This is a genomic window from Pseudomonas sp. TTU2014-080ASC, assembly GCF_001446935.1.
Lineage (GTDB): Bacteria > Pseudomonadota > Gammaproteobacteria > Pseudomonadales > Pseudomonadaceae > Aquipseudomonas.
Genome location: NZ_LKKK01000002.1, coordinates 288357 through 403699 on the forward strand (window position 1 = coordinate 288357; position 115343 = coordinate 403699).

97 protein-coding genes and 2 pseudogenes (2 of these 99 cut by a window edge) are annotated in these 115343 nt (G+C 58.5%); 60 read left to right on the forward strand and 39 right to left on the reverse strand.

Annotated features, from left to right (window positions below):
* The 20 genes from AO726_RS06880 to AO726_RS06975 all read left to right on the forward strand — a co-directional run.
* Positions 1-1044 carry the 3' portion of a TRAP transporter permease gene (locus tag AO726_RS06880; RefSeq protein WP_058067334.1) on the forward strand. Its footprint begins 981 nt before the window's first position, so the window shows 1044 of its 2025 coding nt (coding positions 982-2025); its start codon lies beyond the left edge, outside the window; it ends in the stop codon at positions 1042-1044.
* Between the two features lie 2 nt (positions 1045-1046).
* The gene (locus AO726_RS06885; RefSeq protein WP_058067335.1) at positions 1047-1439 is read left to right on the forward strand and encodes a DUF1850 domain-containing protein; all 393 of its coding nucleotides are present in this window, start codon (positions 1047-1049) and stop codon (positions 1437-1439) included.
* Positions 1440-1590: 151 nt separating this feature from the next.
* Entirely contained in the window at positions 1591-2532 is a 942-nt protein-coding gene (gene mhpB / locus AO726_RS06890) for a 3-carboxyethylcatechol 2,3-dioxygenase (protein ID WP_058067336.1), read from the forward strand.
* Between the two features lie 9 nt (positions 2533-2541).
* Entirely contained in the window at positions 2542-3399 is an 858-nt protein-coding gene (locus tag AO726_RS06895) for an alpha/beta fold hydrolase (RefSeq protein WP_058067337.1), read from the forward strand.
* Between the two features lie 113 nt (positions 3400-3512).
* Positions 3513-5144, forward strand: a complete 1632-nt coding sequence (locus AO726_RS06900; protein ID WP_446737417.1) for an acyl-CoA synthetase — start codon at positions 3513-3515, stop codon at positions 5142-5144.
* A 133-nt stretch (positions 5145-5277) separates the two neighbouring features.
* Positions 5278-6072, forward strand: a complete 795-nt coding sequence (gene mhpD / locus AO726_RS06905) for a 2-keto-4-pentenoate hydratase (protein ID WP_058067339.1) — start codon at positions 5278-5280, stop codon at positions 6070-6072.
* A gap of 30 nt (positions 6073-6102) precedes the next feature.
* Entirely contained in the window at positions 6103-7044 is a 942-nt protein-coding gene (locus AO726_RS06910; RefSeq protein ID WP_058067340.1) for an acetaldehyde dehydrogenase (acetylating), read from the forward strand.
* 10 nt (positions 7045-7054) lie between these two features.
* Positions 7055-8080 (forward strand): 4-hydroxy-2-oxovalerate aldolase, encoded by a 1026-nt coding sequence (gene dmpG / locus AO726_RS06915; RefSeq protein WP_058067341.1) that lies wholly within the window; start codon positions 7055-7057, stop codon positions 8078-8080.
* Positions 8081-8182: 102 nt separating this feature from the next.
* Positions 8183-10162 (forward strand): methyl-accepting chemotaxis protein, encoded by a 1980-nt coding sequence (locus AO726_RS06920; protein ID WP_058067342.1) that lies wholly within the window; start codon positions 8183-8185, stop codon positions 10160-10162.
* Between the two features lie 275 nt (positions 10163-10437).
* On the forward strand, positions 10438-11478 hold the full coding sequence (locus AO726_RS06925; RefSeq protein ID WP_058067343.1) for a WD40/YVTN/BNR-like repeat-containing protein: 1041 nt from the start codon (positions 10438-10440) through the stop codon (positions 11476-11478).
* Positions 11479-11512: 34 nt separating this feature from the next.
* Positions 11513-13888: an efflux RND transporter permease subunit gene (locus tag AO726_RS06930; RefSeq protein WP_058067344.1), complete on the forward strand. Its 2376-nt coding sequence runs from the start codon at positions 11513-11515 to the stop codon at positions 13886-13888.
* A gap of 60 nt (positions 13889-13948) precedes the next feature.
* A complete protein-coding gene (locus AO726_RS06935) occupies positions 13949-15547 on the forward strand; it encodes a DUF1302 family protein (RefSeq protein WP_058067345.1) in 1599 nt (532 codons plus the stop codon).
* Positions 15548-15567: 20 nt separating this feature from the next.
* Complete coding sequence (locus tag AO726_RS06940) at positions 15568-16824, forward strand: DUF1329 domain-containing protein (RefSeq protein WP_058067346.1); 1257 nt, start codon at positions 15568-15570, stop codon at positions 16822-16824.
* A gap of 139 nt (positions 16825-16963) precedes the next feature.
* On the forward strand, positions 16964-18064 hold the full coding sequence (locus tag AO726_RS06945; RefSeq protein ID WP_342633117.1) for an alcohol dehydrogenase catalytic domain-containing protein: 1101 nt from the start codon (positions 16964-16966) through the stop codon (positions 18062-18064).
* A 54-nt stretch (positions 18065-18118) separates the two neighbouring features.
* Entirely contained in the window at positions 18119-18661 is a 543-nt protein-coding gene (locus AO726_RS06950) for a cupin domain-containing protein (RefSeq protein WP_058067347.1), read from the forward strand.
* A 432-nt stretch (positions 18662-19093) separates the two neighbouring features.
* A complete protein-coding gene (locus tag AO726_RS06955) occupies positions 19094-20092 on the forward strand; it encodes an AraC family transcriptional regulator (protein ID WP_058067348.1) in 999 nt (332 codons plus the stop codon).
* Between the two features lie 143 nt (positions 20093-20235).
* Positions 20236-21570, forward strand: coding sequence for a Rieske 2Fe-2S domain-containing protein (locus AO726_RS06960; protein WP_058067349.1), 1335 nt, complete (start codon positions 20236-20238; stop codon positions 21568-21570).
* A gap of 56 nt (positions 21571-21626) precedes the next feature.
* Entirely contained in the window at positions 21627-22490 is an 864-nt protein-coding gene (locus tag AO726_RS06965; RefSeq protein WP_058067350.1) for an alpha/beta fold hydrolase, read from the forward strand.
* On the forward strand, positions 22487-23893 hold the full coding sequence (locus tag AO726_RS06970) for an amidase (protein WP_058067351.1): 1407 nt from the start codon (positions 22487-22489) through the stop codon (positions 23891-23893). Before AO726_RS06965 ends, AO726_RS06970 begins: the two co-directional genes overlap by 4 nt.
* A 78-nt stretch (positions 23894-23971) precedes the next feature.
* Positions 23972-24967 (forward strand): AraC family transcriptional regulator, encoded by a 996-nt coding sequence (locus AO726_RS06975; RefSeq protein ID WP_058067352.1) that lies wholly within the window; start codon positions 23972-23974, stop codon positions 24965-24967.
* Between the two features lie 111 nt (positions 24968-25078).
* On the opposite strand, the gene AO726_RS06980 is transcribed toward AO726_RS06975, so the two are convergent.
* The 3 genes from AO726_RS06980 to AO726_RS06990 all read right to left on the reverse strand — a co-directional run bounded on the left by AO726_RS06980 (position 25079) and on the right by AO726_RS06990 (position 26844).
* Positions 25079-25393: an antibiotic biosynthesis monooxygenase family protein gene (locus AO726_RS06980; RefSeq protein ID WP_058067353.1), complete on the reverse strand. Its 315-nt coding sequence runs from the start codon at positions 25391-25393 to the stop codon at positions 25079-25081.
* Positions 25383-26396: a zinc-dependent alcohol dehydrogenase family protein gene (locus AO726_RS06985; RefSeq protein ID WP_058067354.1), complete on the reverse strand. Its 1014-nt coding sequence runs from the start codon at positions 26394-26396 to the stop codon at positions 25383-25385. The genes AO726_RS06980 and AO726_RS06985 overlap by 11 nt, the downstream gene beginning before the upstream one ends.
* A 145-nt stretch (positions 26397-26541) precedes the next feature.
* Positions 26542-26844 (reverse strand): ArsR/SmtB family transcription factor, encoded by a 303-nt coding sequence (locus tag AO726_RS06990; protein ID WP_058067355.1) that lies wholly within the window; start codon positions 26842-26844, stop codon positions 26542-26544.
* Between the two features lie 301 nt (positions 26845-27145).
* On the opposite strand from AO726_RS06990, the gene AO726_RS06995 reads away from it, so the two are divergent.
* From AO726_RS06995 to AO726_RS07050, 12 genes are all read left to right on the forward strand, one after another.
* The gene (locus AO726_RS06995; RefSeq protein ID WP_177330543.1) at positions 27146-28378 is read left to right on the forward strand and encodes a styrene monooxygenase/indole monooxygenase family protein; all 1233 of its coding nucleotides are present in this window, start codon (positions 27146-27148) and stop codon (positions 28376-28378) included.
* Position 28379: 1 nt separating this feature from the next.
* Positions 28380-29570, forward strand: coding sequence for an OmpP1/FadL family transporter (locus AO726_RS07000; protein WP_058067357.1), 1191 nt, complete (start codon positions 28380-28382; stop codon positions 29568-29570).
* A gap of 11 nt (positions 29571-29581) precedes the next feature.
* Complete coding sequence (locus AO726_RS07005; RefSeq protein WP_058067358.1) at positions 29582-30073, forward strand: flavin reductase family protein; 492 nt, start codon at positions 29582-29584, stop codon at positions 30071-30073.
* 226 nt (positions 30074-30299) lie between these two features.
* Positions 30300-31328, forward strand: a complete 1029-nt coding sequence (locus AO726_RS07010) for a ring-hydroxylating dioxygenase ferredoxin reductase family protein (protein WP_058067359.1) — start codon at positions 30300-30302, stop codon at positions 31326-31328.
* 10 nt (positions 31329-31338) lie between these two features.
* Positions 31339-32661: a M20 family metallopeptidase gene (locus AO726_RS07015; protein ID WP_058067360.1), complete on the forward strand. Its 1323-nt coding sequence runs from the start codon at positions 31339-31341 to the stop codon at positions 32659-32661.
* 15 nt (positions 32662-32676) lie between these two features.
* Positions 32677-33414 (forward strand): aspartate/glutamate racemase family protein, encoded by a 738-nt coding sequence (locus AO726_RS07020; protein ID WP_058067361.1) that lies wholly within the window; start codon positions 32677-32679, stop codon positions 33412-33414.
* A gap of 22 nt (positions 33415-33436) precedes the next feature.
* Entirely contained in the window at positions 33437-34885 is a 1449-nt protein-coding gene (iaaH, locus tag AO726_RS07025) for an indoleacetamide hydrolase (RefSeq protein ID WP_058067362.1), read from the forward strand.
* A gap of 26 nt (positions 34886-34911) precedes the next feature.
* On the forward strand, positions 34912-35670 hold the full coding sequence (locus AO726_RS07030) for an SDR family NAD(P)-dependent oxidoreductase (protein WP_058067363.1): 759 nt from the start codon (positions 34912-34914) through the stop codon (positions 35668-35670).
* 24 nt (positions 35671-35694) lie between these two features.
* Positions 35695-36654: a VOC family protein gene (locus tag AO726_RS07035; protein WP_058067364.1), complete on the forward strand. Its 960-nt coding sequence runs from the start codon at positions 35695-35697 to the stop codon at positions 36652-36654.
* Positions 36651-37487 (forward strand): alpha/beta fold hydrolase, encoded by an 837-nt coding sequence (locus tag AO726_RS07040; protein WP_058067365.1) that lies wholly within the window; start codon positions 36651-36653, stop codon positions 37485-37487. The genes AO726_RS07035 and AO726_RS07040 overlap by 4 nt, the downstream gene beginning before the upstream one ends.
* Positions 37488-37489: 2 nt before the next feature.
* A complete protein-coding gene (locus AO726_RS07045) occupies positions 37490-37924 on the forward strand; it encodes a lipocalin-like domain-containing protein (RefSeq protein ID WP_058067366.1) in 435 nt (144 codons plus the stop codon).
* Positions 37925-38173: 249 nt separating this feature from the next.
* Positions 38174-38944, forward strand: coding sequence for a YoaK family protein (locus AO726_RS07050; protein WP_058067367.1), 771 nt, complete (start codon positions 38174-38176; stop codon positions 38942-38944).
* Between the two features lie 110 nt (positions 38945-39054).
* Here AO726_RS07050 and AO726_RS07055 read toward each other — a convergent pair whose 3' ends face one another.
* From AO726_RS07055 to AO726_RS07065, 4 genes are all read right to left on the reverse strand, one after another.
* Positions 39055-40146 (reverse strand): 3-deoxy-7-phosphoheptulonate synthase, encoded by a 1092-nt coding sequence (locus tag AO726_RS07055; RefSeq protein ID WP_082629079.1) that lies wholly within the window; start codon positions 40144-40146, stop codon positions 39055-39057.
* Positions 40147-40420: 274 nt separating this feature from the next.
* Entirely contained in the window at positions 40421-40555 is a 135-nt protein-coding gene (locus AO726_RS21500) for a hypothetical protein (protein ID WP_275044091.1), read from the reverse strand.
* Between the two features lie 84 nt (positions 40556-40639).
* The gene (locus tag AO726_RS07060) at positions 40640-41032 is read right to left on the reverse strand and encodes a GFA family protein (RefSeq protein WP_058067368.1); all 393 of its coding nucleotides are present in this window, start codon (positions 41030-41032) and stop codon (positions 40640-40642) included.
* Positions 41033-41092: 60 nt separating this feature from the next.
* Positions 41093-41671 (reverse strand): LOG family protein, encoded by a 579-nt coding sequence (locus tag AO726_RS07065; protein ID WP_058067369.1) that lies wholly within the window; start codon positions 41669-41671, stop codon positions 41093-41095.
* Between the two features lie 546 nt (positions 41672-42217).
* Here AO726_RS07065 and AO726_RS07070 point away from each other — a divergent pair.
* From AO726_RS07070 to AO726_RS21585, 5 genes and pseudogenes are all read left to right on the forward strand, one after another.
* A complete protein-coding gene (locus AO726_RS07070; protein WP_058067370.1) occupies positions 42218-42736 on the forward strand; it encodes an Hcp family type VI secretion system effector in 519 nt (172 codons plus the stop codon).
* A 105-nt stretch (positions 42737-42841) separates the two neighbouring features.
* The gene (gene tssI / locus AO726_RS07075; RefSeq protein ID WP_058067371.1) at positions 42842-44881 is read left to right on the forward strand and encodes a type VI secretion system Vgr family protein; all 2040 of its coding nucleotides are present in this window, start codon (positions 42842-42844) and stop codon (positions 44879-44881) included.
* Positions 44871-45614 carry a DUF4123 domain-containing protein gene (locus tag AO726_RS07080; RefSeq protein WP_058067372.1) on the forward strand — a complete coding sequence of 248 codons (744 nt, stop codon included), beginning with the start codon at positions 44871-44873 and terminating at the stop codon, positions 45612-45614. Before tssI ends, AO726_RS07080 begins: the two co-directional genes overlap by 11 nt.
* Positions 45611-50455: an RHS repeat-associated core domain-containing protein gene (locus AO726_RS07085; RefSeq protein WP_082629080.1), complete on the forward strand. Its 4845-nt coding sequence runs from the start codon at positions 45611-45613 to the stop codon at positions 50453-50455. The genes AO726_RS07080 and AO726_RS07085 overlap by 4 nt, the downstream gene beginning before the upstream one ends.
* A gap of 366 nt (positions 50456-50821) precedes the next feature.
* Positions 50822-50947 (forward strand): annotated as a pseudogene (locus AO726_RS21585) (glycohydrolase toxin TNT-related protein); the annotation flags it as partial.
* Positions 50948-51619: 672 nt separating this feature from the next.
* On the opposite strand, the gene AO726_RS07095 reads toward AO726_RS21585, so the two are convergent.
* Positions 51620-51976, reverse strand: coding sequence for a DUF1937 family protein (locus AO726_RS07095; RefSeq protein ID WP_058067374.1), 357 nt, complete (start codon positions 51974-51976; stop codon positions 51620-51622).
* Between the two features lie 48 nt (positions 51977-52024).
* Positions 52025-53257 carry an ethanolamine utilization protein EutH gene (eutH, locus tag AO726_RS07100; protein WP_058067375.1) on the reverse strand — a complete coding sequence of 411 codons (1233 nt, stop codon included), beginning with the start codon at positions 53255-53257 and terminating at the stop codon, positions 52025-52027.
* 467 nt (positions 53258-53724) lie between these two features.
* Between eutH and AO726_RS07105 the strand changes: the two genes are divergently transcribed.
* Positions 53725-54504, forward strand: a complete 780-nt coding sequence (locus AO726_RS07105; RefSeq protein WP_058067376.1) for a DeoR/GlpR family DNA-binding transcription regulator — start codon at positions 53725-53727, stop codon at positions 54502-54504.
* 478 nt (positions 54505-54982) lie between these two features.
* On the opposite strand, the gene gltP is transcribed toward AO726_RS07105, so the two are convergent.
* The 4 genes from gltP to AO726_RS07125 form a co-directional block, all read right to left on the reverse strand.
* Positions 54983-56323, reverse strand: coding sequence for a glutamate/aspartate:proton symporter GltP (gltP, locus tag AO726_RS07110; RefSeq protein WP_058067377.1), 1341 nt, complete (start codon positions 56321-56323; stop codon positions 54983-54985).
* Between the two features lie 543 nt (positions 56324-56866).
* Entirely contained in the window at positions 56867-58282 is a 1416-nt protein-coding gene (locus AO726_RS07115) for an FGGY-family carbohydrate kinase (RefSeq protein WP_058067378.1), read from the reverse strand.
* A gap of 27 nt (positions 58283-58309) precedes the next feature.
* Positions 58310-59548 carry an NAD(P)/FAD-dependent oxidoreductase gene (locus AO726_RS07120; protein ID WP_058067379.1) on the reverse strand — a complete coding sequence of 413 codons (1239 nt, stop codon included), beginning with the start codon at positions 59546-59548 and terminating at the stop codon, positions 58310-58312.
* Complete coding sequence (locus tag AO726_RS07125) at positions 59535-60944, reverse strand: NAD(P)/FAD-dependent oxidoreductase (RefSeq protein WP_058067380.1); 1410 nt, start codon at positions 60942-60944, stop codon at positions 59535-59537. The genes AO726_RS07120 and AO726_RS07125 overlap by 14 nt, the downstream gene beginning before the upstream one ends.
* Positions 60945-61465: 521 nt before the next feature.
* Here AO726_RS07125 and AO726_RS07130 point away from each other — a divergent pair.
* Complete coding sequence (locus AO726_RS07130) at positions 61466-61966, forward strand: GNAT family N-acetyltransferase (RefSeq protein ID WP_058067381.1); 501 nt, start codon at positions 61466-61468, stop codon at positions 61964-61966.
* A 280-nt stretch (positions 61967-62246) separates the two neighbouring features.
* Complete coding sequence (locus AO726_RS07135; protein WP_058067382.1) at positions 62247-63908, forward strand: BCCT family transporter; 1662 nt, start codon at positions 62247-62249, stop codon at positions 63906-63908.
* Between the two features lie 332 nt (positions 63909-64240).
* Here the strand turns inward: AO726_RS07135 and AO726_RS07145 are convergent, their stop codons facing one another.
* Both AO726_RS07145 and AO726_RS07150 read right to left on the reverse strand, forming a co-directional pair.
* Positions 64241-64963 (reverse strand): 3'-5' exonuclease, encoded by a 723-nt coding sequence (locus tag AO726_RS07145; RefSeq protein ID WP_058067384.1) that lies wholly within the window; start codon positions 64961-64963, stop codon positions 64241-64243.
* A 2-nt stretch (positions 64964-64965) separates the two neighbouring features.
* Positions 64966-66834, reverse strand: a complete 1869-nt coding sequence (locus AO726_RS07150; protein WP_058067385.1) for a DUF294 nucleotidyltransferase-like domain-containing protein — start codon at positions 66832-66834, stop codon at positions 64966-64968.
* 129 nt (positions 66835-66963) lie between these two features.
* On the opposite strand from AO726_RS07150, the gene AO726_RS07155 reads away from it, so the two are divergent.
* Together AO726_RS07155 and AO726_RS07160 are read left to right on the forward strand one after the other, a co-directional pair.
* A complete protein-coding gene (locus tag AO726_RS07155; protein WP_058067386.1) occupies positions 66964-67530 on the forward strand; it encodes a LemA family protein in 567 nt (188 codons plus the stop codon).
* A 1-nt stretch (position 67531) separates the two neighbouring features.
* A complete protein-coding gene (locus AO726_RS07160; RefSeq protein WP_058067387.1) occupies positions 67532-69448 on the forward strand; it encodes a DUF2207 domain-containing protein in 1917 nt (638 codons plus the stop codon).
* Here the strand turns inward: AO726_RS07160 and folE2 are convergent, their stop codons facing one another.
* The gene (gene folE2 / locus AO726_RS07165; protein ID WP_058067388.1) at positions 69449-70342 is read right to left on the reverse strand and encodes a GTP cyclohydrolase FolE2; all 894 of its coding nucleotides are present in this window, start codon (positions 70340-70342) and stop codon (positions 69449-69451) included. It lies immediately after the preceding gene.
* A 129-nt stretch (positions 70343-70471) separates the two neighbouring features.
* Here folE2 and zigA point away from each other — a divergent pair, with 129 nt between their 5' ends.
* Together zigA and AO726_RS07175 are read left to right on the forward strand one after the other, a co-directional pair.
* Positions 70472-71677 carry a zinc metallochaperone GTPase ZigA gene (gene zigA, locus AO726_RS07170; RefSeq protein ID WP_058067389.1) on the forward strand — a complete coding sequence of 402 codons (1206 nt, stop codon included), beginning with the start codon at positions 70472-70474 and terminating at the stop codon, positions 71675-71677.
* A complete protein-coding gene (locus tag AO726_RS07175; protein WP_058067971.1) occupies positions 71677-72321 on the forward strand; it encodes a DUF1826 domain-containing protein in 645 nt (214 codons plus the stop codon). Before zigA ends, AO726_RS07175 begins: the two co-directional genes overlap by 1 nt.
* Here the strand turns inward: AO726_RS07175 and AO726_RS07180 are convergent.
* Positions 72318-72671, reverse strand: a complete 354-nt coding sequence (locus AO726_RS07180; RefSeq protein WP_058067390.1) for a hypothetical protein — start codon at positions 72669-72671, stop codon at positions 72318-72320. The two genes, AO726_RS07175 and AO726_RS07180, sit on opposite strands and share 4 nt — an antisense overlap.
* 126 nt (positions 72672-72797) lie before the next feature.
* Here AO726_RS07180 and AO726_RS07185 point away from each other — a divergent pair, with 126 nt between their 5' ends.
* The 3 genes and pseudogenes from AO726_RS07185 to blaOXA all read left to right on the forward strand — a co-directional run bounded on the left by AO726_RS07185 (position 72798) and on the right by blaOXA (position 75533).
* On the forward strand, positions 72798-73760 hold the full coding sequence (locus tag AO726_RS07185; protein WP_058067972.1) for a CobW family GTP-binding protein: 963 nt from the start codon (positions 72798-72800) through the stop codon (positions 73758-73760).
* Between the two features lie 43 nt (positions 73761-73803).
* Positions 73804-74670: pseudogene (locus tag AO726_RS07190) on the forward strand (alpha/beta fold hydrolase); the annotation flags it as partial.
* Between the two features lie 80 nt (positions 74671-74750).
* Positions 74751-75533 carry a class D beta-lactamase gene (gene blaOXA / locus AO726_RS07195; protein WP_058067392.1) on the forward strand — a complete coding sequence of 261 codons (783 nt, stop codon included), beginning with the start codon at positions 74751-74753 and terminating at the stop codon, positions 75531-75533.
* 3 nt (positions 75534-75536) lie between these two features.
* On the opposite strand, the gene AO726_RS07200 is transcribed toward blaOXA, so the two are convergent.
* The 4 genes from AO726_RS07200 to AO726_RS07215 all read right to left on the reverse strand — a co-directional run bounded on the left by AO726_RS07200 (position 75537) and on the right by AO726_RS07215 (position 79537).
* A complete protein-coding gene (locus tag AO726_RS07200; protein WP_058067393.1) occupies positions 75537-75941 on the reverse strand; it encodes a DUF3301 domain-containing protein in 405 nt (134 codons plus the stop codon).
* Positions 75942-76001: 60 nt separating this feature from the next.
* On the reverse strand, positions 76002-76475 hold the full coding sequence (locus AO726_RS07205) for an acyl-CoA thioesterase (RefSeq protein WP_058067394.1): 474 nt from the start codon (positions 76473-76475) through the stop codon (positions 76002-76004).
* A 159-nt stretch (positions 76476-76634) separates the two neighbouring features.
* Positions 76635-78002, reverse strand: a complete 1368-nt coding sequence (locus AO726_RS07210) for a glutamine synthetase family protein (protein WP_058067395.1) — start codon at positions 78000-78002, stop codon at positions 76635-76637.
* Positions 78003-78145: 143 nt separating this feature from the next.
* On the reverse strand, positions 78146-79537 hold the full coding sequence (locus AO726_RS07215) for an aspartate aminotransferase family protein (RefSeq protein WP_058067396.1): 1392 nt from the start codon (positions 79535-79537) through the stop codon (positions 78146-78148).
* Positions 79538-79659: 122 nt separating this feature from the next.
* Between AO726_RS07215 and AO726_RS07220 the strand changes: the two genes are divergently transcribed.
* Both AO726_RS07220 and AO726_RS07225 read left to right on the forward strand, forming a co-directional pair.
* Complete coding sequence (locus tag AO726_RS07220; RefSeq protein ID WP_058067397.1) at positions 79660-80427, forward strand: SDR family NAD(P)-dependent oxidoreductase; 768 nt, start codon at positions 79660-79662, stop codon at positions 80425-80427.
* 90 nt (positions 80428-80517) lie between these two features.
* Positions 80518-81171, forward strand: coding sequence for a GntR family transcriptional regulator (locus AO726_RS07225; RefSeq protein ID WP_058067398.1), 654 nt, complete (start codon positions 80518-80520; stop codon positions 81169-81171).
* Between the two features lie 45 nt (positions 81172-81216).
* Here the strand turns inward: AO726_RS07225 and AO726_RS07230 are convergent, their stop codons facing one another.
* A complete protein-coding gene (locus tag AO726_RS07230; RefSeq protein WP_058067399.1) occupies positions 81217-81624 on the reverse strand; it encodes an SMI1/KNR4 family protein in 408 nt (135 codons plus the stop codon).
* Between the two features lie 126 nt (positions 81625-81750).
* Here AO726_RS07230 and AO726_RS07235 point away from each other — a divergent pair, with 126 nt between their 5' ends.
* Positions 81751-82293: a hypothetical protein gene (locus tag AO726_RS07235; protein WP_058067400.1), complete on the forward strand. Its 543-nt coding sequence runs from the start codon at positions 81751-81753 to the stop codon at positions 82291-82293.
* Between the two features lie 76 nt (positions 82294-82369).
* Here the strand turns inward: AO726_RS07235 and AO726_RS07240 are convergent, their stop codons facing one another.
* The 4 genes from AO726_RS07240 to uvrD form a co-directional block, all read right to left on the reverse strand.
* A complete protein-coding gene (locus AO726_RS07240) occupies positions 82370-82738 on the reverse strand; it encodes a VOC family protein (RefSeq protein ID WP_058067401.1) in 369 nt (122 codons plus the stop codon).
* A gap of 80 nt (positions 82739-82818) precedes the next feature.
* The gene (locus AO726_RS07245) at positions 82819-83679 is read right to left on the reverse strand and encodes a Tim44 domain-containing protein (RefSeq protein ID WP_058067402.1); all 861 of its coding nucleotides are present in this window, start codon (positions 83677-83679) and stop codon (positions 82819-82821) included.
* A 195-nt stretch (positions 83680-83874) separates the two neighbouring features.
* Positions 83875-84966: a TRAP transporter substrate-binding protein gene (locus tag AO726_RS07250; RefSeq protein ID WP_058067403.1), complete on the reverse strand. Its 1092-nt coding sequence runs from the start codon at positions 84964-84966 to the stop codon at positions 83875-83877.
* A 31-nt stretch (positions 84967-84997) separates the two neighbouring features.
* On the reverse strand, positions 84998-87196 hold the full coding sequence (gene uvrD, locus AO726_RS07255; RefSeq protein ID WP_058067404.1) for a DNA helicase II: 2199 nt from the start codon (positions 87194-87196) through the stop codon (positions 84998-85000).
* Positions 87197-87417: 221 nt separating this feature from the next.
* On the opposite strand from uvrD, the gene AO726_RS07260 reads away from it, so the two are divergent.
* Together AO726_RS07260 and AO726_RS07265 are read left to right on the forward strand one after the other, a co-directional pair.
* Entirely contained in the window at positions 87418-90300 is a 2883-nt protein-coding gene (locus tag AO726_RS07260; RefSeq protein ID WP_058067405.1) for an EAL domain-containing protein, read from the forward strand.
* Positions 90301-90375: 75 nt separating this feature from the next.
* Entirely contained in the window at positions 90376-91641 is a 1266-nt protein-coding gene (locus AO726_RS07265; RefSeq protein ID WP_058067406.1) for an MFS transporter, read from the forward strand.
* Here the strand turns inward: AO726_RS07265 and zwf are convergent.
* Positions 91638-93062 (reverse strand): glucose-6-phosphate dehydrogenase, encoded by a 1425-nt coding sequence (gene zwf / locus AO726_RS07270; protein ID WP_058067407.1) that lies wholly within the window; start codon positions 93060-93062, stop codon positions 91638-91640. The genes AO726_RS07265 and zwf overlap by 4 nt on opposite strands.
* Positions 93063-93234: 172 nt before the next feature.
* On the opposite strand from zwf, the gene hexR reads away from it, so the two are divergent.
* Together hexR and AO726_RS07280 are read left to right on the forward strand one after the other, a co-directional pair.
* Positions 93235-94101, forward strand: coding sequence for a transcriptional regulator HexR (gene hexR, locus AO726_RS07275; protein ID WP_058067408.1), 867 nt, complete (start codon positions 93235-93237; stop codon positions 94099-94101).
* A 185-nt stretch (positions 94102-94286) separates the two neighbouring features.
* Entirely contained in the window at positions 94287-94508 is a 222-nt protein-coding gene (locus AO726_RS07280; RefSeq protein ID WP_058067409.1) for a PA3496 family putative envelope integrity protein, read from the forward strand.
* Here the strand turns inward: AO726_RS07280 and AO726_RS07285 are convergent.
* Positions 94450-95412 carry a LysR family transcriptional regulator gene (locus AO726_RS07285; RefSeq protein WP_058067410.1) on the reverse strand — a complete coding sequence of 321 codons (963 nt, stop codon included), beginning with the start codon at positions 95410-95412 and terminating at the stop codon, positions 94450-94452. The two genes, AO726_RS07280 and AO726_RS07285, sit on opposite strands and share 59 nt — an antisense overlap.
* A gap of 190 nt (positions 95413-95602) precedes the next feature.
* On the opposite strand from AO726_RS07285, the gene AO726_RS07290 reads away from it, so the two are divergent.
* Both AO726_RS07290 and oadA read left to right on the forward strand, forming a co-directional pair.
* On the forward strand, positions 95603-97018 hold the full coding sequence (locus tag AO726_RS07290; RefSeq protein WP_058067411.1) for an acetyl-CoA carboxylase biotin carboxylase subunit: 1416 nt from the start codon (positions 95603-95605) through the stop codon (positions 97016-97018).
* Between the two features lie 10 nt (positions 97019-97028).
* The gene (gene oadA / locus AO726_RS07295) at positions 97029-98837 is read left to right on the forward strand and encodes a sodium-extruding oxaloacetate decarboxylase subunit alpha (protein WP_058067412.1); all 1809 of its coding nucleotides are present in this window, start codon (positions 97029-97031) and stop codon (positions 98835-98837) included.
* A 259-nt stretch (positions 98838-99096) separates the two neighbouring features.
* Here the strand turns inward: oadA and AO726_RS07300 are convergent, their stop codons facing one another.
* From AO726_RS07300 to AO726_RS07310, 3 genes are all read right to left on the reverse strand, one after another.
* Positions 99097-99552 (reverse strand): GNAT family N-acetyltransferase, encoded by a 456-nt coding sequence (locus tag AO726_RS07300; RefSeq protein WP_152987254.1) that lies wholly within the window; start codon positions 99550-99552, stop codon positions 99097-99099.
* A 43-nt stretch (positions 99553-99595) separates the two neighbouring features.
* Complete coding sequence (locus AO726_RS07305; protein ID WP_241492079.1) at positions 99596-100579, reverse strand: asparaginase; 984 nt, start codon at positions 100577-100579, stop codon at positions 99596-99598.
* Positions 100580-100659: 80 nt separating this feature from the next.
* The gene (locus AO726_RS07310; RefSeq protein ID WP_241492080.1) at positions 100660-102132 is read right to left on the reverse strand and encodes an alanine/glycine:cation symporter family protein; all 1473 of its coding nucleotides are present in this window, start codon (positions 102130-102132) and stop codon (positions 100660-100662) included.
* A gap of 226 nt (positions 102133-102358) precedes the next feature.
* On the opposite strand from AO726_RS07310, the gene AO726_RS07315 reads away from it, so the two are divergent.
* Entirely contained in the window at positions 102359-103177 is an 819-nt protein-coding gene (locus AO726_RS07315) for a helix-turn-helix domain-containing protein (RefSeq protein ID WP_058067414.1), read from the forward strand.
* Positions 103178-103184: 7 nt separating this feature from the next.
* On the opposite strand, the gene AO726_RS07320 is transcribed toward AO726_RS07315, so the two are convergent.
* Positions 103185-103823, reverse strand: coding sequence for an FMN-binding negative transcriptional regulator (locus AO726_RS07320; RefSeq protein ID WP_058067415.1), 639 nt, complete (start codon positions 103821-103823; stop codon positions 103185-103187).
* Between the two features lie 154 nt (positions 103824-103977).
* On the reverse strand, positions 103978-104487 hold the full coding sequence (locus AO726_RS07325; protein ID WP_058067416.1) for a nuclear transport factor 2 family protein: 510 nt from the start codon (positions 104485-104487) through the stop codon (positions 103978-103980).
* Between the two features lie 333 nt (positions 104488-104820).
* On the opposite strand from AO726_RS07325, the gene AO726_RS07330 reads away from it, so the two are divergent.
* The gene (locus AO726_RS07330; protein ID WP_058067417.1) at positions 104821-106521 is read left to right on the forward strand and encodes a phosphoethanolamine transferase; all 1701 of its coding nucleotides are present in this window, start codon (positions 104821-104823) and stop codon (positions 106519-106521) included.
* Positions 106522-106662: 141 nt separating this feature from the next.
* Here the strand turns inward: AO726_RS07330 and AO726_RS21215 are convergent, their stop codons facing one another.
* Entirely contained in the window at positions 106663-106815 is a 153-nt protein-coding gene (locus AO726_RS21215) for a hypothetical protein (protein WP_160320960.1), read from the reverse strand.
* A 15-nt stretch (positions 106816-106830) separates the two neighbouring features.
* A complete protein-coding gene (gene aspA, locus AO726_RS07335; protein ID WP_058067418.1) occupies positions 106831-108255 on the reverse strand; it encodes an aspartate ammonia-lyase in 1425 nt (474 codons plus the stop codon).
* Between the two features lie 249 nt (positions 108256-108504).
* Here aspA and AO726_RS07340 point away from each other — a divergent pair, with 249 nt between their 5' ends.
* Positions 108505-109425, forward strand: a complete 921-nt coding sequence (locus AO726_RS07340; protein WP_058067419.1) for a LysR substrate-binding domain-containing protein — start codon at positions 108505-108507, stop codon at positions 109423-109425.
* A 305-nt stretch (positions 109426-109730) separates the two neighbouring features.
* Positions 109731-110330, forward strand: a complete 600-nt coding sequence (locus tag AO726_RS07345) for a nitroreductase family protein (RefSeq protein ID WP_058067420.1) — start codon at positions 109731-109733, stop codon at positions 110328-110330.
* A gap of 301 nt (positions 110331-110631) precedes the next feature.
* Here the strand turns inward: AO726_RS07345 and AO726_RS07350 are convergent, their stop codons facing one another.
* The 4 genes from AO726_RS07350 to AO726_RS07365 form a co-directional block, all read right to left on the reverse strand.
* Positions 110632-111954: a sigma-54-dependent transcriptional regulator gene (locus AO726_RS07350; RefSeq protein ID WP_058067421.1), complete on the reverse strand. Its 1323-nt coding sequence runs from the start codon at positions 111952-111954 to the stop codon at positions 110632-110634.
* Entirely contained in the window at positions 111947-113863 is a 1917-nt protein-coding gene (locus AO726_RS07355; protein ID WP_058067422.1) for a sensor histidine kinase, read from the reverse strand. Before AO726_RS07355 ends, AO726_RS07350 begins: the two co-directional genes overlap by 8 nt.
* Before the next feature lie 86 nt (positions 113864-113949).
* Positions 113950-114684, reverse strand: a complete 735-nt coding sequence (locus tag AO726_RS07360; protein WP_058067423.1) for an amino acid ABC transporter ATP-binding protein — start codon at positions 114682-114684, stop codon at positions 113950-113952.
* Positions 114681-115343, reverse strand: the 3' portion of a protein-coding gene (locus AO726_RS07365) for an amino acid ABC transporter permease (RefSeq protein ID WP_177330547.1). It continues 6 nt past the right edge of the window; only the last 663 of its 669 coding nucleotides appear in the window; its start codon lies beyond the right edge, outside the window; the stop codon is at positions 114681-114683. Before AO726_RS07365 ends, AO726_RS07360 begins: the two co-directional genes overlap by 4 nt.

Genomic DNA, 115343 nt, shown 5'->3' on the forward strand with positions numbered 1-115343 from the left:
GACCAGTGCCCGAGCGCCTGGGCGGCGGTGAAGGAGCGTTGGTATCTGCTGATCCCGCTGCTGGTGCTGGTCTACCTGCTGTTCTCCGGGCGCACGCCAATGTTCTCCGGGACTGTGGGTTTAGCCCTGACTGCCATCGTGATCCTTGGCTCGGCGATCATTCTGCAGGTGTCGTCGATGTGGCTGCGGATGCTCTTCTGGGTGCTGCTCGGTGTGGTCTGTGCGGCGTTCTTCCAGCTCGGTATTGGTGTGGTGTTCGGCGTGATTGCCGCGCTGGTGGCGGCCTGCTGGTTCGTCAAAGGCGGCGGTGAAACCCTGCGCGCCTGTCTGCATGCGCTGGTAGAAGGGGCGCGTCATGCGATTCCGGTGGGTATCGCCTGTACGCTGGTGGGTGTGATCATCGGCGTGGTGTCGCTGACTGGCATCGCCACCACCTTTGCCGGTTACATCCTCGCTATTGGTCAGAACAACCTGTTCCTGTCGCTGGTGCTGACCATGCTCACTTGCCTGGTTTTGGGCATGGGCATTCCGACCATCCCCAACTACATCATCACCAGTGCCATCGCGGCACCGGCGCTGCTGGATCTGGGCGTGCCGCTGATTGTGTCGCACATGTTCGTGTTCTATTTCGGCCTGATGGCTGACCTGACCCCGCCGGTGGCGCTGGCTTGTTTCGCGGCGGCACCGATTGCCAAGGAGAACGGCTTCAAGATCAGCCTGTGGGCGGTGCGCATTGCTGCTGCCGGGTTTGTCGTGCCGTTTATGGCGGTCTACGACCCGGCGCTGATGATGCAGGGCGACAGCTGGACGGCGACGCTGTACATGCTGGTCAAAACCGCCTTTGCCATTGGCCTGTGGGGCATGGCGGTGGTGGGCTTCCTGAATGTGCGTCTGGCCTGGTGGGAGCGTTTGCTGGCATTTGCCGCTGGCGTGTCGCTGATTCTGGCGATGCCGGTCAGTGACGAGCTGGGCTTTGCTCTGGGTATTGCCCTGATTGCTCAGCACATCTGGCGTGCGCGCCGCGCTCAGCCGGTGTTTAGCTGATCATGCTGGGTCTGTGCCTGGGGTTGGCAGGTGTGGTGTGGGCAGAAGTGCCCGTGCCAGCCTTTACCCTGGCCTGGACCCACACGATCGAGAAAGTCCGCTGGGAAGAAGACTACCGCGTCACGCCACAAGGACTGCTGTTGGGCGAGGCGCGGGTTAAAGGTTCAGGTGCCGGCATGGAAATCCCGGACGGTGCCGTACTGCGCAACGGCAGCTGGCACTACCAGCGTCAGCTGCCGCCCTTGCAACCGCTGCGTGTCGGGCGAACCCCGGAGGCAGGGGATTACCAACTCTGTTATGACCAGCGCTGCCACGCCCTGAGCGAATGGCTCGGCCCGCCACAAGCGAGCCAGCCTGCGCTGGAACTGTGGAGTTGCGCGCTGTCAGCGCCTTAAGCTCTGCCATCTGACAAATCCTGCACTGAACGGATAACCCGCACCCTCACGGGAGTGTTTGCGCCGGGCGCTCTACCTATGCTCGTCAGATCAATCGTGGGGAGACGCGGGCCTTGCCTGCTGCTCCTGCAAAAGCCGAGCGTGGAACAAGATGAGTGTTTATCTGCATTGCCTTTCTCACACCCCGCTGATGGGGCATGTGGACCCTGCACAGGAAGTTCTCGACGAGGTGGATGGCGTGATCAGCGCCGCCCGCCAGCGCATTGCCGAGTTCGGTCCTGAGCTGGTCATCTTGTTCAGCCCGGACCATTACAACGGTTTCTTTTATGACGTAATGCCGTCGTTTTGCATTGGTATGGCGGCCCACGCCATTGGCGATTTCGGCACCCTGGCCGGCCCCTTGCTGGTGCCCCAGGCGTTGGCTGAGTCTTGCGCCGAGGCGGTGCTGGCCGCCGGTGTGGACAGTGCCGTGTCCTACCGCATGCAACTCGACCACGGGTCCGCTCAGCCGCTGGAGATGTTAGTCGGTGGCTTGCGGGAAGTACCGGTGATCCCGGTCTTCATCAACTCGGTGGCGACCCCGCTACCGGGTTTTCAACGTGCCCGTCTGCTGGGCGAGGCGATCGGCCGTTGGGCCAGCTCGCTGGATAAGAGGGTCCTGTTGATAGGCTCCGGAGGTTTATCGCACCAGCCTCCGGTTCCTGAACTGGCCAACGTCGAAGGCCTCATGGCAGACAGGCTCAAAGGCAGTGGTCGGCATTTGCCGGCCGACGAACGCGAAGCACGCACGCAGCGGGTGATCCTCGCTGCGCAGCGATTCGTGAAAGAACCGGAGTCGCTGTACCCACTCAACCCAGAGTGGGATCAGCGCTTCCTTTCCCTGCTTGAGCAGGGACAGATCAGCGAGCTGGACAGCATGAGCAATGCCGAGTTGTCGGTGTTAGCCGGTAAGTCCAGCCACGAAATCAAAACCTGGGTGGCCGCGTTTGCTGCTCTGTCGAGTTACGGAACATACCAGGCCCATGACCGTTATTACCGGCCAGTGCCTGAATGGATTGCCGGTTTTGGCTCGCTCAGCGCGCGACTTGTTTGAGAGGTGAGCATGACCCGCTTCAGCGAAGAAGACAGCAGCCGTTTTGTGCAGATCGAAGACAATGGCCGCTCGCTTAAGGTGCATTACAACGACATCGGCGATGGCGACAAGGTTGTGGTCATGCTTCACGGCTCTGGGCCGGGAGCTACCGGCTGGGCCAACTTCAACCGCAATATTGATGCGGTGGTGGATGCCGGTTACCGCGTGTTGCTGATCAATTTCCCCGGCTGGGGCAAGAGTGATGCGTTTGTCTGTGCCGAGTCGCGCTCGGACTTCAACGCCCGCGTGGTCAAGGCGGTGATTGACCAGCTGAACATCGACAAGATCACCCCAATCGGCAACTCCATGGGCGCTCATAGCGCGGTGGCCTTTACCCTCACTTATCCACAGAACGTCGATAAGCTGATCCTGATGGGCGGCGGCACTGGCGGTATAAGTGCCTTTGTGCCGATGCCGACTGAAGGCATCAAGCGCATCGGTGAGCTATACCGCGAACCAACGCTGGAAAACCTCAACCGCATGATGCAGGTGTTTGTCTACGACACCAGCGACCTCACCGAAGACTTGATGAAGGCGCGCTTGGCCAATATGACCGCCAACCCGGATCACAACGCCAACTTCGTCAAGAGCGCCCAGCTATTCCCGGCGCAATACCCGGATTTCGGCCCACTTTTGCCGCAGATCAAGGCACAAACGCTGATCATCTGGGGCCGCAATGACCGCTTTGTTCCTGTGGATGTGGGCTACCGCCTGAATGCCGGCATCCTCAACTCCGAACTGCATGTGTTCAACCAGTGTGGCCACTGGGCGCAGTGGGAACATGCAGAGCGTTTCAACCGTTTGGTGGTGGATTTCCTGCAGAACTAAGACTTAAGAAGTATCGGGACATCTCCGGGTCATTGATAGATTCGGAGGTGTCCAAAGGGTCTGCTGCCCAGACTCATTACAACCTGAAAAGCCGGAGAATAAAAATGAACGGCATCAACCCCTTCGAGTACGGCATGCCGCGCGAGGCTGCCAACTTCCAGGCCCTGACGCCCCTGAGTTTTATTGAGCGGGCGGCCACGGTGTATCCCGATCGTCTTGCCATCATCCACGGCCCACAGCGGCAAACGTGGGCGCAGACCTATGCACGTTGTATTCGTCTGGCCTCTGCGCTGCACCAGCGCGGTATTGCCCAAGGCGATACGGTGGCGTATCTGGCCCCCAACGGCCCGGCACTGTTTGAGGCGCATTTCGGTGTGCCGATGTGCGGTGCGGTGCTCAACGCCATCAACACCCGTCTCGACGCCGAAGCCATCGCCTTTATCCTCCAGCATGGTGAAGCCAAAGTGCTGGTTGTGGATAAAGAGTTCGGTGAGCTGGCCCAGCGTGTGATCAGCCATCTGCCGCAACCGCCGCTGGTGGTGGGCATTGATGATCCGCTGTACGAGCAGGGCCAGTTGATCGGCCAGATCGAGTACGAGGCGCTGCTGGCTGAAGGGGACGAAAACTATGCCTGGCCGATGCCGCAGGATGAGTGGCAGGCCATCAGCCTCAACTACACCTCCGGCACCACCGGCAACCCGAAAGGGGTGGTGTATCACCATCGCGGTGCGCATTTGAACGCGCTGTCCAACGCGATGAGCTGGGATATGACCCGCTTCCCGGTATACCTGTGGACGCTGCCGCTGTTCCATTGCAACGGTTGGTGCTTCCCGTGGGCGCTGGCGGCGTTTATCGGCACCAGCGTGACCCTGCGCCATGTCCGGGCTGAGCTGATCTATCCGCTGATTGCCGAGCATAAGGTCGATCACTTCTGCGCGGCACCGATTGTGCTGAATATGCTGGCCAATGCCCCGGATGAGCTGAAAGCACTCAAGCAGCATCCGGTGAAGGTGCTGACGGCAGGCGCAGCACCACCCGCTGCGGTGTTGGAGAACATGGAGGCTCAGGGCTTTATCGTCACCCACGGCTACGGCCTGACCGAAACCTACGGCCCCAGCGTGTTCTGCGAGTGGAAAGAGGAGTGGCGCGACGAGCCAGCCGAAGAGCGCGCCCGTCTGACATCGCGTCAGGGTGTGCGTGGGCCGTTGCTGGATCAGTTGATGGTGGCTGATCCGGAAACCCTTGAGCCGGTGCCGCAGGATGGCCAGACCATCGGCGAGATCATGATGCGTGGCAACGTGGTGATGAAGGGCTACCTGAAGAACCCGTCCGCCACTGCCGAGTCCTTCTCGGGCGGCTGGTTCCACTCCGGCGATCTCGCTGTGTGGCACGCCGACGGTTACGTGGAAATCAAAGACCGCTCCAAAGACATCATCATCTCCGGTGGTGAAAACATCTCTTCCATCGAGGTGGAAGACGCCCTGTACCGCCATCCCAAGGTGCTGGAAGCCTCGGTGGTGGCCATGCCGAGCGAGAAGTGGGGCGAGACGCCGTGTGCTTTTGTCACCGCCAAACCGGGCGTCGAACTGACCGCCGAAGAGCTGATCAGCTTCTGTCAGCAGCGTCTGGCGCGGTTTAAGGTGCCGGGCAAAATCGTTTTCAGCGAGTTGCCCAAGACCAGTACCGGTAAGGTGCAGAAGTTCGTCCTGCGTGAGCGGGCACGGCAATTGGCGGCTGAACAGTAATTTCTGCGCTACCGGGATAAAGCCGGTGCTCATGGGAGCGCCGGCTTTATCAGCCTGTTTCTAACATCGACCTCAATGCAAATTGTGCGGGCCTGAATCACGGGCCCGTCACAGTGAACCTTGAGGTGATGTGATGAGCGTGAACCAGGCAACTCTGGAGCAATTGGCTGCAGCGCTGCGTGAGGCAGAGCAGAGTGGTGTGGCCATTGCCCCCCTGCGCGAACAGATTGGTGAAGCAGCAGGCGAAGCGGCCTATGCCATTCAGCGTCTGAACGTGGCCCATGCCGTGGCGGCTGGCCGCCGTATCGTTGGCCGCAAGATCGGCCTGACCAACCCCAAAGTGCAAGCTCAGCTGGGCGTCGATCAGCCGGACTTCGGCACTCTGTTTGCCGACATGTGCTACGGCGACAACGAAACCGTGCCGTTCACGTCGGTGCTGCAACCGAAGATCGAAGCGGAAATCGCCCTGATCCTGAACAAAGACCTGCCCCGTGCCGACACCACCTTTGCCGATGTGATGGATGCGGCGGGTTATGTGGTGCCTGCGCTGGAAATCGTCGGCTCGCGCGTTGCCGGTTGGAACATCAAGTTTGTCGACACCGTGGCGGACAACGCCTCCAGCGGCTGCTTCGTCCTCGGCGGCCCGGCTGTGCCGTTTGCCGGTACCGACCTGCGCAAAGCCGCTATGAGCATGACCCGCAACGGCGAAGTCGCCTCCAGTGGCAGCGGTGCCGAATGCCTGGGTCACCCGCTCAATGCCGCCGTTTGGCTGGCGCGCACCATGGCGCGTCTGGGTGATCCGCTGCGTGCCGGCGACATCATCCTCACCGGCGCACTGGGGCCAATGGTTGGCGTCAGCGCAGGTGACCGTTTTGAGGCTGTGATCGAAGGCGTTGGCCAGGTTGCAGTGAATTTTTCGGCCGAGTAATCGGCAGCTCCACGTAAAGAGCGCATCAGCATGAAGAAACTGAAAGTCGCCATCATCGGTTCCGGCAACATCGGCACCGACCTGATGATCAAGATCATGCGTCATGGCAAGCACCTGGAAATGGGCGCCATGGTCGGCATCGACCCTAACTCCGACGGCCTGGCCCGTGCTGCGCGTCTGGGCGTTGCCACCACCCACGAAGGCGTGGTCGGCCTGACCAAGATGGACGTGTTCAAAGACATCGATTTCGTCTTCGATGCCACCAGCGCGTCTGCCCACGTCAAAAACGACGAATACCTGCGTTCGATCAAGCCGGGCATCCGCCTGATCGACCTGACTCCGGCTGCGATTGGCCCGTACTGCGTGCCGGTGGTCAACGGTGCTGAGCACGTCGATAAGCTCAACGTGAACATGGTCACCTGCGGTGGCCAGGCGACTATTCCGATGGTCGCAGCGGTTTCCCGCGTGGCTAAAGTCCACTACGCCGAGATCATCGCGTCGATCGCGTCGAAATCAGCAGGGCCGGGCACCCGCGCCAACATTGATGAGTTCACCGAAACCACCAGCAAGGCCATCGAGGTAATCGGCGGCGCAGCGAAGGGCAAGGCGATCATCATCATGAACCCGGCTGAACCGCCGCTGATCATGCGTGACACCGTGTTCGTACTGTCCGAAGCGGCTGATCAGGCAGCTGTGGAAGCTTCCATTCTGGAGATGGAAAAGGCCGTCAACGCCTATGTGCCGGGCTACCGCCTGAAGCAGAAAGTGCAGTTCGACGTGATCCCGGAAGATGCACCGCTGAACATCCCCGGCCACGGCAAGTTCTCCGGGCTGAAGACTTCCGTATTCCTCGAAGTGGAAGGCGCTGCCCACTACCTGCCAGCCTACGCCGGCAACCTGGACATCATGACCTCCGCCGGTATGGCCACCGCCGAGCGCATGGCCGAAAAAATGCTGAACGGCGAGGCCTGAGGACATGAGCATGACATTTGATCCCAGCAAAAAACTCTATATCTCCGACGTGACCCTGCGTGACGGCAGCCATGCCATTCGTCACCAGTATTCGATCCAGAACGTGCAGGACATCGCCCGCGCCCTGGACGAAGCCAAGGTCGACTCCATCGAAGTCACCCACGGTGACGGCCTGCAAGGCTCCAGCTTCAACTACGGCTTCGGCGCACATTCCGATCTGGAGTGGATCGAAGCGGCTGCCGACGTGATCAAGCACGCGAAAATCACCGTGCTGCTGATCCCCGGTATCGGCACTGTTCACGACCTGAAAGAAGCCTACAAAGCCGGTGCGCGCAGCGTTCGCGTCGCCACCCACTGCACCGAGGCGGATGTGTCCAAACAGCACATCGAGTTCGCCCGTGAACTGGGCATGGACACTGTCGGCTTCCTGATGATGAGCCACATGATCCCGGCTGAGCAGCTGGCCGCTCAAGGCAAGCTGATGGAGTCCTACGGCGCGCAGTGCATCTACATGGCCGACTCCGGTGGCGCGATGAACATGAACGACATCCGCGACCGTATGCGTGCGTTCAAGTCGGTGCTCAATGCTGAAACGCAGACCGGCATGCACGCGCACCACAACCTCAGCCTCGGTGTGGCCAACTCCATCGCTGCGGTGGAAGAAGGTTGCGACCGCATCGACGCCAGCCTTGCCGGCATGGGCGCTGGTGCCGGTAACGCACCGCTGGAAGTGTTTATCGCCGCTGCCGAACGCCTGGGCTGGAACCACGGCACTGATCTGTACCGCCTGATGGACGCTGCTGATGACCTGGTGCGTCCGCTGCAGGATCGCCCGGTTCGCGTAGACCGCGAAACCCTGGCCCTGGGCTATGCCGGTGTGTACTCCAGCTTCTTGCGTCATGCCGAAGTGGCGGCCGCCAAATATGGCCTGAAAACCATGGATATTCTTGTCGAGCTGGGCCGTCGCCGTATGGTGGGCGGGCAGGAAGACATGATTGTTGACGTTGCTCTGGATCTGCTCAAGCAGCGCGCTTGATGCATTGCTCTGTTTGCGCCGTGCTAGTCACGGCGCTTTTTTTTGCCTTGCGAAAAATGACGCCTGCGGTGCGCTACCCAATAACTAACAAGAGGTGCCCTAATGCTGTCGAACCTGTCGATGAAGAACAAACTGTTGTTCACCGTCTTACCCCTCACACTGCTTATCTACCTGGCCACCGTCACGCTGGTCTATCTCTCCAGCAGAAACTCCACTGAAAAGCTGGCTGAGGTCGCCATTGATGCGATTGCCAAGCAACAGGCCAGTGAAATAAGCACCTATTTCGACGTCCCACTTTACTCATTGCGCAATACCGCCGGCCTGTTTGGCAGCGAGATGATTGAAGGGGAACTGCCGGACCGGCGAATCGCTGATCAGATGATCGAGTCATTGATTGCAGGCTTGCCTGATGCGGCCGCAATCTGGTGGATTCCCCGCACCAATGAGGTGGATGGCAGTGTGCTCTGGCTGCGCACTGGCAATCGCCTTAACCCAGCCTTGGATGAGCACCGGCATGCTTTGGTCAGCGCGTTACGTAGCTCCCGTTCTGATCATGAACAAGCCATTCCATTGGTGCCGATTAACATGGGGAACACTGAGCAAAAAGTGATCGCCCTGACGGTCCCGGTCCTCAGTAATGGTGTGGTAACCGGTTCGATTGGGGTAGGCCTTGATGCCGGTAAGCTACAGGAGCGTGTCAGCAGCTTACGCCCGCTGGAGGTCGGTATTGCTGCGTTGATAGCTCATGACACGACATTGGTGGCGCATCCGGATGCAAGCCGCGTAGGCATGAAGCAGGCCGACAGCGAGCGCGATTTCTTGGGCGACAACGTTGATGTTGTGACCGATGCCGTGCGCACGGGTAAAAACATGACGCTGCGTTTTGAAGCGCCGGCTCTGTCGGAGGAAATTTTTATGCTGATTACTCCGGTGGCGATCGGCAAAACGGAGTTTGCTTGGTCGTTGGGGCTGGCATTTCCCAGTTCGGCCCTGTTGGGCGGCGTGACTACCCTGGCAATGCAGCTGTTGCTGCTCGGCACCTTCGCCTCAATCGCTTTGGCCGTAGCTGTTGTGGTTTTGGGGCGGGCGATTGCCCAGCCGCTGCGGGCGGTGGCCGATACGGTGAAGCAGCTGGCCAGTGGTGAGGCGGATTTGTGTTCACGCTTGCCGGCCAGTGGCAATGATGAACTAGGCACCTTGGCGCGTGAGTTCAACCACTTCCTCAGTGCAATGGCGGACTTGGTATTTGAAATCAAAGGCACCAGCAAATCGTTGCAAGACACCTCGGTCCAGCTTCAGGAGCAAAGCCGCACAGCCGGCCAGGTGGTCGACAACCAGCGCGATGAAGTAGGGCAACTGGCCACCGCCATGCAGCAAATGGCAGCCACCATCGAAGAAGTGGCCGCCAACGCCGGGCATGCGGCGCAGGTGACCGGAGCCGGAGATGACGCTGTAGCCCTCGGCCAAAGTAAGGTCTCCGGATTGGTGCAGGCGATCAACAAAGATGCTGAAACCCTTGAACATGTCTCCACACTGGCAGCGCAACTGGATGACGCCAGCCAGTCCATCGGCACCATTGTTGCGGTCATCAGCAACATTGCTGATCAGACCAACCTGCTGGCGCTGAACGCGGCGATCGAGTCGGCCAGGGCTGGGGAGCAGGGCCGTGGATTTGCCGTGGTCGCTGACGAGGTCAGGGCGCTGGCGCGGCGTACGCACACCTCCACCGAGGAGGTCTGCGCAAGCATCAACCTGATTCAGGAGCGCACCCGCACGGTGGTGGACATCATCGAACAGAGCCGCCGAACCTCGCAGAGCAATGTGCTGACCGCAAGTGAGGCCAGTGAGGCGCTGGACAGCCTGTCTCAGGTGATCAGCCAGGTTCGCGATATGAGTCAGCAGATCGCCACCGCGACCGAACAGCAGGCCACCACCAGTGATTTGCTCTCCCGCAGCTTGGTCAGCATTGCCGATTCAGCAGAAAGCGCCTCGCACAGCGCTGCTGACGTGAACCGCCGCAGTGATGACCTGGAGGCCAGTGCGGCACGACTCAACGCATTGGTGAGTCGTTTCAAGCTGTAAAAAATCAGGCCACCGATGCGCTTTCAGGCGCACCGGTGGCTGTGCGGATGCAGTATTCGGATAGCCGAATAACATACTGTTTTTAAAGGATTTTTCTGTTTATTCGCGAGCTTTTAAGCGCATTTGAGCGGCTTTTCGCATTGACGCTGATCATTAACTTGCACTCGGCGGATAAGGCGAGCAGTAGCTGGATAGTCCGTACGGGCATGGCCACCTAATGTCACCGTGCCTTCGCCGCCCGCTTTCCGGCGGCGATCAACGTGTGGATCTGTCTCATGTCGAATATCGCTACTAGTGAACTCAGCCTTGCGCAGGCGCAGACTCCTGGAATCGGTGCCCGAATAATGAAACTCATGGTGGCTTTGATGCCTTGGGTGATTATTGCGGCGCTCCTCTGGGCAGGTATTTTCATCCGTCCTCAACCCGTTGGCAGCACCATCACGCCAGCTGCGTTAGAGAGCCGTGACCAGTTTTACGGGCTGGCCAAGGTGCCGGGTGCCGATCTGCTGGCCGTAGGTTCCGGTGGCAAGGTGTTGAAGATCGCCGGTGACAGTAGCGTGACCCGTGTTAGCACGCCGGTAAAAAGCACCCTGCAAGACATCGCCACATGGGCTAACGGCAATGCCGTAGCAGTGGGCAATGACGGTGTTGTGCTCTACAGCGCCGACAAAGGTACGACCTGGCAACAGGCTCAGGATGTACCTCGTTCTGAAATCGCCAACAAACTTAACCGTGTACGTGCTTACGACGCCGGTCTGGCCATTGCCGCTGGTGAAATGGGCGCATTGCTGATCAGCCGCGACTACGGCCACAGCTGGCAGCGCCTGCGTGAAGAAGAGGACGTGGCGTGGAATGACGTGGCCCTGTTGGACGCAGACACGTTGCTGGTGGTGGGTGAATTCGGCCGAGTGATTCGCGGCAGCCTTAGCGGCAATGACTGGCAGGAAGTGGATGTGGGCATTGGCTCCTCGCTTATGGCCGTGACTTTCCGCAACGAGAGCAACGGCGTCGCCGTCGGTCTGGAAGGGATGGTGCTGGAGACCACTGACGGTGGCCTGAGCTGGATCGCGCGCGATTCAGGCCTGCGTGACCACCTGTTTGACGTGGCCTGGCAAGCCCAACAGCAGCGCTGGTTTGTAACCGGTGCCCTGGGGCGCTGGTCCGCCGGTAAAGGCGACAACTGGGAGAAAGGGATTCTCGATGAACGCAATCTGGCCTGGCATGTGCGCGCACTGCCGGTTGACGGCGGCCTGTGGCTGGCCGGCGCCAATATCGGCCATTGGGACGGAAAAACCTGGTCCCTGTTGCAGCCCTGACGCCCATTTTGCCTAACGCAAGCGAGAGTTTTCCATGATCGAACGTATTGCCGAATTTTGCATCCGGCGCCGCAATTGGGTGGCCAGCAGCCTGCTGTTGGTGACGCTGATTCTCGGCTGGTTTGCCCTGCACGTTGAAGTACGCACTGTCTTCGAAGACATGCTGCCAACGCGCCACGAGTACATCAAAACCCACAACGAGTTCAAAGACACCTTTGGCGGTTCAAACATGGTCACCATCATGTTCGAGGCCAAAGAGGGCGACATTTTCCAGAAGGAATTGCTGGATAAAGTCCGCACGGTGACCTTGGGCTTGCGTGAAGTCTCTGCAGTTAACCAGTACCAGATCACCTCGCTGGCCTCCAAGAAGCTCAAAGAAGTGCGCGCCAGCACCATGGGCATCGCCAGCGTGCCACTGATGTGGCCGGATCTGCCGGCTACGGCAGAGGAGATGGATGCGCTGAAACAGGCGGTGCTGCGTAACCCGCTGGTGTATGGCCCGTATGTATCCCGTGATCTGAAAGCTACGCTGGTGACGGTCGACTTTATCGACGAACAGGTGGAATACGGCACCGTATTCAAAGAAATACGCGCGCTGATTAACAGCGTCGAGGACGACAGTGTCAGCGTTCACATCGTCGGTGACCCGATCCTGTTCGGCTGGGTCGGCCATTACCTGCCGGAAACCGTGCAGCTGGTGGCCGCTGCGCTGACGTTGACCCTGTTCATGCTGTTTGTGTTGTTGCGGACCTGGCGTGGTGTGCTTCTGCCAATGCTGGCCGGTGCAGTGAGTGCGTCGTGGGCGCTGGGTATCTGCCGCCTGCTCGACATCAACTTCGAGCCGCTGGTGATTGTGGTGGCGATGTTGATCACCTCCCGAGCGGTCTCGCACTCGGTGCAGATCGTTAACCGCTTCGACGATGAGCTGGAAATCCTCCCGCCGGGCGCAGACACCGGCCGTATTGCCGCAAAAGTGGCGCTGGCTGATCTGTTCCGTCCAGGCATGCTGGGAGTGATCGCTGATGCTGCAGTGATGGCGGTGGTGGCCCTGAGCCCGATCCCGATGCTGCAAAAGCTGACCGTTCTGGCTTGCGTGTGGGTCGCCACGCTGACCATCAGTGCAGTGATCCTGACCCCGGTGATGCTCTCGTACATCCGCAAGCCGCACGGCTGGGTGCACCCGATCAACTGCATTCCTGCGCTGAGTAAAGTGCTGGATCTGGCCACGCGTGTCAGCTTGTCCCGTGGTCGTTATGTGGTTCTGGCCGGTTCACTGCTGGTGGTGATCTGCACTGGTCTTTATTCGCTGAACATGAAAATTGGTGATGCCAACCCTGGTTCGCCGATTCTGTGGCCAGAATCCACCTACAACGTCGACTCTGCTGCGATCAACGAGCGCTTCGAAGGCGTGGACCGCATGTTTGTGGTGCTCGGTGACGAAGACAACCGTGGTTTTGTGCGCAGCACCGAAGCCCTGCAGGCCATGAACGGTTTGCAGCGCTTTATGGAGGCACAGCCGGAAGTGGGTGGCTCGATCTCGTTGGCGGATGTGATCCCGCAAATGAACGCCAGCCTGCGCGAAGGTAACCCCCGTTATCTGGAAATCGGCAGCAGTGACGCGGTCAACGGCAGTCTGGTGGCTATGCTCGACTCCGTATCTGAGCCGGGCGACCTGTCGCGCTTTGCTGATGAGCAATACGCCAACGGCGCGGTCACTCTGATGTTCCGTGACCGCCAGGGCGAGACCATCCGCACTGCTGTGGCACGGGTTAAGGAATACATCGACAGCCATCCGCTGACCACTGGCCAGTGGCAACTGGCGGGCGGCCAGATTGGTGTGATGGCGGCGGTCAACGAAATCATCCTGGCCAGCCAGATTGAGGCTGTGGCCCTGGCGCTGATGGTGCTGGCGGTGATTTGTACCGTGGTTTACCGCGCCAGCATCGCCGGCATGGTGTTCATGGTGCCGGTGATCATTTCCAACATGGTCACCTACGCCTACATGACCTGGCAGGACATCGGCATGAGCATCAACACCGTGCCGGTTGCCGCCCTCGGCATTGGTCTGGGTGTGGATTACGCGTTCTACATCGCCGACCGCATCAAAGAAGAAGTCGCCCACGGCAAATCGCCGGAAGAGGCAGTGCGCATCTCGCTGCACACCGCAGGTATGGGCGTCATCGTGACTGCCAGCGTACTGATCGTAGCGACCCTGTTGTGGTGGCTGTCGTCCCTGCGCTTCCAGGCCGAGATGGGTCTGTTGATGGCGATCTGGCTCAGCGTTTCTGCATTCAGCTCGCTGTTTGTCATGCCAGCCCTGCTCTACGTGTTCCGCCCGCGCTTCATTTTTGGCGATGGGCAACCGGCGCCGGCCGCCGAAAAGCCGAACTCCTCGTTTCAGATGGCTTGAGACGACACAAAAACAACAGCAATCGATCAATCGCTGCCGCAACCTCTGGGGAGAATCACCATGAACAAGCTTATCCGGGGCACGCAACCGCAAGCCTCGTTTAAAAAGCTGGCTCTGGCTGTAGCACTGGGTGTGGTCACCACACCCGTGCTGGCTGAAACCTTTACGTACGATGGTTATCTGCGTCAGGAAATGTCCTGGAACATGAAGGACTGGGAAGACACGCCCGGTTACGATGACAAGGGCAAGCTTTCCATGATGCGCAGCACCGTCCGTGCAAACCTGCAGTGGAAACCAACTGACACCCTGTCCTTCGTCGCCAAGCTGCGCGGTGTTCGTGAAGTTGAAACCAACTTCCTCAAGCACCTGGAGAAAATGGGCGCGAACAACTACCACGAAGCGGATGGTCGCGGTGACATTACGGATCTCTACGACAAGAACGAGATTCGTGAGCTGTACGTAGATTTCCCGATGGGCGACCGCACCTGGGTTCGTCTGGGTAAGCAGCAGATCGCCTGGGGTGAGACTGACTTCTTCGCCGCCAACGACCTGGTTCACGGCTTCGACAACACCTGGCGTTCCTTCCTCGAGCCGGCGAACGAGGAGCTGCGTAAGACCAACATCATGGCCAAGTTCAACATCGATGTTCCCGAGTTGAACGGCGGTATCGAGATGTTTATCCGCCCGGGTCTGGACAGCAAAAAAGACATCGGTACCGAGATCGACATCTACGGCGGTCGCTGGTCCAGCCAGCCTTATGCCGGCGTCGACTTCCGCAACATCGACCCGTACAACTTCAACCATGAAGATGGCGACCGTCATGACGTTACCGGCGGTATTCGCTGGAATGGTCTGTGGGGCGACACCAACTACTCGCTTTCCTACCTGAAGACCTACTGGAACGCACCGATCATGAACGCTTCCAACAACCTGGCGTTGTTGGGTATGCCGGAGGTGCCAAGTGGTGCTGTGACCACTGACGGTGACCAAACCCGTGGTATAGCAGGCGAGATCATCTACCCGATCGTCGATGTGTTCGGCTTCACTGCCAGCCAATACTCCTCAGCTGTAGATGCAGTGTTCAGTACCGAACTGGCCTACATCAAAGACGCGCCGTACCAGTTCGAAGCGGCAACGCCAACGCTGATCAGCCAATACGTAGCGGCTGGTTTTGACGGTTACACCAAGAAAGACGTGCTGGCTCTGATGGTGCGTATGGATAAAAACCTGGCCTTTACCCAGAACCTGTTGGGTACTGAAAAGCCGGCGTTCTTCTCCGTGCAGCTGTTTGACAAGTGGGTTCAGAACTACGACGAAGACGACAACCTGCTGTACAGCGTAGGTTGGGGCGGCAAGGTCAAGGAGCACTCGGTCATGGGTACTGCGATCCTCGACATGAGCTACGCCAACGGCCGTATTCGCCCGAACCTGGTGGTCGGTGCAGACCTGAGCAACGGCGGTGGTTTCGTCGTTCCGTCGGTGACCTTCGAGCTGTCCAGCAAGCTGAAGTGGAAAGTCGAGTACGACCATTTCTGGGACACCGGTTACCACGACGACAAGTGTGAGCCAGGCAACCTGGCTACCTGCGAAAACACCAGCCTGTTCGGTTACCTGCATAACCGCGATCAGCTGTACACCAGCCTGACTTACCTGTTCTGAGTGATATCGGAGACTCAATCATGACTACATTTCGTCGTGCACTGCTGGCTGGCCTGATCGCCGCCAGCACTGTCGGTGCAGCACAGGCCGGTGAAGTTCCGGCGGGCACTGTGATCAATGCCGCCAACATCGACCAGCTGAAGAATGAAACCTTTGAAGGTCACACCATTTCCAGTCTGCTGACTGAAAAGTTGGAGTGGCGTATCCGCAACAACGGCATGCAAATGACCTTGGCTGCTTCCCAGGAAGTGCCGCTGGATCCGCGTTGGGTTGCGGCGTCTAAGGCCAACGAAGGCAAGACCAGCATCAACAAAGAAGCCTGCCGTGTTGATGGTTGGGGTGCCGGTGCGCCGTTCCCGACTATCGACGTAAATGACGCCCAGGCTGCGGAAAAAATCGTCTGGAACTTCCACTTGGGTCAGATCGTCGGTGACGTATCTCAGGTGCCGAGCTACACCCAACTGCTGATCGATGGCAAAAAGGGCGTTCACGCTGAACCGGTTGCCGAGTTCACCCGTTACGCCATGAAAGGCCGCCTGACCGGTGACAGCTCTGTGGAAGGTGATGGCAGCGAGCGTGGCCGCCAGCTGCTGTACTTCAAATCGCCTTCCGACATGAAGGGTCTGGGCACTTACACCGTGATGTATGACTCGGACAAAGTTAACAGCGTTTGGGCTTACATCCCGGCTGTGCGCCGTGTCCGTCAGCTCTCCGGCGGTGCATGGATGGACCCGGTAGGTTCCTCTGACCAACTGCAGGATGACCTGGAAATCTTTAACGCCCGTCCGTGCTGGTACCCGGAATACAAACTGCTGGGTAAGCGCAACATCCTGGCAGTGACTGCAAGCAAAACCGGTGCAGATATCTGGAACAAAGAGGGTAAAGACTACGCAACCCGTTATCCGGTAATGGACCCGAATCCGCCTTACTGGAACTTCATCGGCAACAGCTACGAAGTGCGTGAAGTGTATGTGGTCGAGGCGATCACGCCGTCGATCCACCCATACAGCAAGAAGGTTCTGTACATCGACACCAAGTTCCCGCGTATTCACTACGGTGAGGCTTACAACCGTAAGGGCGAGTTCTGGAAATTCATGGAATTCCATTCCTACTCCAACGTGAAGGATGGCGACATCCGCACCACCGCAGGTTCTGTGATCGACTTCCAGCGTAACCACGCGACCATTTCGATCATCGACACCACTGCATGGCGTACTAACTTCGACGCTAAGTCGACTCAGTTCTCCCTGCAGGCACTGCAAGCAGCAGGACGCTGATTGCCGCAACACCCCTTGTGTGACTCCGCCCGGGCCAGCAATGGCCTGGGCTCTTTCTATAAAAAGCCTGTTTACAGGTGTGTCAGACGGGTCGCTTGGCCTTGCGCCGTAGTCGCGATCCAAGGAGTGTCCTGTGTCAATGATGCAAGCAGCTCGTTTACATGAAATTGGCGGTCGCTTTGTCGTCGATCAAATTCCAGTTCCAACCCCTGGCCCGCATGATGTGCTGGTCAAAGTCGCTGCCAGCGGCATCATCCCAAATTTAAAAAACGTCACTACGCACTTTCCTGAGTGGTATCCGTTTCTGCCATTGCCGCAATTGCCGGCTATTTTCGGTCTTGATTCCGCCGGCACCGTAGCCGCAGTTGGCTCCGCCGTGACCACATTCAAGCCGGGTGACCGGGTTTATGTGAATCCGGGTGTGGGGTGTGGCGAATGCCGCCATTGCCGTGAAGGTGATGCACCGCGCTGCGAGTCTTACACCTTTATGGGTTACTTCGGTTTTGGCCCGGGTTCGCAGGAAGTCTTCAAACGTTATTCCTATGCCGGTTATGGCCAGTACATGACCGCACATACTCACAATCTGGTGCGTCTGCCGGATTGCCTGAGCTTTGCTGAAGCCACTCGGTTCGGTTACCTGGGCACTGCTTATTCGGCCATTCGCAAGGCTGAGCTGCGTCCTTCGCAAAACATTCTGATCCTCGGTGCCAGCGGTACGCTGGGCGTGGGCGCGACTTTGCTGGCGCTGGCATTTGGTGCCTCGCGCGTACTGGTTGTGGCCCGTGACAAAGAGGCGCTTGAGCGCCTGCAAGCACTCGACCCGCGTCGGGTGATTCCGGTTCAAATCGGCAACGGTTCGATTCAGGATCAGGTACGCGCATTGCTGCCTTGCGGTGTCGATTCCATGCTCGATACGTTGGGCGCGAAAGCGCCGACTGAGCTGTCGGTAGATGCCATGGGCGCTGTTGCCCGTGGTGGTCGCATCGTGCAGATCGGTGGTGTGGCCGGACCGATTCCAATTGATCCGCACCCATTTATGTGTGCCCAACTGCAATACATTGGCTCGCTGTGGTTTACCACCACGCAGGGAGAAGAGATGGCCAGCATGGTCGAGGCCGGCTTGCTGAACTTGTCTCAGCTGGAGTCTCGCGCTTATCCCCTTGAGCAGTTGAACGAAGCGCTTGAAGACATTCAGGCACACGGCAACGGCTTCACCAACTTCCACATTCTGCATCAATAAGTCAGGCGTGCGGTGGCTGTCAGAGGCCACTGCCGCTGCATCAAGGAGTACTGCATGTCGCGCGCAAAATGTGTAGTGACTGGTCACGACGCACAGGGCCGTTCCCGGGTCGTCAGTTCCGGGCCGGTACCTGGCGATGAATCTTTCGTACATACGCCAGGCTTCAGTGTGGCGGTGTACTGGCAAACCACAGCCAATGCTGAAGTCGGCAATGTGCAACCTAACCCGCTGGCTGAGCTGACCAGCATTTTGCCCCCGGCAGGCGGCACCAGTGCCATGTTCGTAACGTTCCCCCCGCACTCAGACCAGGTGCCTTCTGAGGAGCAGTTGAAAGCTGCTGCTGAGGAACTGGCGGTGCGTGTGCCGGGTATGGCGCAACGCTTTGAAGAGGATGAGCCAGGTTTCCATCGCACCGAAACCATTGACTACGGTGTGCTCATCGAAGGTGAGCTGACACTGTGCCTGGATGACGGTGTTACCAGCGTGCTCAAACCGGGTGATGTTGTGGTGCAAATGGGTACTCGCCATGCGTGGCGTAACACCGGTAACACACCGGCTCGGATGATGTTTGTAATGGTTGATGCCACCCGCCGCTGAGCATATTCAGCGAGGGTTTTTTCCGAAATAACGGCGAGGTGTCTGGAACGGGCATCTTGCCGATTATTGAGGTTGGCGCTGATGGCTCGGCAGGGTGTTTTTCCCCCATTAGCGGCATCTAACGGAAAAAATTGATCTGGATCAAAGTGGGCACGCTAAATGCTTGTTTTACCAATGTTTAGGGCACCCTGAGTCCACAGCAGCCAAAGTGCTGAGACTCTGTACGAAGTGAGCGTTATAGCGCTTGTCAGTATGCGACGCCTTGGGCGATGCCTTGCACTGAGTCGGGGCGCCAGAAAAGGCGCCGATCCAAACTGGCTCAGCTCGCTCTGCGATAACAAGAATGGCTTGTGGCATGAACCACAAGCCGCACAAGAAGAATCGTGAGATAGCGCGGCCTGGTTGCCTGCCAGGCCGTAGAGGGTTGTAAAAATGGAACAGTTGAGTTTCCGTCCGGTCACTCCGCCTGAGGCGGTGTTGGCGCGATTTGAAGTGTGCCGTACTCGTGATGTTGAAGAAGCGCGACACTGGGGCGAAAAAATCTTCTGCGAGAATCACATCTGCAACCTCGACAGCAAAAGTCCACTGAATACACGCATTTTCTACCGCAAGGTTGGTGGTATTGGCATCGGCCGAATGAGCTATGGCGCAAACGTCACGATTAAGCCTGACGTACTGGATACTTTTGCTCTGATTCAAATGCCCATTCGTGGTCAGGAGAAGATCGATATCGGCGGTCAGAGCGTGTTGTGCAACCCTCGCCAGGGGGCTGTCATCAATCCAGTGTCACGCTCGGTTTTCAATCATGAAGCGGACACAGAAAAGCTCATCATCCGAGTTGAGCGAAATCTGCTGGACCGCCACTGTCAGCAGCTGCTCGGGCGCACCCTGCGTCACACTGTTGAATTTGAACCCAATATGCCGCTTTACACCGAGGCCGGGGCCCGCTGGCTGCGCATGATCGGTTGGGTCTATGACTGCCTGTCTGTTGAGGACGAACTGTCACCGCTGATAGCTTCGCAAATGGAGAGTGGACTGATCACCATGCTGTTGACCAACCAACCGCACAGCTATTCGCAAGAGTTGTGTGCAGAAGGGCCTTCGTTGGCGCCATCGTTTGTGAAGCGGGTAGAACGTTACATTGAGGACCATGCTCACGAGCCGATTTCGATTGTCGATATGGCCGAACACGCAGGTGTCAGCAGCCGCTCGTTGTTCACCGGTTTCCGCCGTTATCGCAACACCTCACCAATGACCTATCTGAAGGAAATCCGTCTGCGTCGAGTCAACGAAGAGCTGCGCAAACTAAGCCCTGGATCCGATACGGTGACGGCGGTAGCGTTTCGTTGGGGCTTCAGTCACCTCGGTCATTTCACCACGGACTACAAGCGCCGCTTTGGTGAAAGTCCGTCGGAAACCCTGGCTAAGTAATATCCCTATATTGCGTGCATCTTTTTGCACTGGCGGGATAAGCCAAACGGTATATGGAGCGTCAGTGCGCTCGCACCTTCTTAGGATGACATCAACCGCGCCACATAGGGTGGCGCTTTCCTGTCAGCTAGGGAGAATAAAAAATGTCCGAGCAGCCAATTGTTCGCCGGCGGGTTGTCAAAACGGGTATCAGTGACGCCCGCACCAACAATGCTAAAACACAAAGTCAGTACCAGCCTTATAAAGATGCAGCCTGGGGCTTCATCAACCACTGGTACCCGGCTTTGTTCTCCCACGAGCTGCCGGAAGATGAGGTTGAGGGTATCCAGATTTGTGGTATCCCAATCGTACTGCGCCGTGTAAACGGTAAAGTTTTCGCGCTGAAAGACCAGTGTCTGCACCGTGGTGTGCGTCTGTCCGAGAAGCCAATGTGCTTCAACAAGAGCACCATTTCCTGCTGGTACCACGGCTTCACCTTCGACCTGGAAAGCGGTGAGCTGGTGACCATCGTTGCCAACCCGGACGACAAACTGGTCGGCACCACCGGCATCACTTCGTACCCGGTTCATGAAGTCAACGGCATGATCTTCGTCTTCGTTCGTGAAGATGACTTCCCGCTGGAAGACGTTCCGCCGTTGTCCCACGACCTGCCGTTCCGCTTCCCGGAAAACAACGAGAAGTTCCCTCATCCGCTGTGGCCGGACACCCCGAGCGTACTCGACGAAAACGCTCAGATCCGCGGTATTCACCGTACCGGTTACGGCAACTGGCGTATCGCCTGTGAGAACGGCTTCGACAACGCTCACATCCTGGTGCACAAAGACAACGCCATTGTTCACGCAATGGATTGGGTTCTGCCGCTGGGCATTCTGCCGGCCTCTGACGACTGCATTTCCGTTGTAGAAGACGAGAACGGCCCGAAAGGTCTGATGCAGTGGATGTTCACAGATAAGTGGAAGCCGGTTCTGGAAAACCCGAAACTGGACCTGAAAGTGGAAGGTGTGAAGGGTCGTTTCTACCGTACATCCGTTGTTCTGCCGGGCGTTCTGATGGTGGAAAACTGGCCGGAAGAGCACGTTGTACAGTACGAGTGGTACGTGCCGATCACTGACGACACCCACGAATACTGGGAAATCCTGGTACGCATCTGCCCGACCGAAGAAGACGTCAAGAAATTCGACTACCGCTTCAAGTACATGTACGAGCCGCTGTGCCTACACGGTTTCAACGACTGCGACCTGTATGCCCGTGAAGCCATGCAGAACTTCTACACCGACGGCACCGGCTGGGACGACGAGCAACTGGTTGCGACCGATATCTCGCCGATCACCTGGCGTAAGGTGGCATCGCGCTGGAACCGCGGTATCGCTAAACCGGGTCGCGGTGTACCGGGTTCCGTGAAGACCAGCAGTCTGATCTTCAAGGACACCGCAGACGGTCATCGCCCTGGTTACAAAGTGCGCAAGATCGAAGAGTGATCCTCCAGAACCAGCGTCCGGAAACGGGCGCTGGTTTTCTCTTTCCGGATACCCCTATGTCAACAGAGTCCCCAAGCGAAAGTCTGTTCGTATGGGTCGACGGTGTCCGCTTGCACTACCAAGTGCTGGGGCATGACACCGGACGCCCACCCATTATCTTTACCCACGGTGGTGGCCCGGGCAGCACAGCCTGGAGCAATTTCCGCCTAAGTGCTGCAACGTTTGCAGCCAATCATCGCTGTTACTTCCTCGATTTCCCCCAATTTGGTCGCTCCGACATGGTGCCGGTTCAAGGTCCACTGTGGAGTTGGCATGCTCGCAAATTGCTGGGCTTTATGGATGCCGTGAGCATCGCCAAAGCGCATCTGATCAATCAGTCATTCGGTGGCGGCGTGGCCCTGCGTCTGGCGGCTGATCACCCTGAGCGTGTGGCGCGCATCATCACCATCGGCTCACAGCCGGTCGATCAGGGCGTACTCGCACCGCTGCCGCTGTTCAGCAAGCATGCGGCCAACCTGATGGGTGATTACTACCTCGAAGGCGGCGGGCCGAGCCTGGACAAAATGCGCGTACTGCTGCAGCGCTACGAGCTGCATGACGACAGCCGTCTGGACGATGAAAACCTGCGCCTGCGCTTTCAGGCCAGCAATAACCCGGAGTACATCCAACTGCTGAAAACGCCAGGTGCGTTTGGCGAGTGGGAAAACCTGTTGCCCGTGCTGCCGCATATCCAAGCACCAGTGCTTCTGTGCTGGGGGCTGCATGACTGGTTTGGCAGTGTCGACGTGCCGATGATGATGCTCAACCGCCTGCGCAATGCTCAGCTGCATGTGTTTGGCAATGCGGCCCACCATCTGCAGACGGAGTGCCCGGATGAATTCAATCGTCTGGCTGTAAGTTTTATCGGAGCTGAGCAATGAGCCTGCCTGACGATCTGCACTATCTGGAGATGCAAGAACTGTCCTTGCTGATCCGTACCCGCAAGATTTCTCCGATTGAAGTGACCGAGGCCATGCTGGCGCGCATTGACGCGCTGGACGGCGAGCTGCACAGCTACGCCCGCGTCACACCAGAGCTGGCGCTGGAGCAGGCCCGTGAAGCCGAAGCCGAGCTGGCTAAAGGCATCTGCCGCAGCCCGTTCCACGGTATTCCGCTGGCCTACAAAGACCTGTTCGACACTGCCGGTGTGGTGACTGCCGCCGGTATGCCGGTGCACGCCAACCGCGTGCCGCAGCAAGACGCCACCGTGGTTGCACGGTTGCGTGAAGCCGGTGTGGTCATGCTCGGTAAACTGCAAATGACGGAAGGCGCGTTTGCCATTCATCATCCGACTATTGAGCCGCCAGTAAACCCGTGGGGTGCCAACCACTGGACTGGCGCATCCTCCAGCGGTTGTGGCGTGGCCACTGCGGCCGGCCTGTGCTTCGGCGCGCTGGGCAGTGACACCGGTGGCTCGATTCGCTTCCCTTGCGCGGCTAACGGCTTGACCGGACTGAAGCCAACGTGGGGACGGGTCAGCCGTTATGGCGCGTTTGAGATGGCGGCCAGCCTCGATCATGTCGGACCGATGACTCGCAGCGCCCGCGATACCTTGTTCCTGCTTTCGACCATTGCCGGACACGATCCGCTTGACCCGACCTCCATGCCCAGCGTGTGTTTGGAGATTCCCGGTATCGACGACAGCTTTAAAGGCCTGCGCATCGGTATCGACGAAAGCTGGTTAAGCGAAGGTGTAGACCCTGAAATCCAGCAGGCCCTGCAAGCGGTGATGCAACTGATTGCCGGAGCCGGTGGCCAGCTGATCCGCATCCGGATGCCGGACGCCCGGGCCGTCAGCAGTAATTGGGAAGCCCATTGTGGCGTGCAGACTGCTGTCGCCCATGCAGATACTTATCCACAGCGTGCCAGCGAGTACGGCCCGGCACTGAGTCGTCTGATCGACGGCGGCAGGGCGCTGAGCGGCATGGACTACCAGCGTATTTTGCTCGACGCGCAGCGTTTCACTGGTGAGATGGACGCACTGATGAATGAGCTGGATGTGGTACTTGCACCGGTACAGCCGTATGCCGCACCGACCCACGCCAAGCTGGCCAGCCTGGCCCTGGACCCTGAGGCCAACCGCCGCCTGATCCAATTCACCGCACCGTTCAACGTCAGTGGTCATCCGTGTCTGAGTCTGCCCATCGGGTTTACCCAGAGCGACATGCCCATCGGCGGCCAGTTCATCGCCCGTAAAGGCGGTGAGGCAGTCTTGTGCCGTGCCGGTATGGCGGTGCAAAAAATAAGCGACTGGCATCGCCGCCGTCCGGCGGCTTATCAGTGAGGTAACGCATGGCGGCTCTCTCCCGGTTCCCAGCACTGCAAGCAGCGCATCATGCCGTGGTAAAGGGGAGGGTGCGCCATGACTAACCGCCTTGAATTGCACGGTTATCAGTCTCTTCAGGTCTTGCGCTCTCGGGACCTGGAGGAGACTCGCAAACTGGTGGCGGATGTCTTTTGTGAACACCGCCTGCAGGCCGGCAGCAGCGAGCACCTGAACTACCAGCACAGCTACCTCAGCACCGGACGCCTGAGCTTCAGCCAGATTCGTTACGGTGCAGAGGTCAATATCCAGCCTGAAACGCTGGATAGCTTCTACCTGATTCAGCTGCCTGTGGCCGGGCATGACACCCTGCGAATCTGTGGGCGTGAACAGCACAGCGATCATCGTCACGGCAGTGTTCACGGCCCGGATGAAAGCCTGGAAATGAACTGGAGCAGTGACTGCCGCAAACTGGTGGTGCGCATAGAACGTGAAGCCCTCGAACTGCACGCCAGCAGTTTGTACGGACAGGTTATACAGCGGCCTCTGCGCTTCTATTCGGGAATGAACCTCGACCACCCTGCCTGCGCTGCCTGGCGCAACACTGCACGGCATATTTTCGGGGAATTGCAGCGTTCGCCCCAGCTGTTTGAGATGTCACTGATCCGCACGCAGTTCGAACAGACACTAATGACCGCCTTACTGTCATGGCAACCGCATAACCTGCTGGATGAATCGCAACAGATGGTTCCCCGCGTGTTGCCCCGTCACGTCAAACTGGCTGCTGATTACATGCAGGCCAACCCTGAAGACAACATCACTGTGGAATGCCTCGTCGCCATCAGCGGCGTCAGCGGCCGTACTCTGTTTGCCGGTTTTGCCAAGTTCATGGGCATGAGCCCCATGCGCTATCTACGCGACGTACGCCTGGACCGTGTTCACCAAGACCTGCTCGACCCCTGCAAACCCCGCAGCGTCACCCAAGTCGCCACCCGCTGGGGTTTTTACCAGCTCGGTCGTATGGCCAGCGACTACCGTAAACGCTTTGGCGAAAGCCCGAGAGAGACGCTGGCGCGAAGTGGTCTCAAGTACTGAGAGCGAGCGTTGACGGCTCGAGATTTGAAGGGGGCTCCATTGCTAACCGGAGTTATCGGGCCGTGCAAGCAAGCGTCAGCCGGCCCGATGAATCCGTGCATTGTGCAACCCTTAGAATCCAGGGTCGCTTTTAACAAAGGCAGCTCCCTCGATGTGATAGACCTGCGGCTCTTGTGAGAAGTATTTCTCCAAGCCCAGCATGAACATCTGATGGTCCTCACTCGCCTCGAAGCCCGGCGTGTGATCCTCCAGAGATTGCCAGCGCACGATCAGGTTGAATTGTTCTGGGGTTTCAATTCCCTGGGCCAGCATGTGCCCGCCGTAACCCTTTGCTCGGCTGAGCAACGGCGTGACTTGTTCGAACGCACGTCTGAACGCTTCAATCTGTTCTTTGTAAACGGGCAGTACAGCGATCTCATAAACCATGCTGTTCACCTGCTGTGGATGCAACGGCTGTGGGTTGCTGTGATGGCGTGACTGCAATCGCGATTTTTCCCCGGAGGCCGTTGTTTGGGCTTTCCAGGCGTGCATGGGCGAGCCCAAGGTCTTGAAGTGAGTAGACGGCACCGACATGCGGGCGCAACTGACCACGTTCAATCAATACGCTTAGCTCATCAAGCTTGCCGCGGTTTTGTCTGGTGAAGACGAAGTGATAACTGGCGTTCTTACCCCAAGCCTGAATCAGGTTCTGTGGTTGGGTAATGTCTACGATGCTGACCACCCGGCCGAGTTGCGCGAGGGCATCGGGGCTGCGGGATAATGTGTCGCCGCCGATAGTGTCAAAGATCACATCTACGCCTCGCCCATCCGTTTCCCGATTGATTGCCTCGACGTAGTCTTCCTTCTCATAGTCGATGACGACATCGGCACCCATGCTGCGTGCAAATTCAAAGTTTGTTTCACGAACAGTCGTAAAGACCCGGGCACCAATGGCCTTAGCCAACTGGATGGCCAGATGGCCTACGCCTCCTGCTCCGCCGTGAATCAGAATGCTTTCGCCCACTTTAAGCGACGCCCGTACGGTGAGTGCCTCCCATGCTGTTCCACCGGCCAGGCTCAGACTTGCCGCCTCGAGATGGCTCAACGCGGATGGCTTTTTACCGATGATGTTTTGTGATGCTACGTGGTACTCGGCATAACTTCCTGAGCCGTCAAATATCTGTGTCGTGTACCAGACTTCGTCGCCGGGAGCGAAGGCCGTAACGCCCGGGCCAACTTCAGCGACCACACCTGATACGTCGTGCCCGCTAATCGTGGGCAGGGCTACCAAGTCCGCATAGTCGCCACGGCGGACCTGATAATCCAGCGGGTTGATAGAGGTTGCATAAACCTGGACCAGCACTTGTCCCGCGCCCGGAACGGGCCTTGGTACATCGCTCAGTTCGAACGAATCGGGGCCGCCGAATGAGTTGAGAATCATCGCTTTCATGGTAAATCCTTATTTCTATAAAAAGGGATATCGAGAAATATCGATATAATAAAGTGGAAAAATAGCTTCACTTGTCTGTGTCGTTTGAAGGTCCTGTGCGGGTTAAAAAGAGGATCGGTCGTTACAGCGGTTGGGCGGTTGAACGCTACAGCTCTGAGCCAATGAGTTTGGCTAGGGCGCTGATGTTTGCTTCGTTACGTTTGTAATAGGTCCACTGACCAATACGTCTGACTTCGACCAACCCGGCGCGTTGCAGCGTTGCAAGATAATCCGAAACCGTCGACTGCGAGAGCCCGACGCCTTCTTGAATGCTACTTACACAAACGCCGACCGTGTGCACGTCTCCCTCATCCTGCGGGGGGAAGTTATTGGCCGGGTCCTTCAAACCTTTCAAAATTTTAAGGCGGGTAGGGTTTGATAGGGCTTTAAAAACGTCGAGTAATTCCATGGGCTCAATGTATCGGAATTTACCGATATGTCAATTTATTAATTTCTCCCGCTCAATTTGGCTTTGCGTTTAAGCCGTTCTTGCCTGCGCATCTCCCACCGCGTGTTTCTAGGGCGCTGCACAGTAGCTGCTCACGAGGGGGAGAGTGCGGGGACCCTGCGCCTCAATGCGCTTCACGCAATTTCCTGCACTTTGCGTATAGCCGCTGCATGATCTGAATATTGTCCCGCCACCCCTTGCTTCACATTGGCTGCACGGACGACATCGGGCCGTCCGTTCCACCACTATGGAGCGAAGCCTCGTGAGAACAATAACAATCGTTGGTGCCGGGCAGGCGGGTTTGCAGCTTGGCATTGGTTTGCTGCAACAGGGTTATATCGTCAATCTGATTTCCAACCGTACCGGCGAGCAGATCGCCGCTGGCCGGGTGCTGTCCAGCCAGTCGATGTACGACATGGCGTTGGGTTTTGAGCGTGAACTGGGGCTGGCGCTGTGGGATGACGTGTGCCCACCGACCGATGGCGTACATATGCGTGCCGGTAACAGTCAGGGCCTGATGGTGGATTGGCGCGCACGTATGCATGCGCCGGGGCAGTCGGTGGATCAGCGCATCAAGATGCCGCGCTGGATGGATGAATTTGTGCGTCAGGGTGGCAACCTGCTCATTGAAGAGGCCGATATCGACGCCTTGGAGCGTTACGCACAAAGCAGCGATCTGGTGATCGTGGCCAGCGGCAAAGGCGAGATCGGCAAGCTGTTTGAACGTGACAACGAGCGCAGCGTGTTTGATCGTCCGCTGCGCACCATTTCTCTCACTTATGTACACGACATGCTGCCGCGCAAGGATTTCAGTGCGCTGAACATCAGCATCAATCCGGGCATTGGTGAGTACGTCAACTTCCCCTGTATCACCCATACCGGGCCAGGCGACATCATCAACTTGGAGTGTGTGCCAGGCGGCCCGATGGACCGTTGGGATGAAGTCACCACTCCGGCAGAACACCTTGCGCTGGCCGTGGAGTTGATCCGTGAGTTCTTCCCGTGGGAAGCGCCGCGCTGCGAAAACCTGCGTCTTACTGATGACCTCGGCACTCTGGTCGGCCGTCTGACCCCGACTGTGCGTAAACCGATTGGCGTGCTGCCGTCTGGTCGTACCGTGCTGGGCATGGCGGATGTGCTGGTGCTGAATGACCCTGTCACCGGGCAGGGTTCGAACAACGCCAGTAAGTGCGCCAACGTCTACATGAAGTGCATCCTCGAGCAGGGTGTGGATGGCTTTGATGATGCGTGGAAACAAGCCACTTTCGAGCGTTATTGGGATTACGCGCAGTGGGTCACCAAGTTCACCAATACACATCTGCTGCCGCCCCCTGACTCGGCCCTGCGGGTATTCGCTGCTTGCGCTGCTGACCCGGCAATCGCAGCTACTGTGGCCAACGCATTTGACGATCCGCAGAGTCTCACGCCCTGGTACTACGACATGGCCGAAGCCGAGCGCTTTATCGCCAGTTTTTCCCTGGCCAAGGAGGCGTGAGATGGTCAATTTCAAACTCGCAGGTGCAGGCGTAACGGCGCTGTTGCTGGGCCTTTCAGTGCAACAGGCGCAGGCTACTCAGGGCACTTTTCCTCACGGATACGGGGTGAAATCTGAAGGTATGGGCGGCGTGGTGCTGGCGCTGCCGCAGGACTCGCTGGTGGGCGCGTCGAACCCGGCTGGCATGGTCTGGGTTGGCACCCGTGTGGATGCCGGTGTGGCCTTGCTGCAGGTGGATAATGGCATTGAGTTCGCCGGGGAAACCGTCAGCGGTGTGGAAGACAACGACCTCTACATCATTCCTCAGCTCGGTGCTAACCGCATGCTGGATGAGGTCAGCAGCATCGGTGTGTCCATCGTTGGTAACGGCGTGGGTACGGCTTATGGCAGCGACAGTAATGTCGGTGGTCTGGAGCGTCCCGGTTCGGAGTTCCAGCAAATGGTCGCCACCGTCAGCTATGCGCGCAAACTCAACGAGCGTCACAGCTATGGCATCGGTGTGATGCTGATCCGGCAGCAGCTGGATATCGACGGCACCGCCAGCATTGGCTTGCCCGAAGGCCGTGATGAGTCTTACGGCGCTGGCCTGCGCTTGGGTTATATGGGCAAGCTGACGGATGAGCTGACCCTGGGCCTGAGTTACGCCACCCGTGGCTACATGGGCAAGATGAAGCGCTTCGAGAATCTGCTGGCTGAAGGCGGCGACATGGATATGCCGTCCAACTACGGGATCGGCCTGAGCTACACCAAAGGCGACTGGACCGTAGCCGCCGATGTGCAGCGCATTCTCTGGAGCGATGTGAAATCCCTCGGCAACCCCGGCGTCAGCCGTGCTACCGGCGCACCGGGCGACAGCGATGGCCCAGGCTTCGGCTGGCGTGATCAGACGGTCTACCGCCTCGGTGTGGCCTATCAGGCGACACAGGATCTGACCTTGCGCGTGGGCTACAACGACGCCAACCAACTGCTCGACAGCCGTGACGGCTATCTGGGCATGCTGGCCCCAGCGGCTAACCATCAGCATGTGACCTTGGGTGCGACCTATCGCTTGGATGGCGGTAATGAGTTGTCCTTTGCCTACGCCCGTTCCTTTAAGGACAAGGTGGATGGCGACGGCAATGGCCCGGATGCCGTGAGCTCGCCCTACATGGGCCAGCACTGGCTGTCCTTTAGCTATGCCGTGGTGTTCTGAGGAGTGTGTGAATGATTGACCCCAAGGCTTTTCGTCAGGCCCTCAGCCACTTCGCCACCGGCGTCACGGTGGTTACCACGCGGGATGCCGCTGGCCAGCCGATTGGTGTTACTGCCAGCAGCTTTAACAGTGTCTCGTTGGAGCCGCCGCTGGTGCTCTGGAGCATTGGCCGCAAGGCCTATAGCTATCCGGCGTTTGCCGAAGCTGAACATTTCGCTGTGCATGTGCTGGGTGAGCATCAGCAAGAGTGGTCGAACCGCTTCGGCCGGGCCGGGGAGGACAAGTTCGGCGGGCTTAACTGGTGCGAAGGGATTGCTGCACTGCCACTGCTGGAAGGTTGTCCCGTGCGCTTCGAGTGTTTGGTTGAGCACCGTTACGAAGGCGGCGATCACATGATCCTGGTCGGCCGTGTGCTGCGTGTGACGGAAGCCGATTGTGCTGCTGCCCCGCTGCTGTTTCACCGTGGCCGCTATGCCGCGTTGGAGAGCGCTTCGGGTCTCTGATAGCACGCACTGTTTCACGGTAGTCACGGATGACTGCCGATTTTGCGCAAGTAATTGCGCTTTAGGGATAACCACGTTTCCCAATGGAGCGCAGGCCCTGCGTTGCCCTTCCTAACATCGAATCCATGCCTGGCCCCTCCGGGGCGCTGCCGACTCGTTGAGTCCGTGCGCTTCTGTTTGGCTGTACCTGCACTACGCAAGTCCCGTTTTTCGGTGGAACCCAGTTATGAATGAGCAACTACACAAAGTCACCCTGAACTTCGCCGATGGCGTAACCCATACCTTCAGTGTCGCCCAGGGCGCAAACATTCTGGATGCCGCAATCGCTGCGGAAATGCCGGTGCTGTATCAGTGTCGCTCTGGGGGCTGCTCAAGCTGTATCTGTAATTTGGCCGAGGGTGAAACCGCCACCATTGCGGGGGCGAGCTCATCACTGATTGCCAGTGAATTTGAAGCCGGACAGCGGCTGCTCTGCGTGTCGCAAGCCAACAGCGACTGCACCTTCAACATGGCCTACGGCAGCGAAGTGGGCTCTACCTCGGCCCATGAAGTGCACGCATTTGTGGACTCCGTTGAGCGTATTGCCAGCAACGTGATGCGTGTGACTTTGGAACTGGCGGACGGTGAGTGGATGGAGTTCCGCCCGGGGCAGTTCATGCAGATCGTGGTGCCGGGACTGGGCGTGCTGCGCAGTTATTCACCGTCCAGCACTCAGGTGAGTCTGCCGAAGATGGAGTTCCTGATCCGTCTGCTGCCCGGCGGAGCGATGTCCAATTACCTTGAAAACGAAGCCGATGTGGATCAGGTCCTGACCCTCAGCGGCCCGTATGGCGCGTTCTTCCTGCGTGAAGAACACAAGCGTGCTCCGCACATTTTTGTCGCCGGCGGCACTGGCCTTGCGCCAATCATGTCGATGATCGATACCCTGCGCCAACTGGGCGGACGCAAACCGCCGATTCTGCTGAGCTTCGGCTGTGCAGTGCCTGAGGCGCTGTTCTGCCTGGAAGACATCGAGCTGCGTAAGCAATGGCTGCCGACTCTGGAGGCGCGCATTTGTGTAGACCGCGGTGCAACTGGCGATATGCACTTGGGCAACCCGGTCAGCGCCTTGCGCGAAGGCGATGTCACCAGTCCGGACACGGTCGCTTACCTGTGCGGCCCGCAGCCCATGATCGATGGCGCTACTCAGCGTTTGATCGAGCTGGGTGTGAAGCCGGAAAACATCTTCGCCGAACAGTTTGTTGCCAGTAACTGAGGACCTGCCCATGAAACCGACGACTCAGCTTCCGTTTAGTGCCGAACAAAGCCAGTGGTATGAGCAGGCCCGTGCGCGCCTGAACCCTAAGCGTTTGCAAGAACTGTTGTTCAACCTGACCAACATTCACAGCCCCACCGGTGCGACCCGCGAAGCCAGCGAGTTTATGACTCAGCACATGCAGTCCATCGGCATGAAGTCGCGCTACTACCCAATGAACGACATCACCGGCAACGCGCTGGGTGAGTTCAAGGGCAGCGGTGGCGGTGCCACGCTGTTGCTGTACGCGCCGATCGACACGCACTTGGACCGTACACCGGGCGAAGAAGTCATCGTCGGTGATGGGCAGGAAGCTGACCTGCAGCCGTTCGCTCAGCAAGTGGATGACTGGGTTTTCGGTCTGGGTTCGTCCAACCCCAAAGCCATGATCGCCACCCTGACTGAAGTCGCCACCGCGCTGATTGAGGCCGGTGTACCGATCAAGGGGGATCTGCTGCTGGGCATGGCCGACGGCGGCATGCCGGTGGACATCAGCGAGCGTAACGCCGGCATGTCCAACGGGGTTATCCACATGCTCAACCGTGGCATGTATCCGGACTTCGCCATCATCATGAAGCCGTGGAACTGGGTTTACCACGAAGAGCCGGGCATGGCTTGGTTCAAGCTTAAGGTCAAAGGCACCCTCGGCTATGCCGGTGTGCCGCACAACATTCCGGGCTTCCGCAGCTCGGTGGTACCTGCTGCCACTGTGATTCAAGAACTGCAGCAGTGGATTCTGGATTACACCGAGCGCAACACCAGCGGCGTGATTCAGCCCCACGGCTGGATCGCCGGTGTGCGCGGCGGTCAGGTTGAGCGCCCGGCATTCCCCAGTGCGGTGACGGAAATCTTCTTCGATGTTCGGATTAACCCGCGTGTCAGCCCGGCCAGCGTTAAGGCGCAGTTCGCTGAGTTTGTTGAAGACCTCAAGGCGCGCTTCCCCGATCTGGATCTGGACTGGGAGCAATACGGCTCGGCACCGGGCGGCACCACTGACCCGGAGAACTGGATCATCCAGTCGTGCAAACGCGGTTGGGAGCACATCGAACAGCGACCACACGGCATGCCCGACATGCTCGCCGGGCAAACCGACGGTGCCGCTCTGCGCCGTTACGGCGTACCGACTGCGCGTATCGGCTGGCCGTGGCCTGCAACCGGTGCACCGCTGCCGGTGGCCGAAGGCCTGGGCGGCATGGGGGCGACCTATATCCCTGACCTGATGCCATGCGCCGAGAAAATCCTCTACGCAATGATCGACACCCTGACCCGTCCGCGTCAGGAGCTGGGCCTGTAAGCCCCGGAGCCAATAATGAGCAAACGTATCAAGATGATTTTCCCGGTTCCGATGAGCGAGGCGACCCGTCCGCTGGTGGAATCGCAACTGCCGCCGGAACTGGTGCGCGCTGATATCGACGTGAGCTTTGTTGGGGCAGGCCAGGTGATGACCCTGGCAGACAGCTACTACGACATGGCAATCATGGAAATGGCCGTGATTGAAGCCGGTATCAAGGCCGAACAGGAAGGCTACGACGCAGTGTGCATCAACACCGTCAGCGACTCCGGTCTCGCCGCGCTGCGCTCGCGCCTGTCGATCCCGGTACTGGCTCCTGGCATTGCCGCGTTCCACACCGCCTGCATGCTCGGCCAGAAATTCAGCATCCTGACCATGTGGCCGCGCTGGTACCCGCTGTACCGCAAAACCATCAAGGAATACGGCCTGGAGTCGCGTCTGGCTTCCGTGCGTTCGATTGATGTGCGCCCGGACACCGAAGCTCTGCTGCAAGGCAAAGAAGAAGTGGTCTTCGCCAAGCTGCTGGAGCAGGCCAAGCGCGCCATCGAAGAAGACGGTGCGGACGTGATCGTTCTCGGCTCCACCACCATGCACCAGTCCCACGCTTACCTGGCAGCCAACCTGCCGGTGCCGGTGCTCAATCCCGGTGTGATCGCCTACAAGCAGTGCGAAGTGCTGCTCGACCTCGGCCTGTGCCACAGCAAGGTCGCCTTCCCAAGCCCGGAACAGAACAAGGACGAAGCCTTTATCCGCTGAGGCTGCGTTGAGGAGTATTGAGATGAAAATGTTCGATTCGACCGAAACTCACGCCCCGAGCGACCTGACCATCGCCGAGGCGGTTGCTGCCTTCCGTGACGGCGTGCTGACCAGCGTTGAGCTGGTACACGCCTGCCTGGAGCGCTCCGAAGATGGCAAAGACCTCAACATCTACGTCACCTTGGATGGCGTTGGTGCGCTGCAAGCTGCACAGGCGGCTGACGCTGCGCGTAAAGCCGGTGAGCCGCAGAAGCCGCTGAGCGGCATTCCGATTGTGGTCAAAGACAACATCCACGCCGCAGGCCTGCAATGCACCGCAGGTTCACCGGCGTTTGCTGGGTTTGTCCCGACTGAAGATGCACCTACCGTACGCGCGCTGCGTGATGCCGGAGCGATCATCCTCGGCAAAACCAACATGCACGAACTGGCCTTTGGGGCGACCGGCTACAACGGCGCGTTCAATACCGGCCGTGATGTCGGCGTGCGTAACCCGTATGACAGCACCCGCATTGCCGGTGGTTCGTCCTCCGGTAGCGCAGCGGCACTGGGCGCACGTATGGCGCTGGCGGCACTGGGCACCGACACCGGCGGCTCCATGCGTATTCCGCCGGCGCTTAACGGCTGCGCCTCGCTGCGTCCGAGTCAGGGCCGTTACAGCGACCGTGGCGTGATCCCGATTGCCCGCAGCCGCGACACCGTCGGCCCGATGGCTTTGTGCATGGCTGACGTGGCGCTGCTCGACGGTCTGATCACTGAAGAGTACGCCCTGCCGTCCGTGACCCTGAGTAACCTGCGTCTGGGGGTGCCGAGCGAGTTCTGGCGCAACCTGGATGAAGATACCCGCGAGCTGGCCGAAGCTGCGCTGGAAAAACTGCGCCTGCACGGTGTGACCCTGGTGCAGATCGAAGACGCCGGCCTGCATGCGCTCAACGAGCCGGTCGGCTTCCCCGTGGTGATCTACGAAGCCTACGACTGCATGGTCGAGTACCTGCGCGAGTACGGTCATGACATGACCATCGAGCAAGTCGCTGAGAAGTTGCACAGCCCGGATGTCCGTTACATCTACGAGAACTGGGTTCTGCCGCGCAAGATGCCGGCCGGTGATGAGCTGGTCGATCTGACCCCGATCTACGAAGCCGCTCGTGACAGCGGCCGTCAGGCGATTCGCGAGCGCTATCAGGACCTCTTTGAACAGTACGACGTTGAAGCCCTGATCTTCCCGACCACCTGCGTAGTTGCGCCGCTGGCCAACGAAGAGGTGAACCTGCCAAGCAACTTCGAGCGCCTGATCCAGAACACCGAGCCGTCGGCCAGTGCCGGTTTGCCGGGTATCCAGCTGCCGATTGGCCTGGGCAACCGCAGCGGTCTGCCGGTGGGTATGGAACTGGATGGCCCGGCTTGGAGCGACCGTCGTCTGCTGGCCATCGGTCAACTGCTGGAAAGCATCTTCGGCCGCGTACCGCGCGCCTGAACGCCTGAAACCCACGAGGAGTTGAAATGAGCCAGAGCAGCGAGTGGCAAGACAAAGTCGTCATCGTTACCGGTGGCGCAAGCGGTATGGGCCGTGATGTCAGCCTGACCCTGGCCGCGCGTGGTGCCCGCGTGGTGATTGGCAACCGCAACGCTGAAGCGGGCGAAGCCGTGCTGCGCGAGATTCGTGCAGCCGGTGGCCAGGCCGTATTCCGCGCCACCGATGTGTCCAATCCGCAGGATTGCGAAGCGCTGGTGGCGCTGGCTGTGAGCACCTATGGCCGCCTTGATGCGGCCTTTAACAATGCCGGGTTGCAGCGTGCCTTTAACCCGATCCACGTCACACCGGATGTGGACCTGAGTGAGGTGATCGACATCAACCTCAAGGGCGTGCTGTACATGATGAAGTACGAAACCGCCGCCATGCTCGAAACCGGTGGTGGCGCGATCGTCAACAACGCCTCCATTTTCGGCCTTAAAGGCATGGCCGAGACGGCCTGCTACATCGCCTCTAAGCACGGCATCGTCGGCGCCACCAAAGCCGCGGCGCTGGACTATGCCCGTCATGGCATCCGTGTAAATGCCGTCTGCCCCGGCCCGATCAAAACCCCAAGCTACGACCGCGTAACCGGTGGCGATGACCACATGTACGACGACGGCGTGCCGATGCACCGCATCGGCCAGCCCCGCGAAGTCACCGACGCCGTGCTCTGGCTGCTTTCTGATCAGGCTTCCTATGTGACCGGCAGCATGCTGTCGGTAGACGGCGGCATGGTCGCGCAATAACGCGGTGATTTAAGGAGAACCCAAATGATCAACGCACTGAGTTATGTGGTGGTAGAAACCCCGCATCTTGATGCCTGGATGGAACAGGCTCGTCACCACATTGGCCTGCATGTTGAAGAGGTAGCAGCCGGGCAGTGTGTGCGCCTGCGGGCCGATGAAAAAATTCAGCGCCTGCTGGTCACTAAAGTTGCCGGTGAAGCCAGCATGGGCATGGGCTTCGAGCTGGCCGACGCTGACGCCCTGAGCTCCATGCGCGGCAAGCTGGAAGAGGCCGGTTACGCCACCACTGAAGGCACAGCCGAAGAGCTGAGCCTGCGCGGCGTGCAGGGCATGTTCCACTTCCGTGATCCGGACGGCCTGCGTATTGAGGTCTGCCATGGTCTGGGCGATGCGACGGAGCCTTTCCAGCCGGGCCGCCCGATTGGCGGCTTCCGCACCGGTGACATGGGCCTCGGCCATGTGGCACTGATTACTGAGCACTTCGATGAGCTAAGCCATCTGTACCGCAACATCTTCGGCTTCAAGGTCAGTGACCATACGCAGGCACCGTTCCGCGTTGAGTTCCTGCACTGCAACCCGCGTCACCACACTATCGGTCTGGCGCACACGGGCGGGCCGGCGAAGATTTATCACCTGATGCTCGAATACAACGATTTCGACGACGTTGGCCGCGCCTATGACATGGCGCTGGAAAAACCGGAGTCCATCGGCGTGACCCTCGGTCGCCACATCAACGACCACGTCACCTCGTTCTACTTGAAAAACCCTGACGGCTGGATGTTCGAGCTGGGCTGGGCCAGCCGTACGGTCGGCCCGGACTGGGAGGTTGAGGAGCTGCAGGGCATGAGCCTGTGGGGCCACGACCGCACCTGGCTACCCGATCATAAGCGTGAAGAAGCCCGACAAATCCTCAAGCGTCTGGCTGAGCAAGGCGTTCGCGCTCCAGTTGTTACCACCACCCAAACTGCCAAGGCTAAGCAATGAGTACTACAGCATCCCCGGAAATCGCCAAAAGCATCCAGATTGGCGAATGCACCCTTAACTATCACGACCAGGGCGAAGGTGATGTCATCCTGCTGATCCACGGTTCCGGTCCAGGTGTGACCGCGTGGGCCAACTGGCGCGGTGTGATCCCGACGTTGTCGCAGCGCGCCCGGATCATCGCGCCGGACATGCTCGGCTTCGGCTACACCAGCTGCCCGTCCGAGTGGAAACTCGACCCGGCGACCTGGGTTCAGTCCCTGGTTGGTCTGCTCGATGCGCTGAATATTGAGCGCGTCTCCATCGTCGGCAACTCCTTCGGCGGTGCGATTGCCCTGGCTTTCGCCAAAGCTCACCCGCAGCGCGTACAGCGTTTGGTGCTGATGGGCGCAGCCGGTCTGTCGTTCCCGCTCACCGACGGCCTGAACAAGGTCTGGGGCTATCAGCCATCGCTAGAAGCCATGCGCGAGCTGATGGAAGTGTTCGCCTACGATCACAGCATCATCAACGATGATCTCGTGCGTATGCGCTACGAAGCCAGCATCCGTGACGACGTGCAGACCCGTTTTGCCCAACTGTTCCCGGCACCGCGTCAGCAAGGCGTTGAGATGCTCGCACTGGCCGAAGACGACCTGCGCGCACTGCCGCACCAGACCCTGCTGATCCACGGCCGCGACGACAAAGTGATCCCGCTGGAGCTGTCCGAGCGCATGCTGCGCCTGATCCCGCACGCCCAACTGCACGCCTTCGGCGAATGCGGCCACTGGGTACAGATTGAAAAAGCCCAGGCATTCACCCGCCTGCTGGTTGAATTCCTGATTGAACAAGGAGCCTGAACATGAACCGCGACACCATTAAGGGCCGTTGGTCCATCCTCGCCTGGGAACAGCTGTACGACGACGGCCGCGTAGTGCTGCCGATGGGCACCGAGCTGGAAGGCTTTATCGAATACAGCGATTTCGGCATGTTCTGCGTCGTCGCCAAGAAAGACCGCCCGGCTTTCACCACCGGTGGTCAGTGGAACGCTGAAGACGCTGAAAAAGCAGCCGCCTACAGCAGCTACCTGACCTATGCCGGAGACTATGAAGTCAACGGCGACATCATCACCCACAAGGTGAATTACAGCATCTTCCCGAACTGGGTCGGTGGCAGCCAGCACCGCAAGGCTGTGTTCGATGGCGAGATCCTGCGCCTCGAAGCCCGTCTCGAAGAGGGCACCAGCGAAGCCCGCACCGCCCGCCTGAGCTGGAAGCGCGCTGCCGCTGCTGAATAAGCGACTTTAAGCCCCGGCGCGTCCACGCAATGCGCCGGGGCTTTTTCATTTCTGTGGCTTTTGTCCTGCCTGTTAGCCGCATGTCTAGCTGCTGAGCAGAGCGTAATGGAGTAACGTTAGTGTCCAGTTGTCAGGGTTGATTGGCTGTTCACCCTGCATACAGACCGGTTTCCCGTTATTTATCCCGACAGGACGCGCTTGCCCACAGGCGTGTTGCGCCGTTGTCGTGGCATTACAGCAAGGCGAATCATGCCCATTCGTTATGCACGCAGCCTTACAGGCCAAACCCGCACAGCTATTGCCAACCGCCATCTTGGTGTTGTTCTGGCGTTTATCGCCGGGGCGATCAATGCCGGTGGTTTTCTCGCGGTTCAGCAATACACCTCGCACATGACCGGGATTGTTTCCGGTATGGCCGACTACCTTGTTATCGGTGATTACACGCTGGTGTGGGCGGGCTTGGGCGCAGTCTTGGCCTTTTTGCTCGGGGCTGTCTGCACCTCACTGATGACCCACTACTCGCAGCGTCGTGGCCTGCAAAGCGAATACGCCTGGCCGCTGATGCTGGAGGCAGCTCTGCTGCTGTGCTTCGGCTTTCTCGGTGCACGCCTGGCAGAGATTGACGGCTTCTACGTGCCGCTGACGGTGCTGTTGCTGTGTTTCATCATGGGCCTGCAAAACGCCCTGATCACCAAGGTTTCCCGCGCCGAAATCCGTACCACCCACATCACCGGCATCGTCACCGACCTGGGGATTGAACTGGGCAAACTGTTTTACTGGAACCGTAGCCGCAACGACGAAGTACCCCGCGTTATCGCCGACAACCGCCGCCTGTGGCTGCTCAGCTTGCTGGGCTTTTACTTCTTCCTGGGTGGTGTGACTGGCGCGCTGGGCTTTAAGCACATGGGCTACATCTCCACCGTACCGCTGGCCATCGTGCTGGTGCTGCTGGCCAGCGTCCCGGTGCTGGATGACGCCCTGAATGTGCTGCGCAGGTGGTTTGGCAGTAAGGCAGGGTAGGTGGTGCTATCTGGCCAGTTGAGGCTGCTTGTTGCTGAATATGGGCATTTAAATGCTGTTCATGACGCTGATCCGTCAACCTGGCAAGAGGACGGATCAGCGAGGGGAGATTACAGTGAATCCCGCAAGCGCCCAGCTGCCTCCAGCAGCATCTGCTCAGTGCCATCCCAGCCCAGACAGGCATCGGTGATGGATACGCCGTAGCGCAGTTCGCCGCCGAGGCTCTGAGCGCCGTCGAACAGGTGGCTTTCGATCATCACTGCGCGCAGGGCTTTATCACCGGCCAGGCGCTGCTCAATCACGCTGTTCAGCACTTCGGGCTGGCGCAGCGGGTTTTTGCCACTGTTGGCGTGGCTGCAATCCACCATGATCTTCGCTTCGATGCCCTGCTTGGCCAGTTCGGCGCGGGCTGCTGCGACGCTCTGTGCATCGTAGTTCGGGCCGCTGTGGCCGCCACGCAGGACGATATGGCTGTCCGCGTTGCCTTCAGTCAGCACCAGGGCCGGATGGCCTTCAGTGTCTACGCCGAAGTGCTGGTGGGCGTGTGCGGCGCTGCGCATGGCGTCGATGGCGATGGACAGGCTGCCGTCGGTGCCATTCTTGAAGCCAACAGGCATGTCCAGGCCGCTGACCAGTTCGCGGTGCACTTGGGATTCGCTGGTGCGGGCGCCGATTGCGGCCCAGCTCAGCAGGTCATCGAAGTAACCGGCCACCAGCGGTTGCAGAATTTCTGTGGCCAGCGGCAGGCCCAGTTCGAGCATGCGCAGCATCAACTGGCGGGAGCAGCGCAGGCCTTCGGCCATATCGCCTGATCCGTCCAGTGCCGGGTCGTACACCATGCCTTTCCAGCCGACAGTGGTGCGCGGTTTTTCCACGTAGGCGCGCATCACCAGCAGAAGCTTGTCTTCCACGCGCTTGCTCAGCTCGGCGAGGCGTTCGGCGTATTCCAGAACAGCTTTTTCATCGTGCAGGGAGCAGGGGCCGACGACGACTAACAGGCGTGAGTCGCGGCCATCGAGAATGTCACGTACGGCGTTGCGGTGTTGCTGAATTTGCAGGGCGAGGGCGTCGCTCAGGGGCAGTTGTTCACGCAACTGGCAGGCGCTGGGCAGACGTGTGGTCTGGCGGCGTGGGGCAAGGGTGACCAGGTTCAGGTCTGGGCTGATGCGTGTATCGATGTTGGCTTGCAGGGCTACGGACATGGTGCTTTTCCTTAGCCGGGCGGCTTGGCCGCGCTCGGCATTCTATCTGGGGTGTCGGGGTGTTCGCGTCAGTGTGCGGCCGCAGTTCAGGCCGTTGGTAAATCGCCAGTCGTAGCGGTAATAAGCGTCATAGCGGTTGAACGTGTTCATTGTGTGATCCTCAAAAAAGGCCGTTATGCAGCCGGAAAAAAACAAACCCCCGGGCGGGTGGCCGACCGGGGGTTTCGAGAAACTGTCTGGTGGCGACCCTTTTTGCCAGGGCGCCTGCGGGGTATCAGGCGCGCTCGTGGCTAAACCAATACCCATAAAAGAAATAACCGGTCGCAGGCACATCTGACCGGGCAGCCGACAGCGCGATGCGGGACGCATCGAGGCAGGCAGGCGACAGGGACAGTGTGGACGACGACATGGAAATCTCCGTTGAATAGGCCCGAAGTTACTCCTTCAGGCGCGTTGATTCAACCCGAAGTTGATGACAGGCCAATGACAATAGCTAATCCTCAAAGCGGCCAGTCTGCTCGCGGTCATGGGTGTAGTGATGTTTCAGTGGGAGCGGTGGCAGCCAGGATTCGCGGCGTACCGTCCAAAGCTCGTAGGTGGGCTGGAACTGATCCGGCGCATCGAGCGAGCCTAGGTTGATCTCGACTTCATCAGCAACCCGACCAAACACCGATGATCCACAGTTCGGGCAGAAATAGCGGCCTGCATAGTCGCGGGTTTCGCCGGTAATGCTGACTGCGCTGTCGGGGAAAATGGCCGATGCATGGAACAGTGCGCCGTGGTGTTTGCGGCAGTCGAGGCAATGACAAAGGCCAACCCGGAAGGGGCGGCCAGATGCAACGTAACGAACCCGGCCGCAGAGGCAGCCACCGCTAAACTGTTCCATATTCATCTCCCTGATTGGGTGGATACGCGCAGAGGGGCGATCCACCCGGTGCGTCAGCGACTAACGCTCGGCCGCCGTGATCCACTTGCTGACCTGCGGTGGCTGGTAAGCACGGATAGCTTCGAGCAGGGCATCGATGCGTTTTTCCACGATCAGCATGGTGCGGTGCTCCGGCTTGACGAAGGCTTCGTTGACCATGTGATTGAGGAACAGTCCGAGCTGATCGTAGTAGCCGTTGATGTTGAGCAGCGAGCAGGGTTTGCGGTGGTGGCCCAATTGCGCCCAGGTCCAGACTTCGAACAACTCTTCCAGCGTACCGACGCCGCCGGGCATGGCGATAAAACCGTCGGCGAGTTCGGCCATCAGCGCTTTGCGCTGGTGCATGGAGTCCACCACGCGCAGATCATTGAGGCCGGTATGGCCGACTTCCTTCTCCCATAGCGAACGGGGAATGATGCCGATTACTTCACCGCCAGCTTCCAGTGCCGCATCCGCTACAGCGCCCATCAGACCGACCGAGGAGCCGCCGTAAACCAGTCCGATTTCCTCTTCAGCCAGAGCCCGGCCCAGTCGCTTGGCACCTTCCAGATAAACCGGGTCGTTGCCAGGGTTGGAGCCGCAAAAGACACACAGACGCATAGGTATTCCTCCTGAATTCACCTGCCAAAAAGCGGGCAGACCGGGGAATGTAGCAGTTGCCTGTGGCGGATAGGAGACCATTGATCCCGTCTGGAGGTATTCCGCTGTCTTCCACCTAAAGGCATTTTTTAAAACGACTGAGGGCTTTTCCTCAAAGGTGTGGATAATTTTCTGTCTGACTAGTGATGCCTAACTGCTGTTTCGGGTCCTGAGGTGATCTTCTCCGAATACCGACAAGCCTTGTCGCGAAATGTCAAAGTGCGCAACTTCTTGCGCAGCAGGCTGTGGATAAGTTTGTGAATAGATTTCTGAAAGCAATGCAAATAGAGGGCTGAAATCAACTGCGCAACTTTTTGCACAGTACTGCGCAAGAAGTTGCGCAGTTGCCGGCTCTGATTGGTTGTTTATTGATCAGTTAGAGTGGCTTTATTTTCATATCTTATTGATATGTATTGTATTTTTAATTGTTGGCACGGAAGTGGCTAACCATTCGGTCAGGATTAATTCCAATCCTACGAATTTTTAACCCAGGCAAGGAGAGCTCTCATGCCAACACCAGCGTATCTGTCCCTCGAAGGCACCAAACAAGGTCTGATCACTGCAGGCACCTTCACCGAAGATTCCGTCGGCAACATTTTCCAGGAAGGTCATGAGGACCAGATTCTGGTTCAGGCATTCAACCACCAGGTCATCATCCCGCGTGACCCGCAGTCCGGTCAGCCGACTGGCCAGCGCGTTCACAAGCCGCTGATGATCACCAAGGTGTTCGACAAATCCTCCCCGCTGATCTTCAACGCCCTGACCTCCGGTGAGCGTCTGAACAAGTGCCGTCTGGAGTGGTACCGCACTTCCTCCACCGGTACTCAGGAGCACTACTTCACCATCGAGCTGGAAGATGCCGTGATCGTTGACGTGCAGTCGCGCATGCCGAACTGCCAAGATCCGAACATGTCGCACTTCACTCACCTGGAAGACGTGTACTTCACCTACCGCAAAATCGTCTGGACCCACGAAGTATCCGGTACTTCCGGTTCTGACGACTGGCGTACTCCAATCTCCGCTTAATTGCTGCGAGATTGAGGATCACATCGACCAGGCTAGTCCTGGTCGTTGTGCTTTAAGCCTGCCTTAAGGTCGGCTGATTCATGGAATGAATTGCGAGGAACACGTATGTTCGCCCCTGCCAACCAGACCCACTTCAGCCTCACCATCGAAGGCGTTCGGCACGATCTGCAAGTGCTGGCCTTTACCGGTCGTGAAGCCATCAGCAAACCCTATGAGTTTGACCTGGAGCTGGTCAGCGAACGTCCCGACCTCGATCTGGAAAGCCTGCTGCATCAGCGCGCTTTTCTTCAACTCTGCCAGAGCGGCAACGGCATTCACGGGCTGATTTATCGCATCGCCCAAGGCGAGTCCGGCAAACGCCTGACCCGCTACAAACTGACCCTGCGTCCGCAGCTCAGTTACCTGGCGCACCGCCATAACCAACGCATCTTCCAGTTCCTGACGGTTGAAAAAATCATCAGCCAGATCCTCGAAGAGCATGGCATTCAGAGCGACGCCTACCAATTTATCCTCAGCTCGATTTACCCCGAGCGTGAGTACTGCGTGCAGTACGACGAAAGCGACCTGCACTTTATCCAGCGCCTGTGTGAAGAAGAAGGCATTCACTACCACTTCGAACACAGCAGCGACGGCCACAAACTGGTGTTTGGCGACGACCAGAGCGTGTTCAGCCAACTGCCAGCAACCGCCTACCAGCAAGACACCGGCCTGGTCGCTGACGAGCCGGTTATCAAGCGTTTTGGCGTGCGTATGGAAACCCGCACCAGCCGGGTGACCCGCCGCGATTACGACTTTGAAAAACCGACGTTCCAGCTCGAAGCTGCCTATAAAGGCGACGCCGAGCCGGACCTTGAAGACTACGATTATCCCGGCCGTTTTATCGACCGCGACCGGGGCAAACACCTCAGCCAACGCGCCCTTGAACGCCACCGCCACGACTACGAACTAGCCACTGGCGAGAGCGACCAACCGGTGCTGCTCAGCGGCCACTACCTGCCGCTGGCAGAGCACCCACGCGACAAGTGGAACGACCTCTGGCTGCTCACCGAAATCCATCACGAAGGCAAACAGCCGCAAGTGCTGGAAGAAGCCACACCCAGCGATGTGAAAAGCGCCGATGGCTTCCAGCAAGGCTACCGCAACCGCTTCTACGCCACGCCGTGGGCCGTGCCGTTCCGCCCGACTTTGGAACACCCGAAACCGCGTATCCTCGGCAGCCAAAGCGCCGTCGTCACCGGCCCGCAAGGTGAAGAAATTCACTGCGACAAATATGGTCGGGTCAAAGTGCAATTCCACTGGGACCGTGAAGGCCAAGCTAACGACAAAACCAGCTGCTGGCTACGCGTCTCCTCCGCTTGGGCGGGGGATCGCTACGGTGCAATCGCCATCCCGCGTATCGGCATGGAAGTGCTGGTCACCTTCCTTGAAGGCGACCCCGATCAACCATTGATTACCGGCTGCCTGCACCACGCCGCCCACGAAGTGCCGTACGACCTGCCTGCGCACAAAACCCGCAGCGTCTTCAAAACCCTCAGTTCACCGGGCGGTGGCGGCTATAACGAACTGCGCATCGAAGACAAAAAGGGTGCCGAACAGATCTACATCCACGCCCAGCGCGACTGGGATGAAAACATCGAGCACGACCAGAAAATCCGCATCGGCAACGAACGCCACGACACCGTCGAAGCCAACAGCTACAGCGAATTCAAAGCCGAAGAACACCGCACCACCCACGCGGACCGCAAAAGCGAAATCAAAGCCAACGACCACCTCATCGTCGGCAACAACCAGCACATCAAAATCGGCGACAGCCAACTGATCAACGCAGGCCAGGAAATTCACCTCTCTAGCGGCCAGAAAGTGGTTATGGAAGCGGGCAGCGAACTGACCCTCAAAGCAGCCGGCAGCTTTATCAAACTCGACGCCAGCGGTATCACTATGGTTGGCCCGGTTATCAAGGTGAACTCGGGTGGTGCACCGGGGGTGGGATCAGGAGCTGCAGCGATAGCGCCGGGCGTGGCCAAACTGGCAGACGCCGATAAAGCCGGTGCACTGCTGACCCCCGCACAGATTCAGACCTTAAAACGTAACGCGCCATTCTGCGAAGAGTGCGAGAAGTGCAAGGACGGTCTCTGTGCAATCTGAACGACTGAAAGCCCGCGAGTGGCTGAACAATCAAACACTTAATGCGGACCGCCACCTTTACGTGGTTATGAGCAATGCCAGCGACGCCAACCCGCTACAGGCGTATTACCAACAAGATACGACTCTTGCGCCGCTGCCGATTTGGGATGGCACACCCTATGCCGACTGGCGCGAGGTGATGCCCTATTTGGGTGAGTTGACACCCGGCAGCGCGTTTCTTGACTGGATTGATAGCGAGAAGAACGATGACTGGGGTTGGCTGGCCTTATCGCCTTACCCAGTCGATACCGTTATGCCTTATCTGAAGGGTCTGACCCAAGTGCGAATGCCCGATGCGAGCGAGGTGTTCTTCCGCTTTTGGGACGGTCGCCATCTGCTGCCAATTCTCAAACATCTGGATGCTAAAGCAGCGGAGTTGTTGCCGGTGTTTGATCAATATCTGATCAATGGGCAAAGCCACAGCCTATCGTTACCGACTCTGACTCCGGCCCAGCATTACCCATGGTGGGAGGTGCCTGCGGAGCTGCTCAAGCAGCTAAATAAAGACGATCCCTCGACGCTGGTCGAGAACTTGATGCAGTGGCTGCGTGAGGATCACGCAGAGCTGTATTTCTCGTATCCCGAATACAACTTGAAGCTGAAAGCCGAACGATTCATTCGCAATAGCCAATACACGGAAGTCACGTTAGCCGGGCAGTTCAAAGCCCTTCTGGAACAGGAATTGAAGCAATGATCAGCAACTTCATGCAGGGCGCAATAATGCTCCATGGCCTCACCGCAGAAGAGCCGGATGCAGCCAAGATCATTAGTGAATTCAAGCGCAACTCCATGGAGCGCTACAAGGAGTTGTCTGAAGGCTTCTTTACTGGCTGGGTGATGGACGCGCAGCAGAAGTTCAAGATCGGTAATGAGGTTGAAACGCTCAAGGCGGATAAGGACTCTCGTGAAGTCAGTGCTTATGCGACGTGCCCCATCAACGGACGAATAAAGCTTCTGCACGCGTTTGATTCGGTCAATTTTGTTCCTATCAGCAACACCCCGTTTGAAGCGGTGGAATACGTTCCTTGGTACAGCCTCAAAGCGCCTCAGAAAATTTCAGGGACTCTTGACGAGAACGGTTTGGGGTTTATTGAGAACTGCGAGCCAAATCGTAAGTATTTCATTAGGTTTTACCCGAATGTTTCCGAGGCAGAAATCAATGCACTGTATGCCTCGTACGACGGTGTAATCGCGAAGCTTGAGGCTTGGTTGCAGAGCGAGTGGAACAGCACCATTTCTGCACAGTGGAAGCTGATGGCGCCGGTTGGTGATTTTGAGCGGCTTAAGCAAATTAACGACGCCTATATGCAAGGTGTCGAAAACGCATTGAAGTCACTATGGAACGATCTGAAATCTCTGTATGACATCATCAGTCACCCATTGGACAACGCTACGAAGCTGCTTGAGTTCATCTCCGAGATTGATTTGGAGAAGCTGAAGCAAGCCAAGGATGTTGTCGAAAAGCTGCTGCTTATCGTCAGTGATGAGCCACTGATGTTCCTCTACACATCGGCATTTGTAACCTGGCTGCAACTCCTGCCTCCGACCACTATTGCAGAGCTCACAAGCCAGATTCTCTCCACGTTGCTGCTGGATATTTTGTTAGGGATTGTCCTGTCAGGTGGCGCAGGTCTGGCTGTCCGCTACTCGGTTAAAGCAGTCAAGGCCGTAAAAGGTGGTTCTGCCGTATCACTGGCTAAGTCGATTCAAGGTTTGATCGACATCAGTGCCAGCCATGCGTTGAAGATCCATGCACAAACTGCAAAGCCATTAATTGCCAAGGGTGAAGTTGCTGTAAACAGCTCTCAGAAAGGCACAGTTGCAATAAATAGCCCTGCACAACAAATCAGCCGAGTTGAGCCTGACACCATCATTGTTGAGCGCAGCTACAAACAAAACACCAAGCTGTCCAAGGGAGAGAATGTCGATGACGCATCAGCTCCCGCCAAATCACCCAACGACAAGCCCGTCGACAACGCCGACAAGACCAAAACGGATAAATGCCCGGTCTCCATGGTTACCGGCGAGGAGCTGCTGACCCTCACCGATGGCGAGCTGGATGGTCTGCTGAGCTTTGAGTGGACGCGTCTGTACCGCACCAGCGCTGCTGAAATTGACCGTGGTCTGGGTTATGGCTGGAGCCACAGCCTGTCCCATCGCCTGGAGCAGGACGGCGAAGAACTGGTCTGGACCGACCATGAAAACCGCAGTGTGCGTTTCCCGACACCGGATCGCGAGCGCCCAGCCATTACCAATCGTCTGTCCCGTGCCGCCATTTATCTGGGGCGTGACCCCAGTGAAGTGATTGTTGCAGCTGCTGGCAAAGTCCCGCGTTTCTACCACTTCCGCCGGGATGCACAAGGCGGTTATCTGATCGCAATCAGCGACGCCTATGACAACCGTCTCAGCCTTACCCGCGATCTAATGGGCCGCGTACAGCGCTTGAGCAATAGCGCTGGTCGCGCTTTGAGGTTGCGCTACGAAGGCAAGCATATCGTTGCCGTCGACTACCAGATCATGCGCCCGGCGGATACCGAAGAAGACAGCTGGGAAACCGTCCAGACGTTGGTGCGCTATCGCTACAACGAAGCAGGGCAACTGCTCGAAACTGCCAACGCCGCTGGTGAAGGCGAGCGTTATCGCTACGACGAGCACAACGTCATCCTTGAGCGCGAATTGGCCGGTGGTGCCGCTTTCTACTGGGAGTGGGAAGGCCAGGGAAAAATGGTCCGCTGTGTCCGGCACTGGGCCAACTTCCAGCAGATGGAAGCACGCTACGAGTGGGACGCCAAAGGTGGCGTCACCGTCATCAACGCCGATGGCAGTGAACAGGTTTATGTCCACGACGACAACGCTCGTCTGGTCAAACAGGTCGATCCTGATGGCGCTACCACTGAAAAAGCTTACGACGAAAAAGGCCAGTTGATTGCCGAGCGCGACCCGCTCGGTGCGATCACTGAATACGCCTACGATGAGGCGGGCCGCCTCACGGCTATCGTCCCGGCAGAAGAGCCAGCCACCGCCTTTGAATATCAGGATGGGTATGTCAGTGCTGTAACCCGTGGCAAAGCCACCTGGAAGTACAAGCGCAACAAACAGGGCGATATCACCAGCCAGATCGACCCGGATGGCAACAAAACCCACTACAGCTACGACAAGCAGGGCCGCCTGCTCAGCATCCGCCACGCAGACGGCAGCCAGCACGAATTGGTGTGGAACAACCTCGGCCAACTGCTGGAAGAACACCTGCCCACCGGAGCGCAACGCCGCTACCGCTATGACGCGCTGGGCCGCCAGATCACCCGCCAGGACGAAACAGGTGCTATCACCCAATACCAATGGGATGCGATTGGTCGCCTGACCCAGATCACCTTGCCCGGCGGCGGCACGCGGGCTTTCACCTATAACGCCTACGGTAAAGTCACCTCCGAGCGCGACGAGCTAGGGCGTGTAACCCACTACGAATACGCCGACAAACTGCACCTCATGAGCCGCCGCATCAACCCGGACGGCAGTGAACTGCGCTACCGCTACGACAACGCTCGTCTGCTGCTCACCGAAATCGAGAACGAGCGTGGTGAGCGTTACTCACTGGACTACTACCCCAACGGCTTGATCCGCCAGGAAACCGCGTTCGACGGTCGCAGCAGTTCCTACGTCTATGACCTCAACGGCCACCTGATCGAAAAACACGAGCATGGTGACGACGGCAGCGAGCTGGTTACCCAATACCAGCGTGACAGCGCCGGGCGCCTGCTGGTCAAAACCCTCGCCGATGGTGAGCAGATTCACTACAGCTACGACGCTATGGGGCGTTTAAGCAACGTGGATGACGGCCAGTGGCCGCTGAGCTATCGCTATGACCTGCAAGACCGCCTGATCGAAGAGCATCAGGGCTGGGCCACTTTGCGTTACGAATATGGCGCCCTCGGCCAGCTCAGCCACTGCCGTCTGCCCGACGGCAGCAAGCTGGATTATCGCCATCAGCCCGGCGGCGCGTTGGCAGCCATCGACCTTAACGGCCAGTCACTGACCGTTCACCAGTTCAGTGCCAGTGGCCGTGAGCAGTATCGCCAGCAAGGTGCCCTGCTCAGCGAATACCAATACGACGAACAAGGCCGCCTCAAGGCCCACAGCCTGCGTCAGGACCAGCAAGCCATCCTTAACCGTCATTACCGCTACGACGCAAAAGGCAATCTGGCGGGTATCAACGATTCACGCAAAGGCAGCAAAAGCTACCACTACGACCCGCTGGACCGGTTGGTGGCGGTGCGTGGCGAAACCCCTGAAAGCTTTGTTCATGATCCTGCGGGCACACTGCTGGCGCAAAATAGTGGCGTGAGCAGCGAGCGCGTCAACGTCAAAGGCAACCGCCTGCTGATGCAGGGCGACCGTCACTATGACTACGACGCCTACGGCAACCTGATTCGCGAACGTCGCGGTGCCGGGCACAAACTGGTCACTGAATACCGCTACGACAACCAGCACCGCCTGATTGGCGTAAGCCTGCCCGACGGCAGTCAGGCCAGCTACCGTTACGACGCCTTTGGCCGCCGTATCGCCAAAGACGTGAACGGCAAGACCACCGAATTCCTCTGGCAAGGCGACCGTTTGATTGCCGAGAGCGGCCAAGATCACTACTGCAGCTACGTCTACGAACCAGGCAGCTTCCGTCCACTGGCCATGCTGCAAGGCGAAGGCAAAAACGCCGAGCCGTACTACTACCAACTCGACCACCTCGGCACTCCGCAAGAACTTACCAGCGCCTCCGGGCAAATCCTCTGGTCTGTGCAATACCGCGCCTATGGCAACGTCGCGAAGCTGGAGGTCGCGGAAGTCGACAACCCACTGCGCTTTCAGGGCCAGTACTTCGATGCGGAAACCGGGCTGCACTACAACCGCCACCGTTACTACAACCCGAACACCGGCAGCTACCTAACGCCCGATCCGATCAAACTGGCAGGTGGTTTGAACAACTACCAATACGTGCCTAACCCGACGGGGTGGGTGGATCCGTTGGGGTTGGCATGTGTGTCGGCATCATGCCCTGATGCAGAGTTTTCTCTTTCTCAAAATAAGATCGATGAAATCAAGAGTATACCGAAAGGGGAGCGACCAGAACCTAGCACCTACTTGCCCAAAACTTATATAGATACCCATTTAGAAAAATTCGAATCCGGTGCTACGCGATTTATGACATCTGATAGCTATAATAAGTACGGGATTGGGCAAAGAGATGGTACTTCATTTGTGATGCCTAGCTCAGAAGTTGATGAGCTAATAGCGAAAACCAAAGGGAATGCCTTTGAACTTGAAAAGGCACTTGGATTACCCAGTGGTTATTTTAAAGAGAACTCTATCCTCAAGATTGATATAGTTAATCCTAAACAATTAAATTTGCGTGTTCCATCAGGAAATGAGGCCGGCGCAAATGAATATTGGATTCCGGGTGGTAAGCTGCCTAATGGGAATTCAGAAGCCATAATTGATGTAAATGGAAAAGAAAAACCTATTCTGAATTTTACTAAGTTTTAGGTGGGTAATATGATTTTTAAAGATTTATTGGTGTGTAGAGAGCAGAGGTATTCCATAGGAGTCGAGGAGGTTACGGGGAAGTATTATTTGTCAATTCCTGTTAGTAATAGAATGATCGACTACGAAGAGTACTATGAGATTGATAATCATGAGTTCAATACTTTCATAGATAACCCACTTCTCGCACTTCCTTTGGTGGAGAAGTGCAGGAAAAGGGAGGTCGACTCTCGACTGCTTATCAAACCAGGTAGTGATCGGGGGGTGGCTGGGTAGTGGTAAAATACTGAAAGACTAAAGGGGACAGATTTATTTTTAGCGCCTAGCTGGGCCGAAAATAAATCTGTCCCCTTTTTATTAGATGTCCCAAGTGGGCCAGCTGCTCCGTGGTTCGGTGAGGTTGGAGGGGGAACCCAACATAAGCTCGAATTGACGATAAGTGACTATTTAGAAAGTGGTCATATAAAATTAATAGACCGCAAAGATCCAAATTAATGAGGTTTACATGTCTGGTGTGAAACGTAGTTATTTCAAGCAAGATTATTCATCGGGTTATCCTGCTGGAGAAAAAATATTCTATGAATGTACGAGCTGTGGTGATGTAATACCGTCGATGCCGGTGCATGCAATGGCTTGTAAGTGTAGGAATGTAATTGTTGACTCTGATGCGGGGCGAATCTCTGTCCGAGATGCTAGCGCTTTTAGAATATTCTCTGAATAAAATAGTGTAGAGTGTGTCTGGCCCTAAAATAAATAAAGAGTTAAAAGATGGCGGATTTGCTTGTTGGCTCCTGAAATTTAAAGGGGGCAGATTTATTTTTAGCTACTAGGGGCTGACAATAAATGTGTCCCTTTTTTGAATTATCCAGCACGGTTGACTGATTTGCCCTCGACCTTGGTCTGAGTTCCCTTTACTTACAGGCGCTCACGCATAAAAAAGCGCGCCATAGGGCGCGCAGGGAGTCGGGTAGAGCCGGTGTATGGAGCTGTAGTGAATGAGCCTGCGACTACGGTGACAACTGCGACGTAACAACGGAAAGACTTCAGGACATTCCATACGTCATGCCAGCCACAACAGAGCATCACCCACCAACTGCCAGCCCACACGCCGGTTAACCACTCGGAAACGGCCATGGCAGCAAGGGCGTGCTGCCGGCCAGGGGGAAATCAGGCGAACTGGGCGGATACTTCAGACCACAGGCTGACCGGGCGACCCTTGTTCTTGAAGAATTCGATCTCGCGCTTGATGCCTGAGCTGATATCCCAGCCCGGCAGGTCGAGGATGATCAGTTCCTCCATGGCTTCCATAAACACGGCGTCAACCGGGCCCCAGAGCTTGCCGATGGCAGCGCTGTCCTTACCTTTGAATGCAAGGTTGATCGGGTGGGACATGGAGACCTGGCTGAACACTGCATTGCCGGACTCGACGATGGCAGCGGCCACTTCGTTGCACTGGATAAAGCGCTCGTGCACGACGTTGGCGTCAGCGTGGCTGTAAGGGCAGGCGAGAAAAATCTTACGCATAACAAACCTCATTTACGTGAAAACCGGGGGCCGGAGCCCCCGGGTGAATCAGGCGGTGCGCAGGGCAGCCTGATCGGCAGGTGTTTCGACCTGCTCTTGTGCTTCGTAACGCAGTGCAGCCGGTACGGAAATCTTGACGGCAATCCACACCGCCAGCAGACCGCCGCCAATCTTGGCCAGCAGGATCGGCATGATCAGCGTCGGCTGGAAGTTGGCGGTGAAGGCCAGGTGGTCACCAATAGCCGCTTGAGCGCAGATGGCCATGGCCACGCACAGCACTTTGTCGCGGGCATTCATCTTCTTGAACATGTGGTACACGGCGATGACGTTGGCCAGCACCATGATGAAACCGGCTGCACCTGCGGAGCTCAGGCCGATCTGGCGGCCCAGCACTTCCATCGGCGCGCGGCAGTACTTGTTGAACAGGTAGCAGATCGGGAAGGTACCGGCGAGCATGATGCCGATGTAACCGGCGATCTCGATGGCGCGGAACAGTTCTTTCTCGTCCGCAAACATCGGGTCAAAGCCCCAACCGATGGTCTTGGAGAAGAAGCCGGTGAAGTGCTCAACGATGGCAAAGGACAGGATGATCTTGATGAAGGCATCCATCAGTTTGCCGAACACCAGGAAGCCCGCCACCATCATGTTGGCGCGGTAACGCAGACCGACTGCCAGCAGGAAGCAGAACAGGAACAGCGGAGCCAACAGTAACAGTGCACCGAGGAAGTCGAGGGTCAGCAAGTGGGCGGCTTCGCTGCTGGTGGAGACGATGTCACGCACTGGCAGGTTGAAGGCGGTGATCATCATCAGCGCCGCCAGCACCGCAAACGGGATGGCGATAAAACCGGCCATAGCGCCCAGCGCCAGGTATTTGTGGTCTTTGCGCTCGAGCATCATCAGGCCGACCGGGATCAGGTAAACCACCACTGCGCCGGAGGTGTAGCCCACCACCATGGCGGCGATCCACATATCGCGGTTGGTGGTCAGAGCGTCGGCCAGTTGGTAGCCGCCCATGTCCACGGCAATGATCGCCAGTGCAGCGATGGACACATCCGAACCCATGCTTGCGAACAGCGGGCCAAGGATGAGGGTGATCATTTTCGACAGATAAGGAATCGAGATCATGATCCCGGCCTGCGCCAGGAATACCGGGCCAATGGAATGGATCCCGTTGACGAACTCTTTGCCCAGCCCGCTTTGTGGTTTGAGTACGGAGGCAAAGGCCCCCACAACCGCCCCGATCATTATCAGATAGATAACGAAGTTTCCGAATTCAGCCATCGCTATACCCCAATTTGCTTGTCGCACGGCTTGCTGGCGCAAGGTGTTTTGTATGGCTGCCCTCAGGGGCGGCCTGTTATTAAGTGTTGTTGGCGTACCCACCGACTTTTTCGCGCTCACAACAACCGCTCGAATGCGTTTTACGCTTCAGGCGTCCTGCCTTGAGGGATGGGTGAATCAGAGTGCGTACGTGGGAAAACTAACCACTATGTGTGCCATTTTGAGGTTCTTATGTTGAATTGACTGATAATCGTGCATTATTCGGTCAATTAAGTAACCGGAGTTCCCGATACTCCTTGAAATGCGTAGCCTTCAGCCTGTCTCATGCGTGAACAGTGTCGGGCAATCAAACTGCACCGGTAATGGGCGTTTTAGACGCTGTGTGCACGCTCTTGTGGCAAAGGTGTGCGGCGGTAACATTTATGCACCATCGTGTTGTGTTGCGGTAACAACAATAAGGAACAGTCATGCGGCCAAACGAGAGAAGACAGCACATCCTTGAGCTGCTGCGTCAGCGCGAGCGGATTTCTGTAGAAGAACTTGCCCGTATCCTCAGCGCTTCACAGGAAACCATCCGGCGTGATTTGACTGGGCTGGCGGAAAACGGTCAGGTCAGCAAATTCCATGGCGGCGCGTCTCTGCCACCCAGTGGCGAGCATGAGAACGCCTTTCAGACCCGCATGAACGAATTCGCCACTGAGAAGCGCGCTGTGGCCCGCTATGCGGCCGGGCTCTACGCACCAGGCGACAGCATCTTGATCGACACCGGCACTACCACGCTGTTCTTTGCTAAGGAGCTGGCGCGTTTAAGCCGCATTACCGTGATCACCAACTCCCTGCAGATCGCCGCGAGCATAGGTGCCAGCGGCAACCGGGTGTTTGTCATCGGTGGCGAGTACCGCCCGGATTCTGCGCAGAACACCGGCGCGCTGGCGATGGAACAGATTGCCCGCTTTAACGCTGAGCATGCGGTGGTGACGATTGGCGCGCTGAATGCTGATGGCGCGTTCGACTTCTCCATTGAAGAAGCGGAAATCACCCGGGCGATGATTGCCCGTACCCGCTATCTGACGGTCATTGCTGACTCATCCAAGCTGGGTAAGCGTGCGTTATTTGAAGTGTTCCCGCTCGATCGCATTGATCGCCTGATCATCGACCGTAAGCCGCTGGGACCGCTGGCCGAGGCTCTGGAAAAAGCCAACGTGGAAGTGCATGAAGCGCCCGCTTTGGTGAAAGGGGCTCGATAGAGCCAAAGGAAATTTGTGGTGAGTTGACGGGGTTGGCTCGAGCTTGAGAAAGGGTTTTCCTGCTTGGCTGAGTTTTGGTGCAGCCCATCGAACTGTGTCACCAAGCACCTGTCAGGTGCATGCTTAATCCATCAGCGGTTGATGACATGCGCCAAACCTGAGAACGACACACTTTGCCCACTCAGGAGGGTGCCCGGAATTGCCGTGGAAGAGGTTGAGCGGCATGGATGCCGCGAGAGTCGCGTTGGGCCGGATGACTGGGCAAGCGTTTTTGGTTTTTTTGTCGCGACAAAAGAGACTCGCCGGAGAAGTGCGAAACCCTTTCTAAAAGTCTAACGAGGGTGGCCAAATTAACGCCTATCAGTCGATCTGCTAGCCCTATAAGAAATGCCGCGGCCCCAGAGGGATCGCGGCATTTTTCCTAACTGACTAGCCTTAAATGAACGGATGCTGTGTTTTAGGCGAGATCAGTATCGCCTTACTGCCGGATGCTTTCGCCAATCACGGCCTTGCCTGTTACGGCTTGCGCTTCTCCCGACATCAGCGATGCATAGTACGCCTCGCCCTTTTCAGCGTCGTACATGCCTTGCCAGCGGGCGATAACCAGCGCCGCCAGGGCGTTACCCACCACGTTCAGCGCGGTGCGGGCCATGTCCATGATGCGGTCGACACCGGCGATAAAGGCCAGACCTTCCAGCGGAATACCCACACTGCCAAGCGTCGCCAGCAGCACCACAAACGATACACCCGGCACACCGGCAATGCCTTTGGAGGTCACCATCAGGGTCAGCACCAGCAGCAGCTGCTGGCTCCAGGACAGGTCGATGCCGTACAGCTGAGCGATAAAGATGGCCGCGATGCTCTGGTACAGCGTGGAACCGTCGAGGTTGAAGGAGTAGCCGGTCGGCACCACGAATGAGCAGATGGATTTCGGTGCGCCGTACTTTTCCATCTTCTCGATCACCCGTGGCAGCACGGTTTCGGAGCTGGAGGTGGAGTAGGCGAGGATCAGCTCATCTTTCATGATGCGCATGATCTTGATCACCGAGAAACCAAACAGGCGCGCCACCAGGCCCAGCACCATAAAGGCGAAGAAGGCGATGGCGAAGTACACCAGCAGTACCAGCTTGGCCAGCGGCAGCAGTGAGGTGAAGCCGAAGTTAGCAACTGTCACGGCGATCAGCGCGAACACACCAATCGGCGCGTACAGCATGATCATGTGAGTGACCTTGAACATGGTCTCCGACACGCCCTGGAAGGTGCGTACCAGCGGGTCGCGTAGCTCAGGTTTGAGGCTCGATAAGCCCATGCCGAACATGACTGAGAAGAAGATGATCGGCAGCATGTCACCGCGCATCAGTGCCGCGAAGATGTTGGAGGGGATCAGGTTAATCAGGGTCGCGATAAATGCGTGATCGTGCTGCACTTCCGCCGCAGTGGCCTGGTACTTGGAGATATCGACGGTGCCCAGGGTGCTCATGTCGATGCCGGCCCCCGGTTGGAACAGGTTGGCCATAACCAGACCGACAACAATGGCGATGGTGGTGACCACTTCAAAGTAGAGGATGGTCTTCAGGCCGATGCTGCCCAGCTTCTTGGCGTCGCCGACTCCGGCAATGCCGACGATCAGCGATGAGATCACGATCGGCACGACGATCATCTTGATCAGACGGATGAAGATGTCACCGGCAGGCTGGAGGACGTTGCTGATCCACCAGGCTTTTTCTGAGCCGAAATGGTTCAGCAGCGCGCCGACTGCGACGCCTAAAATCAGGCCGATGACGATCTGCCAGGCGAGGCTCAGTTTTGCCTTCTTCATGTCATTACCCTTTCTTCATAGTGGGCATGGGTTTCGACCGGAAACGCGTGTAACAGAGCCATTGGCAACGTCACTGGGAATTGTGGGTTTCCGTCCGGAACCGCATGGGGGACACCTCGGATGTACAGCACCCGGGTCAGCGAAAGGCGGCCACTATTGCGAGGGGGGCAGGTGAAGGCTAATGCTTGAAGTGCATAACCCTATACCGATTGTGCATACAGCCTGTCGGCCTCGATGGTATTTGTAAGTCATTGAAAAATAAGGGTCGGAAAACCGAACAAAACAAATAAGTCCTGATATGGCTGCTTTCGAATGACGATTGGGCCGGCCAGGCATGACGTGTTCGGCATTCCGAATGCGAAAACAGCACAAATAATCAGGGAATTTTCTGCTGAAAAAACATGACGTACGGTCAGGGACGAGTGTGCCTTAAACGCATTTTCTTGAAAGTACGTACTTTTTTAGCGGTCGTTTGGTGGTGCAGGGCTGCGGAATGGGGCCGTCAGCCCTGGAGGTTTTTGCCCATCCTTGGGCTGCGGTGGTTCAGCGCCAGGAGCGGCAGCGGCTGACCGCTTCAGAGAAGGTTTCACGCCATTGCAGGGCTTCAGCTTCAGTGACTTTCGGGCGGAAGCTGGTGCTGGTGTTGCGCGGTGGCTTCAGGTCGACGCCGAGGCCGCGGCTGGCCAGAGCGGCGCAGCCAAAGGCGGTCAGTTCGTCGAAGCGCTGGGTCACCACGGTGCGTTGCAGGGCGTTGGAAAGGAACTGGGCAAAGTAGGGACTGCGTGCCAGACCACCATCAATCGACAGCTGGTCGGTGACGTTAAGGAAACCGTCCATTGCCGCAATCACTTCAGCGCTGCGCAGGGCTACTCCTTCGAGCAGCGCCTGGCACATATCCTCTTTGGTGGTGCCGCCGTTCATGCCAACCCACAGCGCTGCGGCGCTGCGATCCCAGTGCGGGCAGGCCAGGCCTGACAGAGCCGGGACGAAGGCCAGCTTGCGGCCGATGGCAGGCGGGTTGTCGAACCCGGCCAACTCACTGAAATCACTGAACAGGCCCAGTCGCCCGGCCCACTCCACGGCGGCGCTGGCGTCGTATACGCCTCCGTCCATGGCGTAGGTCGGCTTGCCGTCGATCTGCCAGGCGATGGTTGCCAGCAGGCCTTTTTCAGGGGCGCGGATGATGTTTTCACCCGTCAGGGTCAGAGCAAAGGCACCGGTGCCGAAGGTGATTTTGGCGTCGCCCGGATTACGGCAGCCGTGGCCGTACAGTGAGGCTTGCTGATCCACCAGCGAGGCGGTGACTGGCGTCGCGCCGATCTCACCGAAGTGGCCGACGGTATCGCGGATTTCCGGCAGGGTTTCCAGCGGCACGCCAAACAGTTCACACAGCTGCGGGTCCCACTGGCCGGTGGCCAGGTTCATCAGCGAGGTGCGCGATGCCGTGGTGATGTCGGTGGCAAACACGCCAGTCAGGCGGTCAAGGAAGTAAGCGTCGGTGGTGCCTAAGCGCAAGCGACCTTCTTTCAGGGCCTGTTTGGCAGCGGGCAGGTTGTTCACAATCCACGCCAGCTTGGAGGCTGAAAAGTATGGGTCCAGCGGCAGACCGGCACGCTCCAGAGTCAGGCTCTCGCCACCGGCTGCGCGCAGTTGTTCCACCTCGGCAGAGGTGCGGTTGTCCTGCCAGACGATTACTGGCGAAAGCGGCTCGCCGGTTTTCGCGTCCCAGGCCAGGCAACTTTCGCCCTGGTTAGCGATGCCGACGGCATCGACGCCGCCGGCGGCTTCCAGGCAGCGCTGAATATTGTTCAGCAGCTCCAGTGGGTCATGTTCAACCCAGCCCGGTTGCGGGTGGTGCTGCTGGTGCCGCAGCGCCAGCTGGATATCTGCGTTTCCGTTCTCTGACACCACCAGTACCCGGGTGCTGGTGGTGCCTTGGTCAAGGGCTGCAATGCGCACGTTATTACTCCTGTCGGCAGGCTTCGGTTAACGGCCGACAAAGTCGACTTCGAGTTGCTGGGTTCCCTGTGGAATGCTGAGGCTCTTGATCGGGATCAGCAGGCGGCGCTCAGGCAGGCAGGTGCGCATGCCCGACCAGATTTCCTTGCCATCAGCCTTCACTACCAGACGTCCGCTGGTGGCGCGGGCAACGCGCAGTTGCAGGTGTTTCAGGCCCTCCATCGTGGACGGGATCAGCACCTGCGGCACGCACAGTTTCAGGTTGTTGTTGCAGTACACGCTGACCGCGTCCGCGGTGCCCGGCAGCTCGCCGCGCAAGTCGGCGGCGATCAGTCCGCCGATACGACGGCCTTCGCGGAATGACCAGCCTGCGGTTTCAATCGGCCGCAACAGATTACCTGCAGCGAAGTACGAGGGATCGGAGCAGCGCCCGAACTGATCAATGCGCGGTCCGCCACTCATGGCGTCAATGCGCAGATCGCTCATGCGCACCAAACTGGATTCCGGGGTGAACTGGCCGGTCAGCAGAACCCCGTCGCACTCAAAGGTATTGATGCTGCCGTCGGCCATACGCACGCTGGCCCCTTCAACCCGGCCAGTGCCGTGGATCTTCACCAGCTCCGCGCCAAAGTGCATGGGTACTGCGCACAGGCGTGGGAACAGCGACAGCGGCCAGCGTGCGGTGGCGCGCTGGTTGCGTTCGATCATTGCCACCGGCTTGATTCCGGCTTTGCGGCAGCTCAGTACGGACGACAGACTGACCAGCTCGGTGCCGACAATCAGCGGGCGTTCAAACGGTTTCAGGCCCTTGAGGTACAGATAGGATTGCAGCGCGCCGGTATTGATCACGCCAACCGGGCGATCACCACCGAGCAGGCGCGCTGAGCGCGGCGTCTCGCGGGCACCGGTGGCGATCAGTACGCGGCGGGCCTTGATGCGGAAGGCTCCGTCGGGGTGAACGCCGTCGATCACACCGTGCGCCCCGAGTTTGGTCACGGAGTGCTTGAGGAAGATCTGCACACCGGCGTTCACCGCTTCCTTCACGTTGCGTTTCGCGTAATTCGGGCCGCTATAGACATGGCCGTATTCCCAGAAGCCAAAGGGCGGATGGCCGCAGTGGCGGGGAATGCCGCCGGCCTCTGCTTCACGCTCAATCACGACGACCCGCTCAATGCCCTGTTTGCGCAGCTCCATGGCCGCCGACAGGCCGGCTGGGCCGCCGCCGATGATGGCGACGTCGACGCTCTGAAGATCAATGGTTTTCATGGCAAACACCTGTAGCAAGCGGAACAGCGAGGTGGCTGCTGCTCATTTCGGCAACCTGCGCCCCGCAATAGAAACCCTGGCAGCGCCCCATACAGGCGCGGGTGCGGCGTTTCAGTCCGCCCAAATCGCCTGCTGCAAGCGGGCCTTGCAGGGCTTTCTCGATTTCACGCTGGGTGACCATTTCGCAGTGGCAGACGATCTCGCCGTGCCCCGGCTGCTGATAATCCCGTGGCAAGTGTTCGGCCAGGTTGGGCATGACTGGCCAGCGCAGGCTGTCGGCAGGCAACGCGGTGTGCTGGCCTTGGTAGAGACTGAAAACGTGTTGGGCAATACCCAGGGAGGCGGTCAGACCAGTGGAGCGGATGCCGCCCACGGTAATCCAGTTGCGTTCGGCCACGCGGCGGATGCGGTATTCCTTCTTGTCGCTGGCTGGGCGCAGGCCTGCGTAAGTGGCGGTGACCGGCATATTGGCCAGCGCCGGGATGCGATCCACCGCTGCGTCGATCAGCTGTTGCAGGGTGTCGCCCTCAAGGTCGGCATGCACACGGTCGTCCTGCTCTTCTGCGGTCGGGCCGACCAGCAGGTTGCCGAAGATGGTGCGGGTCAGCACGATGCCTTTGGTGCGCTCATTCGGCACCGGTAACACAATGGCGTTTAGCAGTTTCGAGGCCGCTTTATCGAAGACCACGAACTGGCCTTTGCGCGGGTGAATGCTGAAGCTGGCTTCGCCCAGCAGGCGCTCTTCCAGGGTGTCGCCATACAGCCCGGCACAGTTGATGACGGTGGTGGCACGGACGGTACCGGCGCTGGTCTCCAGGGTCCACTGCGAGCCGTCGAAGTTGCCATTGAGCACTTCGGCATTAAAGCGCGCCTGAGCGCCGGCCATCATCGCTTGCAGCAGGTAGCCCAGTGGTGCCGACCAAGGGTCGATCAGGTATTCGCCGGGTACTTCGACGGCGGCAATGGCCTGAGTGGACAGGTACGGCTCGCGGGAGCGGATATTCAGGCGGTCGATCAGCTTTACATCATCGACACCGTTGCTGTGGGCCTGCTGGACGATGCTTTCAAGCTTGCTCAGGTCGTCCTCATTCCAGGCCACCACCATTGCCCCGGTTTTCAGCAGCGGCAGGTTCAGCTTATGGTGAATCTCCAAGTATTCACGGTAGCCAGCCTGCATGCAGGCCAGCTCGACGCTGCCTGTTGGCGCATCAAAGCCGGTGTGAAGAATGGCGCTGTTGCCCTTGCTGGCGCCGGAGAGAATGTCCGGACTCTTTTCCAGCAGCAGCACCTTGGCCCCTTCCAGGGTGAAGCGTCGGACCATCGCACAGCCGACCACGCCGCCGCCAACCACAACAACATCGAAGCTGTCGTCACGTTTTGCGTTCAGATCGTTCATTACCTTGCCTGTTAAACGTCGGCCTTCAGACCGTATGGGCTTTTCGTGTGCAGAGCGCATGCCAGTGGGTAAAAAAGTGTGGATATGTGGTTTTCATCGTGGTGCAACGGGCGTTGTGGTGCGCGTTGGCTAATTTTGACACAGCAGACTTCTGCAAATATGCGGTGATCTGTTGGGTATTTGCCAATAAAGTTGATGATCTCAGGGTGATTCATGATGAGTAGGTGATGACGGCTTGCTCCACTAAAACAGGCGGTTATCGCCATTTACACGGCCTGCATAACTCTGGTTGTCACTGCGCTATGCCCGTAAATGCTCTATTTCGATGCATGAAGTGCTACTTTTTCACCCAAAAAGAGGACCTTATTGACTGACTTATTCATTAAACGGTCATCATTAATGACCGTTTAATGTGGCAATACAGAATCTAAACCACAGTGCTAAGCGCTGTTGTGCTCGCGGTCAGCGCGGTGCAGCAGTAGGCTGTCGCCTTACTCAGACCTCTGCGCTAAGTACAGTCCATGAAGACCCTCATCACCTACTACCTGGATATGCATAGCCCTGAGCAGATTCGTGGCAAGCCCTTGCCGGACGATCTGACGGTTGTGGAATGCAGGATCAAGCAATTTCAGCTTAATCGCTTCCTCTACCAATTGGTGGGAGAACCTTGGGAGTGGACGGACAAACTGAGCTGGTCAGATGCTCAGTGGCAAGCCAGGGTCGAACGTCCCGAACAGCGTACTTGGGTGGCTTATCACCAAGGGGCGATTGCCGGTTATTACGAGCTGCAGCAGGACGCTGATGGCAACGTGGAAATTCTCTATTTCGGTCTGGTTGAGCGCTTCTGCAGCCAGGGTTTTGGCGGCCCGCTGCTGACCCACGCCTTGGAGTCGGCCTGGGCCTGGCCGGGGACCCGGCGCGTGTGGGTACACACTTGCAATTACGACCACCCCAGTGCGTTGGCCAACTATCAGGCCAGAGGCTTGAAGCTGTATCGCGAAGTGGCCGGTGACGAGGGCTGAGCTGGCGATCTGACAGCCTGCCGCGGTGCGGTTTGACCTTATTGACTACATTAAGTTGAACGCTTCGTACCAGAAAGGGTCTGGTTAGACTCGGTATCGCTTCGGTTGCCTGCTCATTGCCGGCATGTTGTCCGTAGATATCACTTTCTTGCTTCTGCTTTCGCGGTGAAGGCCCGGTTGTTTACGTCGGGTGCAGATCGGCGCTGGCAGGGGCTGTACGAGTAGGGCAATCCGTCCTCGTGCGCGCTTTGCGTGCCAACGCTAAAGGAGCAACTCAACAATGGAGCAAATCCCTTCGTCTGACACGACAACCAAACCCAATACGGACACTCTGGATGGCATCCCCGCACCAAGCGGCAAGGCCAATCTGATCGACACGGATTACGTGATCGGGCAGGACAATATTCAGGGCCAGTTTTCGATCAATCTCGACATTCACGGCAAGGTCTTCATCATCTCGGCGCTCACGGTGCTGCTGTTTGTGCTGCTGACACTGGCCTTGCAGAACCAAGTTGAGCCGCTGTTCAGCGCGCTGCGCAACTGGATCACCCATCACATGGCCTGGTTCTTTATCAGCGCCGGGAACATTTTCGTACTGGTCTGCCTCGGCCTGATTCTGTCCCCGCTGGGCCGGGTACGTATCGGTGGCACCCATGCCACGCCGGATTTCAATTACCTGAGCTGGTTCGCCATGCTGTTTGCCGCCGGCATGGGCATTGGCCTGATGTTCTATGGTGTGGCTGAGCCGGTATCGCACTACAGCGCTGCGCTGGGTGGGGTAACGGTTGAGAACGGTGTGCGCACTGACTGGGCACCGCTGGGCGGTGCCGTGGGCGATGTCGCCGAAGCCAAGCGCCTGGCCATGGCTGCCACGATTTTCCATTGGGGCCTGCATCCGTGGGCGATTTACGCGATTGTCGGGCTGTCGCTGGCGATCTTCTCGTTTAACAAAGGCCTGCCGCTGGCGATCCGTTCGATCTTCTATCCGATCCTCGGGGAGCGGGTGTGGGGCTGGCCGGGCCATGTGATCGACATTCTGGCGGTGTTCGCCACGTTGTTTGGTCTGGTGACGTCATTGGGTGTCGGCGCTGAACAGGCCGCCGCGGGGATTGAGCAACTGTTCGGGATTCAAGCCACGGACACCAGTAAGGTCATCCTGATCATCGTGATCACGCTGGTGGCGCTTGGCTCAGTGGTGGCCGGGCTGGATAAAGGTGTGCGCATTCTTTCCGAGATCAACATCGGGCTGGCCTTTGCCCTGTTGGCGTTTGTGATCATCGCCGGACCGACGCTGGTGATCCTCTCAGGCGTGCTGGACAACCTTGGCGCCTACCTGAGTTACCTGCCGGCATTGTCTAATCCGATCGGGCGTGAGGATGCCAACTTCAGTCAGGGTTGGACTGCCTTCTACTGGGCTTGGTGGATCAGCTGGTCGCCGTTTGTGGGCATGTTTATCGCCCGTGTCAGCCGTGGCCGCAGTGTCCGTGAGTTCCTGATTGCGGTGTTGCTGGTGCCGTCGCTGGTGTCGGTGCTGTGGATGACCACCTTTGGCAGCACTGCATTTGAACAAGCCGCCGCTGGCCTGAGTGGCGTTACAGACGCTGCGCTTGAGCTGAAGCTGTTCGCCATGCTCAGCGAAATGCCGCTGAGTGCGATTACCTCGTTTGTGGCGATCATTCTGGTGGTGATGTTCTTTATCACATCATCTGACTCCGGCTCGCTGGTGATCGATACCATCACCGCAGGCGGTAAGGTCAACGCGCCGGTGGTGCAGCGGGTGTTCTGGGCCAGCATCGAAGGGGTGATTGCGATTGCCTTGTTGCTCGGTGGCGGGCTGATCGCCTTGCAGGCGATGGCGGTGTCGACCGGCTTACCGTTTACGCTGGTGCTGTTGGTGGGCTGTATTGCCATCGTTAAGGGGCTATTGAGCGAGCCTCGTTAAACACGCTCAAGCCAAAGCGGATAGGTGGGCATTTGGCCGGAGTGCCCAGACCTTGAGAAGGGTTTCGCCCTTTCCGGGCGAGCCACTTTTCTCTTGGGAAAAGTAGCCAAAACCGCTTGCCCCTGCATCCGGCCCTGCGGGTTCGTGCCCGGAATCACCGCTACAGAGGCACGCTGCGAAGGGCCATCCTTGGCCCATCGCATCTCTCGCGGCATCCTTGCCGCTCAACCTCTTCCACGGCAATTCCGCGCACCCTTCTGAAGGGGCATCGGCGTCGCACTTAAGCTTGGAGTGTTCACCCTGCATTGCTGGAGTTTTGGGTGCATCGTGACTCAACTCCAGAGTTGGCCGACCGGAGTTTGCACTGAGTAATGAGTCGCTACTTGCGCCTGTAACAACTCAGCTGTAGCCAGCGCATCTGTCAGCGCGTGGTGAGCCATATAGGGCGGTAAGTGGTAACGCTTACGGCTGTCATCCAGACGGATTGAGACCGGCTTACGTCCCAAAAGACGGTCGAACCAGTTGGGCTGGCGCTTGGGATAGAGCATGGCCTCGAGCTGCATGGTGTCGATCAACGGGAACTGCCAACCCTCGCCCAAATGCAGGCGTGCAGCCTGATCCAAAAACTGCCGCTCGATAGTGCGGTAATGCACCACCATCACGCGCCCGGCCATATAGTCTAAAAGCTCATCGAGGATCGCCGGCAGTGGCGGGGCATGGCGGATATCGCTGTGGGTGATGTGGTGGAAGGTCACCGACTCGCTGCTCAGCTCCGTATCGGGTTTAACCACCCAATAACGGCCTTCACCGCAGCGGATGCGTTGCAGATTAAATGGCACCAGACCGAGGCTGACGATGGCGTCGCGGCTGGCGTCCAGCCCGGTGGTTTCCACATCCAGCGCCAATAGCGGGACCTCCGCCAGCGGCGTATCTGCAGCGACAGCTCCTGCTTCATAAAAAGCGCGCAGGCGCGGCGTTTTGCATCCGGCGGCCAGCGCCTTGAAGCGCTCTGACCAGTCCAGTGTTTGCGTCGGCTGGCGTAACAGGCTGAGCATGCTCATTTCCCTGCGTGCGCCGGGTAGCGGAAGCGCAGGAATTTCTGCGCACGGTTGAGCACCTGAAAGGCTTCTTTGAGGTTGTGGCGCTCGGCGGCGGAGACTTTCTCCGGCTCGATGTAGTTATCCGGCTCGCGTCCCTCGCTGACATCCAGCGCCTGATGACGGATGCGCACCATGCTGAGGAACTCCAGGGCATAGCGCAGCTGCTCCAGCGCCTCCGGCTGCAGCAGCTTGGTCTTGCTGATGTCGTCGAGGCGCTCCAGTGAATTTTGCGCAGTGCTGCCGCAAGCCAGGGCGTGCACGCGGATCAGGTCCGTCAGTGGCGCAGTGCCGCGGCCTTTAAGGTTGATGATATGTTTCTGGCGGCCATCGGTTTCCATCACAAAGGTGCGGAAAATGCCTAACGGTGGCGTACGATTCAGCGCGTTGCGGGCCATGGCTGCGAGGAATGCGGGGCTCTGGCTGGCTTTGTCGGCGAGCAGGGCTTTGAGCTGATCGACCATGCGGGTCTTGCCAAATACGCCATCCAAATCGAAGAAAATGCTGCTGTTGAGCAGCGACTTGGCGTCTGGCTTTTCAATCCATTGGCTAAACAACTCGCGCCAGACCCGCAGCGGCTGTCGCCATTGTGGATTGCTGGCCATGATCCCGCCTTTGCAGTAGCTGTAACCGCAGGCTGCGAGGCCGTCGCACACGAATGCGGCCAGATTGCTGAAGTACTCGCCGTGCAGCGACGGATCGTAGCGGTCGCTGAGCACCAACGCGTTGTCCTGATCGCTGACCACCAGTTGTTCGTCCCGCGCCATGGAGCCGGCCACCATAAAGCAGTAGGGCACTGGCGGTGCGCCAAATTCCTGTTCGGCCAGCTCCAGCAAGCGCTGAGTAAAGGCGCGGCCGATACTCGACATGGCGCTGCCGATCATATGTGCAGTGGCCAGCTCACTGGCCATGCGCACAAAGCTGCCGCGCAACTCCGGGACCAGACTCTGCAAGCCTTCAACACTGCTCTGGTTGAAGATGGCATTGACCAGATACAGGCTGTTCTGCGACTCGTAGCGGATGATGTCGGAGAGGTTGAGCAGGCCCACGGTGCGCTGTTGGTGAAGGATCGGCAGGTGGTGGATGTTGTTACGCAGCATGCACAGCATGGCGCTGAACACGCTGTCACTGGCGCGGATGGTGGTCGGCTCGGGCGTCATTACGGCGCTGACTGGCGTCTGCCCGTCGAGCCCGGCGGCCAGCACGCGAGTGCGCAGGTCCCGATCGGTGAGGATGCCGACCATGCCCGCCGCTTCATCGTCGCTGTCAGTAATCACCAGTGAGGACACGCTCTGTTCGGTCATCACCTGCGCCGCCTGCTGCACTGGCGTGTCTTGCGCCACGCAAACGGCCGGGCGGGAAATCAGAGATTGGACTTTAAGCTGGGTCAGCTCGCTGCCTTTGCTCTGATTCTTCACCGCTGACTTAAGCCGCGACTGGCCGTCGGCCTCAACAAACTCGGCAAAGCCGTCGTGCTGCTCGCAGAGCTGGGTGAAGGTGGCCTCGGGGATGAAATACACCAAGCTGTCTTCAATGGCCGTCGCCGGAAAGCGCACCTTGTTACTGCGCAACAGGCCGACCTGGCCGAAGATGTCCCCTTCACTAAGGCGGTTGTACAGTTCGCCGCTGCGCCGGTAGATTTCCACAGCACCGCTGCGCAGATAGTGCAGATCGTGAATTGCGGCACCGTATCCAAGAATCTCGGTGCCCGCCTTGAAATAGGCGACCTCGACCTGAGCAGCAATGCTGTTCAAGGTGTCTTCGGGCAGGTTGTCGAATGGAGGAAAGCGCGCCAGATGGTCGCGGATTTCCACTATTTCGATCTGCATGGAGCCTCCTTGGCGTGGGGTACAAGGTAAAGAATAGTGTTGTGCGGGCATTCAGGTCAGTTAAGACCATTGTGCTGACTGACAGTGCCATCTGCGTACACCGGTACATAACAACAAGGACACGTATCCATGCAGGATTGGGGCTTATGGGCAGGTTTGTTGCTGGCGCTGGGGTTGGTTGTCGGTGGCATCGTGATCTACAACCGCCTGATCTTTAACCGGGTGCGGGTGGCCGAGGCGTGGAGTGGCATTGATGTGCAGCTCAAGCGTCGCGCCGACTTGATCCCGGCGCTGGTGGAGTGCGTGCGTCACTACATCAAACATGAAAACAGCACACTTACGGCGGTGGTCGCTGCCCGCAGCCGGGCGCTTGAGTTGGACGGTGCAACACCGCCACAGCGTGCGCCGGTGGAATCCAATCTGGGCAGCGATCTGCGCAATCTGTTGGTGCTGGTGGAGGCTTACCCGGAGTTAAAGGCCGACGAGCAGTTCCGCTCTCTGCAGCGCAATCTGGTCGAGGTGGAAGACCAGATCCAGATGGCGCGGCGTTATTACAACGGCGCTGTGCGTGAGTTGAATGTGCTGGTCGAGTCGGTGCCGAGCAATCTGCTGGCTAAAGCCTTTGCCTTCAAGCAGGCGGAGTTTTTCAGCCTCAGCGATCCGGCTCAGGCCGCCACGCCGAAAGTAGAGGTGTGAGATGCACGCCATATTTCTCCGCCTCGCTTTCTGTCTGCTGTGCCTGCCGCTACTGGCCAGCGCAGAGGAAACCATCAAAGATTTCGACGTCACTTTGCAGGTGCAGGCAGACGGCAAACTGCTGATCACCGAACGCATCCGCGTGCAGGCCGAGGGTCGGCAGATCAAGCGTGGTATCTACCGGGATGTGCCGGAAAGCTATGCCGAGCGTGGCGAGCTGATCCACCGTGCGCCGGTGACACTGATTTCAGTGGCCCGTGATGGCCAGAGCGAGCCGGTACGCAGTGAGCGCACAGGCTCATGGCGACGCTTTTATATCGGCTCGGCGGATCAGGAGCTGACGCCTGGCGAGTACACCTACGAGCTGAATTATCAGGTTGAGCAGGCGTTGTACTTCCACCCCGGTACTGACGAGCTGTACTGGAACGTCACTGGTAACGAGTGGAGCTTCCCCATCGAGCAGGTCTCAGCAGAAGTGCTGTTGCCGGAAGGCGTGGTGATCAACAACCTCAGTGCCTACACTGGCAGCACCGGGGACAAAGGCGATGCTTTTGAAATACTGGAGCGTGAAGACAACCGCGTGCGTGTGCGCACCACCCAGCCGTTGGCGGCCTATCAGGGGCTGACTATTGCTCTGGATTGGCCGCAGGGTGTGATTGCCCGGCCTTCATCAACCGAGGCATTGACGCTTTCACTCCGGGGCAACCTGGGGTTGGTTGTCGGGGCGCTGGCTCTGTTCGGCCTGGCCATCTTCTATCACCGCACCTGGAAGCGTGTAGGCCGTGATCCGGACAAGGGCTTGGTGGTGCCGCTGTTCCAACCGCCGCAGGGGATTGCCCCGGTGATGGCCGGGTATCTCTGGTTTCGCGGTTTCCGTAAACAGTTCACCGCCCCCAAAGCTATGAGCATCTGGCTGACGGAAATGGCCATCAGCAAGCAGCTGAGTCTGAGCGAGGAAAACAAGGGGAAACGCTTTACCTTGACTGCGGGCGAAGCGGCCAGTGACCTTCCAGACTATTCCCAGCAAATGCTTAACGCATTGTTTGGTGGCAAAAAGCCGGAGACTCAGTTGACGATAGGTAAAGCACATGTGCCGCGCCTGGAGGTAGCGCTGGACCGTTTGAAGAGCCATTTAATCCAGCATGCCGCCAAGTGGTACAAATCCAATACGGGCCGGTGGGTGGTGGGGGTGGTGTGGGCTGCGGTTGGCAGTTTGCTCACCCTGTTTCTCAGCGCTGGTGCACTGGATGTGAGTGAGGCAATGATTGGACTGGTCTGCGTCAGTGTTTTCCTTCCTGCTCCACTGGTACTGATGGTGTCATCGAAGAATGCGGCCGCTTGGCGTGATCGTATCGTGTTGGCCATCCTTGCTTTGATTTTCGGCTGGCCTGTATGTCTTGGCCTGTATATTTTGCTCACAACTGCAACTTTGCCCATCAATTTGCTGCTGATCAGCTACATGCTGCTGGTTGTGGTTTATCGTTTTCTCCTGCCCGCGCCGAGCCCAGAGGCTAGGGTGCTTTTAGATAAGTTGGAGGGCTACCGCGAATACCTGCGCCTTGGCGAAAGCGAGCTGCTGGAGCTGGCCGGTAATGTCCCGGCCATGAGCATTGCCCTGTACGAGCAGCACCTGCCGTACGCCATGGCGCTGGGCGTTGAGGACAAATGGACCGAGCGCTTCAGCAATGCCCTGAGCAAAGGCCTGCTGGGCCCCAACCATAACGCCTACCGTCCAAGCTGGTATCGCGGACGCATTCCGCTGGAGTCTCCATCGGCGCTGAGCAGTGCCCTCAGTGGTGGCCTGCTCAGCGCGGCTGCGCTGTCTTCCAGACCACCGAGCAACTCAGGTGGCGGGGGTTCCCGTGGCGGCGGCTCATCCGGTGGCGGACGCGGCGGTGGCGGCGGTGGCGGCTGGTAATCAGCGGCCCCAGTTGTGGCTGCTCTGTGCTACTGCATCGTGCGCATGCAGGCTCTCGGCATGCACCACCTTAATTTTGAAGGCGCTGTATTCAGGTGCTGTCAGCAGCGCCTGATGCAGGCGGCGGGCGGCGTCCTCACAGAACATCAGGTTTTGCCCGTTGGCCAACGCAAAGGCCTGCTCATCAGCACGCTTTACGGCGGTCTGCACCGCTGTGCCGAGGGCTTGTTCGGCGCGGTCGATCAGGGCTAATAGCGGGATTTCGTCCATTACCTCAGGCAAGCGCACCTGCAGGGTCGCTTCACTGCGTTGGCTGTGTGGGGTGGCGACAATTCCTTCGTTAGAGCCCAGCCACTGCAGCAGGCGCTCGTGGTCCAGCGGTCGTTCGCCAAAGTCCTTGCTGAACTGCTGCTGAATCAGCTGGCGGGCCAGCGCGGCGGAGCAGGGGCAGGTCGACGAATAGCTCAGTTTGAACAGTAGTTCCACGTGGAACCCCCTTGCTGACTGGCTTGCACGCAGGGTGAAGGGGTAACTCTTCCAGCCTGACAGAGCGCTAATCAGCGCCGGACGGCTGAATACCGCCTCGCCGCTCAGGCGGATATATGCCTGCTCAGACAGGCCGGCATGGCTGTCCAGAAAACCTTTCAGCACCTGTTTTAGCGCAGCCAGCGTTAGCGGTCGTTGTTCCAGAGTGTGCAGCCCCAGAAACAGCCGTGACATGTGGATGCCACGGGCTTTGCCATCGTCCAGGCTGACGCTAGCATCGACGGTGGCGTTGATCGGTTGCTCGGCTAGTGTGACCGGTAGAGTAATTCCTTCCATGCCGACCCAATCGAGGGTGTGTTCGAGGCTGCTGGATTGTGTGGCTATGTCAGGCAAGGCGGGTGCGTTCATCGGGATTCGGGCTCTTGGATTGCTTAACTGTTATGTTATAACAATAATATCGTGATCCCGAACACACAAATCCTGATGCGACTGAAGGCTCGCCGACCTTCCAGCGCCGCCGATGAGGAATACCCGCACATGAACCGTCCGCTCCCCGTAACCCTGCTCTCAGGCTTTCTCGGCGCAGGTAAAAGCACGCTGCTTAATGCCATCCTGAAAAACCGCGACGGTCTTAAAGTCGCGGTGATCGTCAACGATATGAGTGAGATCAACATCGACGGCAGCGAAGTGCAGCGTGATGTCAGCCTCAGCCGCTCCGAAGAAAAGCTGGTGGAAATGAGTAACGGCTGTATCTGCTGCACCCTGCGCGAAGACTTGCTGATCGAAGTGGCACGTCTGGCAGAAGAGGGTCGCTTCGATTACCTGCTGATCGAATCCACCGGCATCTCCGAACCGCTGCAAGTAGCGGAAACCTTCACCTTCCGCGATGAGCAGGGCCGCAGTCTGTCTGATCTGGCGCGGCTGGACACCATGGTCACGGTGGTAGATGGCGTGAATTTCCTGGCTGACTTCCAGGCTGCGGAAAGCCTGGCCAGCCGTGGCGAAAGTCTGGGCGAAGAAGACGAGCGCGCCATCAGCGATCTGCTGATTGAGCAGGTCGAGTTCGCTGATGTGCTGCTGGTCAGCAAGACTGATCTGATCAGCGCTCAGGAGCGCGAAGAGCTGATGGCGATCCTGCGTGGCCTCAACAGCGAGGCGGAAATTCTGCCGATGGTGATGGGCAACGTGGCGTTGGATAAGGTGCTCAACACCGGCCGCTTTGACTTCGAGCGTGCCGCCCAGGCACCGGGCTGGCTCAAGGAACTGCGTGGTGAGCACAACCCGGAAACCGAGGAGTACGGCATTGCCTCCACCGTCTACAAAGCACGCCGGCCGTTCCATCCGCAGCGTTTCTTCAACTTCATCAACCGCGAGTGGCGTAACGGTCGCTTGCTGCGCTCCAAAGGCTTCTTCTGGTTAGCCAGCCAGTACCAGAGCGCGGGCAGTTGGTCCCAAGCCGGTGGTCTGATGCGTCACGGTCACGCCGGGCGTTGGTGGCGTTTCGTACCGCAGAGCCAGTGGCCGCAGGACGATGAAGGCCTGCAACTGATCATGAAAAACTGGGACAAGCAGGTAGGCGATTGCCGTCAGGAGCTGGTCTTCATCGGCCAGAACATCGACTTCGCGTTACTGCGTGAGGAGTTGGATGCCTGCCTGCTGGACGATCTGGAAATGCGGGCCGGGCCCAGCGCCTGGACTGAGTTGGAAGACCCGTTCGGGATCACCGTGGAGGACGTTGCATGATGCTGGCGAAGGCGCTTGTTCCGAGCCCGCAACAAGTTGTCAGTGAGCGAATGGATGTGCTCGCTGAGATCCTGCGTGACGATGTGAATCTGGCCATCTGGCAGCGTCGTCTGCCGGTGCACATCAGTGAGTTTGCTGAAGCCTTGCTGGTGCAGGGCGATGCCTTGTCGGTGACGCGTCATATCGAGCTGGACGACCCGGAACAATTGGTAAGCCTCGCGGATTTGCTGCCTCAGTACAGCGATTTGCCGGGTCACGGCGCGTTTCTCACTGACCTCAGCTGGCTGGTTGGGGCCTATGCTTCTTTATTGGATGCCAGGCGTGTGGGCCTGCGCCTGCGAGCGCTGGATAAGGCCATGTGCTCGCGTTTCCATGTTGACCATGTTCCGGTGCGGCTGATCAGCAGTTACGCCGGCGTTGGCAGTGAGTGGCTGGCCGAAGGTGCTATGCCGCGCAGTGGTTTGGGTAATCCCGCAGCCGAGCCGGTGGATGCTGAGCTGATCAATAAAACCGCAGCAGGCCATGTGATGCTGGCCAAAGGGGAGCGCTGGGTAGGTAACGAGGGCGTGGGGATTATTCACCGCTCGCCGCAGCCGCCCGCCGGAACGCGCAGGTTGCTGCTGACCCTGGACTGGCTGGCCTAATACGCCATCCACACGCCCCGGCTCTGCTTCTCGCAGTAGGGCTTGAGGTAAGCGGCATCGCTGGCCACACCGTAATAGTGGATGTCCTGCTTGTACGGCGTACCGCTAATGCCCGCATTGCGGCACACGCCAAAGGCACCGATGGGGCATTGCTCGACAAACTCGACTTCAACTTTCTGGCCCTTGAGCTGCGGCGTGCAGAAGCCGGTGCGGAACATCGTCGGCGGGATGCTGCGGTTTTGCTGGCAGACTTTTACATCCAGCCGTTCCGCCTGGGTATGCACCACGCAGGCTTCGCCCCAGGCCAGACCAGATGAGGCCAGCAGTGTCAGTAGCAGGGCAATTCGCATGGGCATCTCCTAGGCAGGCTTGGCAGTCAGGATCATGGGGGTAGCCAGCGCGAAATGATGCGTCAAAACTCCCCGGGCAATCCAGCGTTAGAATGCAGCCTTCCGACACCTGCACAGTCGATGCCGATGCTGACTCAAATCCCCACCCATGTGATTGCCGGACCGCTCGGCGCAGGCAAGACCAGCCTGATCCGGCAACTGCTCAAACAACGCCCGGCCCACGAGCGCTGGGCCTTGCTGATTAACGAATTCGGCTTGGTTGGGCTCGATGCGGCGCTGCTCAGTACCGATGACGACGGCATCAGCCTCGGCGAAGTGGCCGGTGGCTGCCTGTGCTGCGTCAATGGCGTGCCGTTTCAGGTGGGCTTGGGCCGCCTGCTGCGTAAAGCTAAGCCGCACCGATTGTTTATCGAGCCCTCCGGACTTGGTCACCCGCTGCAATTGCAGGAGCAACTGCGTGATGTGCCGTGGCTGGATGTACTGGCGGTGCAACCGCTGTTGATGGTGCTCGATGCACAAGCACTTGCCGCAGGACAGAGCCTGCCTGATGCCCAGCAGGAAACGCTCGCCAGCGCCGCTTTGCTGGTGCTGAACAAAGCCGAGCAGCTGGATGAAAGCGCCCGCGCCAAGATCGCCGCACAGTTGCCGCAGACAGCCTTGCACTGGACCACTCAGGGCCGTGTGGAGCTGCAGCAACTGCCGGGCATTGCCACGCAGGCGCAAACCGTGGATGCAGCGCCCAGTTTGCCCGATGGCCCAACCCCGTTGGCGCAGCTCTGGTTGCAGGCCGATGAGCCGATCTGTCAGGTGCAGCAACAGCCTGAAGGCTGGAGCATCGGCTGGCGCTGGCATCCGTCACAACAGTTTGAGCTGATGCGCGTGCAGCACTGGCTGACCGGTTTGCCGTGGCAGCGCGCCAAGCTGGTGTTGCAGACCAACGCCGGCTGGCTGTCGGCCAATGCCCTGAGCGGGCAGGCCCTGCACTGGCAAAACAGCGAGTGGCGCAAGGACTCGCGCCTGGAGCTGATTTTCACTCAAGCGCAAGATGTGGCAGTTTTGCAGGCTGCGTTCAACGCTTGCCGTCTATAGCCTGTGCGTTTCGTAACGCTGGCCCACTGTTCTAGGTTTTCCGATGGATTTGCACGCTTGGTCCCACTCCTGTTCCGCTGGCTTCACCCTGCGCGGCTGGCATACGCCTCCAAGCGGTAAGCCTGTTCTGCATTTTCTCCATGGCAATGGTTACTGCGGCCGGGTTTACACGCCAATGCTCAAACTCCTGGCGGAGGATTTCGACCTCTGGCTGTGTGATGTGCAGGGCCACGGTGAGACGGATCACGGTGGACGTTTCCACGGTTGGAACCGCAATGCGGAAATGGCTGTAGAAGCCTTCAGCGCAGGCCGCAGCCGCTTTGGTGATGTACCGGCGTTCGCCGTTGGCCACAGCTTTGGCGGTGTACTCACCAGCCTGATTCTGGCTCGCCATCCTGAGTTGTTTCAGCGAGCGGTGCTGCTAGACCCAGTGCTGTTCAGCCGGGCGATGATCGGCGTTATGGCGGTGTCCGATGTGGTCGGCCTGAGCCGTCGCAATACCATGGCCAGCAAAGCCCGCAGCCGTCGCAGCCAGTGGCCGGACCGGGAGGCAGCGTATGCCGCGCTGCATGGTCGTGGCATGTTCCGCGGCTGGGATGAGGCAGCGTTTGACGCCTACATCCAGCACGCCCTGCGTGAGACCGAAAAAGGCGTCGAGCTGTGCTGCAGGCCGAGCCGCGAAGCTGACATTTTCAGCTCCTATCCGCGTCGTTTGTGGCCTTCATTGAGCAAGATCACCACACCGACGCTGCTCTTGTACGGTCAGCGTACCTTCCCGTTTGTCGCGCAGTCGGCTGTGCGCTGGACTGCTGCCAATCCCCACGCCAGTGCCCGCATTGTGCCGGGCGGGCACTGCTTTATGCAGGAGCTGCCCGCCGACAGCGCCGAACGGGTCCGGGCGTTTCTCCTGCTGAGTGGCAAGCGTCACAGCGATTATGGAACCCTCGTGACACAATCTGCTCCAACAGATTTATCTACGGGGTAACGGCTATGAAACGCTTACTACTCGCGACCTTGCTAATGCTGGCGGCACAGGTTCATGCGCAGGAATGGCTGGAGAACCCCGCCGTCGGCGCACTGTTTAAACAGGCCGGTGTGGACGGGACGTTTGTGCTGCATGAAGTCGGCAGCGATCAGCTCCAGGGCTATAACCAAACCCGCGCGCAAACCCGCTTTTACCCGGCTTCCACCTTCAAAATCCCCAACTCGCTGATCGGCATCGGCACTGGGGCAGTCAGCAGCGTGGATGAAGTGTTTCCCTGGGACGGTAAGCCGAAGTACCTCAAAAGCTGGGAACACGACATGAGTCTGCGCGAGGCATTCAAAGTCTCCAATTATCCGGTTTATCAGGTATTGGCCCGTCGCGTTGGGCTCAAACGCATGCAGGACCAGGTCGTGGCGCTGAACTATGGCAACGCCGAGGTGGGTGATCAGGTCGACACCTTCTGGCTGGACGGTCCGCTGATGATCAGCGCCATCGAACAGACGGAGTTTCTTGAGCGTCTGGTGCAGGACAAGCTGCCCTTTAGCTCGCAGGTCCAAGCCTCGGTGCGGGAAATCAGCCTGCTCGAAGAAGGCCCCAATTGGCGTTTGTACGCCAAGACCGGCTGGAGCACTGCGAGCAAGCCCGGCATCGGCTGGTGGGTCGGCTGGGTTGAGCAGGATGGGCGCTATTACACCTTCGCCCTGAACATGCCGATGGTTGATATCAAGGATGCGGGCAAGCGGATCGAGTTAGGTAAAGCCAGCCTGAAGAGCCTGGGGCTACTCTGACGCTTAGTGATTGGAGATGTTGCGCTGATCGGCACGATGACTTTCGCGCCATTTGGCCAGCTCAATCACGTTGCTGTCTTCCACAACCGGCTCGCGCATCGGGTGTGGGGCTAGTTCAATACGGCCCAGGTGGCGGCCAAACATGATGATGCTGCCCGCGTGACGCTGCTCCCCGGTGACGGTGAACTCAAAGCCATACACCCGCGCCAGACGCTTGCGCCCCTTGCTGTCCGCCTCAAACCCTATGCGGCGCAGCGCGACGTTGCCATCGAGTAGTTCCACATCCACTCGCGCACAGTGGTGTTTGACCAACTCCAGAGCGCGCTCACGCAAGCCGTGGGCGTGCCAGAGCCATGCGCAGAACGCAGTGAACAGCATCACAAGGAACATATCGAACAGGTCGAACATGATGGCTCCGGGAGCGTGGTGTGGCGAGTGCGTTCAGTTTAGTGCGCAACGCGTTACTAATCAGTCTAACGACTTGTAGCGCTCTTGCAGTTCAGCACGGATTTTGCGGCGTTGAATGGCCTGATTCTGTCGGCGAATACCATCGGGGGTGTCTGGAACCAGCTGCGGTACTGGGGCCGGTTTACCCTCATCATCCAGCGCCACCATGGTGAAGAAGCAGCTGTTGCTGTGGCGTACTGAGCGCTCGCGGATGTTTTCCGTGACCACTTTGATGCCGATTTCCATGGACGTGCGCCCGGTGTAGTTGACCGAAGCGAGAAAGGTCACCAGCTCACCGACATGAACCGGCTCGCGGAAGATCACTTGATCCACTGACAGCGTTACAACGTAGCGGCCTGCGTAACGGCTAGCGCAGGCATAAGCCACTTCATCGAGATACTTGAGCAGAGTGCCACCGTGAACCTTGCCAGAGAAATTGGCCATGTCCGGTGTCATCAATACGCTCATCGACAGTTGGCTGCTAAAGGGTTCCATAAACCGGGTTTCCGTATATCGCGTTGAAAGCCTATACATTACCGGTTGTGGAGGAAAATGGCCCGTGCGCTTTGTCTATCGACGTAATCGGGAATAACCGACCTGGCCGGAGGCACAGGGTTTCTGTGATCTCCGTTCAGGCCTGTTAGAGAGGCGTGATCAGGCGTGATGCAGGTACCAGCGCCAGTCTTGTTCGCCAACTTCGCCCATAAACTGGCGGAACTCGGCCCATTTGATCGACAGGAAGACCTTGAGGAACTCCTCGCCCAGCGCCTCTTTGGCCCAGCCCGATTGCTCCAGTGCGCGCAGTGCAGTGAGCCAGTCGGTCGGCAGGGTTTCCCGTGCCTGCTCGTAGCCGTTGCCGACAATCGGCTCGCCCGGATCAATCTGGTTTTTAATGCCGTGATGGATGCCGGACAGGATCGCCGCAGCCGCCAGATACGGGTTGGCGTCCGCGCCGCAGATGCGGTGTTCCACATGACGGCTCTTGGCCGGACCGCCCGGTACGCGGAACGACACGGTGCGGTTGTTGACGCCCCAGCTCTTGGCCAGCGGCGCGTAGCTGTTGGCCTGGAAGCGGCGGAAGGAGTTGGCGTTAGGGCAGAAGATCGCCAGTGCGTCGTTGAGCGTGGCCATCATGCCGCCGATGGCGTGACGCAGCAGCGGTGTGCCGTGAGGGTCTTCGCTGGCCATCAGGTTGTTGCCTGCGGCATCGGCCAGGCTGACGTGCATATGCAGGCCGCTGCCGGCCAGATCGCCGAACGGCTTGGCCATAAAGCAGGCTTGCAGGCCGTGTTTGTTGGCCACGCCTTTGACCAGGCGCTTGTAGCGGATGCCTTCGTCCACCGCCTGCAGCGCATCGAAGCGGTGTTCCAGAGTCAGCTCCAACTGACCCGGCGCGTATTCGGAAATCGCCGTACGTACCGGCAGGCCCTGCGCTTCGCAGGCTGCGTAGAGGTCGTCGAGGAACGGTTGCACCTGTTCCAGCTCATACACGCCGTACACCTGCGGTGCCTGCGGGCGCACGCCGTTGCACTGCACAGCAGGCTGTGGGCGGCCGTTGGCGTCGCGGTTTTTATCCAGCAGGTAGAACTCCAGCTCCACCGCCATCACCGGGTGGTAGCCGTCGGCCTTGAGCCGGTCGATGGCGCGGATCAGCACATGGCGTGGGTCCGCTACGGCTGCAGGCAGGCCTTGCTCGGGGTGCATGCTCACCTGCAATTGGCCGGTGGGCGTGTTGCGCCAGGGTTGCAGGGTCAGGCTGCCGGGCAGGGGATAGGTCCAGCAGTCGGCGTCGGCCACTTCCCAGACCAAACCGCTTTCTTCAACGTCTTCGCCCTGCATGGTCAGGGCCAGAATTGAGCTGGGTAGCGGGCGGCCGTTTTCGTAAATGGCCAGCAGCTCGTCACGGTGCAGCAGCTTGCCGCGGGGGATGCCGTTGGCGTCGATCAGCATCAGCTCGATGCTGCGCACCTCAGGGTGTTTGGCGAGGAAGTCGCGGGCTTCCTGAATATCGGCGAATTGCATGATGCGGTCTCTCGTTTGGCGGGTTGCCAGTGATTGAGTGGCGTCACAGTGGTGGATAACGCTTTGCGCTTATCCACCCTACGAAATTGTGGCGCGTGCCTTTGTAGGGTGGATGGACAAAGCCATCCACCAAGGTGCGACGCTTATTCCCGAGCGCCAGGAATGGCCAGCAATTCGCGCAGCGCTTCATCCAGGGTGTTGATCAGCTTATCCACATCATCGGCTGTGGTGCTCGGGCAGCACAGGGTCATGTTGTGGAATGGAGTGATCAGAATGCCGCGGTTGATCAGGTACAGGTGCAGGGCCATTTGCAGTTCGTCGTGGAACGCCGCTTCGGCTTCTGCACCGGTCTTTGGCGATACTGGGCAGAACTGGAATTCGCTGCGCGCGCCCAGTTCGGTCACCGACCAGCGCAGGTCGTGATTCAAGATCAACCGGCGGAAGCCATCGGCCAGACGCTTGGCTAGCGGCAGCATGTGGTCGTAAGCCGCCTGCGTCATCACCTGCTCCAGGTTGGCGCGCATGCAGTGCATGGCCAGGGCGTTGGCGGACAGCGTGGTGCCCATGCCGCTGTGGCCGTGACCGTGGCTGTTCTCGCTGGCGCGTTTGCGCGCTGCAGTCATGGCTTCGGCCATTTCTGCGCTGCAACCGAAGATGCCACATGGCACACCACCGGCGATTGGTTTGCCGACGACGAAGAAGTCCGGCTGCAGGTTCCACAGTTTGGTGCAGCCGCCGATATCGGTGGAGATGGTGTGGGTTTCGTCGATGATCAGCAGGCTGCCGTATTTACGCGTCAGCTCGCGGCACTTCTGCATAAAGCCCGGCTCCGGCAGCACCATGCCGATGTTGGTCATGGCCGGCTCGCACAGCAGGGCGCAGACGTCGCCTTTAGCCAGTGCGGCTTCCAGTGCTTCAACGTCGTTGAACGGGATTGAGCGGCTGTATTGGGTCAGGTCATAGGCCTGGCCGACCAAGCCACTACGCGGCACGGTCTCGCCGTCGCGGTAGCGCACCATCACATCATCCACGGTGCCGTGGTAGCAGCCATCAAATACCAGCAGAGTTTTGCGTTGGGTAATCTCCCGCGCCCAGCGCAGCACGTAGCGGTTGGAGTCGGTGGCGGTGGCAGTTACTTGCCAGAAGGGCAGGCCGAAGCGCTGGGCCAGCAGTTCACCGCAAACCACAGCATCTTCGCCCGGCAGCATGGTGGTCAGGCCGTTGTTGCCTTGCTCGGCGATGGCTTTGGCGATTGGGTCAGGCGAGTGGCCGAACATGGTGCCGGTATCGCCCAGGCAGAAGTCGATGTACTCGTGGCCGTCTACGTCATAAAAGCGTGCGCCTTTGGCGCGCTCGACGAATAGAGGGACTGGGGTCGACCAGTCGGCCATCCAGTGCATCGGCACGCCGCCATACAACGAGTTACGGGCGCGTTCGGCCAGTTCGACGGATTTAGGGTTGCGCTCAAGGAAACGCTGACGCTCGCGCTCGACGAAGGTGTCTACGGCGGCTTGGGAAATACCACTGGCGGTCATGTCGGATACCTGTTGTTTTTTCTTCACTCTATTTTGTGATCACAAAAAATACAAGTAGTGCTGTTAATGCTGCTTACTGGTAGTTTATTGCGAAAAATGTGATCACAAAGAAGGATTGCACGATGCAACAACCACAGGTCGCTCTGGTGAGCGGGGCGGGTAGTGAGAGCGGGATTGGCTTTGCCATCTGCCGCCGTCTTGGGCAGCAGGGCATGCGTATTTTGTTGACTGCCAGCAGTGATCGCATCGAACAACGTGCCGCCGAACTAGGGGCCGAAGGCATTGATGCCCGTGGCCGCCCAGCTGACTTGACTGATGAAGAGCAAGTGCAGGCGTTGTTTCAGTGGGCGGAGGCGCAATGGGGGCAGGTGGATGTATTGGTAAACAATGCCGGGATGGCCATGCAAGGCAGCCCGGAACCCTTCGCTGAATTGGCCACGATGGACTTGGCGACCTGGAACCTGTCCATTGCCCGCAACCTCAGCACCGCCTTCCTGCTGACCCGCGCGGTGCTGCCGGGTATGCAGGCGCGTGGCTACGGCCGCATCGTCAATATCAGCTCCACCACCGGCACCCGTGGCAGCAACATTGGCGAGTCTGCCTACAGTGCGGCCAAGGCCGGAATGCTTGGTATGAGCATGGGCCTGGCGCTGGAGGTGGCCAAGCAAGGCATCACCGTGAACAGCGTTGCGCCGGGCTGGATTGCCACCGGCTCCTCCACCGAAGAAGAGATTCGGGCAGCTGAATACACGCCGATGGGCCGCGCCGGTCGCCCGGAAGAAATCGCCGCGGCGGTGGCTTTTCTCGCCTCCCGCGAAGCCAGCTACATCACTGGCGAAGTGATTGTCGTCGATGGCGGCAACTGCCTGATCGAAAACAAAGCACCCTGATCAATCTCCACAAGGACATACACCATGCGCGACTGCTCCCTGACCCTCGCCCAGCTTCCTGCTCCACCGCTACAAGGACGTTAAACAGTTATGGCCGACAATCTGCAAGAACAGCTCTACCAACGTATTCGCCAGGATTTGCTCGCCGGTCGCTTCCAGCCCGGCGAGCGCCTGAAAATCCGTGATCTCGCCGCCAGTCTGGGAACCAGCCCGATGCCCGTTCGCGCAGCCCTGCAACGGTTGGTCGCTGAGGGCGCATTAGAAGGCGAGCCGCAGCGCTCATTGCGCGTGCCGCCAATGACCCGCGAACGCTACGAACACATCTATCAGGTGCGCCTGAGCCTTGAAGGGCTTGCGGTTGAGCTGGCTGCGCCGCGCCTGAGCAGCGATGACATCAGCGCCCTGCGCGGCTATGTGCAGCAGATGGACCAGGCCATCGAACAGCGTCAGGTACAGGCCTATCTGGATGCCAACAGCCAGTTTCATTTGACCCTGTATCAGGCCTGCGGCAACCCGGTTTTGCTGCGCAGTATCGAGTCGCTGTGGTTACAGGTCGGGCCATTCTTTAACCGGCTGTTTACCGATGCCGATATGTCACTGCGCTTTAACGACTTCCACGAAGAAGCCCTGAGCGCGCTGGAGGCGGGGGATGGCAAGGCTGCGCGCAGTGCCATGGAGCAAGACATGAGCTACTTCGCCCGCTATCTGCTCAACTTGCTGGCGCTGGAAAAGAAAGCGCACTAACTGCCATAACAAAACGGGCAACCTTGCTGGTTGCCCGTTGTTAAATCAGCTTTCCAGCCAGACGTCCCGCGCCCAGTGCCAGACTGACTCCCAGCTTTCTTCGCTGAACTCTTCGGTCTCGGCTTCCCACAGCAGCACGGTGCCGTCTTCTTCCACCACGTAATAATTACCGTGGTCTTCACACAACGGCACCATTTCCCGTGGTACGCCAAGGGACCAGGCGGTGGCGGCGACTTCCGGCAGATAAGTGTGGGACTGCGGATCGCTGGCGGTGACCGGCTCAAGGCGGCCATACACCACATCGCTGACTTGCAGGAGAAATTCACGCAGGCCGTGAGGCAGGTGGATCAGGATCTGCTCCTGAATCTCTACCAGGGTTTCTTCATCCGGTAATTCCAGAGGCACTGGCACCGGTTCGTTGAGATCTCGCAACTGCTCGATGACGTCTTCCACGGGATAGCCTCTTGCTAGCAATCAATTCGGGGGCTTTATACCTGACTATAAAGCGGTCTAAAAGATGGCATAATGCCTTCAATTGTGCGACCTAGACAGCTCGCATGTCGACAAAGGGATTTTGTCATGAAGATTGATTTCGACAGCTTCATCGCACCGGAAAGTCCGGATACCGCCCTCCAGAGCCAAGATCAGGCTAATCCCCGCAAGCCGGTACGTTTCACCTTCAGCCATTGTGCGCTGTGGGCGGTGGCCATGCTTAGTCTTACGCTCAATTTCTACATGCTCTTTGATCATAGTGCTGCCCGGCAAATTCGCCTGATAGAGCAACACGTAAAGACGCTCGAGAAAGCCAGCTCACAGCAACAGCTGTCGCTGATTTATCAGGAAAAGCTCTTAGCCAGTCAGCACGCCGCACAGTTGGATAGTTTGTTTGAGCGCAAGGAATATCCAGACAGCAACGCCCAGCTCGGATTAATGCTACGTGAGCAGGAGCAGGACCTGCGGAACATCATGGCGACGCTCAAAGAAAGCATGAGCGAGATCTCCAACATGATTCCCGGGCCGCGTAATTGGGTCAGTCACTATGCAGAGCAACTCGATGGCATTGAGCGCAACAGCCGCAATCGCGATCAGGCCTTGCGTAAATGGGAAACACAGGCCCACTAGCTGATGTAAAAACGCCGCTTATCCACAGGACAGCGGCGTTTTTAAACCGTATCAGCCCGCTAAGGCTGAACGGCTATTAACCGGCGTGGAAGAAGGCCAGCTTGTTGCCATCCAGATCACGGATATATGCCAGGTACATGCCCGGCAGACGCTCGCCCGGCGCGCCCTCATCGGTGGCACCCAGCTCCAGAGCCTTGGCGTATACGCTGTCGACTACTTCGCGGGAGCTGGCGATCAGGCTGATCATGCTGCCGTTACCAACAGTCGCCGGTTCACCGTTCTGCGGGCCGCAAATGCCGAAGCTCGGTTCGGCCGCGCTCTTGCCGAACAGCACAACACGACCGAAATCCTGCTGCACAGTAGCCCCCAAGCCCGCCAGCAGCTCAGTGTAAAAAGCTTTGGCCTTTTCGATGTCGTTGGTGCCGAACAGGGTGTAAGCAATCATGCGGGTACTCCTCAAATAAAACCCGTTGGATAAAACGCAAAAAACCCGGGCAGGCCCGGGTTTTTCGATTGTAGCGCGAATCAGTTCTGACGGATGCCCGCCACCAGCCATGGTTGGTTCTCACCAACTGCACGCTCCAGGCGCCAGCTTTCGCTGAACTGCTCGCCCTGGTCGAAGCGCGAGGTTTTGGAGATGCCGGTGAAGGTCAGGGTAGCGACCGTCTTGTCGGCATTGTCATCCACGCCGTCCAGCTGCACGTCGAGGTTGTCGATGTAGGTGGACTGGAAGCCATCGCCCAGTTCGGCACGCTCGCGGCGCAGGAACTCGAGCATTTGCGGGGTGACGAACTCGGCGATCTTGTCCATCTCGTTCGCGTCCCAGTGCTGTTGCAGGCTCAGGAAGTGCTCACGACCGGCGTTGATAAAGTTCTGCTCGTTGAACCAGGCCGGGGCATTGATAACCGGCTTGATCAGCGCGCTGCTGCTGTTCGGGATGCTGTTGCCGAAGATATTGCTGGAGCCGCTGTTACTGCTCGGCATTTCACGCTGCATTGGCGCGCCACCTGCGGCAACCGGGCCAGCCTGCTGACGACGGGCGGCGAGGAAGCGGAACAGCAGGAAGGCGATCAGGCCGAAGATCAGGATATCCATGAACTGGATGCCTTCAAAGCCGTCACCCATAAACATGGAGGCCAGCAGGCCACCGGCAGCCAGACCGGCCAGAGGGCCTAACCAGCGTGAAGCACCGCTTGCGGCTGCAGGTTGACGGCCAGCAGTGGCTGGCGCAGCAGTCTGTTGGGCTGGCGCTTGCTGACGGGTCTGATGGCTCGGCGCGGAGCCGAAGGATTTGCCGCCGCCCATACGCTTGGCTTCGGCATCGAAACTCATGGTCAGGCCCAGCGTCATGAACATGGCCAGGGCAATACTAAGAAAACGTTGCATGCAGGCTGTCTCTTGGTGATTGGAACTACGCGGGTCATCTTGCGCTGTCTGTCTACCGCTGGCTAGCTGCAGAGTGTTTCCGGCTTTTGCTTGTTGTAGGCAAGCCTAGTCCGGTGTGGTGACAGTGTTTAATGACCTGTGGATAAAACGATGAGCGGAGCCGTTCAGTTCCGCTCATCGGGTGTCGGGAATGGCTTAGCGCCAGTTATACAGTTCTTTCTCGGAAATGCTCTGCATCTGGCTGGACAGCGCCTGGAAGGCTTGCATGGACGCCCAGATACGGCCGTTGAGGTCGTTTTCGGCGGCCAGTTCGGCCAGAACATTGCTGCTTTCGCGTTGCATGGCTTCCAGCACTTCGTCCGGGAAGCGCTTGAGCAGGGTGCCAGACTTCTTCAGCTCATCCAGCGCCAGTGCGTTGTGATAGATGTAATCGTCAGTCATGTCCTGGCTGGCGGCGCGGGTGGCTTCGGTCAGGATGGCTTGCAGGTCGGCCGGGAGGCTGTCGAAGGCTTTCTGGTTGATCAGCAGTTCCAGTACGGCTTGCGGCTCCTGCCAGCCGGGATAGTAGTAATACTTGGCGGCCTGCTGCAGGCCAAAGGCCTGGTCATTGAACGGGCTGACCCAGTCGGTGGCGTCGATGGTGCCGGTTTGCAGAGCGGTGAAGACTTCACCGCCGGGCAGGTTGACGCTGATCGCTCCGAGGCGCGAGAACACTTCGCCACCGAGCCCAGGTGTACGGATTTTCAGACCTTTGAGGTCAGCCAGGCTGTTGATCTCTTTGTTGAACCAGCCGCCCATCTGCATGCTGCTGTTGCCGACCGCCAGTGGCTTAACCCCAAACGGCGCGTAGGCTTCATCCCAGAGTGCCTGGCCGCCGCCTTTGCTCAGCCAAGCGTTCATCTCAAGCGTCGACAGGCCGAAGGGCACGGAGGTGAAGAACTGAGCGGCAGAGACTTTGCCTTTCCAGTAATAGGCTGCGCCGTGGCCCAGCTCGGCGGTGCCACGGGAGACAGCGTCGAATACTTCCATGGCCGGAACCAGTTCGCCTGCGGCGTAGACCTTGATGTTCAGGCGACCGTTACTCATGGTGTTAACGCGTTCGGCCAGGCGCTCCGCTGAGGTCCCCAGACCTGGGTAGTTCTTTGGCCAGGCAGTGACCATTTTCCAGTGGAAGGTCTGGTTGCTCTGAGCCTCACCGGCCTGCGCCGGGGCTTTTTCTTCTTTGCATCCGCTCAGGCCGAGTACGGCGAGCAGGGCGCTTGCGAGCAGCAGGTAACGGCGGTTCATGGAGGCTCCTTTATATTGTTGTAATCCGGGATCAGAGTGCCTGTAGCTTGGCGTAACTGAGCATTAGCCACTTACTGCCTTCACTTTCGAAATTGACCTGCACGCGGGCCTGAGCGCCGGAGCCCTCGAAGTTGAGGATGGTGCCTTCGCCAAACAGTGAATGACTGACTCGTTGCCCCAGGCTGAAACCAGTATCCGGTACGGCGCTGCCTGCGAACAGGTTGCTGTCGTTATTGCCACCGTTGCGGCTGACTGCACCGAACGGGCGGCTGACGCTGTTGGACAGGCGAACTTCCTGTATCAGTGCAGGCGGAATCTCGCGGACGAAGCGTGACACCTTGTTATAGGTTTCGCTGCCGTACAAACGGCGGGTTTCTGCATAGGTCAGTACCAGCTTGTGCATGGCGCGGGTAATGCCCACGTAGGCCAAGCGGCGTTCTTCTTCAAGACGGCCGGGCTCTTCCAGGCTCATCTTGTGCGGGAACAGGCCTTCTTCCATGCCGACCAGGAACACCAGCGGGAACTCCAGGCCCTTGGCGCTGTGCAGGGTCATCAGTTGGACGCTGTCTTCGTTCTCGGCGGCTTGGGTGTCACCGGCTTCCAGCGAGGCGTGGGTGAGGAAGGCTTGCAGCGGCGTCAGGTCGTCTTCTTCGTGGTTCTCGAAGTTGCGCGCGGCACTGACCAGTTCTTCAAGGTTATCCACACGGGCCTGGGCCTTTTCGCCTTTCTCGGCCTGGTGATAGGCGATCAGACCGCTCTGCTCGATAACGGTCTGGGTCATCAGGTGCAGCGGCATTTCGCGGGTTTTCGCGCTGAGGTTTTCGATCAGCTCAATAAACCCTGCCAGCGCGCCCGCAGCACGGCCCGGCAGGGCTTTGCCTGTCAGCATCTGCTCAATGGCGTGCCACATGGGCAGAGCATGCAGACGAGCGTACTCGCGGATCGATTCGACGGTCTTCTCACCAATGCCTCTGGTTGGCACGTTGATGATGCGCTCCAGCGCAGCGTCGTTCTCGCGGCCATCCAGCAGGCGCATGTAGGCCATGGCGTTTTTGATTTCGGCGCGATCGAAGAAGCGCTGGCCGCCGTAGATGCGGTAGGGAATTTTCTCCCGCAGCAGGGCCTCTTCCAGCACCCGTGATTGGGCGTTGGAGCGATACAGAATGGCGATTTCGCTGCGCTTGAGGCCGTCTTTGCGCAGGGCGTCTTCGATGGACTCGACCACGTAGCGGGCTTCGTCCTGCTCGTTGAAGGCGGCATACAGGCGCAGCGGCTCGCCGTCGCTGTCTTCGGTCCACAGCTCTTTGCCGAGGCGGCCCTGGTTGTTGGCGATTACAGCGTTAGCGGCTTTAAGGATGCCCGCAGTGGAGCGGTAGTTCTGCTCAAGGCGAATGACTTGCGCATCGGCAAAGTCATCGGAGAACTCGCGGATGTTCTCGATTTTGGCGCCACGCCAGCCGTAGATCGACTGATCGTCATCGCCCACTACCATCAGGCTGTCGCCGCCCTTGGCGAGCATGCGCAGCCAGGCGTATTGCACGGCGTTGGTGTCTTGGAACTCGTCCACCAGAATGTGGCGGAAGCGGCGCTGGTAGTGCTCCAGAAGGCCGCCGACATTGTTGCGCCAGAGGTCGAGGGCGCGCAGCAGCAGCTCGGCAAAGTCGATCACACCGGCGCGGGCGCAGGCTTCTTCGTAGGCCTGGTAGATCTTGACCATGGTGGCCTGGAACAGGTCACCGCCAGCCTGGATGTTCTGCGGGCGCAGGCCGTCATCTTTCTGTGCGTTGATAAACCACTGGGCCTGTTTTGGCGGCCAGCGCTGTTCATCCAGGCCCAGTTCGCGGATGACCCGTTTGATCAGGCGCTGCTGGTCGTCGGAGTCGAGAATCTGGAAGTTCTCGCTCAGCCCGGCTTCTTTCCAGTGTGCACGCAGCAGGCGGTGGGCCAGGCCGTGGAAGGTGCCGACCCACATGCCTGCCGGGTTGATGCCGAGCATCTGCTCGATGCGGTGACGCATCTCAGCAGCGGCTTTGTTGGTGAAGGTCACTGAGAGCACGGAATGTGGCGAGGCGTTTTCGATCTGGATCAGCCAGGCGATACGATGCACCAGCACGCGGGTTTTGCCTGAGCCTGCGCCAGCCAGTACCAGTTGCCGCCCAAGCGGGGCAGCAACGGCCTGAATTTGGGCGTCGTTTAGGGAGGCAAGAAGGAGTTCAGGGTTATTTTGCATGGCGGCATTTTAGGGAGGTGGGGCAGGCAGGGCAAACCGGTACTGCCGGAAGGGGGAATGGATGACTGGTAAGTCATCTGCGGTTATGAAAAAAGAGTCTGTAAAACAGACAAAAAGATAGGTATTTCTAGGGAAAATGTGCCGCCCTTTATCTTGGGATCAGTCTCCCCTTGACGTATGCTGCTGAGCGTTTAGGCAACCACGATTATAAAAAAACGCCTATGACTATTTCGACCAGACCTCCCGAGGCCTTAGCCGTGCAGGCGACTTCTGTGCTGGAAGTTGAGCGTAAGTATGTGCCGGACATTGCTGCCGAGCGCACTCGGATGCTGTATCAGGGCTCACAAGTTCCGACCTTATTCATGCTGCTCAGCTGTCTGGTGTGTACCGGGCTGCTGTGGGGCGTTGCGCATTCGACACTGTTATCCATTTGGGCGGTGTGGGTGGTTATTCTGGCCATGCTGCGCCTGGTTCAAGTGCGGGCGTTCAAGCGAGCGCTACCCAGCCAGCAGGCTGAGCGGCGCTGGCATCGCTTATTTCTGATTGGGGCCGGTGTGTCTGGCCTGACCTTGGGCTTTGCCGCCATTTTCATCGCCCCGGCTAACGACATCATGCTGCAGGCCTTGGTATACGGGCTGATTGCCGCGGCGGTGCTTTCTGCCAGCGTGGCGTATGCCATCAGCTTCGGAGCATTCCTGGCGTTTGCGCTGCCCTGCCTGTTACCGCCGATGGTCAATCTCCTGTCTGTGGGTAATTTGCAGCAGCAAAGCTGGGGCGTGTTGGGCAGCATTTTGATGTTTGCGCTGCTGGTGGTGGCTTGGCAGGTCAATCGTCTGGTTCAGGCCAGTTTGTCGCAACGCTTTCAGAATCAGTCGCTGATCAGCAACCTCGAATACGCCAAGTTGCAGGCGGAAACCCTGAACGCAAGCTTGGCCCATGAGGTGGGGCAACGTCGCCGTGCCGAGCGGGATTTGCGTGAGGCCCACGATGAGCTGGAGACGCGGGTTGAGGAACGCACCCGTGAGCTGGACCAGACCACCCGCGCGTTGAGCAAGAGCCGCACCCGTTTGAGCATGGCCATTGAGGCCAGCGGCCTTGGGCTGTGGGATTGGAATCTGCTGACTGATGAAGTGCATCACTCGCAGATCAAGGAGATATTCGGTCTGGAGCCCCATGAGGTTCAGGCCATGTTGCGAGATTTGAAGCCGCGCCTGCACCCGAATGACCTACCTCAGCTGCGCCAGGCCCTGATTGATCACATGAAGGGCGAGACCGACGGCTATCAGGTCGAATACCGGGTACGGCATGCCGACGGCCGCTGGGTCTGGATTGAAGACCGCGGCAAGGCGGTGGAGCGTGATGAGAATGGCCGGGTCTTGCGCATGCTTGGCACGCGCCGTGATATCAGTGCGCGCAAACAGCAGGAAGAGCAGCAGCAGTTGGCCGCGACGGTGTTTGAGGCCGCCAGCGAAGGCATCGTTATCCTCGATCCGAGCTATCACTTTATGTCGGTCAACCAGGCTTTCAGTCTGGTAACCGGCTACAGCCAGGACGATGTGCTGGGCAAAAGCGTGCTTGAGCTACTCGGCAGCAACGACAACCTGCGTCAGTACGCGCTGATTGGCGAGGAGTTGAAGAAGTTCGGCAGCTGGCAAGGTGAGCTGATTGAGACCCGTAAAAACGGGGAGCTGTATCCGCAGTGGCTGCAACTCAATGTGGTGCGCGACAGTTTGGGCAAAATCCGTCATATCGTCGGCTTCTTTGCGGACCTGACAGCTCGCCGCGACGCTGAAGAGCGCCTGCGCTACCTGTCGCACTATGACGAGCTGACCGGGCTGGCCAACCGCAGCCTGTTCAAGGAGCGCTTGCATGAAGCCGGGCAACGCTCACGCCAGAGCGGGCGCAGCATTGCCCTGCTGCATATTGATTTGGATCGCTTCAAGATTCTCAACGACAGCCTCGGTCATGAGGTGGCGGATCAGCTGCTGCGTCAGGTCAGTCGCCGTCTCAGCCAGGCGCTGCCGGAGGCGGACACGCTGGCGCGGCTGTCGGGCGATGAATTCGCGGTGATTATCGACTCCTACACCAACCTTTCCAGCTTGGCGCGGTTGGCCAGTCGCCTGCTGAGCAAGCTGCGCGTACCGATGACGGTGGGCGGTCATGAACTGGTGATCAGTGCGTCGCTGGGGATCAGCCTGATGCCGGATAACGCCCGGGAGATCCCCGCGCTGGTCAGCCAGGCGAATATGGCCATGCAGCACGCCAAGCATCTGGGCGGCAACACGCTGCAGTTTTTCACCGACAACCTGCAGGCTTGCACACTGGAGCGCCTGCAGCTGGAAACGCAGCTGCGCAAAGGCATTGCTGACGGTCAGTTGGAGGTCTTCTACCAGCCCAAGTTGTGCCTGGCCACTGACGGTATTTTTGCCGCTGAAGCACTGGTGCGCTGGCGTCACCCTGAACTGGGGCTGATGCCGCCGAGCGACTTTATCAGCCTGGCCGAAGAGACCGGCCTGATTGGCTCGATTGGCGAAATTGTACTGCGTCAGGCTTGCCAGCAGGCGCGTATCTGGCAGATGGAAGGGCCTGGGCCGGTGCGTGTTTCGGTCAACCTGTCGGTGCATCAGTTGCGTCAGGGCAACCTGTACAGTTTGGTCTGCCAGACTCTGGAAGAAACCCGCTTGCCGCCGCATTTGCTGGAGCTGGAGCTGACTGAAAGCCAGCTGCTGGATAACGTCGAAAGCGTGATCAGCACTTTCCGCCAGCTGCGGCAGTTGGGGGTCAAGCTGGCGATTGATGACTTCGGTACGGGGTACTCCTCGCTCAGCTATCTCAAACGCTTCCCGGTGGATTACGTGAAGATCGACCAGAGCTTTATCCGCGATCTGACCCCCGGCAGCGAGGATGCCGCAATCACCCGCGCCATTATTGCCATGGCCCATAGCCTGGAGCTGAAGGTAGTGGCTGAAGGGGTTGAAACGACTGAGCAGCTGGAGTTTCTGCGCAGTCAGCGCTGTGACGAAGTGCAGGGCTATCTGATCAGCAAACCGGTCAACGCCAAGCGCTTTGCCGAGATATTCAGTGAGCAGCTGGTGAGGTGCTGAGCGGCCTGTTAAGGATGCTTGTCTGATCCTGATCGGGCCGTTACTGTCGCGTTTTTATGATGGCCAGCCTGCACCATGTCGTTGAATCCTTCCTCGTCCGCCAGTGTCTTGCCGCGTAACACGGTGATTCTGCTGGCGTCGCTGTACTGCGCGCAGGGCTTGCCGTCTGGCCTGATCGCTCACTCCTTGCCTGTACTGTTGCGCCAGCATGGGGTTGATCTGGCGCTGATCGGCCTGCTCAAGCTGCTGGCCCTGCCATGGCTGCTCAAGGTGCTGTGGGCACCCTGGGTGGATCGCCTTGCTTCGCCGCGCCTGGGTCATCGTCGTGGCTGGATTCTGCCGCTGCAGCTAACGGTTATCAGCATTCTGGTCGTACTGGCGCTGATGAGCCCGGAGCTGCTCTTTGGCAGTTCGATTGCGTTGCTGATCGGCCTGTTGCTACTGATTAATCTCGCGGCTTCGACCCAGGACATCGCCACCGATGGCCTGGCCGTGCGCTTGCTGCCGGAGCGGTTGCGTGGTTTTGGCAACAGCCTGCAAGTCGGTGGCTACAAAGTCGGCATGCTGGTCAGTGGCAGCGGCTTGCTGTTGATGATGGAGCCCTTGGGCTGGCACCTGAGCATCGCGGTGGTGGCGCTGTTGCTGGTGTTAATGACGCTGCCGATCTGGCGCTTTGCGGAGCAGCGCGAGTTACCGTTTCAGGCTGTTCAAGCTGAGTCGGCTGTCGGGCCGTCGCTGTTGTGGCGGCATTACCGGGGCCTGCTTATGCAGCCTGGCATGCTGTTCTGGCTGCTGGTGCTGCTCAGTTTCAAACTGGGCGATGCCTTGGGCTCGCCGATGATCAAGCCGATGCTAGTGGATCAGGGCTGGAGCACGGGCGCGCTGGGGGAGCTGACCCTGCTCAGCAGCGTGGTGGGCATCGTAGGGGCGCTGATTGGCGGTCTGCTCTACAGCCGTTTGGGTGTATTCCGTTCGCTGATGCTGTTTGGCCTGCTCCAGGCCGCCGGTATTGCCGGGATGGCTTGGCTGGCCGGTTCGGCGGCGAGTGGCGTTCAGGTTTATACCGTGGCGCTGTTCGAACAGTTTGCCGATGGTATGTCCACAGTGGCGCTGTTCGCCGCGATGATGGGCCGCTGTCGTGCAGAACACGAGGGCGGTGACTTCACCCTGCAGGCCAGCGTGCAGATGTTGCTGGCCGGGTTGGTTGGTGCGGCCAGCGGTGTGCTGGCCAAAGCGTTGGGGTATGACGGGCTGTTTCTATTGGCGGGAGCGGCCGGGCTATTCGGGCTGGTTGTGGTTGCCCTGTATTTTCGCCGCTGGCCTGTTCAATCCGCAGCCTAGTCCAGCCACTGCCGGCCGTAGCGCTCGAGCAGGTTGCTGGCCTGCTCCGGGCCGTTGGTGCCAGCCGGGTAAGGGCGCGGGCTTTGGTAGTGCTGGTGCCAGCCGCTGATGATCGGGTCGACCCAGGCCCACGCTGCTTCCACCTCATCGCGGCGCATAAACAGAGTTGAGTCGCCTTCAATCACATCCAGCAGCAGGCGCTCGTAAGCGTCCCAGCGCCGCTGCTTCTGGAAGGCATCGGCGAGGTTCAGGTCCAATTCAACAGGCTGTAGGTGCATGCCTTTACCGGGGCTTTTGCCCATCAGTTGCAGGCTAATGCGCTCTTGCGGTTGCAGGCGAATCAGCAGGCGGTTGGCCTCGCTGCCGCCGAATAGCTGATGCGGCACCGGTTTGAACTGGATGACAATCTCCGAGGCTTTGCGCGCCATGCGCTTGCCGGTGCGCAGGTAGAAAGGCACGCCGGCCCAGCGCCAGTTGTCGATTTCAGCCTGCACGGCGACAAAGGTTTCGGTGTCGCTGTCGTTATCCACATTCTTTTCGAAGTAGTAGGCCGGCACTTCCTGCCCGCCGATTTTCCCGGCGGTGTATTGCCCGCGCACGGTTTTGTCCTGCACATCCAGGCCGCTGATAGGCTTGAGGGCTTCGAGGATTTTGACTTTTTCATTGCGCACCGATTCAGCATCGAAGCGCACCGGGGCTTCCATCGCTACCAGGCAGAGCAGTTGCAGCAGGTGGTTTTGCACCATGTCGCGCATTGCACCGGCGTGCTCGTAATAGCTGCCGCGGTTTTCCACACCGAGGGTTTCGCACACGCTGATCTGCACGTGTTCAATGTGACCGGCGCGCCAGACTGGCTCGAACAGGGCGTTGGCAAAGCGCAACGCCATCAGGTTCTGCACGGTCTCTTTGCCTAAATAATGATCAATGCGAAACACCCGAGATTCATCGAATACTGCGCCAATTGAGGCGTTAATGGCGCGGGCCGACTCCAGCGACTGGCCGATGGGTTTTTCCAGCACGATGCGCGCTTTCGGCCCGGCCAGCCCGGCGATTTTCAGGTGTGAGGCGATGTCTTCAAACAAGCCCGGCGAGGTGGCCAGATAGTAGATGCGAACGCGCTCCGGGTCATCGCCCAGGCGCTTGCTCAGGCGGCCGAAGTCGGCGCTTTGGCTGGCATCCATGGCGAAGTAGTCGAGGCGCTCGGCGAACCTCGCCCAGGTGTCATTGTCGAAGTCGTCACGGGCGACCTGAGCGCGACAATTGCGCTCGGCCATCGCCTGATATGCGCTGCGGCTGTGAGGGCTCCGGGCCAGGGCAAGAATGCGTGTTTCAGCATGCAGGCGGCCGGCACGATGCAGGTAGTAGAGCGCTGGAAGCAGTTTGTGCAAAGCCAGATCGCCGGTACCGCCAAACACCAGCATGTCGCAGGGGAAGATCAAAATGGTCACTCCGACTTGGTTTAGCCGTGCGGGGTTGGCGTCCTTGTAGTATAACTACAAAGTCACTACAGCCCGTTTTGCTCCGATCATAGCCGAGTCCACGCTCGTATGTGCCGAGCCAGATGGTTTCGTTAGCCAAGTAGAGTCTAAATCTGTGAATTTGTTGCAACACATCGCCCAGTCCCGTCATTTGCTTCGCAAGTCCGAGCTAAAGGTCGCCGACTTTGTTCTGCTTGATCCCGCATCGGTTATGCACAGCTCCATGGCTGAGCTGGCCCACAGCGTTGGCATCAGCGAGCCGACCATTGTGCGCTTCTGCCGGGCGATCGGTTGTACCGGTTTTCAGGACCTCAAGCTCAAGCTTGCGCAGAGTCTGGCCGCCGGTGCCAGCTTTGGTCAGTTTGCGATCCATGAAGATGATTCGGTTGCCGATTTCAGCCTGAAAATCTTTGACACCACCCTGCACACCTTGATGGAAGTGCGGGAGAAACTCGACACCCAGGCCCTGCAGCGCGCAATCAATGCCGTGAGCAACGCCCAGCGTGTGGAGTTTTACGGTTTTGGTGCTTCTGGTGCAGTGGCGGCAGACGCTCAGCATAAGTTCTTCCGCCTGCTGCTCAATGCGGCGGCCTACTCTGACCCGCACATGCAGGCGATGAGTGCGGTGACGTTGAAGCCCAGCGATGTGGCGATATGTATTTCCCAGTCCGGACGCTCCAAAGACTTGCTGACCACCGCCAATCTGGTGCGTGAGACGGGAGCTAACCTGATTACCCTGTGCCCGAGTCAGACCCCGCTGGCTGATCTGGCTACGGTGAACCTGGCCATTGATGTACAGGAAGACACCGAAATCTATACGCCGCTGACCTCGCGCATTGCCCACCTGGTTGTGATCGACGTGTTGGCGATGGGCGTGGCCATGGCGCGTGGGCCTGATCTGGTTAATCACCTTAAGAGTGTTAAGCGCAGTCTGCGCAGCTTGCGCCTGTCACCTAAGACAATGCGCGCCAGCGAAGACTGAAGTTATTCGCTTGTTGGCAGTTGAAACCGCTTCCACAGAGATCAAGGCCGTGGGAGCGCTTTCAACCGCGAATCTCCGCCAGGCTTGCCGCTGAATATTCACCTGACGTTCATCCATCTGCGCTTAAACCGTCATCTGGATTGGCGACTCTGTAGCTCCCCTTATCTGGCTTGGGAGTCTCACCGATGTCTGTCTATCTGGATCAAGAGCAGCCGAATGTGAACAGTGCGGCCCGCGAGCGCCGCAAGAAGTTGGATCAGCGCCGCATGGCCTTCCGCCGGGCGATCGAGAATTACACCGAGCAGCGCGAGTTGCAGCAGGCCTTGTCCGATTTCCCGGAACTGATTGTTACTGGCGTGATTGCCCAGCACTCACGGGCGCAGCGAAGCGCTCAGCCAGGCTATTGATCAGGCTGCGGTTGTCGCGCACGTAGTTGAAGAAGGCCTGCGCTACAGGTGACAGGTATTTGCTGCGCGGATGCGCCAGGCACCAGCTGCGATACAGCGGTAATTCAGCCACCGGCAATTCCCGCAGCGCGCCGCATTCCAGTTCGCGGCGCGCAGCGTGGCGCGGCAGCAAAGCCACGCCAAGACCTGCCAGTACGCCCTCAAGCTGGCCTTCCATGGACGCAATTTCCAGCGTGACGGGGAAGTGCGCGCGTTTCTGGTGACAGAACTCTTCGCAGGCTAGCCGCGTGGCTGAGCCGCTCTCACGCATCAGCAAAGGCCAGGCCGTCAGGTCCTGTAGGCTCAGGCGCTCCAGCTGACTCAACGGATGATCGGCAGGGGCGACGGCGATGATCGGGTTATTCAGGAACGGCAGGAATTCCAGGTCCATGTCTGTCGGCACCCGCGACAGGATCATCAGGTCATCGCGGTTGCTGCTCAGGCGCTTGACCACCTGAGCGTGGTTGGTGACTGACATCTTCAAGCTAACTTCGGGATATTCGTGGCGAAATTCGGCAAAAAGATGAGGAATAAAGTATTTAGCGCTGGATTCAATCGCCAAGCTCAGCTGGCCTTGCAGGCGTCCCTGCAAGTCGGCCAATTGCATGTCCAGGCTTTCCAGGCGGCCAAACACATCGTCACTGGCGCGCAGCAGGACTTCGGCAGTTTCGGTGAGGTAGAGCTTCTTGCCGACGTAATCAAAAAGTGGCTCGCCGATCAGCTCTTCCAACTGACGAATTTGCAAACTTACGGCGGGTTGTGTGAGTGACATCTCTTCTGCCGCGCGACTGTAGGACAGGTTACTGCACACCGAGCGAAATACTTGTAATTGACGAAAAGTCATACGCATCAATGACTTACGCATTTATTTTGCCTTTTTAGAAATGCCCCGTTCGGTCAACTATAAGTCCTTACTAATACTAAACCCAATAAATATTGATTTTTGTTAATCGAGACCTCGGCGTAGTTTTACCGGCATGCCTGCCACATTGATGGCAGACCCACGTAGGCCGGTTTTGCCGGTTACCTGTTCACGTGATCGAGGAAGCTGGCTCGTGATCAAGAAAATTTTGATTGCCAACCGCGGCGAGATTGCAGTCCGTATCGTTCGCGCTTGCGCCGAGATGGGGATTCGCTCGGTGGCCGTCTATTCAGATGCTGACCGCATGGCGCTGCACGTTAAGCGTGCAGATGAGGCGCACAGCATTGGTGAAGACCCGCTGGCCGGTTATCTGAACCCGCGTAAGCTGGTCAACCTGGCGGTGGAAACCGGCTGTGATGCCTTGCACCCCGGTTATGGCTTCCTCTCTGAAAACGCTGAACTGGCAGAGATTTGCGCCGAACGTGGGATCAAATTTATTGGCCCGAGCGCTGAAGTCATTCGCCGCATGGGCGACAAGACCGAAGCTCGCCGCAGCATGATCAAGGCCGGTGTGCCGGTAACGCCGGGCACCGAAGGCAACGTCGCCGATCTGGCAGAAGCCCTGCGTGAAGGTGATCGCATCGGTTATCCGGTGATGCTGAAGGCCACTTCCGGTGGCGGCGGCCGTGGTATCCGCCGTTGCAACAGCCGCGAAGAACTGGAACAGGCCTACCCGCGTGTAATCTCCGAAGCCACCAAGGCATTCGGCAGCGCCGAGGTTTTCCTGGAGAAGTGCATTGTTAATCCGAAGCACATCGAAGCGCAGGTTTTGGCTGACTCCTTTGGCAACACCGTGCACCTGTTCGAGCGCGACTGCTCGATCCAGCGCCGTAACCAGAAACTGATTGAAATTGCTCCAAGCCCACAGTTGACCCCCGAGCAGCGTGCCTATATCGGTGACCTCGCGGTGCGTGCAGCAAAAGCCGTGGGTTACGAGAACGCTGGTACTGTGGAGTTCCTCCTGGCTGATGGCGAGGTGTACTTCATGGAGATGAACACCCGCGTTCAAGTAGAGCACACCATTACCGAAGAAATCACCGGTATCGACATCGTCCGCGAGCAGATTCGCATTGCATCGGGCCTTGAGCTGTCGGTAAAGCAGGAAGACATCCAGTATCGCGGTTTCGCCCTGCAGTTCCGGATCAACGCGGAAGACCCGCGCAACGGCTTCCTGCCGAGCTTCGGCAAGATCACCCGTTACTACGCGCCGGGCGGTCCGGGCGTGCGTACCGATACGGCGATTTACACCGGCTACACCATTCCGCCGTATTACGACTCCATGTGCCTGAAGCTGATTGTTTGGGCGCTGACCTGGGAAGAGGCGTTGGCCCGTGGCTCGCGCGCGCTGGATGACATGCGCTTGCAGGGTGTGAAGACCACTGCGACCTATTACCAGCAGATTCTCGACAACGACGAGTTCAAGTCAGGGCAGTTCAACACCAGTTTCGTAGAAGAACATCCGGAACTGCTGAACTATTCGATCAAACGCAAGCCGGGCGAACTGGCCCTGGCCATCGCTGCTGCAATCGCCGCGCACGCCGGCCTGTGAGGAATTGAAAATGGCTAAGAAAATCACTGTCACCGATACCATCCTGCGCGACGCCCACCAGTCCCTGATCGCGACCCGCATGCGTCTGGAAGACATGCTGCCGATCTGCGACAAGCTCGACAAAGTCGGCTACTGGTCGCTGGAAGTCTGGGGCGGCGCGACCTTTGACGCCTGCGTACGCTTCCTTAAGGAAGACCCGTGGGAGCGTCTGCGTAAGCTCAAAGCAGCACTGCCGAACACCCGTCTGCAGATGCTGCTGCGCGGCCAGAACCTGCTGGGCTACCGCCATTACAGCGATGACGTAGTCCGTGCATTTGTTGCCAAGGCAGCGGTTAACGGTATCGACGTCTTCCGTATTTTCGACGCCATGAACGATGTGCGTAACCTGCGTGTGGCCATTGAGGCGGTGAAGGCTGCCGGTAAGCACGCTCAGGGCACCATCAGCTACACCACCAGCCCGGTGCACACCACTGAGGCGTTTGTGGAACAGGCCAAAGCCATGGCCATGATGGGCGTGGATTCCATCGCCATTAAAGACATGGCCGGTTTGCTGACACCGTTTGCTACTGCTGAGCTGGTTAAGGCGCTGAAAGATGCGGTGCATCTGCCGGTGTTTATCCACAGCCACGACACTGCCGGTATGGGCAGCATGTGCCAGCTCAAGGCGATTGAAGCCGGTGCTGATCACATCGACACAGCGATCTCCAGCTTCGCCTGGGGCACCAGCCATCCGGGCACTGAGTCGATGGTTGCAGCACTGCGCGGCACCGAATACGACACCGGTCTGGACCTGGCGCTGATTCAGGAAATCGGCATGTACTTCCACGCCGTGCGTAAGAAGTACCACCAGTTTGAAAGCGAGTTCACCGCGGTCGATACCCGCGTGCAGGTCAATCAGGTGCCGGGCGGCATGATGAGCAACCTGGCTAACCAGCTCAAAGAGCAGGGCGCACTGAATCGCATCAACGAAGTGTTCGCGGAAATTCCGCGTGTTCGTGAAGACCTCGGCTTCCCGCCGCTGGTTACGCCGACTTCGCAGATCGTCGGTACTCAAGCCGTGTTCAACGTACTGGCTGGCGAGCGCTACAAGACCATCACCAACGAGGTGAAGCTGTACCTGCAAGGCGGTTACGGCAAGGCGCCGGGCAAGGTCAACGAGCAACTGCGCAAGCAGGCCATCGGTAGCGAAGAGCTGATCGAAGTGCGTCCGGCTGATCTGCTCAAGCCTGAGCTGTCCCGTTTGCGTGAAGAAATCGGCAGCCTGGCCAAGAGCGAAGAAGATGTACTGACTTACGCCATGTTCCCGGACATTGGCCGCAAGTTCCTCGAAGAGCGCGCCTCCGGCACGCTGACTCCTGAAGTGCTGCTGCCGATCCCGGAAGCGGGCGCAAGCTCAGCTGTGGGCGGCGAGGGCGTACCGACCGAGTTCGTCATCGACGTGCACGGCGAAAGCTACCGTGTGGATATAACCGGTGTGGGTGTGAAAGGCGACGGCAAGCGTCACTTCTACCTGTCCATCGACGGTATGCCTGAAGAAGTGGTGTTTGAGCCGCTTAACGAGTTTGTCGGCGGTGCCGGTGGCAAGCGTAAGCAGGCCAGCGCGCCGGGCGATGTCAGCACCAGCATGCCGGGCAACATCGTTGATGTACTGGTTAAGGTCGGTGATGTGGTTAAGACCGGCCAAGCCGTGCTGATCAGCGAAGCGATGAAGATGGAGACAGAAATCCAGGCTCCGATCGCCGGGACTGTCACCGCCATTCACGTAGCCAAGGGTGACCGCGTCAACCCAGGCGAAGTGCTGATCGAAATCGAAGGTTAACCTCGAAGCCCCCGGCTGGTTGAACAGGCATTCAGACGGTTTAGGGGGCTTCTTTTTATTCCAACAGCCGCTGCCTCAGGCAGCGGTTGTGGCAGGCAGACCGGCAGGTGTGCAGGCCAGGAGCCTAGGGCTCCACGCTTTTAGGTTATGCCCCGGTTTGAGCGCCCGTCGTCCTTCCCCGGATTGGGTGTTCACAGCTGCAGGTAACAGCACAACGTGCAGTGGGGCATAACTTTTTCTTACTCCCTCGCGGGCAGGCTCAGAACAGCTTGCGGTACTGGATAAAACCCGACTTTTCAGCAATGCGCTCGTAGAGCAGCATGGCTTTGCTGTTGCTCTCGTGAGTCAGCCAGTAGGTGCGCGAGCAGCCGTGTTCTTTGGCTTGGGCGTAGACGTATTCGATCAGTTGGCGGCCCACGCCGTTGCTGCGGGTTTCTTTGCTGATGAACAGGTCTTGCAGGTAGCAGTAATCGCCTTGGGTCCAGGTTGAGCGGTGGTAAATCCACTGCACCAGGCCGATGGCTTTGCCTTCGTGCCATGCCAGAGCAGCGTTGACCGGCTCGTTCGGGTCAAGGAAGCGTTGCCAGGTGACTTCGCTGGTGGCAGCGTCAATTTCGGTCATGTAGAAGCGCTGGTAGCCGTGCCAGAGCGGCTTCCAGGCCTCAAGATCAGCGGCGCTGACGGGGCGGATTTCGACGGGTATACGAATTGCCATGCAGTGCTTCCTCGTCATCAGGGACGCGGGCAGCGCGGTGTTATCAGTCAGCGCGCTCGCCACACAGGTCCAGTGCAAACCAGTATTCGGTCTCGGCTTGAGTCAGTCCGGCACCGAGTAGAGCGAACAGTTTGCCAAGCGCTGCTTCGCGGGTCATCCCCCCAGCGGAAATCAGTCCGCAACTGGCCAGCTGGCTGCCAGCGGCATACACCCCGAATTCGACGTGGCCATGGGCGCACTGGCTGATGGCGGCGATTACCACGCCGTTGTCGTGGGCCTCGCGTAGTACAGCGAGCAGGTCCTGATTGTCAGACGGACCGGTGCCGCTGCCGAAGCACTCCAGCAGCAAACCCTCTACGCCAGTGCTTAGCAATGCACGCAGGTGGCTGGCCTGCAGGCCGGGATAGAAGGGCAGTACAGCGAGATTGACGGGCTGCCGTACCTGACGGTAATCCAGCTGAGCGGGGATTCTCTCGGCGCGCTCACTCTGACGTGGGCGTGGGAGAACCTGAAATGCGTCGAAGTCGTCACTGCTCAGTTTGCTGACCCGGGCACCATGCATCAGGCGCTGGTTGAAGTACAGGTGAACGCCGTTGCTGACGCCATCGGCGAGTGCGTTCAGTGCGCCGAACAGGTTGCCCCAGGCGTCGCTGTTGTCGGCACCCGCAGGCAGCATCGAGCCACTCAGCAAGACCGGCACCGGTAACCCCAGCAGCAGGAAGCTCAGGGCAGCGGCGCTGTAGGCCAGGGTGTCGGTACCATGCAGCAACAACACGCCGTCGCAGCCGTTTGCAACGCATTCGCGGATTGCCGCGGCCATGGCCAGCCAGTTGTGCTGGGTCATGTTGGCGCTGTCGATAGGTGGCAAGAGGGCGCGGAACTGCCAGCTCGGCAGAGTGAGGTTTTGCTTCGCCTGTTCGGCGCGCACTCGTTCTTCGAACCCAGACGCTGGGGCCAGGCCGTCCGCGCTCATCTGCATACCGATGGTGCCGCCGGTGTACAGCAGCAGAATGTTTTTGCAGCCCATTCCGGGTCTCCGCATTTGTATGCACTGAATATGAAAACAGGGGGCTAGGCCCCCTGTTTGTGTTGCGGCGTCGCTTCCGTTTAACGCTGGTGGACGCTGTCGCGCACCGCCGCCAGATCATCAGCAGAGGCTGATGGAGTCGGCCAGGAGCTGTTGTCCAGTTTCAGGTCGCTGAACTTGGACGCGTCAAATACCGGGCTTTTAATACCCGCTTTGATCTGAGCGTCGTAGTCATCCATCACCCGCAGGGCTTTCTTGAACAGCAGCACCACGGCGGTGAGGTTAGCCAGTGCCAACAGGCCCATGGTCAGGTCGGCAAAGCCGAACACGGTGGTCAGGTCTTGCAGCGAGCCCCACATGATCAGGCTGATCACCAGTACGCGGTAAACCACCAGCATGCCGCGGTTTTTGGTGAAGAAACTCAGCGCATTCTCGCCCAGGTAGTAGTTGTAAACCAAGGTGGTGAAGGCAAACAGTACCAGAGCCGAACTGACAAAGATCTTGCCCCAGTCGCCGACCTGCGAGGCCATGGCGTTTTGGGTCAGCAGCACGCCTTCCATTTCCATGCCCGGCTGATAGATGCCCGACAGCAGGATGATCAGCGCAGTGCTGGTGCAGACCAAGATGGTGTCGATAAATACGCTCAGCGACTGCACGATACCTTGAGCCGCCGGGTGCTTGACCTCCGCCACGGCAGCCACGTTCGGTGCGCTGCCCAGACCTGCTTCGTTAGAGAACAGGCCACGTTTAACACCCCAGACAATCGCCGCGCCCATGCCGCCTGCGAAGGCTGGCTCCAGGCCGAAGGCACTGCGCACGATCAGCATTAGAGTATCCGGCACCACATTCAGGTTCATGCCCAAAATCACCAGCGCCATGCCGATGTAGGAAATGCCCATGATCGGCACCATTACGTCGGCCATACCGGCAATGCGTTTGATGCCGCCGAAGATGATGGCGCCAATCACAGCCACCAGAATCAGGCCGCTGCCGAAGGTGGGGATGTTGAAGGTGTCATGCAGCGAAGTGGCAACGGTGTACGACTGCAAGGCGTTGAAGCCAAAGCCGAAGGTCACCAGCAGCAGCACCGAGAACAGTACGGCCATGCCACGGTTGCCCAGGCCCTGCTGAATGTAGAAGGCCGGACCGCCACGGTAGGTGCCGTCTGCCTGACGCTCTTTGTACAGCTGACCGAGGGTGCATTCGAAGTAACTGGTGGCCATGCCCAGCAGCGCCACTACCCACATCCAGAACACCGCGCCCGGTCCGCCGAGCATGATGGCGACCGCCACACCGGCAATGTTGCCTGCGCCAACGCGCCCGGCTACCGACAGCATCAGTGCCTGGAAGGAGCTGAGCTGGCCCGGCTGACGTTTGAACGCCTCGCCGAAGATGCGGAACATGTCGCCGAAGTAGCGGAACTGGACGAATTTCGAGCGGATGGTGAAGTACAGGCCAAGGCCTACCAGCACGACGATCAGCACCTTGCCCCAGAGGAGATCGTTGACGACCCCCATCGCGCTCAATATCTGCAAGTAAATGTCTTTAAGCATTGTGTCGCCTCGTCTTAGCAGGGCTCCTCTGAATGCGGTCTGGGCGGCTATCGCCAGGCTTTCAGAGTGCTCTCACTTATTTCTTATGTATGGGGTGCTCCACAGCGCGGGCACACAGACCGGGCATATTTGTTGACTGGCGTTCATCGTGCAATTTCGCGTGTGGAGGCGACATGGCGCGACCTGATGCTAAAATAGCGTCGCTCGCATCACATGGACGTCTGACATGTCTGCCCATTTAGGCACCAATCTCAAGCTACTTTGCAGTCACTACCGCTCTATTGCCGAGGTTTGCCGCAAGCTCGACATCAACCGCGCGCAATTCAACAAATACCTCAGTGGTCAAAGCCGTCCGATCGCGTACAACCTTAAGCGTATATGCGATTTCTTCGGTGTCGAGGCGTATGAGCTGGAGTTACCGGCGGAACAATTTGCCGAGCTGATTGGCGGTCAGCACGGACTGCGCGAGAACTACCGTTTGAGCAGTCCGGTGACGGAGCTGTTTGCGCCCTTGCCGGGTTACTGCAGCGACATGTCACGCTACTGCGGTTATTACTTCGAATACTCAAACTGCATGTCCGTACCGGGACAGATTTTGCTGTCGCTGGTGCATGTGCGCGAAGAGCGCGGCAGTTTTCTGTTCGAGCGGCAGGAGCGGCAGGAGCCTGCCGGGGCGGACAGCGCCAAGGCCGAAGAGTGGGTGCGTTGTCGCTATCTGGGAGCAGCGTACTTCCTGCAGGACCGCATCTTCCTGGTGGACTATGAGTCGCTGACTGGCAATGAGATCAGTCAGACCATTCTGATCCCCAGTTTCAAAAGTCGCATCAAGCGCCTGAATGGCCTGAAGACCGGCGTTTCCAGTGGAGACCGTCGTACTCCGGCCTGCACCCGCGTGGTGTGGGAATTCCTCGGCCAGCAGATTAACCGGGTCGCTGCGTATCGCCAGGTGATGCTCTATAGCCCGGACGATCCGCGGATTGATGACGACATCCGCCAGCGTCTGGGTGGTGCGACGGTACGCAACGGTTTATTTGAAATCGACTGAGCGGTGATCAGCGCTGAGCAGGTACGGGCATCTGTTCAGCCAGCGCCTGATCACGTGCATCGCTGCTGGCCTGCAGGCCTTCGCGCACGCCGTTCTGGTCTTGCTCGCTGCGGTTCTGCCCGAGTTTCCACTTGCCATCCAGGCGCTCGATGGGCAGGGCAAAGCCGACAATCGCACGCAGCATGCCGGCGATGTAATCGTCCGGGGCATCACTGACCGCCCACGGCTGTTCCCGATCGCTTTCATGCAGGTCGGTCAGGCCGCTGACCACTTTCAACAGGCGCTCGGCGTCCTCAAAAATCTCTACCTTGCCGCGCGCCTGAACATTGATGTAGTTCCAGGTCGGCACCACTTTGCCGTGTTCGGCCTTGGCGGCGTACCAGCTGGGTGTCACATAGGCTTCCGGGCCCTGAAAGATCACCAGCGCTTCGGCACCGGCTGCCAGATCCTTCCACTGCGGATTGGCCCGGGCGAAGTGGCCGTAAAGTGTGCCGTAAGGGCCTTCATCTTCAACCAGAAGCATCGGCAAGGGGGTGGCCAGCAGGCCGTGTTCGCCATGGCTGACAAGGCTGGGCAAGCGGCAGGCGCGCATCTGCTGGTGCAGGGCACTGAGTTCTTCCTGGCGAAACGCGGTGGGGATATACATGGGTGAGCTGCTCCGGGTGATGGCAGCATGCTAGACAGGAAGTGCAGATTTGGTAAGAGGGTTGTGCGATTTTATTTACGGAAAAGTAATTTTTGTTTGATAAAGGGAACGCTCGGCTGATTCAGGAGCGCCTAAGCGCTCCTGAATCCAAGGTTTAGCCCACCTGGAACGGCGTGCTGTCCTGAGTGGACTTAATGGTCCACTGGCCGCTCTGGCGGAAGGATTTAGCCGAGGCGTAGGTGTCTTCCATAAACTGGAAGTAAACGATCTGGCCGTTTTCGACTTTCGCCAGTACCGAGAACGGTGAAGTGAAGCGGTGGCCCAGTGCAACTGACGTGTAAGTGAACTGGCCAAATACCGCGACCTTTTCACCACTGCCGAAGATGTCAGTCACCTGGAAGTCATTCACGTCCCAGTACGTGCCGACGTTGGAGAAGGTGTCGACGAACACCTGGCGGCCTTTGCGGGTGCCTGTCCAGGGCTCGATCTGCTGAAGTTCGGGGTTTTCGAAGTTCAGCGAAGTGTAGGTGGCATCTTCAGCTACTAGCTGGCTGGCGGCATAGGCGACGCTGTCTTTACCTGAGTTGGCGAGGAACGCCCCGACGATGGCCACCGGGTCTTTACTTGCTTGGGCTTGTGCGATTTGTTCTTTATCAGCGGACATACTTTAAGCCTCTTCTGTATAGGTGCAGCGCCAACTACAGAAATAGCGCTTATGTTTAGTTTTCCTGAACAAGCAGGGACCCGTTAGACCGACACTACTGTCCTAAGTGCCGTATTCTGGACGTTTATCTCAGCGTACTTTCAGCCGGTATCCTTTCAGCCCATTCGAGTGCTTCAGTAACGGCAAATGGTTGGCGCAGCACTCCGTATTTCGTGCCATTGAGCGCCTTCAAACGATTAAAGACTGGCCAACGAAATCTTCACGATTTTTCGACTTTGGCTGAACAAGCGAGTCAGTAGATTCCCGGCTGAATCATTCAGTCTGGGGTCCGTTGTGTATCGTTCTCTTGTCGAAAAAATCACACCTTGGTTCAGCATCACGCTCAGCCGCAATGCGCTGACTATGCTGGTGGCGTTGTGGTTGATGCTGACCATGAACCTGCCGTTCTGGCGCACGGTCTGGAAGGGCGTCAGTGGCTGGGAGAACGACAGCCTGCTGTTTCTGCTCAGTTTGCCGGTGTTTGTCTGGATCTGGCTGTACATCCTGCTCAGTCTGCTGGCCTGGGGGCGCACGACCAAGATTGTGCTGGCGCTTGTGGTGCTGATCTCAGCTGCGGCCAGCTACTTTATGAACAGCTACGGCATCGTCATCGACTATTCGATGTTGATGAATGTGGTGCAGACCGATATAGCCGAGGCCAATGAGCTGCTGACCTGGCGGATGTTGGGATGGCTGCTGCTGTTTGCCGGGCTGCCTATCGTCCTGATCAGTCGTGTTCGTCTGCTTAACCGTGGCTGGAAGCGTGAAACCACACTCAAGTTCGGCTGCATGGCGCTGCTGCTGGTCTGCTTCTTTGGTGTGGTGATGAGCTTTTATCAGCCTTACGCCTCGCTGCTGCGCAATAACCGTGAAGTGCGTCTGATGCTGGTGCCGTCGAACGTGGTCGGGGCTGTCCATGGTTATCTGAAACGGGAGTTCAGTGCGCCTGCCAAGCTGGAAGTGGTTGGCGCGGATGCACACCGGGTTGCGCCAGCTACATTGGGCGCTAGACCCAAGGTGATGGTTGTCGTTGTTGGGGAAACCGCGCGGGCGGTCAACTTCGGCCTCAATGGCTACGAGCGTAATACCACGCCTGAGCTGGCAAAACGCGATGTCATCAACTTCACAAACGCCAGTTCGTGCGGTACGGCCACAGCCGTTTCGGTGCCGTGCATGTTCCAGGACGTAGGTCGGGAGAATTACAAGAGCAGCATGGCGCAGAACCGCGAAGGCCTGCTGGATGTGCTGCAGCGTGCTGGAGTGTCCGTACTCTGGCGCGATAACAACTCAGGCTGTAAAGGCGCCTGTGACCGGGTGCCGACCGAGGATGTGTCCCGCCTGGATGTCGATAGCCTGTGTACTAAAGCAGAGTGCCGTGACGAGGTGTTGCTGTACAAGCTCTCGGATTACCTCGACAAACTGGATCGTGATGCGGTGATTGTTCTGCACATGAAAGGCAGCCACGGCCCCGCTTACTACAAGCGCTACCCGACTGCCTTTGAGAAGTTGACCCCGGTGTGTGATCAGGTGCAGCTGGACCGCTGCGAGCGCCAGACCATCGTCAATGCATACGACAACAGCATGCTGTACACCGATTATGTGTTGGCCTCGACCATTGACCTGCTCAAAGAGAAGTCTGCAAAGCTGAATACGGCCATGTTGTACATGTCTGATCATGGTGAGTCGTTGGGGGAAAGTGGCATGTACCTGCACGGTGTTCCCTATGCGATTTCACCGTCAGAGCAAACCCATATTCCGATGGTGATGTGGCTCTCAGACGGCGTACAGCGCAGCAGCGGCATAAATGCCCAGTGCATGAAGCAGCAGAGCAGCAAAGATGTCTCGCAGGACAACCTGTTCCATTCTGTGCTGGGTTTTATGGGCGTGCAGACTTCTGTGTATAAGCAATCGCTGGATCTGTTCAGTCCATGTCAACTGGAGAACATTGTGCAGACAGGAAGCGGTGCTGAGGCGGAAGTTCAGGCCACAAACTGATCTTGGTAGGGGGGCGACAGAGATGTCCAGTGTGCCGATATCTGCCAGTGGAGCGCAGCTTGTACGGCACAATAAAAAAGGGATGGCATAAGCCATCCCTAAAAAATAGAGGCGGGGGGCCTCCGGTACCATCTAGCGAAATTAGCGGCTGCGGGCTGTGGCCTGCTGAGCCTGATGCTGTTCAGCGCGATGTGAGACATAGCGCGGCATTGCAATACCCGGCCACATACGACGTGGTGGAGTCAGCGCCATGAAGGTCGGCGGCAGGGTTGGCATGAATGCGTTGTTTTTCATGTGAGTTCTCCTGGCTTATGCCTTCAGTGGGACTAGACGCGGGGCGATCATGTTTTCAGGGCGCAGAATGTCATCCAGCGTGGCGTCATCCAGCAGTTTTTCTTCACGTACCAGTTCCAGCACACCACGGCCCGATTCGAGGGCGACTTTGGCGATGCGGGTGGCGTTTTCGTAACCGATGTACGGGTTCAGTGCGGTGATCAGGCCGATGGAGTTTTCCATCAGTTCACGGCAGCGATCTTCGTTGGCAGTGATGCCGTCGATGCACAGCTCGCGCAACATATCCATGGCGCGGGTCAGCAGGCGGATCGAGTCGAGGATCTTGTACGCGATCAGCGGCTCCATCACGTTCAGCTGCAGCTGGCCGCCCTCGGCTGCCATGGTCAGCGCGAGGTCGTTACCGATTACATCGAACGCAACCTGGTTAACGGCTTCCGGGATCACCGGATTGACCTTGCCTGGCATGATCGAGCTGCCCGGCTGACGCGCTGGCAGGTTGATCTCGTTGATGCCAGTACGTGGGCCGCTGGAGAGCAGGCGCAGGTCGTTACAGATCTTCGACAGCTTGACCGCAGTACGCTTGAGCATGCCGGAGAACAGCACGAAAGCACCCATGTCAGAGGTGGCTTCAATCAGGTCGGCAGCCGGTACAACCGGGTGGCCGCTGATGACTGCCAGGCGCTTAACAGCCAGATGCTGGTAAGCCGGGTCAGCGTTGATGCCGGTACCGATGGCGGTGCCGCCGAGGTTCACTTCGGTCAGCAGCTTCGGAGCGATCAGTTTCAGGTGCTGCAGGTCTTCACCGAGGGTAACGGCGAAGGCGCGGAATTCCTGGCCGAGAGTCATCGGCACAGCATCTTGCAGCTGGGTGCGGCCCATTTTCAGCACGTGGCCGAATTCCAGCCCTTTAGCAGCGAACGACTGGATCAGTTTGTCCAGCGCGTTGAGCAGGCTGTCGTGGCCCAGCAGCAGGCCGATGCGGATGGCGGTCGGGTAAGCGTCGTTAGTCGACTGCGCCATGTTCACATCGTTATTGGGGTGCAGGTACTGGTACTCGCCTTTCTCATGGCCCATGGCTTCCAGGGCAATGTTGGCGATCACCTCATTGGCGTTCATATTGGTGGAAGTACCTGCGCCACCCTGAATCATGTCGACGACGAACTGGTCGTGAAATTCGCCCTGAATAATGCGGGCGCAGGCAGTGCTGATCGCGGTGTGCTTGGCGGCGGACAAGTGGCCCAGCTCGCGGTTTGCGTCGGCTGCAGCCTGTTTGACCATGGCCAGACCGATGACCAGTTTCGGGTAGTGAGCCAGCGGTACGCCAGAGAGACGGAAGTTCTGCACAGCGCGTAGGGTCTGGATACCGTAATAAGCCTCAGCGGGTACTTCGAGGCTACCGAGCAAGTCTTTCTCGATGCGGTGTGATGCAACAAGGGACATGATTCATTAAATCTCGTGAAGGTGCGGGGGTAACCGCGATGTCCCGTAGATTAAGGCCTGTGGCCGACTACTGGCCAATGCTGATATCCGCTATCCTATGCACAATCGGCATAATGTTGATGTGACTCGACTTTGCACAGCAGGCCTGAAAACTGCCCGAAATGAGAAGGTCCCGGTGTCAGTCGTCGTTTCAGGGAAAAATCTCGAAATTGCGTGTAAAAACACGACTAAGTCTTGATTGGAGTGATCATGAATCTTGAGAGCAAATGGCTGGAAGACTTCGTTGCATTGGCGACAACGCGCAGTTTTTCGCAGGCCGCACAGAAAAGATTTGTGACTCAGCCAGCTTTCAGCCGGCGGATTCGCAGTCTGGAAGCGGCCCTTGGACTAACGCTTGTTGACCGTTCGCGAACACCTGTTGATCTGACCGAGTCCGGCCAGCTGTTTCTGGTGACAGCGCGCAGCATCGTTGAGCAACTGGGTGAGGTGGTTCGCCACCTGCATAACCTGGAAGGCCAGCAGGGTGAGGTTATGCAGATTGCGGCAGCGCACTCGCTGACGCTGGGCTTCTTCCCTGAGTGGATCGCCCGTCTGCGCCGTGAAGGTCTGCCGCTGACGACGCGTCTGGTCGCCGCTAACGTGGGGGAAGCGGTTCACTCTCTGCGCGAAGGTGCGTGTGACCTGATCCTTGCGTATTACGACCCGGATGCGGCCATGCAGCTCGATCCGGAGCTTTTTCCTTCTCTTCATCTGGGGCGCACTGAGATGCTGCCTATGTGCGCTGCGGATGAAAACGGCAAGCCGCTGTTCGACCTTAATAGTGGTCAGAGCGTGCCGCTGCTGGCCTACAGTGCGGGCGCGCTGCTGGGGCGCTCGGTTAACCAACTGCTCAGGCAGCGGGCGCTGCGTTCGACTACTGTTTATGAGACCGCCATGGCTGACAGCCTTAAATGCATGGCGTTGCAGGGCATGGGCGTTGCTTGGGTGCCACGTTTGTCGGCCACGGCTGAACTGGCAAGGGGCGAGTTGGTGGTGTGCGGTGATGAACAGTGGTTCCTGCCGTTAGAGATTCGTTTGTACCGCTGCGCGTTGGTGCGTAAGGCATCAGTGCGTTTGCTCTGGCGCAAGCTCGAAGGTGGGCTGGCTCCTGCTCCGGAGCAAAACCTGTGATGGGCTGAGCTGTTCATCATTGTGGTCTGTACAGCACTCGATCGTATGAAACCTGTCTGCGTGCAGTGCGGTCTGAGTTTTGCGTATTACTCTTTACAGAAAATACGGCCACTACCGCTCACACATTGAGCGTTGGCAATCAGGTGCTGGGGTGCAATTTCATTCTCTGTCTCCTGTTACGTTCATCCAATTTTCAGGGCGGGATCGCGCTGGTTGTGCCGTTTCAGCAACGGCTGGTGGCACAGCTCAGTGCAGCAGCTCGGCTGCATCCTGATTTGCCCGAACCTTTGAGAGGAGTTACCCGTATGAGCAATGCATTTATCGATGCGATCAAGACACGTCGTACCCAATATGCGCTGGGTAAAGAGTTGCCTCTGCCGCAGGCAGAGGTCACTGCGCTGATTCAGGAGGCGATCAAACTGTCACCGTCTTCGTTCAACTCGCAAAGCTCCCGTGCGGTGATTTTGTTCGGTGCCGAAAGTGATAGTTTTTGGGAGATCGTAAAAGATGAACTGCGCAAGATTGTGCCAGCTGATGCTTTCGCGGCCACCGAAGGCAAGATCAACAGCTTTGCTGCCGGTGCCGGTACTGTGTTGTTCTACGAGGATCAGGATGTGATTACCGGCTTGCAGAAGCAGTTTGCCCTGTATGCCGATAACTTCCCGGTTTGGTCTGAGCAGGGCAGCGGCATTGCCCAGTTCTCTGTTTGGTCGGCGCTGGCCAGCGCCGGTATCGGTGCCAGCCTGCAGCACTATAACCCGCTGCCAGATGCTGCTGTAGCGGCCAAGTGGAATATCCCGGCTAGTTGGAAGCTGCGTGCGCAGATGCCGTTCGGAGCGAATAAGGCGGGTTTTGCTGACAAGACCTTTATCGATGATAAAGAGCGCTTCCGCGTTTTCTCCTGAGTAGCGATCAGCAGGCCGTGAGGCTGGCTGTTTTGAATGAAAAACCCGCCTGTGTGTTGGCGGGTTTTTGTTTGTGGGATGGTGTCGTTCTTGCACTGCGGTTGCGCCTCTTACGGGCGCCTTACTTTTCTTTGCTTGCACAAAGAAAAGTAAGCAAAAGAAATGCGCCCAAGCATCCGGGTTTCGCTACGCGAAACTTCCCGCACTCCGGCACTGCTCCGGTGCCGTCGTCCAAGGGCCGTCCTGGCCCTGTACGACTCTCGCCGCATTCATGCGGCTCGTCCCCTGCGATCTGTGAGGGTCAACTCAATCCGTATTTTTTCACTTTATCGAACAGGGTGGTTTTGGCCATGCCCAGACTCTGGGCGGTCTGGCTCAGGTTGCCGCCGTTACGGCTAAGGCTGTCGGCCAGCAGGTTGCGCTCAAAGGCTTCCACGGCTTCGGCAAAAGTCGTTACGCCTGCATTGCTGACGGCACTGTCTTTGAAGGCGGGCAAGTTGAGGGCGAAGCGTTCGGCGACGTTGCGCAGTTCGCGTACGTTGCCCGGCCAGTCGTGGCTCATCAGAGTAGTCAGGGTCTGGCGGTCCAGCTCCGGGGCCGGACGGTCGAAGCGCAGGGCGGAGAGTTGCAGGAAGTGCTCGAACAGCAGCGGAATATCCTCACGGCGCTCGCGCAGCGGAGGCAGGTTCAGGGTCACGACATTGAGGCGGTAATACAGGTCACTGCGGAAGGTGCCAGCTTTGCCTTGCTGTTCGAGATCAGCCTTGGTCGCTGCAATAAAACGGCAGTCCACCGGGATGCTCTGGTTGGAGCCAAGCCGCTCCAGACTGTGCTCCTGCAGCACGCGCAGCAGTTTAATTTGCAGGTTGAGCGGCATGCTTTCGATTTCGTCGAGGAACAACGTGCCGCCGTTGGCATGCTCGATCTTGCCGATGCGGCGTTTGCTGGCACCGGTGAAGGCGTGAGCTTCGTGGCCGAAGATTTCGCTTTCAAACAGGCTCTCCGGCAGGCCGCCACAGTTGAGGGCTACAAACGGATTGCTCTGGCGTTTGCTGAAGTCGTGCAGGCAGCGGGCGACCAGTTCCTTGCCGGTACCGGTCTCTCCTTCGATCAGCACATTAGCTGAGGTGTCGGCGATATTGGCAATCAGCTCACGGAGTTTTTCCATCGCCGGTGAGATGCCAATCAGGCGCTGTTCCAGAGCCTGACGACCGGCCAGGCGGCGGCGCAGTTCGGAGACTTCCCGACTCAGGCCGCGTTGGTTCAGCGCACGCCGGGTGGCGTCTACCAAGCGTTCGGGAGAGAAGGGTTTTTCGATAAAGTCGTAGGCACCGTTACGCATGGCATTGACCGCCATGTTGATGTCGCCGTGGCCGGTAATCAGGATCACTGGCAGGCCTTCATCCAGCTGTTTGAGCTGCTTGAGCAGGTCGAGGCCGTCCATGCCTGGCAGGCGGATGTCGCTGATGACAATACCGGCGAAGTTCGCATCAAGGCGCTGCAGAGCTTCCTCTGCGCTACCGACGCCGATGCTGGGGATATCGTCCAGCGCCAGTGCCTGCTGGCAGCCGAGCAGGACGTGGGGATCGTCTTCAACGATCAGGACGCTCAGTTGCTCAGTCATGGGGTTCATCCTTGTGTCCGGTAATGATGGGCAGATTCAGCAGGAATGCGGTGCCGCCGCTCTCCGGGTGTTGCACACTGAGGTTGCCGCCGGCTGCTGCCGCCAAACTGGCGGACAGGGTGAGGCCGAGGCCGAGGCCTTTTTCTCCCGGTTTGGTGGTGAAAAAAGGCTCAAACAGGTGTGCGCGGATGTCGACCGGGATACCAATACCGTTGTCCTGTACGGTCAGCAGGTAGCGGCTATCTTGCTCACGCCCGGTCAGACACAGCTGTCGCTGATTTTGTTCAGTCATGGCGTCCAGCGCATTGGCGATCAGGTTGATCAGTATCTGTTCCAGTCGCGTCTGTTCAATGCCCAGAAGCATGTTTTCGCGACTGTACTGACAGTCCTTCTCCAACGTAAGGCCGTCGAAGGCGGGGTGCCCCTGAAGAAGTTTCAGAGCCGCATCGATGGCTTGCTCAAGATCAGCCTGGCCATGGTCGTCAGCACGGCGGGCAAAAGCGCGCAGGCTGCCGGTGATCTTGCCCATGCGGTCGACCAGCTCGCCGATGGTTTGCAGGTTGCTGCTGGCCACATCCAGCACGCCGCGCTGGAGGAAGCGGATGGTGTTGCCGGACAGGGTGCGCAGAGCCGCCAGCGGCTGGTTAAGTTCGTGGGCGATGGCGGTGGACATTTGCCCGATAACTGCCAGTTTCCCGGCCTGGATCAGGTCGTCCTGGGTCTGACGCAACGTGGTTTCAGCCTGTTGACGCTCACGCACTTCGGCTTGCAGGCGCAGGTTGCTGGCTTGCAGGTCGGCGGTACGTTCGGCAATTTTCCGCTCCAGTTCGTTGTTGGCCTGAATCAGTGCTTCGCGTGCCGCCAGGCGGGTGGCGATCATGCGTCGGCGTTGGTTGAGGGCAAGGCCCAGGAAGATCAGCAGTGCGCAGGCCACGCTGGCCAGCAGGCCATGGCTGAAGGCGGCACGCTGCACATCATTGACCGGACTGAGCAGGGTGATATGCCAAGCGGTGTCGACCAGCGGGCGCCTTTGCGACAGGTAGGTGATGTTGGCGGATTTGCCTTGTGACTTACTGTCTTCGGCAAAACTCACCAGCTCCGTTCCATCGGCCAGATGCTTACGGCTCAGGGGTTGCAGTTCTTCCAGCGCCCACCAGTGATATTGCAGGCTGCGCGCCAGGCGCTCGCGGGTTTCGGCGGGCAGCGGACGCACGGCCTTGAGCCAGCGGGCCTGGTTACTGGACAGGATAATGATGCCGTTTTCGTCACTGACATAGGCTTGCAGGCGCGCTTTTTCCCAGCGCTGTTCGAGGCCTTCCAGGCGTACTTTAACCACGGCAACGCCAATGACTTTGTCATTCTTTTTCAGTGCGTGAGCGAGGTAGTAACCGGGCTCACCGGCGGTGCTGCCAATCCCATAAAAACGGGCGGCACGTCCTTCAAGGGCGTCTTTGAAGTAGGCCCGGAAAGACAGATCCTCACCGAGATAGCTGGTCGCATCGCGCCAGTTGCTGGTAGCCAGTACGCGGCCCTGTGGGTTGAGGATGTAGATGGCCAGACTGCCGCTGCGCTGATTCAGGCCTTCCAGATACTCGTTAACCAGATGGCGGCGGTAGGTCGTCGGGGTGCTTAGTAGGCGCTCGACGTTGAACTCAAGCTCAAGCAGCGAAGGCAGGTAGGTGTATTTGCTGATCTCGCTTTCCACCGAGCGGGCATTCAGTTCCAGTTGGCGCTGGCCATTTTCGCTGAGGGCCTGGATGCCGAAGTATTCACTGACGGTATAACCGATATAGCCGCAGCCTACGATCAGGGCCAGCATCAGGCTGATCAGTGACAAACGACGGATACGGCGGGGTTTCACAGTGAGTTCCGTAGGTATGCAGTCAGGGGGAGCTGTAGGGTATTGCATGGTTCTAATCCCTTACAGGCTGAGATCCAGACTAGCCGATCACCGGGCATAGCGCCCGGTTCTCGAGTGTCGGCGGGGCGTAACGCTTAATGCGGCAGGATGTTGGCGAGGAATTGCTGGGCACGCTCGGAACGTGAACTGATGTCGCCGAAGAATTCGTCCTTGGCACAGTCCTCAACAATCTGTCCGGCATCCATAAAAATCACCCGGTCGGCGACCTTACGGGCAAAGCCCATTTCGTGGGTGACGCACATCATGGTCATGCCTTCGTGGGCGAGTTGTACCATCACATCCAGCACTTCGTTAACCATTTCAGGGTCCAGCGCTGAAGTCGGTTCGTCGAACAGCATGACGACCGGGTCCATGGCCAGTGCGCGGGCAATCGCTACACGTTGTTGCTGGCCACCGGAAAGCTGGCCGGGGAATTTGTTGGCGTGGTCTTTGAGGCCAACACGCTCAAGCAGTTCCAGGCCTTTTTTCGTGGCTTCTTCCTTGCTACGACCCAGTACTTTGATCTGCGCGATGGTCAGGTTCTCGGTGATGCTCAGGTGCGGGAACAGTTCGAAGTGCTGAAACACCATGCCGACGCGCGAACGCAGTTTTGGCAGGTCGGTTTTCGGGTCGGCAATCGAGGTGCCATCCACCACGATATCGCCTTTCTGGAACGGTTCCAGCGCGTTCACGCACTTGATCAGGGTGGATTTACCCGAGCCGGACGGTCCGCATACCACAACCACTTCGCCCTTTTTCACTTCGGTGCTGCAATCGGTCAGCACCTGGAAGTTTCCGTACCACTTGTAAATGTTCTTGATGGAAATCATACGGCTAACCTTTTTTGCAGATGCTTGACCAGCAGCGAGGCTGAGAAGCTGATGATGAAGTAGACGAGGCCGGCAAAAATCAGGAACTCATGGGGCTGGCCGATGATGTCGCCACGGGAGCGGGCAGCGTTGAGGAAGTCCATCAGGCCGACGGTGTAAACCAGCGAGGTGTCCTGAAACAGAATGATGCTCTGCTGCAACAGCAGCGGGCTCATCTTGCGGAAGGCCTGGGGCAGGATGATCAGGCGCATGGTCTGGCCGTAGGTCATGCCCAGCGCTTGTGCCGCGCCCATTTGCCCGCGTGGGATGGACTGGATACCGGCGCGGACGATCTCGCAGAAGTAGGCCGCCTCAAACATGATGAAGGCCACCAGGCAGGAGCTGAACGCCCCAACCGGTGTGTCTTCACCGGTGATCCAGCGCAGGATGAAGGGCACCGCAAAGTAGAACCAGGTGACCACCAGCAGCAGCGGGATCGAACGGAAGTAGTTGACGTAGGTGGCGGCGATATTCGATAGCAAGCTGTTGCTGGACATGCGCATCAGCGCCAGCAGGGTGCCGAGTACCACGCCGCCGAGCACGCCCATGACGGTGAGCTGCAGGGTCATCAGCATGCCTTCCCACAGCCCCGGCAGGGCAGGAATGATTGGGCTGAAGTC

Coding starts and splice junctions, on each gene's coding strand:
- AO726_RS07045 (WP_058067366.1), top strand. CDS start 37,490: ATGAACCGCGACACCATTAAGGGCCGTTGGTCCATCCTCGCCTGGGAA.
- dmpG (WP_058067341.1), top strand. CDS start 7,055: ATGACATTTGATCCCAGCAAAAAACTCTATATCTCCGACGTGACCCTG.
- zigA (WP_058067389.1), top strand. CDS start 70,472: ATGAACCGTCCGCTCCCCGTAACCCTGCTCTCAGGCTTTCTCGGCGCA.
- mhpB (WP_058067336.1), top strand. CDS start 1,591: ATGAGTGTTTATCTGCATTGCCTTTCTCACACCCCGCTGATGGGGCAT.
- AO726_RS07215 (WP_058067396.1), bottom strand. CDS start 79,537: ATGACCGCCAGTGGTATTTCCCAAGCCGCCGTAGACACCTTCGTCGAG.
- AO726_RS07085 (WP_082629080.1), top strand. CDS start 45,611: ATGATCAGCAACTTCATGCAGGGCGCAATAATGCTCCATGGCCTCACC.
- AO726_RS06930 (WP_058067344.1), top strand. CDS start 11,513: ATGATCGAACGTATTGCCGAATTTTGCATCCGGCGCCGCAATTGGGTG.
- AO726_RS07035 (WP_058067364.1), top strand. CDS start 35,695: ATGATCAACGCACTGAGTTATGTGGTGGTAGAAACCCCGCATCTTGAT.
- AO726_RS07175 (WP_058067971.1), top strand. CDS start 71,677: ATGCTGGCGAAGGCGCTTGTTCCGAGCCCGCAACAAGTTGTCAGTGAG.
- AO726_RS07020 (WP_058067361.1), top strand. CDS start 32,677: ATGAGCAAACGTATCAAGATGATTTTCCCGGTTCCGATGAGCGAGGCG.
- AO726_RS07260 (WP_058067405.1), top strand. CDS start 87,418: ATGACTATTTCGACCAGACCTCCCGAGGCCTTAGCCGTGCAGGCGACT.
- AO726_RS06950 (WP_058067347.1), top strand. CDS start 18,119: ATGTCGCGCGCAAAATGTGTAGTGACTGGTCACGACGCACAGGGCCGT.
- AO726_RS07245 (WP_058067402.1), bottom strand. CDS start 83,679: ATGCAACGTTTTCTTAGTATTGCCCTGGCCATGTTCATGACGCTGGGC.
- eutH (WP_058067375.1), bottom strand. CDS start 53,257: ATGGCTGAATTCGGAAACTTCGTTATCTATCTGATAATGATCGGGGCG.
- AO726_RS06985 (WP_058067354.1), bottom strand. CDS start 26,396: ATGAAAGCGATGATTCTCAACTCATTCGGCGGCCCCGATTCGTTCGAA.
- AO726_RS06975 (WP_058067352.1), top strand. CDS start 23,972: ATGACTAACCGCCTTGAATTGCACGGTTATCAGTCTCTTCAGGTCTTG.
- AO726_RS06965 (WP_058067350.1), top strand. CDS start 21,627: ATGTCAACAGAGTCCCCAAGCGAAAGTCTGTTCGTATGGGTCGACGGT.
- AO726_RS06970 (WP_058067351.1), top strand. CDS start 22,487: ATGAGCCTGCCTGACGATCTGCACTATCTGGAGATGCAAGAACTGTCC.
- AO726_RS06945 (WP_342633117.1), top strand. CDS start 16,964: ATGATGCAAGCAGCTCGTTTACATGAAATTGGCGGTCGCTTTGTCGTC.
- AO726_RS07285 (WP_058067410.1), bottom strand. CDS start 95,412: ATGCGTAAGTCATTGATGCGTATGACTTTTCGTCAATTACAAGTATTT.
- AO726_RS07350 (WP_058067421.1), bottom strand. CDS start 111,954: ATGACTGAGCAACTGAGCGTCCTGATCGTTGAAGACGATCCCCACGTC.
- AO726_RS07000 (WP_058067357.1), top strand. CDS start 28,380: ATGGTCAATTTCAAACTCGCAGGTGCAGGCGTAACGGCGCTGTTGCTG.
- AO726_RS07060 (WP_058067368.1), bottom strand. CDS start 41,032: ATGGAACAGTTTAGCGGTGGCTGCCTCTGCGGCCGGGTTCGTTACGTT.
- AO726_RS06895 (WP_058067337.1), top strand. CDS start 2,542: ATGACCCGCTTCAGCGAAGAAGACAGCAGCCGTTTTGTGCAGATCGAA.
- AO726_RS06940 (WP_058067346.1), top strand. CDS start 15,568: ATGACTACATTTCGTCGTGCACTGCTGGCTGGCCTGATCGCCGCCAGC.
- AO726_RS06910 (WP_058067340.1), top strand. CDS start 6,103: ATGAAGAAACTGAAAGTCGCCATCATCGGTTCCGGCAACATCGGCACC.
- zwf (WP_058067407.1), bottom strand. CDS start 93,062: ATGCTGGTGTTTGGCGGTACCGGCGATCTGGCTTTGCACAAACTGCTT.
- AO726_RS07005 (WP_058067358.1), top strand. CDS start 29,582: ATGATTGACCCCAAGGCTTTTCGTCAGGCCCTCAGCCACTTCGCCACC.
- AO726_RS06960 (WP_058067349.1), top strand. CDS start 20,236: ATGTCCGAGCAGCCAATTGTTCGCCGGCGGGTTGTCAAAACGGGTATC.
- AO726_RS07155 (WP_058067386.1), top strand. CDS start 66,964: ATGCAGGATTGGGGCTTATGGGCAGGTTTGTTGCTGGCGCTGGGGTTG.
- AO726_RS07205 (WP_058067394.1), bottom strand. CDS start 76,475: ATGGAACCCTTTAGCAGCCAACTGTCGATGAGCGTATTGATGACACCG.
- AO726_RS07250 (WP_058067403.1), bottom strand. CDS start 84,966: ATGAACCGCCGTTACCTGCTGCTCGCAAGCGCCCTGCTCGCCGTACTC.
- AO726_RS07340 (WP_058067419.1), top strand. CDS start 108,505: ATGAATCTTGAGAGCAAATGGCTGGAAGACTTCGTTGCATTGGCGACA.
- AO726_RS07180 (WP_058067390.1), bottom strand. CDS start 72,671: ATGCGAATTGCCCTGCTACTGACACTGCTGGCCTCATCTGGTCTGGCC.
- gltP (WP_058067377.1), bottom strand. CDS start 56,323: ATGAAGAAGGCAAAACTGAGCCTCGCCTGGCAGATCGTCATCGGCCTG.
- mhpD (WP_058067339.1), top strand. CDS start 5,278: ATGAGCGTGAACCAGGCAACTCTGGAGCAATTGGCTGCAGCGCTGCGT.
- AO726_RS07055 (WP_082629079.1), bottom strand. CDS start 40,146: ATGTCCGTAGCCCTGCAAGCCAACATCGATACACGCATCAGCCCAGAC.
- AO726_RS06990 (WP_058067355.1), bottom strand. CDS start 26,844: ATGGAATTACTCGACGTTTTTAAAGCCCTATCAAACCCTACCCGCCTT.
- iaaH (WP_058067362.1), top strand. CDS start 33,437: ATGAAAATGTTCGATTCGACCGAAACTCACGCCCCGAGCGACCTGACC.
- AO726_RS07300 (WP_152987254.1), bottom strand. CDS start 99,552: ATGGCAATTCGTATACCCGTCGAAATCCGCCCCGTCAGCGCCGCTGAT.
- uvrD (WP_058067404.1), bottom strand. CDS start 87,196: ATGCAAAATAACCCTGAACTCCTTCTTGCCTCCCTAAACGACGCCCAA.
- AO726_RS07150 (WP_058067385.1), bottom strand. CDS start 66,834: ATGCAGATCGAAATAGTGGAAATCCGCGACCATCTGGCGCGCTTTCCT.
- AO726_RS21215 (WP_160320960.1), bottom strand. CDS start 106,815: ATGAAAAACAACGCATTCATGCCAACCCTGCCGCCGACCTTCATGGCG.
- AO726_RS07135 (WP_058067382.1), top strand. CDS start 62,247: ATGGAGCAAATCCCTTCGTCTGACACGACAACCAAACCCAATACGGAC.
- folE2 (WP_058067388.1), bottom strand. CDS start 70,342: ATGAACGCACCCGCCTTGCCTGACATAGCCACACAATCCAGCAGCCTC.
- AO726_RS07145 (WP_058067384.1), bottom strand. CDS start 64,963: ATGCTCAGCCTGTTACGCCAGCCGACGCAAACACTGGACTGGTCAGAG.
- AO726_RS06885 (WP_058067335.1), top strand. CDS start 1,047: ATGCTGGGTCTGTGCCTGGGGTTGGCAGGTGTGGTGTGGGCAGAAGTG.
- AO726_RS07315 (WP_058067414.1), top strand. CDS start 102,359: ATGTCTGCCCATTTAGGCACCAATCTCAAGCTACTTTGCAGTCACTAC.
- AO726_RS07310 (WP_241492080.1), bottom strand. CDS start 102,132: ATGCTTAAAGACATTTACTTGCAGATATTGAGCGCGATGGGGGTCGTC.
- AO726_RS07220 (WP_058067397.1), top strand. CDS start 79,660: ATGCAACAACCACAGGTCGCTCTGGTGAGCGGGGCGGGTAGTGAGAGC.
- AO726_RS07125 (WP_058067380.1), bottom strand. CDS start 60,944: ATGAACGATCTGAACGCAAAACGTGACGACAGCTTCGATGTTGTTGTG.
- AO726_RS07325 (WP_058067416.1), bottom strand. CDS start 104,487: ATGTCCGCTGATAAAGAACAAATCGCACAAGCCCAAGCAAGTAAAGAC.
- blaOXA (WP_058067392.1), top strand. CDS start 74,751: ATGAAACGCTTACTACTCGCGACCTTGCTAATGCTGGCGGCACAGGTT.
- AO726_RS07360 (WP_058067423.1), bottom strand. CDS start 114,684: ATGATTTCCATCAAGAACATTTACAAGTGGTACGGAAACTTCCAGGTG.
- aspA (WP_058067418.1), bottom strand. CDS start 108,255: ATGTCCCTTGTTGCATCACACCGCATCGAGAAAGACTTGCTCGGTAGC.
- AO726_RS07095 (WP_058067374.1), bottom strand. CDS start 51,976: ATGCGTAAGATTTTTCTCGCCTGCCCTTACAGCCACGCTGACGCCAAC.
- AO726_RS06920 (WP_058067342.1), top strand. CDS start 8,183: ATGCTGTCGAACCTGTCGATGAAGAACAAACTGTTGTTCACCGTCTTA.
- oadA (WP_058067412.1), top strand. CDS start 97,029: ATGGCTAAGAAAATCACTGTCACCGATACCATCCTGCGCGACGCCCAC.
- AO726_RS07010 (WP_058067359.1), top strand. CDS start 30,300: ATGAATGAGCAACTACACAAAGTCACCCTGAACTTCGCCGATGGCGTA.
- AO726_RS07280 (WP_058067409.1), top strand. CDS start 94,287: ATGTCTGTCTATCTGGATCAAGAGCAGCCGAATGTGAACAGTGCGGCC.
- AO726_RS07030 (WP_058067363.1), top strand. CDS start 34,912: ATGAGCCAGAGCAGCGAGTGGCAAGACAAAGTCGTCATCGTTACCGGT.
- AO726_RS07160 (WP_058067387.1), top strand. CDS start 67,532: ATGCACGCCATATTTCTCCGCCTCGCTTTCTGTCTGCTGTGCCTGCCG.
- AO726_RS07320 (WP_058067415.1), bottom strand. CDS start 103,823: ATGTATATCCCCACCGCGTTTCGCCAGGAAGAACTCAGTGCCCTGCAC.
- AO726_RS06955 (WP_058067348.1), top strand. CDS start 19,094: ATGGAACAGTTGAGTTTCCGTCCGGTCACTCCGCCTGAGGCGGTGTTG.
- AO726_RS07050 (WP_058067367.1), top strand. CDS start 38,174: ATGCCCATTCGTTATGCACGCAGCCTTACAGGCCAAACCCGCACAGCT.
- AO726_RS06925 (WP_058067343.1), top strand. CDS start 10,438: ATGTCGAATATCGCTACTAGTGAACTCAGCCTTGCGCAGGCGCAGACT.
- AO726_RS06980 (WP_058067353.1), bottom strand. CDS start 25,393: ATGGTTTATGAGATCGCTGTACTGCCCGTTTACAAAGAACAGATTGAA.
- AO726_RS07065 (WP_058067369.1), bottom strand. CDS start 41,671: ATGCGTCTGTGTGTCTTTTGCGGCTCCAACCCTGGCAACGACCCGGTT.
- AO726_RS06935 (WP_058067345.1), top strand. CDS start 13,949: ATGAACAAGCTTATCCGGGGCACGCAACCGCAAGCCTCGTTTAAAAAG.
- AO726_RS07235 (WP_058067400.1), top strand. CDS start 81,751: ATGAAGATTGATTTCGACAGCTTCATCGCACCGGAAAGTCCGGATACC.
- AO726_RS07225 (WP_058067398.1), top strand. CDS start 80,518: ATGGCCGACAATCTGCAAGAACAGCTCTACCAACGTATTCGCCAGGAT.
- AO726_RS07200 (WP_058067393.1), bottom strand. CDS start 75,941: ATGTTCGACCTGTTCGATATGTTCCTTGTGATGCTGTTCACTGCGTTC.
- AO726_RS07070 (WP_058067370.1), top strand. CDS start 42,218: ATGCCAACACCAGCGTATCTGTCCCTCGAAGGCACCAAACAAGGTCTG.
- AO726_RS07240 (WP_058067401.1), bottom strand. CDS start 82,738: ATGATTGCTTACACCCTGTTCGGCACCAACGACATCGAAAAGGCCAAA.
- AO726_RS07210 (WP_058067395.1), bottom strand. CDS start 78,002: ATGCAATTCGCCGATATTCAGGAAGCCCGCGACTTCCTCGCCAAACAC.
- AO726_RS07305 (WP_241492079.1), bottom strand. CDS start 100,579: ATGGGCTGCAAAAACATTCTGCTGCTGTACACCGGCGGCACCATCGGT.
- AO726_RS07345 (WP_058067420.1), top strand. CDS start 109,731: ATGAGCAATGCATTTATCGATGCGATCAAGACACGTCGTACCCAATAT.
- AO726_RS07120 (WP_058067379.1), bottom strand. CDS start 59,548: ATGAAAACCATTGATCTTCAGAGCGTCGACGTCGCCATCATCGGCGGC.
- AO726_RS21500 (WP_275044091.1), bottom strand. CDS start 40,555: ATGTCGTCGTCCACACTGTCCCTGTCGCCTGCCTGCCTCGATGCGTCC.
- tssI (WP_058067371.1), top strand. CDS start 42,842: ATGTTCGCCCCTGCCAACCAGACCCACTTCAGCCTCACCATCGAAGGC.
- AO726_RS07105 (WP_058067376.1), top strand. CDS start 53,725: ATGCGGCCAAACGAGAGAAGACAGCACATCCTTGAGCTGCTGCGTCAG.
- AO726_RS07015 (WP_058067360.1), top strand. CDS start 31,339: ATGAAACCGACGACTCAGCTTCCGTTTAGTGCCGAACAAAGCCAGTGG.
- AO726_RS07130 (WP_058067381.1), top strand. CDS start 61,466: ATGAAGACCCTCATCACCTACTACCTGGATATGCATAGCCCTGAGCAG.
- AO726_RS07185 (WP_058067972.1), top strand. CDS start 72,798: ATGCTGACTCAAATCCCCACCCATGTGATTGCCGGACCGCTCGGCGCA.
- AO726_RS07355 (WP_058067422.1), bottom strand. CDS start 113,863: ATGCAATACCCTACAGCTCCCCCTGACTGCATACCTACGGAACTCACT.
- AO726_RS07040 (WP_058067365.1), top strand. CDS start 36,651: ATGAGTACTACAGCATCCCCGGAAATCGCCAAAAGCATCCAGATTGGC.
- AO726_RS07265 (WP_058067406.1), top strand. CDS start 90,376: ATGTCGTTGAATCCTTCCTCGTCCGCCAGTGTCTTGCCGCGTAACACG.